We start from the raw sequence: 115343 nt of genomic DNA on the forward strand, positions 1-115343 counted from the left end.
CCATAAATCGTCATCTTCAATAAGTTGCCGTAGGGTATGCAACATATTGGCACCCTTGTAGTACATATCCCCAGAGCCACTGGTGTTTACATCATAAGGCCCAATTATCGGAGAATCGTTCTGGATGTTCGACTTGGTCCCCACCACATATTCTGAAGAAGCTTTGGGTCCGAAATGGTAATCCAAATACAGATTTTCGGAATAGGCGGTAAATCCTTCATGCACCCACATATCTGCAATGTCTTTGTATGTAATGTTATTGGCAAACCACTCGTACCCCGATTCATGGATAATGATAAAATCAAACTTTAGACCCCAACCAGAAGCTGATAAATCCCGACCCAAGTAACCATTGGCATATTTGTTTCCATATGTTACTGAGCTTTGGTGCTCCATGCCCAAATAAGGCACTTCCACCAATTTAAACCCGTCTTCATAAAAAGGATAGGGGCCAAACCAATGCTCAAAGGCCCGTAGCATCATGGGAACCTGTGAAAATTGTTCCTTGGCTTTCTCCAGATTTTCGGGAAGTACGTAGTAATCCACGTCCAGTATCCCCTTTTCTCCTTCAAATTTTTCACCAAAATGGACGTAGTTGCCCACATTTACATTCACGCCATAGTTATTGATGGGATTGGCAACAAACCAATGGTAGGTTTTAAAATCTCCATCTTCATCAACACCTTCCAATTTTCCGTTGGAGACATCCATCAAATCTTTTGGGACGGTGACATTGATGCGCATACTATCCACCTCGTCGTACATATGGTCTTTGTTGGGCCACCAAACACTGGCACCAAGTCCTTGACATGAGGTAGCCACAAACGGATTGCCTTCGGAATCCTTCTTCCAAGAGAAACCGCCATCCCATGGGGCTCTAACTGCTTTTCTGGGGTTGCCTGAGTATTCAATATCGATTGAATTGTACGCTCCTACCACCTGTTTTTTCTTCAATTTGATGAAATGAGCGGCACCTTCCGAAGTGAATTTCAGCTTTTTTCCATCTTGGGTCACAGCGGATATCTTCATGGGTTCCTGCAAATCAATTTGGAGTACATCCGAAGTCTTCAAGACCTTATACCGAACAACATTGTGCCCAGAAATGAACTCGTTTTCAGGGTCTACTTTTACATGGAGGTCGTAATAATTTAAGTCCCACCACTCCCGTTCAGGGGTAACACTTCCTCTCAGCGTATCTTGGCGGGTGAAGTTTTTTTGGGCTGAAGCAGCGATGATGCCCAATAAAAATGCTGCGGTAAGAAAAGAGTGTTTCATGTGCTTTGGATAGAGGTCAACACCTCTCGTTTTTATCTAAAAATTTTATTTGGGAAAACCACGGGGCTTTCATGACCGTCTTTTCCAACAGCGGCCACACCAAAGAAAAAGTTGTCAATGACAATACCCTTTAGGGTATGCTCTGTTACATCGCCCACATATCTGAAGTTATCCCAAGTTGGGGAAGTGGTGTCCCTCCAATAAATTTTGTAGCCCACGGCACCATCGACCTTACTCCATCTGAGCTTGGCATAGGGCTCCACAATACCGCCTATTTCCACAGTTTCGGGGGCAGGAGGGCCCCAGGCAATGGATGCCAAGGAAATGGCATTGACCGAGGTCAGTTTTTTGGCATATTCAAAGTTCACATGTTCCAACTTATCCCCATAGGCAATGCCGTCCTCCACACGAATATCTTGATGTTGTTGGGTATAATTTTCATGCGCCTCCATGATTCGTACCCCAGCAAAACCTGCATCGTTGAATGGTCTGTGGTGACCTCCGCGACCAAATCGGTCCAAGCGGTAAATGAGCATGGGGTTCATTTCTGGCATATAGGTCTTGGTCGTGGTATAGACGTATCGTGCCAACTGACGCGAGATCCCATCCACTTCACCGCCATAAAATCGACGTGCGTTTCGTTCTTCTTCGGTTTCGGTAGGAGGAACGGGTTCTGAAAAGATTCGGAAGTCGCGATTGCTCACCACCCCATCAACCCCGGTGATGTTTCCAATCATATCATTGTTCAGTATCCCAACAATATCCCATTGGTGTTTTTTGGCATACGCTGCCAATCCTTTTCCACCGTAAAGTCCTTGTTCTTCGCCGGAAAGTCCAACAAAGATGATGCTGCTTTCAAAATTGTATTTGGAGAGTACCCGAGCAGCCTCAATGGTCCCGGCCATTCCACTGGCATTGTCGTTGGCACCGGGAGAATCCGAAGTGAAGTTGGTAGGATCGCTCACGCGAGAATCAATATCACCACTCATGATGATGAACCGATTGGGGTATTTGGTGCCACGTTTGATGGCTACCACATTTACAATCCAAACATCGTGTACGATTCGGGCATTATCTCCCTTTTTGATCAAATCTTTTTGATAGAAAACCTCCAGGCAATCATTGCAATCGGTCGAAATCTTATCAAATTCCGATTTTATCCAACGGCGTGCGGCACCAATCCCACGAGTTTGTGAAACCGTGTCGCTTAACGTATGCCGAGTGCCAAAATTGGCCAATTTGGTCACGTCATTTTCAATACGTTCCGCAGATACGGAGTTGATAATGTCGTACAAGCGCGTATCGGTCTGCGCCTGAAGTGAAGCGATGCTTAAAAGTGCAACGAATAGGATGTGAAATTTCTTCATGGGGTACTGTTTAGTTTCCGATGAGCTCTATGAATAGGCCATCAGGGTCTTGGATTAGAATAAATGTTTTGCCATTGGGGAATGTTAACGGTGTATCGCCCAAGGTTTTAATGTTGTGGTCTTTGATACGTTGCAAAACTTCAGCAGTGGATTTTAGATATATGGTGATGTATCGTGCACCGTTCTTATCTTGAATGACCTCACCCGCTTCTTCCTTGGGATTGCCAAAGGATGCCAGTTTAAATTCAGTGGAATGAGGGTCGTCCACAAGTTTCAAAATCTTCACATCGTAAGCTGTGCCACCGGTTAAACCAGATCTTTTTCCGAAAGATTCATCCACAGTGAAACCTCCTGTTTCCACCATACCAATAACGTTGGTGTAAAAATCGTAGGAGGTCTCCATATCCGAAGCAATCATGGCGATGGAGATGGCAGGGTTTTCAACTTCGTTCTGGGCTTGGCAAAGACTTAGCGCAAACACTAAAAATACAGGGGTGAGTAATAGACGTTTCATGATATGTTAGTTGAGTGGTATTATACCGCATGAAAGTAGCAAAAAAGGGTCAAAGTAAAAACCCAATATGCTCAAGGGATGGCTCAATCTATGAAGGTGACCTTCACTATTTTACCATTTTCCACCTCGTAAATGGCCACAGCACTGATTTTTGTGCCATTATTGGTTACATACTCCTCATCTATCACCTTATTGCCAATAACAATTCTGTTTTTAATGTCGCAATGAAGGTCGGGGGTGTTTTTAAAATAGGCACTGTAACGCTCCCTCATTTTTACTTTTCCATCAATAAAGAGTTTGTTGGGAAAATCGAACAGTTTGATATTGTCCGCATAGGTATCCATAAATGCGTCAATATCTCTCGCATTGTAGGCGTCGAGTTGTTTTTGTACGATGACTTTAGGAGATTCTTCAGCCACAAACGCCAAACGGGTCTTGGATGGATTTACGGCAATTCGTGTAATGTTGTTGATTTCTTCTTGTTCAAATTGAATAACGGGGTCCCAAACCACATCGGTCCTGACATCGTAGGTGAGAATGGATTTTCCTGAACCCGTTACCAAGGTATTGGTATTCAACCAGCAGACATCTTCTTCATTGTGATAGGTATCCGCTATTTTTTTTGTAGCCCCAGAAATAGGATTGAGTGATTTGATTTCCCATGTATTGTTTTCCTTGCTGATATAACTAATCAAATCCGTTCCTGGGATTTTGTGGAGCGACCTTCCCACATTTCTTTGGTAGGTGTGATTGGTGTTATCTTTTAGATTGATTACTACCAAATCCATGCGGTTTCCAACCAAGACGGTTGATACCAAAATATGGTCGTTGTACCAAACGTGATATCCAATTTTTAAATCGGAGATGGGTGCGGATTTTCCCGTTTTCAAATCGTATTCATACAAACGTTGAAGTCCATCCAAGTCCAATCGAATGGCAGAAATGGCGTTTTTTCCGGGAATTTTGAGCGGGGAATATTCACTTCCGGTTGGCGTATTCGTAACCCATAACTTTGAACTCCCTTCGCTGATATTCAATCTTAAAATATCAGTTTGGTCTGCTCGCGTGGAGGAAAACAACACCGTGTCATCGTCCCAAAATGAAGGTTGGTTGTCGTATCCCTCATTATTGGAGATATTTTTGGGATTTGATAAAATGGGATCTCCATTCGCAATGTCGAGGTCAAAAAGATAGACCTCAGTATTGGCTTGCCCGCTCATTACTGATATTGCGAACAGGCACAAGAGCTTGCATAATCTTTGCATCATGGTTTTGCAAACCGTTTTAAAAGTTCACGAACACGTTTGGTGTTTTCAACATGGTATTTGGCCTTTGTTTTTTTGAGACCAACTTTTACCGTTACCGCCGAATCCGGTAGGTCTTGGAACATGAATTCATCCGTCCAGTCATCCCCAATGGCAAACACAAAATCGTAATCATCTTCACCAAGCATCCGCACAGCGGCCCTTCCCTTGTTCACATTGCTGCTTTTCACCTCCATCACCTTGTTTCCATTGAGTACGCTAATATCGTCATTACCGATTAAACTCGTCAATACCGTATTGAGCTCTGTTGCTCTTTTTTCACCAAAATCGGGGTCTGTGTTTCGGTAATGCCATGCCAAGGAGTAGTTTTTTTCCTCAATAAAGGAACCGGGAGTTCGGTCTACAAAGGATTCCAAAACAGGTCTAATTTTCTCCATCCACTGGCCTTTTACCTTTTCCAGCATTTTAAAATCTTCTCCATGCCTGGAAATCCATACCCCGTGCTCAACAATCATGTTGTATTTTTTGGGAAGGAACCATTTTCCAAAGGTCTGTTTGTCTCGTCCACTTATTAAGAACAAGGTGGTGTTTTCTTGGTTGTCGAGTTCATCCAAAAGCTCGTACAGCTCTTCGTCTGGAGATGCTTTTTGAGGGTCTTTGTGAAAACCTGCCAAAGTTCCGTCATAATCCAAGAATAAGAGTCGTTTGGAAGCCTTGGTGTATTTTTCCATGATGGAGTTTAAGCAACCATCCGTCATTTTTTGGGAAATAAAGGCATGACCCAATTCTCGTTTTTGATTTAGGGCGTTCATAAATTCATTGGCCCAAACTTCAACATTGTAGCGTTCCAATCGGTTTTGAAGGAAGGTGTTCCTTGAGATTTGCTCCTCAACTGGCATATTTATGGCTTTTTGCAAGGTGTCGGCCTGTTCCTCAAAGTTATTGGGGTTGATTAGGAGCGCCTCGTTCATCTCATAGGCGGAACCCGCCATTTCACTTAAAATGAGTACCCCAGTTTTATCCGTTCGCGTGGCGATGTATTCCTTGGCCACCAAGTTCATACCATCACGTAGTGGCGTTAACCAGGCAATATCACTGTTGGTATACAGGTCGATTAGATTTTCAAAGGGCATGGAGCGGTAGAAGTACCAAATGGGCGTCCAGTTTACCGTGGAGAATTCCCCATTGATTCGACCTACCAACTCATCTATTTCCTTTTTAAGTAGCTGATATTGTGGAACATTCGACCGTGAAGGAACGGCAAGAATAATCAAGCGAACCTTTTCCTTGTACTCGGGATATTTATTTAGAAAATACTCGAAAGCGTTGAGGCGTTTTGCAATGCCTTTACTATAATCCAATCGGTCAATAGAGAGAATGAGTTTGGTGTCCGGAGCGGATGCCTTGTGACTGTCCAACCTCATTTGAAGATCACTGCGTTCCTCACTGTTCTCCAATTTATGTGACGATGCTGCATTTTTAAACTTTTTGTAGTCAATTCCCATGGGAAACGAGTCCACTTTTATCACCCGATTGTCCATAAAGACATCATTGAAACTGACTTCAAGTCCCAAGAGTCTTCGAACGGAGCTTAAAAAATGTCGCTCATAATCATAGGTATGAAAACCGATAAGGTCCGAGCCCAACAAGCCTTCCAAAATCTCTTCCCGCCATGGTAGGGTCCTAAAAATTTCATAGGATGGAAACGGGATGTGCAAAAAGAATCCAATGGTGGTATTGGGACGTTTTTCGCGGACCATTTGCGGGACCAACATCAATTGGTAATCATGGACCCAAATGGTGTCATCTTCTCCTGAATTTTCAATAATGGCATCTGCAAATTTTTGATTCACAGACTTGTATACATTCCAAAAATTGAGTTCAAACTCAGAATATTCCAAAAAATAATGGAAGAGGGGCCATACCGTTCTGTTACTAAAGCCATAATAGAAGCCATCAATCTCTTCGGCATTTAAACTCACCTTGGCGCATCCATTCTTTTTGAGGGCCTTATCAATATCGCCTTCAAGCTCAGCAGGAATATCCTCATCGGTAAGACCAGACCATCCTATCCATAAACTTTCACTACCACTGTGGACAGATTTCATTCCTGTAGCCAAACCGCCTACACTTGGCACTGCATTGATGCCTCCATTGTTAATTTGTAATTGAACGGGTAGTCGATTTGAGATTATGATAGTTTTGCCCATAAAAGGATGCTTTTTGTAAGTTTTTAATTTTTTGTTTCTTTAAATTTCGGGAAATTCGAGCGCAAAACCAATTCAAACTAAACCTTTTGAGGATAATTGACCTATGGACAATCTGAATTATGGAATTATTGGAAATTGTAGAACGGCCGCTTTGATTTCAAAAGCAGGTTCGCTGGACTGGTGTTGCCTGCCTCAATTCGACTCCACTTCTGTCTTTGCAAAACTGCTGGATGAACAAAATGGAGGGAGTTTTGAATTTATTTTGGATGAAGGCTATCAAGTTCACCAAGAATATCATCCCAACACGGCCATATTGGTCACTCAATTCTCAAATGGTACTGATGTTTTTGAGGTTCACGACTTTATGCCAAGGCATCACAAACTCAATAATGGGAAGTATAACGCGCCGCCTGAAATTGTGCGATACATAAGATATGTTTCTGGAAAACCAACGTTTCGGGTAAAGTATGACCCCAGATTGGAATATGGACTTGGGGAGACCAAGCATTATGTAAAGGAAGATTTTATTGCTAGCTTAACGCGTCAGCAAAAGTATGACACCCTCTTTTTGTATACCTCTTTCAATAAAAATGACGTTTTGGAGGGGAATGAAATCACCCTTACGCAAGACGGTTATTTTTTAATCTGTTATAACGAAAAGATTCTTAAGGCGACCACCGAGAAAATGGCCTTGGAATTGGAGCGGACAAAGGTGTACTGGTTAGATTGGGCCGACAAAACCCCGAATTACCACAAATTTGGGGCGCAAATCATTCGAAGTGCAATTACCCTAAAAATGTTGACCTACGATAAAACCGGAGCTGTTTTGGCGGCAGCCACCACTTCTTTGCCAGAAACCATTGGGGAGGTCCGAAATTGGGATTATCGGTTTTGCTGGATTAGGGATGCTTCTATGGTAATTAAAGTGGTTTCGGAACTAGGACATAAGAATTCTGCCAAAAGATACTTACAGTTTATCATTGATTTGATGCCCGATAAGGATGAAAAACTCCAAATCATGTATGGTATCAATAAGGAAAAGACGCTCACCGAGAAGACCCTAGACCATTTGGATGGATACAAAGGGTCCAAACCTGTTCGGATCGGAAATGCGGCCTACAAGCAAAAGCAAAATGATATTTATGGAATTTTAATGGATGTCATTTATGAGCAGTTGATGAAATTCAGCAATGATATTGAAAACGGGGAGGAGCTTTGGAGCATCACCAAAGGTATCGTGTGGATTGTGGGCAAACACTGGAAAGAACCAGACAAAGGAATTTGGGAATTTAGGGGGGAAGACAGGCACTTTACCTTTTCCAAGGTATTGTGTTGGGTCGCTTTGGATAGGGCCATAAAGGTTGCCCGTATTTTTGGGAAGACCCATAAGATTGAGAAATGGACGGCTCTGGAGCAAGAAATCAAGGAAGATATCCATAACAATGCATGGAACAGCGATATCAATTCTTTTGTGCAATCCTATGGTTCGCGGCATTTGGACGCATCGGTGCTGTTGATGGAATCCTACGGATTTATTCATGCCCGTGACCCAAAATTTGTAAGCACTGTGCGAGCTATTGAAGAGGGGTTGAGCAATGATGGTTTGCTCTACCGTTATAAAAATGAAGACGATTTTGGACTTCCCTCATCCTCCTTTACCATTTGTACGTTTTGGTTTATCAACAGTCTCTTTAAAATTGGGGAAGAGGAGAAGGCCTTGGAGCATTTTGAACGTTTGCTCGGTTACAGTAACCATTTGGGTCTTTTTAGCGAGGATATTGATTTTAAGACCAAACGATTGCTGGGGAACTTCCCACAGGCATATTCCCATTTGGCCTTGATTGAATGCGCCATTAATTTTTCCAAAAAACGGAGTGAAGAACGAATCTTGGAATCAATCAGATAAAAAAACGCCCCATTTTGGGGCGTTCCTCAAATTAGCTTTGTTTCAGCATTATTTGAATTAGTCGAAGGTATACCCATTATCTGCAGCCACTTTATCCGCAATCTGGGTGCGGAGTGCCACAACGTTGGGTTGATTTGTATATTTCATGAAACGTTTTAGCCCCATCAGCATCATGCGTTGTTCATCGCCCTCAGCAAAAGAAACAATGGCTTCTTTTCCTTTTTGGTTGATGACATCCACAGCGCGGTACAAATAGAGTTTTGCCATAGCGATTTGTGAAGCTTGAGCTTCCTCACCATATCTTTTGGCGTTTTTCTCGGTTCTAAGGATGGTGGATTCCGCCAAATACACCTGAATCAAAATATCAGCAGCAGACATCAACAACATTTGATGCTCTTCTAAATTTGGCCCAAATTTTTGAACCGCACTTCCAGCAACCATCAAGAATACTTTTTTCAATCGGGCAATCATATCCTTTTCTTCGGAGAACAATTCGGAGAAATCAGGAGTATCAAATGATGGAATGCCCATCAGTTCTTCACCAACAGCCGTTGCGGGCCCTAACAAATCCACATGGCCTTTCATGGCTTTTTTCACCAACATGCCCACGGCCAACATACGGTTGATTTCATTGGTTCCTTCATAAATCCTAGAAATACGGGCGTCTCGCCAAGCGGATTCCATTGGAGTGTCGGCACTAAAGCCCATACCTCCAAATACCTGGATACCTTCATCGGTGGTATGTTGCACGTGTTCGGAAACTGCCACTTTCAAAATAGAACATTCAATGGCGTATTCCTCAACTCCTTTAAGCTCCGCTTCTTGGTGCGAATTTCCACTGGCTTCGCGAATTGCAATCCTATCCTCAATATTTTTGGCGGCACGGTAGCACGCAGATTCATCGGCATAAGCATTGGTGGCCATATCTGCAATCTTTGCTTTAATGGCACCAAAATTCATAATAGGAGTCTTGAATTGAACGCGTTCATTGGCATACTTGGTGGCTTCGGTCACGATTCGTCTTTGCGCCTCCAAACAGGCAGCCGCCAATTTAATCCGACCGACATTCAGAGCGTTCATGGCTATTTTGAATCCATTGCCTCTTTCGGACAACATATTTTCAACGGGAACTTTTGTCTCATTGAAAAATACCTGCCGGGTAGAGGAGGAGTGGATGCCCAATTTTTTCTCTTCGTCACCTAATGAAATCCCATTTTCAGGGTCATTTTCTACGATGAATCCGGTGATGTATTTATCATCCTCGATTCGGGCAAAGACAATAAACATATTGCAGAATCCAGCATTGGAAATCCACATTTTCTGTCCGGTGATGCTGTAGTATTTTCCATCTTCAGACAAAACCGCCTTTGTCTTTCCTGAATTGGCATCGGAACCAGCTCCGGGTTCTGTTAAGCAATACGCGCCGAACCACTCGCCAGAGGCTAATCTCGGCACATATTTTTGTTTTTGTTCTTCGGTTCCGTAAAGGGTAATCGGCATAGTGCCAATTCCTGTATGTGCACCAAAAGCAGTACTGAAAGAACCAGTAGCCCCAGAAATATAATCACAAACCAACATGGTGGAGACAAATCCCATTCCCATACCACCATACGCTTCAGGAACTGCGACACTCAGCAGGCCAAGTTCACCTGCCTTTCGCATGCATTCCTCAGTATAGGCATAGTCTTTTTTCTCAAATCGCTCCCAATGTGCCCAAAGTTCCCGGTCTACGAATTCCTTGGTGCTTTCACGCATCATTTTTTGCTCTTCATTAAGGTCCTCCAAGGTGAAAACGTCTTCACAATTGGTTTCCTTTACCAAAAATTGACCTCCTCGTAATATTTCTTTTTCTGCTGTTTCCATGGCAGTTTTTTTATGTTAAATTTTAAATTTTCTTGTGATGTTTTTACAATCTTCGTCAGAATATTAATTATTGAACTTATTTCATTAATCTCTTCATCACAGTCTATGTTGCCTAATTTTGATGCATTTAAGAGTTTTAACCAATATTTTGTTTCTCTTGCCTCTTTAGATGCAATTGCCATTTTATGGATAAAATCTTTTTTTGATTGCGCGGCAGTAGCCTCATTTACATTAGCACCTATACTTGTTCCACTTCGCAACAATTGTTTTGATAGAACATATTCATTATTTGATTTTAAGTTTTTAAAAAGCTCAATAATTGAGAGTGAAAATTCAAATGTCTTTTTTACTATAAGATTGTCTTCTTGCATAAATTCAACATTCAAATTTCAACATCCACCATATCAACTAAGAAACTCATAAATACCTGCTGCGCCTTGTCCTGTACCAACGCACATGGTCACCATTCCATATTTACCTTTCATGTCGCGTTTGCGCATCTCATCAAAAAGTTGAACCGACAATTTTGCTCCGGTACAACCCAGCGGATGTCCGAGTGCAATGGCTCCACCATTAACATTGACGATTTCTGGATCCAAGCCCAACTCGCGGATAACGGCCAACGATTGTGAAGCAAAGGCTTCGTTCAATTCGATGAGTTCTACATCATTTTGTTGCAATCCAGCTTGTTTCAACGCTTTTGGAATCGCTTTTACAGGACCAATTCCCATAATGCGAGGCTCAACACCGGCTGCGGCATAATTTACCAAACGGGCAATGGGTTCAAGATTGAGTTCTTTCACCATTTCTTCACTCATGACCATGACAAAAGCAGCGCCATCACTCATTTGTGATGAATTTCCAGCGGTTACACTTCCACCAGCAGCAAAAACGGGACGTAACTTGTTCAACGTAGGAATGTTGGTGTCCTTTCGTGGTCCTTCATCCTTGTTGACGGTATAGTTTTTAGTTTCTTTTTTTCCAGCTTCGTTTACGAAAGTGTGATGCACCTCAATAGGAACAATTTGGTCCTGAAATCTATTTTCCTCTTGAGCTTTCAGAGCCTTCATGTGTGAGTTGTATGCAAAGACATCCTGGTCTTCACGGGAAACCTTGAACTGTTTTGCAACGGCTTCAGCCGTAAGGCCCATACCCCAATAGTAATCTTCATGGCCTTCCTTGGCGGTGGCGTAATCTGGGGTAGGTTTGTATCCCCCCATCGGGATGTAACTCATGCTCTCCGCCCCTCCAGCAATGATGCAATCCGCCATTCCAGATTGAATTTTTGCAGTAGCGATACCGATGGTTTCCAATCCCGAAGCACAATATCGGTTGACGGTCACACCAGGTACATCTTCGATTTCCAATCCCATTAAAGAGATGAGTCGGGCCATATTCAAACCTTGCTCTGCTTCCGGCATGGCGTTACCCACGATTACATCGTCAATGCGTTTTTTGTCGAGTTGGGGCAATTCCTTCATCATGTATTCGATGGTCTCCGCGGCCAGTTCATCGGGTCTTTTAAACCGGAACAAACCCCGTGGTGCCTTACCCACTGCCGTTCTGTATGCTTTTACGATATATGCTGTTTTCATTTTTCTTTTTGATTTTTAGATTCAAGAACCAAGAGAAAAGACTTTGTCTTGGCTCTGCTTTCTTGATTCCCTTTTCTAGTTACGAAGCGGTTTCCCTGTTTTCAACATGTGTTGGATGCGCTCCAAAGTCTTTCGCTCTGTACATAATGAAAGGAATGCTTCCCGCTCTAGGTCCAACAAGTATTGTTCACTAACATAATTGGCTTCAGATAAATCTCCTCCGGCCATCACATAGGCTAGTTTGTCGGCAATTTTCCTGTCGTGCTCCGAGATGTAATGTCCCGCTTCCATGGAATCGGTTCCTACCAAGAACATTCCAAGTGCCTGTTTACCCAAAACTTTCACATCTTTTCGTGGTATGGGTTTCGTGTATCCTGCTTCCGCCATTAATTTGGCATAGGCCTTGGCTGTAGCGATTTGTCTGTCTTTGTTCACGACCACTACATCTTTTCCTTTTTGAAGGATGCCCAAATCGAAAGCTTCATACGCTGAAGTCGATACTTTGGCCATACCGATGGTCAGGAAGTACTCTTGCAACACGTTCAATTCCACATCATTTTTCTGGAAGGTATCTGAGGCGCGAAGCGTCATTTCCTTGGAACCACCTCCACCAGGAATCACACCGACGCCAAATTCAACCAATCCAATATAGGTTTCCGCGGCAGCAACTACTTTATCGGCATGCATGGAAAGTTCACATCCACCACCCAGGCACATGCCGTGCGGCGCGGAAACGGTTGGAATAGAAGAGTACCGCATACGCATCATGGTATCCTGAAAGTATTTGATGGCCATGTTCAATTCATCATATTCCTGTTCCACCGCCATCATGAAAATCATTCCAATATTGGCTCCAACAGAGAAGTTGGCGGCTTGGTTACCGACCACCAATCCTTGAAAATCCTTTTCCGCTAGGTCTACGGCTTTGTTCAATCCAGCCAAAACATCACCGCCGATGGTATTCATTTTGGATTGGAACTCGCAGTTCAAAATGCCATCACCCAAATCCTCGATGACTACACCACTATTTTTGAATACCTCGTTGGACTTTCTAATGTTGTCCAAAATGATAAAGGCGTCCTGACCAGGAACTTTTTCCATGGCCTTCTTGGGGATATTATAAAAATAGGTAGCTCCATCTTTTACCGAATAGAAGGAATCAATGCCAGCCGCTTTCATTTCCGCAATCCAAGGGGCTGCCTCCAAACCTTCGGCTTTGATAAATTCCAAACCTTTATCCAGTCCTACGGCATCCCAAATCTGGAATGGACCGTGTTCCCAGCCAAACCCGGCTTTCATCGCATCATCAATCTTGTAAAGCTCATCGGTGATTTCAGGAATGCGATGGGTAACATAAGCAAACAAAGCCCCGAAACTCTTTCGATAAAACTCACCTGCTTTATCCTTTCCATCCACCAAGACAGGAAATCTATTGATTACCTTATCTATGGTTTTGGTAAGCTCCAAGGTGGCGAATTTTGCACTCTTCTTAGAGCGATACTCCATCGAGTCCAAACCCAAGGTGAGGATTTCGCTCTTGCCATCATCGCCAGTAACTTTTTTGTAGAATCCTTGTCCGGTTTTGCTGCCTAGCCATTTGTTTTCCATCATGGTATTGATGAAATCGGGGAGTTGAAACAGCTCATGGCGTTCATCATCCTTACAATTTTCACTGATACCATTAGCAACATGCACCAAAGTATCCAACCCTACCACATCAACGGTACGGAAGGTAGCCGATTTTGGTCTACCAATAACGGGTCCGGTAAGCTTGTCAACTTCCTCTACCGTCATTCCCATTTCTTTTACCATATGGAACAGACTCTGAATGCTGAAAATCCCAATACGGTTACCGATAAAGGCAGGGGTATCTTTGGCCACTACCGAAGTTTTGCCCAAATACTGTTCTCCATAACTGTTCAAAAACTCCAAAACTTCCGGAGAGGTTTCAGGTCCAGGGATGATTTCAAAGAGTTTCAGGTAACGAGGAGGGTTAAAGAAGTGAGTTCCGCAGAAGTGCTCCTTGAAATCCTGACTTCTCCCTTCATTCATAAACTTAATGGGAATACCCGAAGTATTTGAAGTTATGAGTGTACCCGGAGTTCTATATTTTTCCAAGTTTTCGAAAACTTGCTTTTTGATGTCCAATCGCTCCACAACCACCTCAATGATCCAGTCCACTTTGGAAACTTTGGAAATGTCATCTTCCAAGTTGCCTGTAGTTATTCGGCTTGCAAATTTTTGATGGTAAATGGGGGAGGGTTTTGATTTTAATGCTGCGGCCAAGGCATCGTTCACCAATCGGTTGCGAACCACTTTATCCTCCAAGGAGAGCCCTTTGGACTTTTCCTTTTCGTTGAGTTCCCTTGGTACAATATCCAGCAATAAAACTTCGACGCCGATATTTGCAAAATGGCAGGCAATGCCACTTCCCATAATACCAGAACCGATTACGGCAACTTTGTTGATATGCCTTTTCATTGATGTATGTTTGTTTTAATTAGTCGTTTTTATGTATACTTTTTTATCTGAAATCAATTTGTTGATGATGTCCATAGTTTTAAAGAAACCCATTAGGTTTTCTTCAGAAATATTTTCTTTGACCACCTCATTAAAGCGGAGCACAACGTCTTTGGATTCCTTTCGTTTTTCCAGTCCCAGAGCGGTAAGGTGAATCAAAACTCCTCTACCATCTTTTGGATTTGGTTTTCGTTGGATAAAACCTCTTTCTTCAATATTTTTTAAGATCCTGGATAAACTTGTGGCCTCCATTCCCATTTTGGGCCCAAGTGCGGTGCTTGGAGTGCCTTCCTTGGGGTCAATGCTCAACAACGTAAAGCCAATAGCCATGGTAACCCCATAATTCTTTGCCTCTTCATTGTACATTTTACTGACGGCTTGCCAAGTGGCTCTCAATGCATAATCAATGGTCAAATCTTTCATAGAACAGTTTGGTGTTCTCAAATATATGAAAATTAATTATGCATGCATAATAAATTTATCAAAATATCCTTTGAAAATTATGATTGCCGAATTATGATTCTAGGGTAACCTTTTTTAGTTTGATGGCGCAAGATTCAATGCCCGTAAATATCATTGTAGAGATCTAAATATTTCTCCTTTACAATTTTGCGCTTGAGTTTCATGGTAGGGGTAAGGTGACCTTCCTCTACACTCCAGGCATCTGGGGTAAGTCTAAATTGCTTTACTTTTTCCCATTTGGCAAATTCCTCATTGGAGAGGTCGACTTCTTCCTGAAAACGGGCAATCACTTTTTCGTTTTTGACTAAATCGGCATTATCACCTAAGGTGATTTTGTGTCTTTTGGCCCATTCTCGAACAAAGTCGAAATTAGGTTGAATCAAGGCAGCAGGCATTTTTTCGCCTTCGCCCACCACCATAATTTGTTCAATAAAGCGGGATTGCTTGAATCGGTTTTCCAACAATTGTGGCGCGACATATTTTCCTCCGGAGGTTTTGAACATTTCTTTCTTTCGGTCGGTGATCTTTAGGAAACCGTCTGCATCAACCTCGCCAATATCCCCAGTGTGGAAATATTCTCCTGTCATTACCTCTGCTGTTTTTTCTGGGTCTTTGTAGTAGCCCATCATAACGTTGGGGCCTTTGCAAAGGATTTCTCCATCTTCTGCGATTTTCACCTCCACATCATCAATAATGCGACCTACGGTTCCAATTTTCCAACCTTTGTTACGCTGGTCGTTCACCGAAATCACGGGCGACGTCTCTGTAAGCCCATATCCTTCCATAACTGGCATTCCTGCCGCCGCAAAAACTCGGGCCAATCTGGGTTGAAGCGCAGCACTTCCAGACACCATACAAGAAAGATTCCCACCAAGTCCAGCTTGCCATTTGCTAAAGACCAGTTTTCGGGCAATACCTAATTGAAGGTTATACCAGAATCCATTTTTGCCATAGGGCTCAAATTTAAGTCCGAGTTCAACCGACCAAAAGAAGAGTTTCTTTTTGATTCCTTTTTGCAAGGTGCCTTTGGCAATGATGGCGTCGTACACTTTTTCCAGCAATCTAGGGACCACCGTCATTACATCGGGTTTTACTTCCTTGACATTATCACTGATTTTATCCAGTCCTTCCGCAAAATGAATTTCAATTCCACAATATTGATATAAGTAGAGAATCATTCGCTCAAAAATGTGGCAAATCGGTAAAAAACTCAATGCTGTGCCTCCGGCTTCAAAAGGAACCCGTACTTCGCTCGCAATAACGTTGGATACAATATTATTATGGGAGAGCATTACGCCTTTAGGTCTTCCCGTGGTTCCTGAGGTATAGATCAATGTGGCCAAATCCATCGGTTTTACGGCCTCCTTTAATTTTTCAACTTCGTCTTGGTTGGACTCATCGGCGCCCAGTTCCAAAACTTCTTTCCAGTTTTTGCAATTTTTAAGCTCATCAAAGGAATAGACTTCCTCCAAATTATTAAGATTGGAACTGATGGCAAGAACCTTTTCCAAAACCTCTTCACAGGAAACGAAACAGTATTTCGCTTCAGAATGATTTAGAATATACTCATAATCTTCTTCCGAAATGGTGGGGTAAATGGGCACATTCTGCGCTCCCAGTTGAAGGATGCCGATATCCACAATGTTCCATTCCGTGCGGTTGGTCATGGAAATAACCGCGATTTTATCATTGGGCTGAACCCCCATTCGAAGTAGGGCCCGGCTCACTGCATTGGCTTTGTCTAAATATTCCTTTGTTGAGGTTGCTACCCATTGGCCGTTGTATTTGGTGACCAATGCCTTTTCGAGGGGGAGTTTTTCCATTTGGTAGTATGGAAAATCGAATAATCGGGTAACTTTTTGCATAGTAAGTTTCTGTAAAGTAATTGCAAAATAGGGAAAGGAAACGGTATTTTAAAACGAGTTATTCAAAAACAGGCATAAATTTCTGCCAATTTTACACAAAATGCAATTTCATGCCTTCATGGGAATCTATGAACCCCAAAGATTTGTAAAAAGCCAATGCCTCAGGTCGTTTTTTGTCTGTGGTCAATTGTACCACATGGGCTCCTTTTTCTTCGGATTTGGCAATCGCCCATTGGAATAATTGTTTTCCAATCCCTTTTCCCCGATAGTCTTCATGTACGCGAACTGCCTCTATCTGTGCCCGAATTCCTCCTTGATAGGTGAGATATTGAATGAAACTCAATTGCAGGGTGCCAATAACTTCACCATTTTCATTTTCGATGACAACCAACTCTTGGTTGGGGTCATTGAAGATATTGTCAAAGGCATGGTAGTATGTGTCGGGAAGTGGGTCTCTATACTCTTCCCGAAGCTTCCCCAATTTGTCATTGGCCAGCATTTGTACTATGGCAGGAACATCTTCTTTTTTAGCTTGCCTAATTTTCATGGTTTACGTTTTCCACCCATTCCCTGGCATTTACAAAAGCTTGTAGCCAAGGTGATACGGCATCAGTTCTATCCTTTGGATAGTGTGCCCAGTTCCAAGGGAATGTGGACCGTTCAATATGGGGCATGGTCACCAAGTGGCGTCCAGTTTTATCACAGAGCATGGCCGTATTGTAATCACTCCCATTGGGATTGGCCGGATACCCTTCATACCCATATTTGGCCACAATATCATACTCATTTTCGGCATGGGGAAGACTGAATTTGCCCTCACCATGACTTATCCAAACGCCCAATGTGGTGCCAGCCATATTGGAGAGCATCACGGAGTTGTTTTCCTGAATCTTTACCGAAGTGAATCCACTTTCGTGCTTATGGGACTCGTTGTAGGTCATTTTGCCGTGCGTCTCGTGTTCTGGATTGATTAAATCCAATTCCATAAATAACTGACAGCCGTTACAAATTCCTACGGATAGCGTATCAGGACGGGCAAAAAAGTCTTTCAATGCCTTGTTTGCCTTTTCATTGTACTTGAAGGCACCTGCCCAACCTTTGGCACTTCCTAAAACATCAGAATTCGAGAATCCGCCCACAGCACCAATAAATTGGATATCCTCCAAGGTTTCTCGACCCGTGATAAGGTCGGTCATGTGTACATCTTTTACATCAAAGCCTGCCAAATACATGGCATTGGCCATTTCGCGCTCGGAATTACTTCCTTTTTCGCGAAGGATGGCCGCTTTGGGTCGTTGGCTGAGCGGAGTCGAAGCCAACGGGAGCTTTCCATCAAAATTTTCAGGAAAAACATATTGCAATTCCTGCTGCTTGTAGTTATCATATCGGTCTTTGGCCAGTCCGTTCGCAGTTTGCTTGCTGTCCAACAGATAGGAAGTTTTGAACCAGGTATCACGAAGTGATGCAATGTTCAACCCAATTTCAACCCCATTATTTTTGATGCTCAAAGTGCTTTCCGAAGTGACACTACCTATTTTGTGGAATGTAATTCCAGCATCGTTCAATATGTTTTCTACGGACGCATCCTTCGCTTGGAAAACAAGTCCGGCATTTTCTGAAAACAATAGTTTGATGCTGTCCGATTCTCCAATTCCGTTCAAATCCAGTTGGGCTCCAAGGTTATTGTCTGCAAAGCAGAGTTCCAAAAGGGTCGTGATCAATCCACCTGAAGCCACATCGTGACCTGCCAAGATTTGGTTGTTTTTAATCAATTTTTGGAGGGTGTTGAAAACAGTTTTCACATATTCTGCTTCCAAGACTGAAGGCGTCTCATCTCCGATGCCATACAATACTTGCGCAAAGGATGAACCGCCCAATTTGTGACTGTCCTTTGAAATATTGATATAGTAGATGTCGCCCCCCTCTTTTTGTAGCACAGGCTCCACTACTTTGGTAATGTCGTTGCAATGGGCTGCTGCAGAAACAATTACGGTTCCTGGGGACAACACCTCGGCATCCTTATATTTTTGTTTCATGGAAAGCGAATCCTTTCCGGTAGGCACGTTAATACCCAATTCAATCACAAAATCAGACAAAGATTCCACCGCCTTGTATAAACGGGCATCCTCACCTTCATTGCGACAGGGCCACATCCAGTTGGCAGATAATGAAACGGATTTCAATCCATCTTTTAAAGGAGCCCAAACCATGTTGGTTAATGACTCGGTAACACTATTACGACTTCCGGCCACCGGGTCAATCAAAGCGGAAACAGGCGAATGCCCAATGGTGGTTGCAATTCCTTCTTTACCTTTAAAATCAAGCGCCATAACTCCGCAGTTGTTCAAGGGTAATTGCAATGGTCCCGCACATTGTTGCTTGGCCACATGGCCGCCCACGCATCGGTCGACTTTGTTGGTCAACCAATCCTTACTTGCAACCGCTTCCAGTTGTAAAACGTTCTCCAAATACTCATGGAAATGTTCCAAAGTGTAGGAGAGGGGTGGATAAGTTTGTTGTGCTGATTTATCATCCATAATGGTCTTTGGAGAGCTTCCGAACATATCGGAAAGTTCCAAGTCCATGGGTTTTTCACCAGAATTATGAGATTCAAAAGTGAAACGATGGTCGCCCGTAACTTCTCCCACGTTGTACATGGGCGAGCGCTCACGAGCCGCCACACGGTCTAGCAAATCCAAATCTTTTTCACGAATCACCAAGCCCATTCGTTCTTGGGATTCGTTGCCTATCAATTCTTTTTTGGAAAGGGTAGGGTCGCCGATAGGCAATTTATCGGTATCGATATTTCCTCCAGTTTCTTCTACTAATTCTGATAGACAGTTGAGGTGTCCACCGGCTCCATGGTCATGGATGGAAACAATCGGGTTGTCATGACTTTCCACTAAGCCACGAATAGCATTGGAGGCTCTTTTTTGCATTTCGGGGTTGGAACGTTGTACGGCATTTAGCTCGATAGCAGAACTAAATTCGCCTGTATCGGCGCTAGAAACTGCTGCACCACCCATTCCGATGCGATAATTGTCTCCACCTAGAACGACTATTCTGTCTCCTTTTTTCGGAGTGTCCTTCAAGGCTTGGTTGGTTTTCCCGTAACCAATACCTCCGGCCATCATAATCACCTTATCGAAGCCCAATTTTCGGGCTTCTTCTTGGTGTTCAAAGGTGAGTACAGAACCTGCAATGAGTGGTTGTCCAAATTTGTTTCCAAAATCGGAGGCACCGTTGGAGGCCTTGATCAAAATATCCATTGGGGTTTGGTACAGCCATTCGCGTTCCGCCATCCCTTTTTCCCAAGGACGGCTTGCTTCCAATCGGGGGTAAGACGTCATGTAAACTGCGGTTCCTGCCAGGGGCAATGAACCTTTTCCACCGGCCAAACGATCGCGAATTTCCCCTCCTGAACCGGTTGCAGCACCGTTGAAAGGCTCCACGGTGGTTGGGAAGTTATGGGTTTCCGCTTTTAGCGATAAGACCGAATCAAATTCTTTTTCCTCGTAAAAATCAGGTTTGTCGGCACTTTTTGGTGCAAACTGAACTGCTTTTGGCCCTTTGAAGAAGGCCACATTGTCCTTATAGGCCGAAACGATATCGTTGGGATGGGCTTCCGATGTCTTTTTAATCAATTTGAATAGAGAAGAGGGCATCTCTTTCCCATCGATTACAAAAGTTCCGTTGAATATTTTATGTCGGCAATGCTCCGAATTCACCTGACTGAACCCGAACACTTCAGAATCCGTCAACTTACGCCCTAATTTTTGAGCAAGCCCTTCAAGGTATTCCACTTCCTCGTCACTCAAAGCCAAACCTTCCTTTTGGTTGTAATCGGCAATGTTGGCAATCTCCTGGATGGGTTCGGGAACAATGTTGATGGTATAAATATCCTGATTCAGTCCCTTATATTTTTGGGAAAGCATGGGGTCGTACTCCGTAAAGTCTTCGGCAATGGCGCGGAATTCCTCAATGCGGATGATTCCTGTGATGCCCATATTTTGGGTAATCTCAGTAGCGTTGGTACTCCATGGTGTGACCATGGCGGCCCGTGGCCCAACAAAAAAGGCGTCGAGTGACGCCGCTTCTATTTTGGGTTGGTTGCCGAACAACCAAGTTAACTTTTCAATATCTTCCTTTGCAATCTCTTGAGCGGTTTGGACGGCGAAAACCTTGGTAGCCTTGTCCCCAAAAAAATGGATCATACAATCTGAGCGTTGAACGGTTTAAGAAAGTGCAAATTTACGATTTTGAATCTTATTAAATAAAAGTGAAATACAATAGTTATTAAAATTATAGGCCTCTGAATTTTCTAAAGTCATCAACTACGGTAAGTACTTCTTTTGGTAAAACAGGTGTAAGTGTTATTTTAACGGAATTATCCACTTTTTCCGTCTTTTCATCGAGTTGATTGATAACTTGTTCTAAACGACTTTGTAAGTCTTTTAAAGGGTCAATAATCAAGGATCTTGATGCACCTTTAACCTTGGATTTCACTTTAAATAGTTCTTCTGGAGGTGAAAAACTAAGTAGTTCCTTTTCAAATCCAATCAAATTGTCACATACTTTAATTAGATTATCAACTGATTTTTTGATTTCATTAGGCTTACCTGGTTTTCCCGGTGGTCCGAATGATTCTTGAAGACTCTTTAAGCATTTTACAAAAAGTTGGATGTAACTCTGATAGTTGGTTAATAAATCCTTAAACCAGTCAAAAAAGTCATCACCTGATATACTTTTTTTGTTTTGTATAACTAATTCATTTTCAATATCTTCATAAGTCTTGTCAATAACACTAATTTTACTTTCTAGCAGTACAAAGGCTAATTTATATTCCCATCCCAGTGGCTTTTTCAATACAATTTCTTTAGCCTTATTTGGTTCAGATTCGAATCCTTCTAAACTTAGGTAAACAAAATTATCAAAAACCACTCTTACCTTATTGCAGAAAGGTCCAAGTGCAGCATTTAAATTTCCATCGCTTCTAGAGCTATTGTAAGTTCCCGGAGTTATCCCGAGCAAATCTGTTGGAAGGTGTAATTCTGCAGAAGATTCAGGAATGAGAAAAAATACATTTTCTTGACCTAATTGCCCCATGAATAATCCAAGCTCAAAAATCAAATTATCTCTTACCACACTATAATTTTTACTTCGAATTTTAGCCATATCGTCTGGGTGGAAAACGAATATTGCATAATTGAATCTTTTCAAAGCATCAATTAAACTTGTCAAGGTAGATTTTGACAAATCAAAAATACCTTGAGTCCACACAGTACTCTCACAGTCTTTTTCAAGATTCTCCTGAATGGAGTAGGCAATATTTAATCTTTCTACCGAGGAACCAATAAAAACTCTTGGTTTAATCATTTTGTAGCATTTTTTTGTTCAAAACTTTAGACGACAAAACAAATTGGGGGCTAATATTTTTAGCAATTTAACAATTGTTTTTTGCCAATTCGTTAAATCTTATATCTCTAGTTTCAAACTGGAGTAAGTTTTTCATTCCCTTTCCCTATCTTAGAAGGACTAACGCTAATTCAAAATCCAACCGTATGAAAACGTTTAACACCCTGTTGTGGGGAATGCTACTTTTTTGCTGTCTCACTTCCGCAACCGCCCAAAAAAAATACTCCAAAAAACAAGTTGAAAAACTAAAAACCGAGGTTGCCCAAATTGTGGAAGACCATAAAAAGCAATCCCAAGTGATGGTGGACAAGATTTTCAGCTTTGCTGAACTCGGTTTCCAAGAGGAGGAGAGCTCCAAATACCTAACCAGCATCTTGGAAAGCAATGGTTTTGCCATAGAGCATTCCATTTCTGGGATTCCTACCGCTTGGTTTGCCACATGGAATAACGGGGATGGTCCCGTAATTGCACTGGGCAGTGATGTGGATTGTATTCCCAAAGCATCGCAATATCCCGGTGTGGCGTACCACAAACCTATTGTTGAAGGTGCGCCCGGCCATGGTGAAGGACACAATTCTGGAATTCCGTTGAATATCACTTCTGCATTGGCAGTGAAAGAAATCATGGAACGTGAAAATATTGGCGGTACCTTGATTCTTTGGCCTGGAATTGCCGAGGAGTTGGTCGCAGCAAAAGCTTGGTACGTCCGTGATGGTCTTTTTGATGATATTGATATGTGTATTTTTACCCACGTTGGAAACAATTTTGGAGTTTCATGGGGTCCAACCCGAGGAACCGGATTGATTTCCGTGGAATACCTTTTTGAAGGGGAGGCAGCCCACTCCGCCGGTTCGCCATGGAGAGGAAGAAGTGCCTTGGATGCCGCAGAATTGATGAATATCGGATGGAACTATAAGAGGGAACACTTACATCCTTTAAAGCGTTCCCATTCCATTTTTACGGATTCTGGCGACCAGCCTAATGTTGTACCGTCCAAAGCTGCCATTTGGTTCTATTTTAGGGATGTAAAGTATGAGGGTATCATGGAAATGTATGCCCAAGCCAATGATATTGCAAAAGGAGCCGCTTTGATGACAAATACTACCATGACTTCTCGCGTTTTGGGAACGGCTTGGCCACGACACTATAACAAAGTGATTGCTGAGACCATGTATGAAAATATTGAAAAAGTGGGGTTGCCCTCTTGGTCCGAAGCAGACCAAACCTTGGCTAAAGCGGTACAGACCGAAGTAGGTTCCGAAAAAATAGAAGGCTTGCCCACCGAATTGGATGAAATTGGACTTCCTGTATTGGAACCTGTTAGTGGTGGCTCGGATGATATAGGAGATATTTCTTGGAAAATCCCAACTGTGACCATGCGCTTTCCCTCCAACATTCCAGGTTTGCAGGGGCATCATTGGAGCAACGCAATCGCCATGGCCACACCCATTGCCCACAAAGGGGTAACCGCAGGTGCAAAAGCTGAGGCCATGACTTTGTTGGATTTCCTTTTGAAACCAGAGCTGCTAAAAGGAGCTTGGGATTACTTCAACAACGAGCAAAGCAAGGAAACCAAGTACCAGCCCATGATTACGGCGGATGATATGCCTCCTGTCTATTTAAACAAGGATAAGCAAGATACCTTCCGTCCAGAATTGGAAAAGTATTACTACGATGAAACCAAGTACGATAGCTATTTGGAGCAATTGGGGGTTGAGTATCCTACGGTGAAGGAATAGGATTTAATGTCATATCGAGCGCAGTCGAGATGTTATCAAAGAGTTCTCGACTACGCTCGAACTGACAAATTGTGACTAATTATTTTTCTTAAGCAAAGCCATATAGAATCCATCAAAACCACTTTCAGAGGCATAGACGTTTTTTTCTTTGACAAACTCAAACTCCTGCCCAGCTTCGGAGGCCAAGAATTTTTTCACCTGCTCTGTATTTTCTTGAGGTAGGATGGAGCATGTGGCATAGACTAGCTGCCCACCTTTTTTGAGCATTTTGCTATAGTTTTGGAGAATATCCTGTTGTACACCCATGATTCGGTCTATGAATTCGGGTTCCAACTTCCATTTAGAGTCAGGGTTTCTGCGCAGCACCCCCAAACCAGAACAAGGGGCATCCAGTAGTAATCGGTCTGCACTACCATGTAATTTTTTAATGACTTTGGTGGAATCAATGGCTCTGGTCTCAAAATTATGGATACCGTTGCGGCGTGCCCGTATTTTGAGTTTTTTCAATTTACTTTCATAAATGTCCAACGCAATCAATTGACCTTTGTTTTCCATTTGGGAAGCCAAGTGAAGCGTTTTACCACCCGCACCGGCACAGGCATCAATGACACGCTGCCCTGGTTTCACCTCCAAAAATGGGGCGACCAATTGCGAAGAAGCATCCTGAACTTCAAACAGACCATCCTTAAAGGCTTCTGTGGTAAAGACATTTTTGCGCTCTTTTAATCGAAGAGCATCTGGATACCCTTCCAAGGTTTCTGTTTCAATCTCGTCCTTGGCCAAAAAAGCTTGCAATTGCTCTTTTTGGATTTTTAGGATATTGGTACGGAGGATAACATCCGCTTGTTGGTTGAGTGCAGCAATTTCCTTGGTCCAACGTTTGTCCCCCAGACTTTTCTCCCCCAATTCATCCATCCAATCGGGAATGGACTCGCGAAACTTCCTGATTTTTGACAACTCATCAAATCTGCCCTTGATTCTACGTTCCGGGGTATCCTCCAACTGTTTCCAATCAGGGATTCGGATGCCCCGTAATACGCACCATACTGTGAATAATCGGAACAAATGGGGACGGGTATAGGGCTCATGGGCTTCGGCAATCTCGGTGTAGAGTCGTTTCCAACGCACAATGTCATAGGTCGTTTCAGCAATAAAACCACGATCACGGGCACCCCAGCGTTTATCATAACGCAATACTTTTTCAATGACCTTATCGGCATATTCTCCTTCATTGAAAATCATGTTCAACGCATCAATTACGGCAAAAACAAGGTTACGGTGTAAACGCATGGCATAAAATAAGGTTGCAAAGGTATCATTTCTGTGTACTTTTACGGAAAATAAATGGCATGCGATTTCCCCTTTCTGTTTTGTTTATCTTGATTTTGGCTTCCTGCGCTCAAGAACCCAAATACCAACCGTTTAAAACCGTCTCTGTAACTCCGGTGTATGAAGATGCAGTTAGCATCAGGGCCATTACGTTTTTGGATGGTAGAACTTTGGCTTTTGCTGGAAGTGGGGGGAAGTACGGTACTGTGGACGTAACTACCCAAAAAGTTCGCTCCAATGTGCAGCAATACGATTCCATCACCCCCGCATTTAGGGCGGTAGGCAAGACCTCCAACGACTTTTTCATGCTTTCCATTGAGAGTCCGGCATTGCTTTATAAAACGGGTGACCAAGGAAAAATGGAGTTGGTCTATAAAGAAGAAGGTGCAGGCGTGTTTTATGATTGCATGGCATTTTGGAACGATACCGAAGGTATTGCAGTGGGTGATACGGTTAATGGATGCCTGTCCATCATCATCACCAGGGATGGGGGGGACACATGGACCAAGATTCCGTGCGCCGACCTTCCAGAAGGCATGGAAGGCGAAGGAGCTTTTGCGGCAAGCAATAGTAACATCGCCTTAGCGGGGAATCAAGCTTGGATTGGGACCACAGCCGGACGAGTGTATCATTCAGCGGATAAGGGAACAACTTGGACCGTTCAACAGACCTCCATAGTGCATGAAGAAGAAACCCAAGGTATCTATTCCATGGATTTTTACGATGAGACCACTGGTTTCGCCATAGGCGGGGACTACACCAAGCCCGAATCCAACAAAGCCAACAAGATGATCACGCATGATGGAGGAAAAAGTTGGAGTCTGGTCGCGGACGGGCAAGAGCCCAACTTCAAAAGCTGTGTGCAATTTGTGCCCAATTCGGATGGAAAGGGAATTGTGGCACTGGGCTTTACGGGAATTTCATATTCTGGGGACGGTGGCGAAAGCTGGAAATCCCTCAGCGACGAATCGTTTTTCACCCTTCGATTTTTAAATGATTCAGTGGCCTTCGCGGCTGGAAGTAACCGTATTGCAAAATTGGTTTTTCAATAGAAAACATCCTCAACTTAATACATCTGGTTGAAGCGTCATCTTACCGTATTTTCATGGAAAAAAGACAGACGTGCCGTATCTTTGTACCATGTTATTTGCAAGATAAAACGACGCTTTTTTCTTGCTGGTGATTGAAAAATTACGCAGTAAATGGCCCATGCTCCCAGCTTTATTTTCGATATTTTTTTGAGACGGGAGTTACATCCCTATTTTTCGAATCCCATTCGGAGTTTACTTGCGGACAAAACATTTGCCCCCCTTCCCTTGACGGCTATTTCAGATGAGACGCCTGGCTTTTTAATGATACCCAATATTCCCTCGTACCTTGATGCGACCATCAATCCGAATCTGGTCAATGTAAAACACAAGGAGGTAAGACAATACGAAGGCTTTTTGTGCAATTTGGGGGGTTGCCAAACGGCTATGGACTATATGTCAACCAAATTCAGTAAGAAGGCCATTAAAAATATCAAGGCCAAAAAGAGGCAACTCGAGACCCAACATAACATCACTTATAAAAATCATTATGGAGAAATAGCAAAGGACCATTATGACTTTCTATTCGATAAATTTTTTGATCTACTGAAAAAACGGTTTGATGAAAAAAGAATGCAGAACAGGTATCTGCTGGGATGGAAAAAATACCATGAGTTGGCCTATCCAATGATTTTGAAAAAAGAGGCGTCTTTGTTTGTTATTTATAACAACGATGAGCCCATTGCCATGGCTTTGGATTTTTATTGGGAAGATATCTGCTTCGGGTATATCCAAGTATTTGATTTTGAATACCAAAAATATTACATGGGAGACGTCTTTATGATGGAACGCTTGGAGTGGCTATTGGCACACAGTTTCAAAGTCTTTGATTTTTTGATGGGCGAGACCTATTACAAAGTAAAATGGTCTAATACGAGGTACTTGTACCACCATTATTTGTTTTACAAGCCCAATTCATTGAAGGCCAAGCTAAAAATGAACCTGTCAAAAACTACTTTGCAGTTGAAACAGTACTTGCGTGATATTGGCATCTTGGGAAAGGTGATTCGTATGGACCGATTTCGATATCGGGGAATGTCCAAAAAACTGGAAGGATTCGATTGGAAAAAAGCGTAGGAACTGCTTTTTGGATTTGAGGCTACCAGGCAGTTTAGTTTACACTGCCAATTTTGTCTGTGGTCGTACCCTGAAATAGGTATTGTCCATTAGAGATGTGGAACACACTTACATTCTTGGCATCTTCATTGTTCAGATACAAAAACTCAAAAAACAGTCTGATGACTTGTGGATGGTAGCCGTCTATTTTAACCAAGTTTGAACTGTCCTTTATTTCGGAATCCTTAAAAACAATTGTACTATCACCTGCTCCGGTTTTTGAGGAAGATTCCCTTTCCTTTTTCCGAAAAAGAAAGATGAGCTTGTTCCAGAACAGATTCAGATTTTTTTCTCGAAGATATTGTTTCAGTCGAAAAAAAGAAGCGATTCCATGAGCCCGTAGCTGGGAAATTGGAGATTTAGGGTCGTAGAGAATATGATATTCAAAATCATATTGTTGGGTGGCCCATCGTACTTTATAATCAAAATAGCCTTTGGAAAAATCCAAAATTTTGAATTTATTATTGATGCCCCATTCAATCAACATCATGATATTGATGGAACCCAAATGGAATTTTGAATAATCTGTATCAAAAACAGTGATGGCATCAAAAATGATGTCTTCATTAAAATAAGTCAACGTAATGGCAATAGGTTCACCTTTATCCGCAATCACAAAAAGTCCGGCCTTCCCATTCTTAATCATGGGGTAGGCAACCTGTTGGTAAAAATTCCACTCGCTTTCATCAAGATTGTTATTGTGTTCCCCTTTTTCCTGAAAGCGCTTTTCGAGCAACTCCCTGAACTTTCTGAAAATGGAATCATATTCTTCTTGAGGTAACTCCCCAGTATACATGGTGGATTCGATATCAAAGCATTGCTTGAGTCGACGGAAGTATTTATTGAGTTTATACCGACTACTTTTTTTGAATTGTTGAGCTAGATACTCGTTCAAAGTGGTGAATTGACCTAATTCAATCAAAAACCCGGGGTATTGCCGTATTTTAAGCAATCTTACTTGGGAAGTGGTAACAGGTGTGCTGGGACACTTAAAATATGTGGGAACATCGTAAATGAGGCAGGTTTTTCCTTTTAGTTCGATGTCATTTTCCAACGCATAATGAACACCTTTGGTGTGGGTCTTACCAGTATTTATGTAGACACCCGATAAACCTTTATAAAATTGAAGACCACTTACGCCTCTTATCTCTTCTCTTTCCTTCCCAAAGCATTGGGACCAAATACTTGAAAAAATTTCGGAAGAAAAGGGGTTATTTGTCATTCTCCCAACAATTGTTTTCAGATTCTCCTGTATTACTTTTGTTTAAATCACAACGGTATTGAGGAAAATAAGGAGTGTAATAGCAGGGCTGCCTTGGATGGAGCTCTTTTTGTTGACGTACAAGTTTTAGATACTTTTTTTTATTGACGATATATTGCCAGGAGAAGAACCTTCTATACTCTTTTGAAAAACCCGATTTAAAATAGAAGAGAGAATCGTAGTCATGGCCACCAAGACCGCCACCAAGATTTAGGTATGAGAATCCTTCATTGGAGGACTTGATCCTAATATGGTCGATAATCAGTTTTATAGGATTGAGCTCCAAATATTCTTCTTTGACCCCAGATAAATGATATTGCACAAAACCATTCTTTTTGGTGAAAACCGCGCCTCCCGCCAAATCTCCAGTCTGCTTATGTCTTGCCATCAAAAGCTCTGCGTTTATCTGCGGGCTGGCCAATAATTCATAGAAATACTCTCTTTTAAAAAAGTAATGGGGTTTTGCATTTACCCGTTTCATGTTTTGGCAATAGGCGTTAATGAAAATGTCCACACACTCATTTGATGAACCACTAATGATATCGTACTCTTTGACTTCCTTGTTGATGTACGTTCTCAGCCTTCTGTTGTATTGCTGCTTTTGGGCCTCCAAACTTTTCTTGAGGTCAATATTTACCACATGGCCGTGTGGAACAATATCACCAATCCCTTTTAAAATGGAATTCTGTGAGGGAATAAAAGGGTGTAATCGGGAGAATACGGATACAATATCATTATCCTTTAAAAAAGTATTGATTTCTTTTTTGAAAGTCTCGTTATCAAAATCTTGGGGAATGTTTTTGCCGATGGGCCCACAATATCCATAGACAGAGGTGGCATCTTTTAATGAGGTGCCCTCAATATCTCGGATGAGCAGAGGTAAGGCAATGACTTTGTCCCCTTCTTGATAGGATATGAGGACTGGTTTTTCATCCTCTGACCTTGAGATTAAATGATAATCATAGGAATGATAAAAATCAGCCTCATCAAATTGCTCTATAATTTTACCCCAGGCGTTCCTGTCTTCTATTATTTGTATGTGACCCATATTTTATAAATATCAAACCAAATTAGTTGATGTTCTAAACCGATGTTATGATAAATGTCACCTTTTAAAAAAAGAAGCTTTTCAAGCCAAAAGTACTAATTGTTATGACTTTTTTGTCAAAGTTGTAAATAAAGAGATTTTGATGGGCTTAAAAACAAAGACCATATTTTGAATCCTTAAAATGAAAAAGCGGCGATACCATCGCCGCTCTTGCAATCAAAAACTAACCAACTAAAAACTAAACAGTTACCACCATGTAATGTCTGCCGGTTCTTTTATACCAAATACCATTGTAATTGTATAACCTTCTTCCGTTAACATATACCACTCGGCTACCTCTTGGCAATGTTGCCAGTCTAATGCCTACAGGAGCGGCGCAGACCACATAATTCCGACCCTTTGCACTGTACCAGATACCATCGGAATAATAAAAATTTCTGTTTTTGTGGACCACAATGGTGGGTCTGTATATGGTGGTAACTACGGTACCCTGTCTAGGATAAGTCTTAACTACCGTGCGTTGAGCATTTGCGACCATGAATGTTCCCAAAACTGCCACAACAACCAAAATTGTTTTTAAAGTTTTCATACTATGGATTTTAATGGGTTTATAGCACTAAGACTGTGATTGCACAAAAAGGTTTAATAAAAAAAGAGCCATAAGGCTCTTTCTATATTTTTTGTTGATTTTTCAAAGGTTATCCACCTTCTTGACGTCTGCGATATTGTTGCAATAAGCGTTTTTTGAAATCATCTTCCGCTTTAAGCAATAACAACACCTTTTTTGGGGAGATTACTTTCCTGATTTTTGAAATAAAGGCCTGGTCTGCATCGTACTTTTCCGTTTGGAGTGCTAGAAGGTTGTCCAAAAGCGTGGCAGATTCACTGTCTGAAAGACCCTGCGCAGCTGAAAGTCTGGATTGTACTTCCTTTCTTCGGATGTTTTCCAAAGCATCCTCATGTTCGTTATAGATGGGCCAGAACTGTTGGGCTTCCTGACTTGTTAATCCAACCCGTTCTGTGATAAACGCAACTTTTAGGGTCTTTATACGATCTCTAACGGGTCCTTGAGCCTGTGCATAAGCCATTCCCATCAGAAAAACGAATAGTATAAGTACTCTTTTATTCATAATTGCTGTAATCTAAGTTTAAATCTTCAATATCGTCCACGGTTTCATCCAGATATTCCAAGATGTTCTCTGCTTCAATATCGTTTTCCAATACATCGTTCAGTTCCAAATTTTCAAGCGGCACCAACTCAGCAAGCTCATAGGTGCTCATATTGATTTCGGTGCTTTCAAAATAGGCGTCAATCTCGGTATTGGCCAAATCCTCAAAGCCTATTGGGCTGTCTGATTTCCAGTTCAGCCCGAAAATCAATAAGAATATAGCTGCAACTGCAGCCGCACTGTAATAGAATTTGCGGTAGGATTTAAGTTGAATGACTTTCCCGGCATCTTCCACTGTTTTGGAAAGGATTTTAGGGGTCACTTCATCAAAATACCCTTCAGGTATGGCGAAACCATCTGATTTTGGAATGATGGACTCCGGTTGACCTTCTTCTTTGTTGATTCTGTCCATGAGTCGGTCATGAAAGCTCTCAAAGTAGCCTTCTGGGGTATTGAAACTATTTTTTTTGTCCTTTTTCATTGTTACCTATAGACTTCTAATGGGGTCAAAGGTTTAATCTTCCTTAAGATACGCCTCAATTTTCTTTACCGCCAAATGATAGGAGGTTTTTAATGCTCCCACCGAGGTTTCCAATACTTCGGAAATCTCCTCATATTTCATTTCCTGAAAATACTTCATGGTAAAGACCAATTTTTGTTTGTCAGGAAGTGTGGCCAAGGCCTTTTGCAATTTCAGTTGGATTTCATCGCCCTCAAAATACACATCGGACTCCAACCGTTCAACCATTCGGGTTTTAAGTTCTTCGCTGCCAACTCCCATTTTGCGTGATTTTTGCTTTAAAAAAGTCAGGGATTCGTTGGTGGCAATGCGGTACATCCAAGAATATAATTTGCTTTCGCCTTTAAAGCTGTCGATATTTTTGTACACTTTTATAAAGGTGTTCTGAAGCACATCATCCGCATCATCATGGTCCAAAACAATCCTTCGGATATGCCAATACAAGCGCTCTTTGTAAGTGTTGACCAACACCTCAAAGGCCTTTGCTTGGCTTTCTTTTTGTTTAAGCTCGTGGACGAGGGCTTCTTCAGCAATCAATTGGTTATGCAATTTGGTGCTTTGACTGTTCTAAAGGTAAAAGGTTTAATACAATGGACAATTTTCAATGAACAATAAACAATTAACGATGTTCAATTGTCATTTTGAGCAGAGTGAAGAATCTATTTGTTTGACACGAATTTCACCAATTTGCTCGAATGCTCTCAGTCAGGGATAGAACACCCTCTGCTGGAGGATGGGATGCCGAAACAAGTTCGGCATGACACAAATTTTCTCGAATGTATCTGCCAAACTAAAAAATAAGGTTTTCTTAACAAAAGATACTACTTAGAATTTGAGCTTGAACTTGCGCTTGATTTTCGCTCTTTCCACAACTTTAGGAAGTGAACGACTGCATTTCCACCAGCTTTTTATAGCCTTTTTTTGATTTCATGAGTTCCTCGTGGGTGCCTTGTTCCACAATTTTTCCCTTACTCATTACCACAATGGAGTCCGCATTTTGAATGGTGGACAATCGATGCGCAATGACGATTGAAGTTCGATTTTTCATCATTTTCTCCAAAGCGTCCTGCACCAAACGTTCACTTTCGGTATCCAAGGCCGAGGTAGCCTCGTCCAAAATCATGATGGGTGGGTTTTTTAGCACAGCACGGGCAATGGAGAGGCGTTGTTTCTGTCCGCCACTCAATTTGTTTCCACTGTCGCCGATATTGGTGTCGTATCCGTGTGGGAGATCCATGATAAAGTCATGCGCATTGGCTACTTTGGCAGCCGCAACAATTTCTTCTGTGGTGGCATTTTCCTTGCCCATGGCGATGTTGTTCTTCACCGTATCATTGAACAAAATGGAGTCTTGAGTTACCAAGCCCATAAGACCGCGAAGCGATTTTTTAGTGATGTTTTTGATGTTGGTGCCATCCAGTAGCAATTCTCCTTCATTGACATCGTAAAAACGGGTCACCAAATTGGCCACAGTACTTTTTCCACTTCCAGACTGACCGACCAAGGCAACGGTTTGGCCTTTCTCAACCTTTAGGTTGAAATCCTTCAGCACATAATCATCCTCGTATTTGAAGGAAATATTTTTAAGTTCAATGCCCGAGTTAAAATCGGTTTTTTCGGTTGCACCTTCCACATCTTTGATAGGATTTTCCGATTCCAAAATCTCCAATACCCGTTCTGCGGCTGCATTTCCTTTTTTAACCCCGTAGGATGCCTTGCTGATAGCCTTAGCGGGGGTAAGAATATTATACGCCAATCCCATGTAAGCGATAAAGGAAGCGGCATCCAGAGTGCCTTCCACCAAAACCATGCGTCCACCAAACCACAGTAAAATCCCAATCACTAAAATTCCAAGGAATTCGCCTGTGGGAGAAGCCAAATTTTGTCGATTTAAGAGTGTGTTTGAGAATTTGAAAAATCGAGATGTGGAGCTTTCAAATGTCTTGAAGAACTTGGACTCGGCATTAAAGGCCTTGATGACCCGAAGTCCACCGAGCGTTTCCTCTACAATCGATAGAAATTCACCTTGTTCTTTTTGCACCCTGTCCGACTTTCGTTTGAGGGATTTGCCGATACGGGAAATGAGCATCCCTGCGATAGGAATAAAGACAAAAACGAATATGGTCAGCTTCACACTGATCAAGAACATGACAATTATGGTAAAGAGAATGGTAAGCGGTTCTCGAACAATCAGTTCCAAAATAGATAAAAACGAATGTTGAATTTCAAGCACATCCGAGGTAATCCGCGCAATGACATCACCTTTTCGTTTTTCCGAAAAATAAGAAATGGGCAAGTCCACAATTTTCTCATACATCTTATTTCGAATATCCTTCAAGACCCCATTCCGAAGGAATGTAATGAAGTACATCGCCAAATAATTGAAGATATTTTTGAGCAAGAAGAGCACCAAAACCAATCCTACTACCATCACCAAGCCATTCATGGGGTCCTCACCGGAATATTGGGTGACCCGGTAATTCATATAATCCATAAAATAATCCTTGGCTTTCCCAATACCTTCAAAGGTGGGAGGTGCCGTTAGTTGCTTGGTCTTATCGAACAGTACATTGAGCATGGGAATAAGCGCAGCAAAGGACAGGGCGCTAAAAAGCGCGTAGAGAATATTGAAGAAAATATTCAAATAACCGTATTTACGGTAAGGTCCCGCAAAACGGAGAATCTTTTTAAAGTAGTTCATTCACCTACAAATTCAATTCAGAAAGGATGCCATCAATTTTGGTATCCAACTGCGAATTTACGGATTTATAATCCTCTGCCTTATCTAATTTTGCGTTGGTGCTGATGTAAAATTTCACCTTGGGCTCTGTGCCGCTAGGTCTGGCCGCGATTCGCGTGCCGTCCTCGGTTTCATAAATCAATACATTGGATTTGGGCAAATGCATGGTTCGTTCCTCGCCAGTTTGCACATTTTTGGCAACGGAAGTGTTGTAATCCTCTATCCACAGCAATTTAGAACCTTGTACGGATTCCACCGGATTTTCTTTAAAGTCGATGAGCATTTGTTTGATTTCTTCGGCACCGCTCATTCCTTTTTTGGTGAGGGAAATCAATTTCTCTTTATAAAAACCAAATTGCACGTAGGCGTCAATCAAATCTTTGTAAAATGAACTGCCATTGGCCTTAGCGTTGGAGGCAATCTCACAAGCCAGTAGGGTAGAGGTGACCGCATCCTTATCTCGGACAAAATCACCGACCATGTAACCAAAACTTTCTTCTCCACCTCCAATAAATTTGGAGTTGGGGAAGTCCTTGATCATTTTGCCTATCCATTTAAAACCGGTAAGGGCCGTTTTAAACTCAACACCATACGCTTTGGCCATTTGCTCCATCATGGGTGTGGAAACAATGGTTGTCGCAATAAATTCATTGCCCTTAAAGCCTTTTTCCTTGTATTGGTCCAAAAGGAACTTGGTCATCAACACCATGGTTTGGTTTCCATTGAGGAGTTCCATTTTGCCTTCCAGATTTCGAACAGCGATACCGAGTCGGTCACTGTCCGGGTCGGTTCCCACCACCATGTCGGCCCCTATTTCTTCAGCCTTTTTAATGGCCATTGCCAGTGCTTCAGGTTCTTCGGGATTGGGCGATTTTACGGTAGGGAAACCACCGTCAGGCTTTGCCTGCTCTTCAATAATGGTAACGTTCTTATATCCAGCACGTTTCAGCACTTCTGGAATGGCTGTGATGGAGGTCCCATGCAATGAGGTGAATACAATTTTAAAATCGTCTTTTCCCTTGGCATCAAAACTTCCGTTTTCTACGGATGCCTTGAAAAAGGCTTCATCAACTTCTTTATCAATGAGATGGATGAGGCTTTCATCGGCTTTGAAATTGATATCCTCAAAAGAAAGGGAATCAATCTCCGCGATGATTTCACCATCTTGTGGAGGGACAATCTGTCCGCCATCGGCCCAATACACCTTATAACCATTATACTCTGGTGGATTGTGGGAAGCGGTCAAAACAATACCTGCATGACAGCCCAAATAACGCACTGCAAACGAAAGTTCCGGAGTGGTTCGCAATTCTGAAAATAGGTGCACCCTGATTCCATTAGCAGAAAAAACCTCCGCCACTGTGCGGGCCAACGTATCCGAATTGTGCCTGCAATCGTAGGCAATCACAACTTTAAGGTCGCTATCGGTGTATGATTTTTTCAAATAATTGCTGAGGCCTTGGGTGTTCTTTCCCAGGGTATACCTGTTGATTCTGTTGGTTCCCACACCCATAATCCCACGCATACCTCCAGTACCAAATTCCAAATCCTTATAAAAACGTTCTTTGAGTTCTTCCGTATCATTTTCTATAAGATGTTGAATCTCTTTTTTTGTGCTTTCGTCAAAAAAATCAGTTAACCAAGCTTGCGCTGCAGAAGTAATGGAATCCATATAGAATATGCTTGTTTAGTAAGGTTTAAAAATACAAAGATTATGCGTTTTGGAGGGTGCTAAATGTTTATTTTATCCGAAATGGAATAGCGGGTATCGTTTTTTCGGGACCGCACCATGATTTCACCGATAAAACCGGCCAAAAACAATTGTGTTCCTATGATCATGGCTGTTAAAGCGATAAAAAATTGAGGTCTATCGGTAATCAATCGACCAGTGGGATGGAAAAACAGCTTGTCAATTCCCAAATAGAGGGCAAATCCAAAACCGACAATGAACATGAGGACGCCTAAGGCGCCAAAAAGATGCATGGGCTGACGTCCGAATTTGGATACGAACCAAATGGTAATCAAATCTAAAAAACCATTGATGAAGCGCTCCGCCCCAAATTTAGTGGTTCCGTATTTTCGGGCCTGATGCTGCACTACTTTTTCGGTGATATTGGAAAAGCCTGCATTTTTGGCCAATACGGGGATATATCGATGCATTTCACCGTGAACTTCAATGTTTTTCACCACCCTGCCATCAAAAGCTTTGAGGCCGCAATTAAAATCGTGCAGTTTTACCCCGGAGGTTCTTCGGGCCGCCCAATTAAAGAGTTTGGAGGGAATGTTTTTGGCAAGGATGGAATCGTACCGCTTCTTTTTCCATCCCGAAACCACATGGTCACCGTTTTGGGTGATCATGTGGTAGAGTTCCGGAATCTCTTCGGGATTGTCCTGAAGGTCGGCATCCATGGTAATGACTACATCCCCCTGCGCTGCTTTAAAACCGGCGTGTAGGGCTTGTGACTTACCGTAATTTTTTAGAAATCGGATACCTTTTACATGCTCATTTTTTTCCGAAAGCTCTTGGATGGTCTCCCAAGAACCATCGGTACTGCCATCGTCAATAAAAATGATTTCATATAAAAAATGATTGGATTGCATCACTTGTACAATCCAATCATGTAGTTCGTTGAGCGACTCTTGCTCGTTAAGTAAAGGAATTACAATGGAAATTTGCATTGCTTGTTTCTCGAATTCCCCTCAAAAATAGTACTTTTTGATTTAGTATTCCGGCTTGGATTTTTTTAGGATAAGTCCAGTGATAAGCCCCGCGACCAAACCAATGACGCAACTAAATATTAATCCGATAGGATATCTTAACCACCCCAAGTTTTTCTGCATGGCCACCCCTTGTTCCCATTGTTCCTCTGTCATTGATGGATTTTGCTCAAACGCCTTCGGTTTTGCCATCTCTATGGCTTTGTCCATGAAATCAGGCTCAATAAAATTGATGAGTACATACTGGTACAGCAAGGAAATAATAGTGGAAACTAAAGCAATCCCCACGCCAATTTTAAGAGCTTCCGAAATGGTCAGGTAGCCACCATTGGCTTTTTTGTACGCATTGATCCCAAGAAAAATGGCCGCCAGGCTCAACAGGACAGATATGACAATAACGGGCGTGCTCATTTCGTAATGCATTTTTTGGGTGTAGAGCATTACTCCGAATACTACTGAAACCAGACCTAGCAGAAGGCCGTAGTTTAGCATAAATTTACTGGCTTTTGGTTGTTGTTCTTCCATTTGTTTATTTTTGTGTTGATTACGGTTTGTTAGTGAGGGCAAAGCAAATTTTGTTACACTTAAAGGTAGTTTTTTTCTTTTTTTCTTTTTTCAGTTGGAGGAATCAAAGAAATCCTTAAATTTGCACCTCGAAAATTCTGAGATTAAGTAGTTAAGACGATGAAAAAAGGTGTACACCCAGAGAATTATAGATTAGTGGCTTTCAAAGACATGTCCAATGAAGACGTGTTCATCACTAAATCCACTGCAGAGGCAAAAGAAACCATCAGCATTGATGGGGAGGAGTATCCTTTGGTAAAGTTGGAGATTTCAAGAACTTCACATCCATACTATACCGGTAAAACCAAATTGGTGGATACCGCAGGTAGGATTGATAAGTTCAAGAACAAGTACAAGAAATTCAGTAAAGACGAGAAGGAGACCGAGTAGGTTTAACTTTTTGACGAAATATATGGACGCTCCTGATGATTTTCAGGGGCGTTTTTTATTTTTATACCATCAACACTGAGCCATGAACTACATTCTTTCAGACGGAACCCATAGAGAATCCCTGTTTCCCTTTACGTTCACAAGGCCTGTAGCTGAGATACGGGTCGGCATCCTTACCATTCGGGAAAAATGGGAAAAATGGCTGAATGCTTCGGTCAGTGTGAAGACGGAAGAATATCTTTCCACCAAGTTTCCACTAAAAACAGCTTCCGAGAATGTAGTGATAAATGCCAACTATCTTCCTGATTCGGATTTGGCAGGTGCGATCCAAAAACTCAAAATGGGTGAGGCTCTCATGGATGGAGATACGTTTATTGCTTATGGAAGTCAAGACGTTAATGCCAGTTTTGAAGTTTCAAAATTCACAACCATTTCGTATCAACCCAAAGGGTTGACCATCAAAAATACCTGGGACATTTTTTCAAAAAATGGGGAAGCGATTCAATCTGATTTTGACATTCTGACCGCAGGGCGGAAAAGCCAACCCATTTCCAGTACCAATCAAGTGCTGAATCCTGAAAATATCTTTTTGGAGGAAGGCGCAAAAGTGGAGTTTAGTATTCTGAATGCATCAACCGGGCCTATTTATTTGGGAAGGAATACCGAAATCATGGAAGGTTGCATTATTCGCGGCGGTCTCGCACTCTGTGATGGGGCTATTTTAAAGATGGGCGCCAAGATTTATGGTCCTACCACGGCCGGACCCGGCTGCAAATTGGGTGGTGAGGTCAACAATTCGGTATTGTTCGCCTATTCCAACAAAGGCCATGAAGGATTTTTAGGCAATTCCGTTCTTGGGGAATGGTGTAATATTGGAGCGGATACGAATACCTCCAACCTAAAGAACAATTACGCGCCCGTGCGTTTATGGGATTACAGAACCGAAGGGTTTGCCAAAACAGGACTTCAATTTTGTGGACTGATGATGGGTGATCACAGCAAATGTGGCATCAATACCATGTTCAATACAGGTACTGTGGTAGGTGTGAGCGCCAATATTTTTGGAAGTGGCTTCCCGCGGAACTTTGTTCCCAGCTTTAGCTGGGGTGGCGCCTCAGGATTCACTACCTACCAAATCCCAAAAGCCTTTGAGACGGCTACCGCTATGATGAACCGTAAAGGCATCATCTTTGATGAGCAAGAGCAGGAAATTTTAAAGCACGTTTTCGACCTGACCCAAAAGTGGCGGAAGTATTGACGGTTTTACATCTAATTACTCCAACACCTTTGCACTGATGATATAAATATTTTCCAAAGGGCGATCACGATCATTTACTTCCGCAGCAGCTATGGAATCCACAACAGGCATGCCACTGATCACCTCCCCGAATACGGTATAGTTTTGATCTAAATGGGTGTTGCCTCCTAAAGTTCTGTAGACCTCTCTATGATGTTCGGGAATCACATACGGCGTGAATTCAAATGATTTGGCCAACGAGCGGATGGTGTCCTTAAGGACGTTAAATTGTCTCCAATTATTCTCGTTTTCGGCGGACAGCAAAGAATCTTTCCACATTTTATTTTCCTCGGCATGAATAAAATAGTATTCTTGAAGCCAATCGTTTATTCTCTTTTCATCACTGGTGATAAGGCTGTCTGACCGAGGACCTCTTTGCACAATGGCAAATGAAAGCGCGGCGGACCCTCGTTCCACATTATCCGTTCTCGCAGCACTTATGGCACCTCGCTTATGAAACAACGAAGTATCCAGCTCAGCGGGTACCAAATAATCCACCGCTTTAAGATCCGAGGAATCCATCTTGGCCATTTTTAGGCTATCGTAAGCCCCAGCTTGAACCACAAAATCGTTGATCACACGATGGAATAACATGCTGTCCAAGCGTCCTTCATTGACAATTTTGATAAAATTATCGCGATGCAATGGGGTTTTGTCCGATAATTCAAGGACAATGAGGCCTTTGGTGGTATTCAGTTCAACTTTTACAGGTTCAGGTTGATTTTCAACGACGGGCTCTGATTTCGGTTTGCAATTGAGGACGGTTAAAAGGGCTAAAAGAAAAAGGAATGGTTTCACAAAATTTGGTTTAAAGGGGGTTAAAATAGGGTTTGGTTATTAGGTTGCTTCCATCTTTGGAAACACAGCTTTAAAGATAGGAATCTGGTTTAAGGATTTAGAACAATCCGCCGTGAAGTTTATCTAAAGATAAATCGTCATTAATACATTGTGAAGCAATATTTTATAAGTTTTATCAACAAAAAAACCAGTAACAAAATCGCTACTGGCTTTCAAGTTATATTGATTTGTGACTATTCCTTCACCTCGGGTTTTTCGGTAAAAGCGGTGATGCCAAAGGCTGGATACACCTCGGTGGGGTAATAGAAAGTCCCGCCTTTGGAAACCATTGAGATGGTCTTAATGGCTTTGATGTCTTCCACGGGATTACCGGGTACCAAAAAGAAATCGGCCAATTTACCGGGTTCAATACTGCCCAAATCTTCTTTGCCTAAATAGTGGGCCATATCATAGGAAGCCAGTTTTAAGAGTTCCGCAGGGGTGTAGCCCAATTGTTGGTGATACAGTTCCAACTCGCGGTGGAGGTTAAAAGCTCCACCTAAATCGGTTCCGGCCACGATTAAAATCCCTTTGTCCTTCATTAGTTTCAAGGTTTCCACAATTTTATTGTAAGCTTCCCGGTAGGCTTTGTCCTCTTCGTCGTCTGCAATTTGCGCAAGAGCGACTTTCATGCTGCGTTGTTCGTTCGGCGGCATGTGGTCGATATAGTCAACAGCGCCGGGCGTTACCTCTCCGTTTCGGGAGAGCATCAACATTTCATGAATCGCCAAAGTCGGGTCGATAGCCGTTTTGTTGGCCACGAACAAATCCAAGGTTTCTTGCACTTTTGGACTGTTCAAATCCAATTGTGGGAAGCGTTTCATTGCGGTAAGACGCAGCAAGGTACGGGTGTCTTCCTCAGGCTCCAAAACCCAGCCCAACATGGTCTGGTTAATGTGTGTCATTTCATCAAAACCAGCATTCAACATGGCATTTGCATTGGAAAATGCGGGAACGTGTCCTGTAACAAAAAGACCTTTGTCATGGGCTTTTTTCACGATATCCGGAGCCCAGTCGCCATTCATGCTGTTGTAGAGCTTTACACCATAAAATCCAAGACTGTCATAGGTGTCCACAGCGGCCAAGGCCTCTTCCTTACTTTGAACCACGATACCGTTGTTGGCATTGAATTGACTTTTTCCTTCAATAAAACCCAATCGGGTTACGCGTGGACCGGCCAAAACGCCAGAGTTGATTTTTTCAATCAAACTGCTCAATACTTCATTGTCATTTCCCATATCCCGGAATGAAGTTACCCCGGCCAACACATTCAGCAAGGCACCTTCGTCACCAGTGTGGGCATGCATTTCAAAAAGCCCGGGAACCAAAGTGCCACCATTGCCTTCAATTTCCACTTCGCCCTCCGCGGAAGCATCAGCTGCCTCAATGGCAGAAATTTTTTCACCTTCAACCACTACGGAAACGGGTTCTGTGAGCGACGAGGTCTTGGGGTCGAACACTCGTACGTTGCGGATACGGACTTTGCCTTCATAATTATGGGCGAATTCTTTTTGCAGATTTTCATAACGTGCCGCTGAATAATTTTCAGCCAGTTGGCGCATATCTTTTTCCACAGCTTCAAAACCTTCACGAATAGCAATATAGCGAGGGTCAATAAAAGCAAAGAATTTATTGGCATCATCCAAAATAAAATAGGTTGGGTTGAGCTCTGCACCGGAAATGGCATAGGTGGTCAGTGGCAATTCCCCGTCGCCTGATGGCAAAGGAACGCTCAACGTCTCCATTTTTGTCAGGGTTACGTTACCAGCAGGAAGCACGGGCAAGGTGTTTTCGGGAGCGTTCAGCAATAATCTGGCTGCCAAAACAAGGGTGTATGGACTTCCAAATTGGTTGACATAAAGCTGGGGTGTATCCATAGTTGCGCTGCCGGAACCTGTAGCATCGGTCCACGAAGCGTTTTGCCCTTCAAGAGTGAAATGTTCATCAACCGCATTGCCAAAAGTGGTATTACCGATCACCTCCCAATTCACAGGGAAGCCTTCTGCATTGAGAACGATGGTCTCTTTCATGGTTGGACCACGGCCGTTGTTTTTATAATCGTAATCGATATGGATAGTGTCCCCAGAAATATGGGTATTGAGGTATCCCACCTTGTTTTCGCCCATGATAACGCTGAAGGTTTCATCACCTTGATAATCGGCGAGGGAAGAGGTGGTTTCTTTTTTGCAGGAATGGCTCGCCAAGATAACGAGACCTAAAAGTAACAAACGGAATTTCATAGTAGTCGGATTTTAGTGATGGCTGAAGGTATGGATTTTTAGCCAATGCATCCGACATTTTATGGGCATCTAGGTCACTGGATAGGGTATTTTGCCGGTCTTGTAGAAATCAATGATGTTTTGGGCGGACATGCGAGCCATTTCATTGCGGGCTTCCACGGTGGATGAACCAATATGGGGCAATACGGCCACATTTTCCATTTGAAGCAGCGGGTTGTCCGATTGCATGGGTTCTGGGTTGGTGACATCCAATCCTGCACCCCAGATGTCTGCATTTTTTAGGGCATCAATTAAATCTTCTTCATTGTGGATTCCACCGCGTCCGGTATTGATGAAAATAGCACCGCTCTTCATTTTGATAAAGGCATCCTTGTTGAATAAACCTTTGGTTTCCTCGGTCAAATTGCAGTGCACGGATAGCACATCGCTTTGTTTCAGTAATTCATCAAAGGAGACGTATTGTGCATTGAGGGTTTCTTCAGCCTGTTGATTTCTGGATCTATTGTGATAAAGGATATCCATGTCATAAGCCGCTTTGCAACGCTTGGCCATGGCCATTCCAATGGTTCCAAGACCCAAAACGCCTAATGTTTTGCCTCTGAGTTCAAAACCAAGATTAGCTGTGGGAACAAAATGGTTCCACTGACCTTTTTCAATGGTTTTGTGCATGTAGATCATTTTTCGGGACACCATGATCATCAGTCCGAAGGCAACATCCGCTGTGGCATCCGTCATAGCCCCTGGGGCATTGCCAATGACAATGCCTTGTTTTTTTGCGGCTTCCACATCAATATTATCATAGCCCACAGCAAATTGCGAAATAATGTCCAAATGCTTACAGCGCTCCAAAAAGTGTGCATCGATTTTATTGGAACCAGTGCTGAATAGGGCATCGTAGTCTTGACAGATGTTTATTAATTCTTCTTGGGGAATGGGATTGTTGCTTTCGTTAATGGTGATTTCAAATCCCGCTTCGTGTAGCATGTCAATAGCCAACTGGGGATACTTTAAACTGAGGAAAACTTTTTTTGGCATGTTGGCTTAGGGTACTTTTAGCTTAAAGATACTGTTTTTGGGTTTTTAAATTTTCACCGTGGATAGATTCCACAAATAGAACATGGTTAGTTAAATAAGCCGGATTATGACGAAGTTGGCGCTTTGATTCAATTGCCCAATGCAATGGAAAAAGTGCCTTGACTTATGGGGATTATTTCAGAAGAATTGGTGTCGCTATTAGTCAAAATGCCAGAGAATGTACCTTCAATATGACTGGTACTGTAATTGGTAATGGAAAGTTCCAATTCCTCTGTAATATATGTTTTGGTATCGTTTGAAAATTCGGTCAGCTCTTCGGTGACCACATACCTAAGTTCTCCAGATGCATCTGGGATGTCATCCGCGAGAAAGTCGTCCAAATTGATGGTGAGTTGTGCCCATTCCTCATCTTTGGTTCCAGTTAGATTGTAAGCATGTATGGTAAGGGTGCCATTGGTTTCAGAATAATTGAAATAGTCCCCAAAATTATAAGTTGTATCGCTGGATTGAAATTCAAAAGTACCTGTATTGGTTGGTTCTTTCTGAACGCAACGGCATCTCATGGAGAAGGACTTTAGGTTGGGGCCCATGACCACCGCTGGTGGATTTCCAATTCCTCCATAATCCGAAGAAAAGAAGCCAATGAACGAGGAACGAATTGTGAAGGATTCTTCCCAAGCAGGGGTAGAGGTCCAATAATTGGCATCTGAAGTGGCATGGAACCCAGTTGGGTCCACCAAATTTTCAAAGCCTTCTTCTGGATTGCCCAAGGCAGTGTCGTAGAAATAATAACCACCGTTGTTTTCGGCCAACACTTTCCAATCTTCATTTGAGGCCAATTGCCACCCTTCAGGACAAGCAGAAAGTGCCTCGTAAAAGGTGTAGGTTGTCTTTCCATTTAATTGAAGGTCTTCGGTTAACCAAATGGTTCCGTTGAATTCGCTCCATTGGTATTGTTTTCCATCTCTGGAGTCGGTTATGGAGCCTTCCAGAAAACCATCATCATTTTTACAGGAAATGAAGACAATGACAACGCTAAAACAAATGTACAAACAACACTTCATGGTTTGAAGATAGTGAAATTTAGCCTTCAAACCTTATGTAGCTCCGATTTTTTACTCCGTTAAAGACCTAAATAATAGTAAATTACTGATCTAAAATCAGGCTAAGGCAGCCTCTTTCCTTCGTAATCGTTTTATGATAAAATACCCCACGATAAGGTTAGGAACCCAGCTCAGCCAGGCTACGATGTAATATGCAGAAATAAAATCCCCTGTGACTGCTTGTAAAATTGGAAGCCAAATCCTCAAGGTTACCGCCGAAAAACAAACGGCATAGCTGTAGATCATAAAGTTTTGATGGGACTTAATGTTGCCATTTCGTATGGCATTGTATGCCAACAGGGTAGTGGTCAGCCATACTAGACCACTCATTGAAAACCCTATCACATTTGAGATTCCTCCAGTAGCGAATTGGGCAATATAAACACCACATACCCCGCTAATTAAAACGGTGACCACATAAATTTTACCAATGGTTCGGTGCAGTTGTATTCTTTTTCTTCTGAGTTTGGAGCTGAATTGCATCCAGCCAATCAATAAAGCAATCCCACCCAGAACAATATGTCCGTAAAAACCAATATTCCACAATTGGTCGGCCAATACTTCTTTGGTTTTGGATGATAATAACCCAAAATGTCGGTCAATCAAGAAGTAGATAACCGGATATAATCCAACCATAATACATAAACTGGCAAATACCCACCAAGTAACTTTATTGATTGCTTTCTTCATGTTTTACTGTTATTGTTCGAGGTTAAAACTGCACTTTTTTTTGGAAAGACAGCTAATTATTTGGAAACTAATATACTGTAAAATGCGAATGCTGCCAGAGCATTGGAAAGTATCCCTAGGTACTTTGCTGATGCCAATTGCCCATAACTATTATAACTGTCAACAAATCATTATCTTTGCGCCCCTGAAACAAGAACTGGTTTAATGAACAAAAAAGTCGCTTTTTATACACTAGGCTGCAAACTCAATTTCTCTGAAACTTCGACCATTGCCCGAAGTTTTGAAAAGGAGGATTTTGAGCGAGTGGACTTTTCGGAGAGCGCTGACATTTATGTCATCAACACCTGTTCTGTGACCGAAAATGCGGATAAGCGCTTCAATACCATTGTAAAACAAGCCCAAAAGGCCAATCCAGAAGCCTTTGTGGCAGCAGTGGGGTGTTATGCCCAGCTGAAACCAGAGGAGTTGGCGGCTGTTGATGGGGTTGACCTGGTATTGGGTGCGACCGAAAAGTTCAAGATTACCGATTACTTGAACGACCTTGCCAAAAATGATAAAGGAGAGGTGCATTCCTGCGAAATTGAGGAAGCAGATTTCTATGTTGGGAGCTATGCCATTGGTGATCGTACCCGTGCATTTTTAAAAGTTCAGGACGGCTGTGATTACAAATGTACCTACTGTACCATTCCGTTGGCGCGAGGCATATCACGTAGTGATGCCTTGGAAAATGTACTTCACAACGCCCGTGAAATTGCTTCAAAAGATATAAAGGAAATTGTGTTGACAGGTGTAAACATCGGTGATTATGGTAAAGGAGAGTTTGGAAACAAACGGCATGAGCATACCTTTTTGGATTTGGTAAAGGCGTTGGACCAAATTGATGGGATTCACCGATTGCGGATTTCCTCCATTGAACCCAATCTCTTGAAGAACGAAACCATAGATTTTGTGGCCCAGAGCACTTCGTTTGTGCCCCATTTTCATATTCCCTTGCAAAGCGGTAGCGATGAAATCTTAAAGCTGATGCGTCGTCGTTATTTGTCCAATTTATATGTGGATAGGGTAAAACGCATTAAGGAAACCATGCCTCATGCTTGTATTGGTGTGGATGTTATTGTGGGATTTCCGGGAGAAACTGATGAGCATTTCTTGGAGACCTATCATTTTTTGAATGAGCTGGATATTTCCTATCTCCATGTTTTTACCTATTCTGAGCGAGATAATACCGTGGCGGCGGAAATGGACCAAGTGGTTCCCCAAAAAGTACGAAGCAAACGCAGTAAAATGTTGCGTGGACTTTCAGCCAAAAAGAGACGCTCTTTTTATGAAAGTCAACTTGGGAGTGTTCGGACAGTTCTTTTTGAAGGCGAGAACAAATCCGGCTACATTCACGGCTTTACTGAAAACTATGTCAAGGTAAAAGCCCCATGGAATCCAGAATTGGTCAATACCCTACACCAAGTAGAACTCACCAGTATTGATGAGGACGGTTTGGTCCGTTTTGAGTTTGTTCCCACTTCAGTTTTGGCATAAAAAAACCTCTCATTCCTGAGAGGTTCAAATCTTTTTGGTTGTAGTAGTTGGTCAGATACGGATGCCTACGGGCAGCATCTCCTTGTATTGTCTGTTCTTCCTCAAAAAACCAGCAATATGAGGGCTAGTAGGCACCACTCTTAGGTTTTTCTCTTGAATTTCATTAAGAACCGCTTTGATAAAAGCTTCTTTAAAGCCTTCTTGCGTAATTTCTTCTGGGATTACCAGTTTCGTCAAAAATACTTTACGCTCTTGGGAAGAGTATTCAATTTTGGCTAAATGCCCATTAACCCTAGTTTCAAATTGGCGTAAGAAACTATTGTCGTTAATTTCCATTTCTGTCATATAGTACTGTTTTTAAATTGACACCGTACAATTACCAAAACGGTAATGCTTTGTTTTTCCCTTTTAGAAAAAATGCTCAGATAGGCGGGGCTAGTTACAAAAGGGATACAAAATTAGTCAAAATATTGTTAATTTCCTAGAGCTTATCGATATTTGGTGCCAAATGCCCGATAACAAAATCCATGTTTACTTGATGCCGGGGATGGCTGCCAATCCATCCATTTTTGATGGGATACAGCTTCCTGTGGACATTTTTGAGACCCACGTCTTATCGTGGTTTCTTCCGGAAAAGGGAATGGACTTGGAGCACTATGCCCAAGAAATGTGCGCGAAAATCAAGCATCCCAATCCTGTGCTTTTGGGGGTGTCCTTTGGGGGGATGTTGGTTCAGGAAATGGCAAAAATCATTCAGACGAAAAAGGTGATAGCGGTGTCATGTGTAAAAACTAAGGATGAGCTCCCCAAACGGATGATTTTCGCTAAATACACCAAGGTGCACAAGCTGTTGCCCACAGGTTTGGTGAATAATGTGGAGCTTTTGGCCAAGTACGCTTTTGGTGAAACGGTGACCAAACGGTTGGACCTTTACGAGAAATATCTTTCGGTGAGGGATAAGCATTATATCGACTGGTCCATAGACCAAATTGTGAATTGGAAACAGACTAAACCACCCAAAAATCTCGTTCACATCCATGGAGAAAGAGATGCTGTTTTCCCCATTATCAATATCAAAAATTGCATTACAGTGAAGAACGGAACGCATACCATGATCATTCACAGGGCAAAATGGTTCAATGAAAATCTCCCCGCGATTATTTTAGATTGAGAGGCGCTAAATAGTATCTTTACAGTAGAATTAAACAAATTGTTATGAAAATCATCAAAAATATATTAGCAGGAATTGGATTATTAGCAGTGGTGAGCACCCTTATTTTTGCGGTGCAGTCGAGTGATTCTGAAGAAAAGCCAGTCGTGACCGAAAATCCTCCCAAGGATAAAAATGTAGCAGAAGGATACCGAATAACAGCGATAGACATTCCTGAAGATTTAAATTTTGCGGGAGAAGATGTACCTCAGGATGACCCAGAAATCATGGAACGCGTAGATCGCGAATTTTTGGTGAATACCTATTGGCAATCCAACGCCGTGTTATTGATAAAACGTGCCAACAAATATTTCCCCATAATTGAACCTATCTTGGCCAAAAATGGAATTCCAGATGATTTTAAGTATTTGGCGGTGGCCGAAAGTGGACTGGAAAACTTGGTGTCTCCAGCTGGAGCCACTGGTTTTTGGCAAATCATGAAAGGAACAGGGAGAGAATATGGGTTGGAGGTTAACGATAATGTGGACGAGCGTTATCACGTTGAAAAATCCACTCAAGTAGCCTGTGATTACCTAAAAAAATGGAAGGAACGCTTCGGTACATGGACATTGACCGCTGCAGCTTACAATGCAGGACCGGCCGGAATCCAAAAGTATATGGGGATTCAGCAGGTTGATGATTACTACGATTTGCTCTTGGGCCAAGAGACGGGCAGGTATGTGTTCAGAATATTGGCTATCAAGGAAATCATCTCCCATCCAGAGAAATACGGATTTGAGGTGGATCAAAAGGACATGTATGAAAAAGTGCCCACCTTTACGGTAGAAGTGGATTCTGCTGTGACCAGTTGGGCGGATTTCGCACAGCTCTACGAAATCAATTATAAAGTACTCAAAAGGCACAACCCATGGTTGCGAGAGCCCCATCTAAATAATAGTTCCCGAAAAAACTATTCCATAGAAATCCCCAACAAAGGATACTATAGATAACATTTTTCAGGATTACTTGCGGGGCATTTATTGCGCAACTTGGTTACGTATTGGAAACTAAATAGAAACTATACGAATGAAGAAGCAAGTAGTTATCAGTATTGCTATTATTGGCCTGTTTTTGGTTGGATTTCAAGTAGTGAACAACCAACTCCACTTATTACAATCTCCCGGTGCGGTAGTGGAAAATTATGTTGAGCCCGATTATGGTTTGGGTTCAAGCCATGTGGATTCCCTTCTACCTTTTCCTGATTTAAAAAAAGGGGAGCGTACCCCTTTTGATCTTTGGAAATATGGAGGAAAAGGAAAAACATCCTTCACAACGCCCGATCTTCCTATGTCATGGGATGAGTGGATGGCTTTCCACAAGAAGCAGAAGCCAGAGCTTATGGCCGATGTAAAGAAATACATGGATTCTCGCTACGATTTTAATGGAGAAGTTCATAAAGGCGAATTCATGTCCGGAGGTCGAAATCCCATTATGAAGGGGCCCATTGCTAGACTTCCCAAGGGGATTTCTACCTATGAGGACTTAGCAAAACTATCGGCCACGGAAATCAAGGAACGGGATTTATTCCCATTCAAACCCTTGGCACACCCGTTGGCCACTACGGCCCACATGGTGTTTCCAGACAATTGGAATGAAGTCCATCCAGAGCACCTAAGAATTGATGTAGATCATGATTTCCCCATTGAGTATTTGCCGGAGTTTCCACCACCAATGTTTTTGACCACACACAAAGAATTGGGTGATGTCACCAAGGGCAGGGAAGTGACCATTGCCAATTACTGGGAAATTTTTGATGGGTTGTTGACTCCAGAGCAAATGGAAGGCTTGAAGGAACTGTTGAAACCCACGCCCACTACATGGTTCAATCATACCACACACAGGGTAACCCCTGAACCGAGTGCAGGGGTGGCCTGCTTCTCTTGCCACGTCAACGGACATACCAATGCCGCCTTTGAATTGGGGCCTGACAGTCGACCCAACTTGGCCCGGCTACGGGTGGGAACACCTTCCATGCGTGGAAATTTTAATTTGATGCAATTGTCTTCCAAACGTTCCATACGGAGTATGGACCACTTTGCAGAAGTTGAGGAGTATTTTGATGGTGACCCGGGAATGCAACAGCATATTGGTCCGAGAAGCCAGAAAAGGGAAACTACCAATCGTATGGGGGACTTTAATTCGATATTGGATTTTTCACCCGCACCCAAATTGGATGCCATGGGCAATCTGATTCCTGAGAAAGCATCCAAGCAGGAGTTGATGGGTGAGAAATTATTCCGAGGCAAGGCCAAATGCGCTCAATGTCATTATGGACCCGCTTTTGTGGACGATTATATGCACGACCTTCAAGTAGAGCGCTTTTACAAGGGACGCCCTGAAGGACCTATTAAAACGTTCCCACTGCGCGGAATAAAAGATTCCCCGCCGTATTTGCATGATGACCGTTTACCTACTTTAGATGATGCCACCGAATTCTTTAACCTCGTTTTGGAATTGGGTCTTAACAAAGAAGAAAAGGAGGCCATAACGGCGTATATGATGTGTTTATAAGTAAAAGAAGGAGCCAACTCCAAACTCCTGAGAAATAGAATTTGCACTTGCCCGTCTGCCTACGGCAGAGGTTTTATAATATGCGATTTCTACAACCGCTTTCGCATTGCCCAATGTACAAGCTATTATGGAATTGGATCCTTGGGAAATAGGTTCTTTGGTGGTTTTTTAGTAGTTGAACAGAAAGTAAGGTGAAGGAAAATAGGTTTCCACTTTTGGTAATAATTCTGGCGAGATATATCCCCAACTAGAATACCCATCGTCGATGGCTTTTTGGGTAAGGATTTGTAAATGAACATGACAAAACCAGCCACCGCTATCACTTTCTTTCCCTATGGTTGCAAACTTTTGACCGGCTTTGATTTGGTCTCCAACATTTACCAAGTGTGGGGTTTTCAAATGCCCATATAACGAATAAAAAACGACTCCATTGATATCATGTTTAAGTATGATATAGCCCCCATAATTGCCAACAGTGGTTTCTTTGCCGATTTTATATACTTCAGAATCGAGGGGAGCAAACATAGGGGTGTCGTAAGGAACAACAATATCCAGCCCCAAATGATAGTACCGTTTTTCCTCAATAATATTGGGATATGCCCGTAGGAGACTTTTTCGTTCCTCCAAGTATTTGCCTATACCCCATTGGTGGGATGATGCCTCCAGTTCTTCAAAAATCATGGCGTTGAACTCCTCGAAATCGAAAAGGTTATATTCTAAAACTTTTGGATTGTTGGACGAAAAATCAAAGATGTATGGTTTCCCTTTTAGGAAATTTCCAAACAAGGGATGGATGGTAACACCGTTAAGGTTTAGTGGATAGTACATATTTAAAACATGGCGTTCACAAATGTATCCTAATATACTATTGTTTCAATAATGTTTTCTAACAGATGCTTAAACCGGTGTGAGACGGTGTAAAAAAAAGTGGCTCCTAGCCACTTTTTTATCTTCATATTTAAAATTTAAATGATTTATCCACTGTATTTAGCCAACCATTTCTCTTTGATTTCCGCTCTTGCATTTATAAACTCCACATCTGTTCCCTGTGCGATGGCATCCAGCGGGTAACGCAAAGGGCGTGTTCCATTTTGCATGGAAACCAATTCTAAAATACCATCTGCGATTGTTTGAGGGTTCATGTCAAATTCTGCCATTTTCCCAAACAAACTGGTCCCAATGGCATTGAACATTTCGGAAGCTACGGGCTCGTAAGCTTCGGCAATGTTTTGTTTGTCGGCAGAAACCCCTGTTTTGCTGCCATTGTTCATTTCGGTAGGGTAAACCCCTGGTTGAATGGTGACGTTTTCAATATTGAATTGGGCCAATTCTGCCTGTAGTCCCTCGGCGATACTTTCCACCCCAAATTTGGAAGCCAAATATGGAACCATAAAAGGAAGGGTATGTCCGCTGGCACCTGAGGTAAGGTTAATAATCAATCCTGATTTTGCTTTTCGCATACTGGGTAATACGGCTTGGTACGTACGCACAACTCCGTAAAAATTCACCTCAAACATTTTTTTGATTTGGTCTATCGAGTAGGCTTCAAACAATCCGAATCCGGAAACACCTGCGTTGTTTACCAACACGTCTATTTTTCCATGTTTTGCCAACGTTTTGTTGAACGCGTTGGCGACGGAATCGTCATCGGTTACGTCTATTTCCACTACTTCCACATTGGGTAAGCTGGCAAGTTCTTTTGCCACCACTTCATTTTTTCCTGTTGTGCCACGCATCCCTGCGATTACGGTATAACCTGCATCGGCAAGGGTTATCGTTGTAAGTTTGCCAAACCCTGTACTTGTTCCGGTAATAAAAACTGTCTTATTCATCTTTAAAAATTTAATTGTTATTGAATACTGCAAAGATGGATTCGACGGGAGCCTATTTCCATTGATAAATGCTTGAAAAAAAAGCAAACAAATGTCAATGGATTTTAGACAGAAACTAGTTTTTCTTGATGGAATTTCGTCTTAAACGGGTCAAAGTTTCGGGTGTAATACCAATATAGGAAGCAATCATGTGTTGCGGAATGCGATTGCTGATTTCCGGAAACTTCTTCAGGAAATCTTGATATTTTTCCTCAGCAGAAAGACTTATTTGGGTATGGATACGGCCTTGCGAAACAATAAAACTCTTTTGAAGGATGGCATTTACCATATCGTTGAGTTGTGGTATGTTCTTGCACAGGGTTTCAAAATTCGTTTTTTCAATGAGAATGATTTCCGAGTCTTCAATAGCATCAATATTGAATTGTGATGGTATGCCATCCATCAGGCTTGCTCTATCCCCGGTCCAATAATTTTCTGGTGAAAAGCTCATGATGTGTTCTTGTCCATCTTCATTGATGGAATAGGATTTTAAAAGTCCACTAGATACAAAAGCATTGTATTTCCATACATCACCCTGTTGCAGGAGATATTGTCTTCTTCGGAGTTTTTTCTCAATGGCCACTGAACGAATCATTTCAACCTCCTTAGCGGAAAGATGAATTTTATCTTGTAGATATTTTAGGAAGAAGTCAAACATCGTTCATGGTTTCGGGTAAACTTCTGGGATGCTACTATATACTTACGGGTAAATGAAACCTTTTAAGCTAGCAGATAGGAGGGAAGTTAAACTTTTTAAGACAAAATCGCAGAAGAAATTACATCACAAAAAGAAATGATTACTCAAAAACTGGATATGCGATACTGGAAAAGCTATGGTACGATTGGGCGGTGAGTTCGTCTGATTTGTTGATGGCGAACCGTCACCGAGTCATAAACTATCCGGGATGAATAAGTGATTGCTACATGTGGGCACTTTTTTGTTGGGCTTAAGTAGATATAGTGCTTATCTAGTGCTATGCAAATTTGATTTCATCTTTGCAATTGCCATCTATGATTTGGTCGATTACCTCCTTTTTCCATACAATGCCAAGTTGAGCATCCAATTCTGATTTACCGATTATTCTTCCGGAGTAGATCCCAACAAAATTTTCTACTGTGCCAAGAATGGAATCCAGAGATACTTTGCCACCTACCACACCATGAATCCCCGATCTTCTAAAAATGACTGGAGATCCAGACATTCCACTTTTTCCAGCTGTGTCTACCAAAAATTTTGGTAGAGAATCAATATGAAGGTCAGGTTCGGTGGCAATACTTCCCCTCTTCCAAATCGGAAAACGACCACCTCCTTTTAAACTATATGGAAATCCCAATATAAAAATATCGTCTGCCACTTTTGGTTCAATGTCGTCAAACTCAATTTTATTCAGAGGTTTTAATATGATTTCTTGCTCTGAATCTATTTCTATCTCGATTGCAGCAACATCAATTTTATGCTTATGGTCAGGATGTACTAACCATTGAGCTTTGTTATTTTCATATAGGTTTACACCAAACTCTTTCCACTGAATGTGAGGCTTCTCCTGAATTAGAAGAGAAAAAGTAACAACATTTGGGATACCGCCATGTCTAGAAATGGACTTTTTGGTTTCTGGATTAAGGCCGGTGAAATTGTGCCAATTCGTAACTAAATAGTATTGCTTATTCCTTTCGTAGATGAATCCAGTTCCAGAGGCCAACTTTTGCTTTGTTTCATCCAGATACATTGAAATTGGAATGCTGACATATGAAAGTTTATCTACTCTGACCTTTCTTGGTTCCATTTAATTCCGCATAACTTTAAGATTATGAATCCATTTCAATACTTCAGCTGTGCTCAGTACAAAGTGATCGACATTTGGGATTTCTGCCAATTTGCAGACCAGAGTGAAGTTAACCTTTTTTACCATAAAATGAATAAGAACGCCTATGGTCTCCCTTTAAGGGAAAGCTTGTAAAGGGGTTTAAAGTTGGATTTTTACCGCTAGATTTTCTTCATCTGCTGCTGCATCATCTTGATCTGTTCGGTAAGCATGTTGTTTTTGTCCAACTTTTTGGCTTCCCCTAACAATTGGGTGGCTTCGCGCTTTCTGCGTTTTTGCATGGCAATACCGGCCAAGCTCAATTTGGTCATGGCCACATCATAATCCATGGTAAGTCCAAATTTCAGGGCCTGCTTAAAGTACTTTTCCGCTTGGGTAAGGTTCTTTTGGGAGTAGATGATACCATGTAGGTAATTGTAGTACCCTTCTTGCTTTTTGATCAGGGCCGCGGATGGATTTTTGATTTTGTCCAACCACTTTTGAGTACCTTCCATATCTTGTTTGCGCATTCTAAGGAAAGCCAACAAAATCATCTCGTTTCTAAAATAAAGGAAAATGAAAATCAACGAAAACAAAATCAAGGCAATTCCGTTGCCAATATTCCCTTCAATAAATTGATAAATGGCGTATCCAATGATCAATGCTGCGATGAAAAGTTTGATGTTTTTGTTGAACATAGTTGCGAGTTGATTTTTACCTTTTGTTTAGCGCTGGCAAAAGTACTAAAAACTAATTTAAATATTTTTACGGTTGACTTGTCAAAATAAAAAGTCTTTGTATATTTGCGCCCAGAATTTTTCGGGAAGAGATGACCTTCCCACGAACAAAATCCATTAAAAGAGTTCCGAAATGAAAAGAACGTATCAGCCGTCAAAAAGGAAGAGAAGAAACAAGCATGGTTTTAGGGAGCGCATGGCGACTGCCAATGGTAGAAAAGTTCTTGCGAGAAGAAGAGCCAAAGGAAGAAAAAGATTAACGGTTTCCTCCGAGCCAAGACATAAAAAATAATGACTGTATTTTAGTTTTAAATTAAAGGTGTTACTTTTCCAGTAGCACCTTTTTTTTGAAATGTCAGCAAAGAAAACGAGTAACACCCTATATAAAAATGCCTAAAAGAAAAGATTTAAAATCCATTTTGATTATTGGTTCTGGCCCTATCATCATTGGCCAGGCATGTGAGTTCGATTATTCTGGTTCCCAAGCACTAAGGTCGCTACGCGAAGATGGTATAGAAACCATCTTGATCAACAGTAACCCGGCTACCATCATGACAGACCCTGCGATGGCAGACCATGTGTATTTGAAACCGTTGACCACCAAATCAATTGTTGAGATTTTAAAGAAACATCCTAATGTAGATGCCGTTTTGCCCACCATGGGAGGTCAGACCGCATTGAACTTGTGTATTGAGGCGGATGAAAAAGGAATTTGGGAGGACTTTGGTGTAGAAATCATTGGTGTGGATATCGATGCTATAAACATCACCGAAGACCGTGAGAAGTTTCGGGAATTGATGTTGAAAATAGGTGTTGGAATGCCACCCCAGGCTTCGGCAACATCCTTTTTGAAAGGAAAAGAAATTGCGCAGGAGTTTGGTTTTCCGTTGGTTATTCGTGCTTCGTTCACCCTTGGAGGTGCTGGGGCAGGTATCGTTTATGACCCAGAACATTTTGATGACATGTTGAGCCATGGTCTGGAAGTATCGCCTATTCACGAAGTGATGATAGACAAGGCATTAATGGGGTGGAAGGAATATGAGTTGGAGTTGCTTCGCGATAAAAATGACAATGTGGTCATTATCTGTACCATTGAAAATATGGACCCTATGGGCATCCATACCGGGGATTCCATCACCGTGGCGCCGGCAATGACCCTTTCAGATAGAACTTTCCAACGGATGCGGGACATGGCCATCCACATGATGCGAAGCATCGGCGATTTTGCGGGAGGATGTAACGTGCAGTTTGCGGTAAGCCCAGATGAAAAAGAAGATATCATTGCTATCGAGATAAACCCAAGGGTTTCCCGATCTTCAGCCTTGGCCTCTAAAGCAACAGGATACCCGATTGCGAAAATTGCGGCCAAATTGGCCATTGGGTACACCTTGGATGAATTGGACAACCAAATCACCAAGTCGACATCGGCCTTGTTTGAGCCCACTTTGGACTACGTCATTGTAAAAATTCCAAGATGGAACTTTGATAAATTCGAAGGTTCAGACCGAACTTTGGGACTTCAGATGAAGTCTGTTGGTGAAGTAATGGGTATTGGACGTTCGTTCCAAGAAGCGCTGCACAAAGCCACGCAATCCCTTGAAATTAAGCGAAATGGATTAGGTGCTGATGGAAAAGGGTATAAGGACTACGAAAAAATCATCAACAAATTAAAAGTGCCGAGTTGGGATAGGGTTTTTGTGATTTACGATGCCATTCAGTTAGGTATTCCGTTGAAACGCATCCATGAAATCACCAAGATTGACATGTGGTTCTTAAAGCAATACGAAGAGCTACATTTTTTGGAGATGGAAATTTCAAAATACACCATTGAAAGTCTTCCAAAAGCATTGTTGTTGGAAGCCAAACAAAAAGGATTTGCAGACCGACAAATAGCCCACATGTTGGATTGCTACGAAAGTGAAGTACATAGCAAGCGTACCGATTTGGGAATCAATAGAGTGTATAAACTGGTGGATACCTGTGCCGCAGAATTTAAAGCGGTAACACCATATTACTATTCCACTTTTGAAGAGGAGATTGAAACTCCCAGTGGTGAACGCTATGTGGCAAATGATAGTGTAGTAACCGATAAGAAGAAAATTGTGGTACTTGGGTCGGGCCCCAACCGAATAGGGCAGGGGATAGAGTTTGACTACTGCTGTGTGCATGGGGTTTTGGCGGCTGCGGAATGTGGTTATGAGACTATCATGATCAACTGCAACCCAGAGACCGTTTCCACCGATTTTGATACAGCGGACAAGCTCTATTTTGAGCCTGTTTTCTGGGAACATATCTACGATATCATTCGCCATGAAAAGCCTGAAGGCGTTATTGTACAGTTGGGTGGACAAACCGCATTGAAATTGGCTGAAAAGCTGGATAAATACGGAATCAACATCATAGGAACAAGTTTCCAATCCTTGGATTTAGCCGAGGATAGGGGGAGTTTTTCCACCTTGCTAAAGGACAATAATATTCCTTACCCAAGATTTGGGGTGGCCGAAACCGCTGAGGAAGCCTTGGATTTGGCCGAGGAGCTTAATTTCCCGTTGTTGGTAAGGCCTTCTTATGTACTGGGTGGTCAAGGGATGAAAATTGTGATCAACAAGGAAGAGTTGGAAGCGCACGTAGTAGATTTGCTTCGAAAAATCCCAAATAATAAATTGCTATTGGACCACTATTTGGATGGCGCCATTGAGGCGGAAGCTGATGCTATATGCGATGGTGAGGATGTGTACATCATCGGAATCATGGAGCACATTGAGCCATGCGGTATCCACTCAGGGGATTCCAATGCCACATTGCCACCTTTCAACTTGGGTGAATTTGTAATGCAACAAATCAAGGACCACACACGCAAAATTGCACTGGCCTTGAACACGGTAGGCTTGATCAACATTCAGTTTGCTATCAAGGATGATATCGTTTACATTATCGAAGCTAACCCAAGAGCATCCAGAACGGTACCTTTTATTGCGAAGGCCTATGGTGAGCCTTATGTGAACTTTGCTACGAAAGTGATGTTGGGCGAGAAGAAAATCAAGGACTTTACATTCAATCCACATTTGGATGGCTATGCGATAAAGCAACCGGTGTTCTCCTTCAATAAATTCCCGAACGTAAACAAAAACCTAGGACCAGAAATGAAGAGTACTGGAGAGAGTATCCTGTTTATTGATAGTCTTAAGGATGATGAGTTCTACAACTTGTATTCTCGAAGAAAAATGTATTTGAGTAAATAAGAAAAGTATAGACATAAAAAAAGGGCCGCTGATCAGCGGCCCTTTTTTTATTCTGTTAATCTTATTATTGTTGAGACGACTTTTCAATCTTATCCAATCGTTCTGATAGTGTTTTGATAAGCTTGTTTTGTTCTGTCAACTCCTCATTGATATTTTTAAGGTTCTCAATTTCCTTTTGCTGTTGAATGGTGTGCAAGGTCAATTCCTCTATCTTTTGGAGCAATTTTGCATCCATTTGACCCAAACGAACCCCATCTTTCTTGATTTCCTCGGCACTTGGCACATTAGGAAGGTGTCCATGCTCTGCAATATAGGATTCAATCTCCTTCAAGCTAGGAAGGTTGAAATCTTTCTCAAAGACAAAATCAGGCCAGTCCTCACTCAATAATACGGTTACTCCTTCGGCGATCATGGTGCCATCAATGGCTACCATATATCCTGTTGGAACAGTTGCAGTGCCAATGCTCACATTTCCGGTTGAATAGGAAATATCATTCCCTGCAATTGTCCAAGGTGTAAGATCACCTGCGATGGAAGAACCATTCAAAAGGATGTTTGTGGCGTTCAAAGTTCCTGCAACGTCCAATGTAAAACCAGGATTGGTAGTGCCAATACCAACGTTTCCGGTGTTATAGAAAATATCGTTGGTTGCTGTCGTCCATTGCGAACTCTGCAATGCAGCACCGTTAACAGATATGCTTGTAGCGTTGAAAGAACCAGCTACATCCAGAAGAAATCCGGGTGTATCGGTTCCAATCCCCACGTTTCCAGCATTGTAAAAGGCATTGCTTCCATTTAGATTCCAAGGGGACAATCCTTCTAATGGGGAACCATTCAATAAAATGTTGGTCGCATTCAACGTACCGTCCACATCCAATGTAAATGAAGGGCTGCTAGTGCCTATACCAATATTACCGCCGGTGTAGAAGGCGTCGTTTCCTGAGACATTCCATGGAGAGCTCTGTAGGGGAGCACCATCCACGAATAAATCAGTAACAAAAAGTTCCGAAGCATTTATAGAACCTGCAACATCTAGATTGAAGGCAGGTGATAATGTTCCAATCCCAACATTTCCTGAAGCGGGAAAGGAATTCTGTCCGTAAGTTGTTGCGCAAACGATAAATAATAGCGCAATAAGTGGGGTAATTTTTTTCATGATCTTTTTTAAATTGATAAGTTGATCGCCGTATGGTTTAATTTCCAATAAAGTGGAAACGATATTATTCGTATTCTCTTAATTCAAATGATAGATTGATGAAATTGTCTGCAAAAACATTGATTCCATTCTGAAGTTCTAGACGTACTTGGTTATCACCAACCAGTTCTCCCCGAACACCGGTGTGGCTGCTTGGAGTACTGTAAAAGATTACGGTTTTACCAATATCTATGGATCGGTCCAAAGTACCAAGGTATATTCCCTCGGACTCTCTTACCCAAGAAATTGAAAGCTCCAAGGAGTTTTCAACAATAGTTGTCACAGGGTCTCCAGTGTTAGCCTGACTTAATAATGAAACATAGCTTTGGTATACAAAACCAGTAGGGTCTGAGTTACAGAGGTATTCAGAGCTTTCAACTTCAGCTGTCTCCAATTCACCATTGCCGTTAGCATCTAAACCAACATCAAGCCTGTAGCCGCCATTGGTGCAATTTACGCCTGGCTGCTCTATTACGGTGGTTATTAGACTGTTAAGTCCATTTGTGCCATCAGTTCCATCGGTGCCGTCCACACCATCTGTTCCGTCTCTTCCATTCATACCATCAGCTCCGTCTTCGGAACTACATGCTAAAACAGAAAGAAAAATGGAAACAAGTACAAGTAATCTGAAAGGTAAACTTTTTCTCATGGGGTTAAGTAGAATTAAGTTTTTAGCTGCTAAAAATAGGGATCCATTCTCTATCAATGCTAAATCTTAAGACGGAAAGTACAAAAAATCGGATGAACTGCATGGGAATGGATTTACTTTACCTGTCCCCACGACAAAGGACAAATAATTAACATTTAATCAGACACTTTAAAGGATTTGACAATTGTCAAGAATGTATTTTTGAAGCGCTGTTTTTTGCTTTTTAAGGTCCATGACATAATCATGTAAATCTTATCGTTTCCCTCTATAAAAGTCAGAAAATAGGTAAGATCTTCCTCAATGTTGTCAATCTTGGCATCAATTTCAACAGATTCGGTAGTCAATCCAGAAATGGTCATTTTACTGGGTTTGGATTGATAGGTAATATCCATCCGCTGCGATAGACGTTTCAACTGAATGTCACGGTAGAGACCAATACTGGACTTCTCCTTGTACTCCAGCACCCTAGACGCATCAACAAATTCCTGTTTGGGTTCATCAATTATGATTGTATAGATTTCGTCATGAATGTTTTGGTACTGTAGCGAGGCATCACTATTTAATGCGGTGGTCTTTTGCATACTTCTTGGAAGACGAATACTGTACTCCTTGGGAACAGTGACTGTGGCGAAATCTTCCGTAGTTGCGGTTCCTTCAGGATTCTTCTTCCCATCCACACAGGAAACCAGAAAAAGTGAGAGAGCGATAGAAAGGATAAATACAGGTTTTATTTTCATGGATGGGATTGCAAATTATAGGAAACGAAATAAAGGGAATTATTTCACAAAACCATAAAAAGACCCCATTAACTGGGGCCTCATACAATTGAAATGATAAAACCTTACCCCTCAATGGGTTTGTGGGTACTGATGGCGATTCTGTTCCACGCATTGATGGTGACCACAGCCATAATAATTTGCGCCACGTAGTGCTCATCAAATAATTTGATAGCTTTTTGATAGGTTTCCGAAGTCAATCCATTTTTATGGATTAAGGTGACTTCTTCAGTTATCTTTAAGATCACCTGTTCTTCCTTGGAAAACAAATCGGTTTCCCACCATGCTTCCAACAAGAATAAGCGTTGTGGGCTTTCCCCCAGTTTTAGTGCATCTTGGGTATGCATGTTTATGCAAAACGCACAACCATTGATTTGACTCGCTCTGGTTTTGATGAGTTCGTAGTGGATTTTGCTCAATGATCCTTGTTGCAAATATTTTTCGAGTCCGAACATACCTTTAAAGGCATGAGGTTCTACAGCATCAATTTGAATTCTTTTTTCCATGATTTTTAAGTTTTTTGAATACAGGGCGAAGGTATCCCATGTCTATTCTAAAAAACTTAAACAGGTTTAAGAACGCTTTTTAGCGCGTATTTCGCTCACATATTCTGGTGTGAGTCCTAGAAATGAAGCAATCAAATATTGGGGTACACGTTGAGCAAATTCTGGAAAATGCTCAGTAAAGTGAAAGTAGATTTCCTCTTTGGAAAAATCGTACAGATATTTCATCTTCATCAACGATGAACCATAAGCAATTTGGTACATGATCCTAAAATACCGTTCAAGTTGGGGAAATTCTTTGAGCAGTTGCTCTTGCTTTTCAAAGCTGATGGAAAGCAATTGGGTATCCTCAACCGCCTGAATGGTAAATCCTGTTTTGGTCTGACCCAAATAAGCCAAGTTGTCGGTCATCCACCAATTGTCAATGGCAAATTGAACGGTTCGTTCCACCCCCTTCTCATTGGTAAAATACAAGTGGAGGCAACCTTTTAGCACGAAGAAGTTTTGGTTGCAGAAACTACCAGCCTCAATCAAAACCTGTTTTTTGGATATTTTTTCAAATTCGAAAAACGAACTAATTCGGTTAAAATCCTCTGGACTAATCGCACTGAACTTGTTGATATGGGTAAAAAGTTGCTCTGACATTTGTGTTTCAAAAATAAAAAGAAAGCGGTTCTAAACGTTTTCTTATCAAAATACTATTCATCGATAAACTTTTGTTAAAACAAAGAGAATTATTTTGCAGTTAATTTATTTCTAGGAAAGAAGTACGATAGTTTTTGTAAAAATGATAGGGTTAAGCGGAATTTTAACCATTATTAACGATCACTATTTGTGCGGATAGTTCCAGTGACATAGTTTTGTTGCCCAAATGAAAAAAGCGTTCGCAAAATATTTGTTTCCTCTGTTCATCCTACTGTTGGGGGGATTCATAAATCATTTATATGCTGATGCACAGAACAGTATAGATGATGAAAACGCTTGTTACGTAGAGTACCACTTCATTGAACATACCTCTGTAAACACCCCTCAAATTGACATTGAAAAGAGCCTCTTCGCAGAAGTTACCGATGTTGAGGAACAAGAGGAAAGAGATGAAGACGCAGCATCTTTTAATACAGATGTACAGTTTGGCAGTTACTTGACTGCCTTTTTTTATGCCTCAGTTTCTGAGCAACAATTTAGAGCGCTTGAAATAAACCTTGGGTTTACCGAGCCCACTTCCATTACCGCACCCTTTAGGCGGCATATTCGGTTTCAAGTATTTAGAATTTAAGATTGCATTCCTAAAGTAGTCCCGTGACTTCCATGGGCACTTTTTTACCAACCCGTTGAATTTTTTCAGCAATCGGGGTACGTCCATCCTAAACTGAATTTGGACTTACCCCAAAACATTTCTCAAAAACCATTTTTTTAAACCCGTAACATTATGAGGAGAATTCCCATGTTCATTGGCTTGTTTGTATTGCTTAGCCATACAAGCTGCGAGTCCAAAAAACACGAAAAAGAGGACCAAACCAAATACCTAGTGAGCAGCCCAATTAGAAAAGACACCGCCATTACCAAAGATTATGTGTGCCAAATCCATTCCATAAGACATATTGAGCTCCGGGCTCTGGAAAAAGGCTATTTACAGCATATTTCTGTTGATGAAGGCCAGCAAGTAAAAAAAGGGCAACAGATGTTCCACATTATGCCCAACGTTTATCAAGCTGATTTACAAAAAGCAAAAGCGGAAGCTGAAGTAGCCGAAATCGAATACAAAAATACCAAGCTATTGGCCGATAGCAATGTGGTTTCCGAAAATGAATTGGCCATGGCCAAAGCCGAATACGATCGTGCTAAAGCTGAGGTCACCCTAGCGGAAACCCACTTGGGCTTTACCGATATCCGTGCACCATTTGATGGTATCATGGACCACTTGGAAGCAAGGGAGGGAAGCCTTTTGGATGAAGGTGAGCTATTGACCACACTTTCCGACAACAGCAAAATGTGGGTCTATTTCAACGTTCCAGAAGCGGAGTACTTGGATTACATTACCAGTGCCAACAAGGATAGCAAGCCTTCCGTGGACCTTTTAATGGCGAACAACAAAAAATTCAACCAATCTGGAGTTGTGGAAACCATTGAAGGGGAGTTCAACAATGAAACTGGTAACATTGCCTTCCGGGCCACTTTTGACAATCCAGATGGTATCCTCCGTCATGGAGAAACAGGAAGCATTTTGATGCGGGTTCCTTTGGAAAAAGCCATGCTTATCCCTCAAAAAGCAACATTTGAAGTGTTGGACAAAAAATATGTTTTCGTATTGGACAAAGACGATAAGGTGCAACAACGCGAAATTATCGTAGGAGCAGAATTGCCTCATCTTTTTGTAGTTGAAAAGGGATTATCGGAGAATGATAAGGTCTTGTTGGAAGGTATTCGAATGGTGAGAAACGGTGAGAAGATTCATTATGAGTTCGAGAAACCGGAGAAGATCTTGTCCAACTTAGAGTTATACGCAGAGTAGTACAAATCCCATAATCTTCTAAAAGATGTTTAAAAAATTTATTCATAGGCCCGTATTGGCAATTGTGATCTCTGTGATCATTGTCTTTACCGGTCTACTTGCCATAAAGCAACTGCCCATATCGCAGTTTCCCCAGATTGCGCCAACCACGGTCAATATTTTTATCGCGTATCCTGGATCGAGCGCGGACGTGTTGGTGAAATCGACCCTGATTCCTTTGGAAACCTCTATCAACGGGGTACAGGGAATGCGATATATTGCCTCCGACGCCACCAGTGCCGGGGAAGGTACATTGCGTGTGATCTTTGAACCGGGAACCGACCCCAACCAAGCGGTGGTTCGGGTTAAAACCCGGGTGGACCAGGTGATGCCGTTGCTTCCAGAATTGGTACAGCGTGAAGGGGTAATCATTACCCCCGTACAGCCCAGTATGTTGATGTACGTGAACCTGTACAGCGACGCCAAAAACAACGACGAAAAATTCCTTTACAACTACGCTTATACCAAAATGATTCCTGAAATCCAGCGAATCAACGGTATTGCAAGTGCCCAGATATTGGGTAGCCGGAAATTCGCTATGCGGGTGTGGTTAAAACCAGACCGTATGCGTGCGTACAACGTATCCGCAGAGGAGATTTTGGAGGCCATGGAAGACCAAAGTATTTTGGCCAGACCAGGTCGATTGGGACAGAGCTCGGGTAAAAGGGCCCAGTCCATCGAATACGTATTGGCGTACCAAGACCGATATAGCGAACCAGAGCAATACAAAGACATCATCATCAAATCGAATGAGGAGGGCGAAATCTTGAAATTGGGCGATTTGGCCGATGTAGAATTGGGTAGTGAGTTCTTTGATATCTATTCCAACTTGGATGGTAAGCCATCGGCTTCCATCGTATTGAAACAGACCTTTGGTAGTAACGGTAGCGATGTTATCGCGTCGGTGAAGGACAAATTAAAGGAACTGGAAGCGGAAATGCCTCCGGGAATCGACTATAAAATCAGCTATGACGTGTCCAACTTCTTGGATGCATCGATAGAACAAGTACTCCACACACTTCGAGATGCCTTTATTTTGGTGGCCATTGTGGTGTTCCTGTTCTTGGGCGATTGGCGTTCCACCCTTATTCCGATTATCGCTGTGCCCGTTTCCTTGATTGGAGCCTTCTTTGTGATGCAGCTCTTCGGACTGTCTATCAACCTGATTACCCTGTTCGCCCTCGTTTTGGCGATTGGTATTGTGGTGGATAACGCCATTGTGGTGGTGGAAGCTGTCCACGTGAAGATGCACGAGGAAAACCTTACACCCTACAAAGCTTCGTATGAGGTATTGGGTGAAATTGGTGGGGCCATTATCGCCATTACTTTAGTAATGACCTCGGTATTTATCCCTATTTCCTTCATGACAGGACCAGTTGGGGTATTCTATCGACAGTTCTCCATTACCATGGCGGGATCTATTGTCATTTCGGCCATTGTGGCCTTGACCTTGACCCCGGTACTGTGTGCGATGATGTTGAAAAACACCCATGGTCAACCAAGGAGAAAATCGCCCGTAAATCGCTTCATCGACTGGTTCAATGCAAAGTTTGAAAAGCTCACAGGTAGATATGTGGGCGTGCTGAACAAAATTGTGAACCGTAGAGTGGTCACTTTTGGGGTATTGCTGGCCTTCTGCGCGGGTATTTTCTTTACCAATCAGGTGTTGCCTGCCGGATTTATCCCCAATGAGGACCAAGGGATGATTTATGCAATTATCCAAACACCTCCCGGAGCCACGTTGGAAAGAACCAATGATGTGGCCCGAAAACTTCAGAAAATATGTGAAGAAACCGAAGGGGTAGAATCCGTTTCATCATTGGCTGGATACGAAATCATGACCGAGGGTCGTGGTTCCAATGCTGGTACCTGTCTCATCAACTTAAAACCATGGTCGCAACGGGAACACTCCGTACACGAGATCATGGAAGAGTTAGAGGAAGAGACCAAGGATCTTGGTGCAGTAATCGAATACTTCGAGCCCCCAGCTGTACCAGGTTTTGGTTCTTCCGGTGGTTTCTCCATGCGTTTGTTGGACAAGACCAATGGTACCGACTACCACGAGTTCGAGCGTATCAACAACGAATTTATGGATAACCTTCGTAAGCGTAAGGAGTTGACCGGTTTGTTCACCTTCTTCGCTGCCAATTATCCACAGTACGAGTTGAAAATCAACAACAAAGCTGCTATGCAGAAGGGCGTTTCCATCGGAAAAGCTATGGAAAATCTAAACATCCTTATCGGTAGTACCTATGAGCAGGGCTTTATCCGCTTTGGGCGATTCTTTAAGGTGTATACCCAAGCGGCTCCGGAATACCGCGCACTGCCTTCAGACCTTGAAAAATTGTTCGTTAAGAATGAGGAGGGTGAAATGGTTCCCTATTCCGCCTTTATGACAATGGAAAAACGATTGGGCCCCAATGAGATTACACGCTACAACCTGTATAACTCAGCGGCCATTCGTGGGCTTCCAGCAGCTGGATTCACCAGTGGGGATGCCATCAAAGCCATTCAGGAAGTGGCTGAGCAAAGTTTACCCAGAGGGTATGATATTGCTTGGGAAGGACTTTCGTATGATGAGGCACAACGCGGTAACGAATCCATTTACATTTTTATAGTGGTATTGATTTTCGTTTACTTGGTGTTGGCTGCCCAATATGAAAGTTTCTTATTACCGCTGGCTGTAATCCTGTCCCTGCCTGTCGGGGTGTTCGGTTCCTTCTTCCTACTGAAATTGATGGGCTTGAGTAACGACGTTTACGCGCAGATTGGTATGATTATGTTGGTGGGACTGCTGGGCAAAAACGCGGTATTGATTGTGGAGTTTGCGGTGCAGAAGCATCGACAGGGAGCCACCATTTTAGCTGCGGCCATTGAAGGGTCCAAACAGCGTTTCAGACCTATTTTGATGACATCGTTTGCCTTTATCGCTGGTTTGATTCCGTTGGTAGTGGCTACAGGAGCTGGTGCTATCGGAAACCGTACTATTGGGGGTTCTGCCCTCGGTGGGATGCTCATCGGTACCCTATTTGGGGTATTGGTGATACCGGGTCTATACTACATCTTCGCTAAAATGGCGGAAGGCAAGAGTCTTATTCGGGATGAACATGACGAACCAATTTCCGAAGAGTTCTTCAAAACAAGTGATGATAGTAAACTTCGAGCTCGTTTGCGTGAAGTGAATCGACTTTTGAAAAAAATGACCACAAGAAATGGAAACAATAAGAAAAAAGGGAGCAAAGATGAAGAATAGAAAATCATATCTGTTAGGCGTTCTCGCCATAGTCGCCCTGTATTCTTGTGTGCCTACGCGGGAGATTCGGGATGAAAATACCGCCGTTCCAGAGCAATATCAGAATCAATCTACGGATACCACAAATACCGGTTTGGTGCAATGGCGGGAGTTTTTTAAAGACCCCAATCTTGTGGCTTTGATTGATACCGCTTTGGTGAACAACCAGGAGTTGAACATAATGCTTCAACAGGTGGATATTGCCAAGAATATCATTAAGGCTAAAAAAGGGGAATACCTCCCTTTTGTGAATATCCAAGCGGGAGCCGAAGTGGAAAAAGTGGGAGAATATACCCGAAATGGTGCTGTTGAGAAGAACCTCGAGGTTAAGGAGGGGGAGGAGTTCCCCGAACCACTTACCAATTATATGGTGGGTGCCTTTGCCACCTGGGAACTGGATGTTTGGAAAAAGTTGCGCAATGAAAAGAAAGCGGCCGTTTTTGAATACCTGTCCAGTGTTGAAGGTAAAAACTTCATGGTGACCAATTTGGTGGCTGAGATTGCGGACTCCTATTATGAATTGATGGCTTTGGACAACCAATTGGCCATTATTGACCAGAACTTGGAGATACAGCAGAATGCCTTAAAAATGGTAAAGCTGCAGAAGCAAGCTGCCCGTGCCACGGAATTGGCGGTGAAGCGTTTTCAGGCTGAGGTTTTGAAAAACCAAAGCCACAAATACGAAATCCATCAGGAAATCGTGGAAACGGAGAACCGACTGAATTTCTTGATTGGTAGGTCGCCTCAACCAATTCAAAGGACTTCGGATAATTTCATTGAAACGCCTATTGACACCATTTATGCCGGGATACCTTCGCAATTGCTGCAAAACCGTCCAGATGTGCGTCAAGCGGAATACGAATTGGCAGCGGCCAAATTGGACACCAAGGCGGCCAAGGCCAGTTTTTATCCACAATTTACGATAAAAGCAGGTTTGGGTCTTGAAGCATTCGATACCAAATACCTCACCACCACACCAGAGTCTGTTCTGTATTCTGCTATTGGTGATATGGTTGCTCCTTTGATCAACAGAAATGCAATCAAGGCGCAGTACAAGAATGCCACAGACCGACAATTGCAAGCGGTTTACGAATATGAAAAGGCCATTCTGAATGCCTATATCGAAGTGGCAAATCAGTTGTCCAACATCGACAACCTAAAACAGAGCTATGAATTGAAAGACGGTCAAGTACAGGCTTTAACGGAGTCCATTGATTTGTCCACACGATTGTTCCAATCTGCCCGAGTGGAATATATTGAAGTGCTATTGGCACAGCGTGAGGCATTGGAATCCAAAATGGAGCTTGTAGAGACCAAAAAAGACCAGCTGCTCGCCCAGGTGACCATGTACCGAGCGTTAGGTGGCGGCTGGAATTAGATTGCCCCAAATTAAGGATTGATAGTGTTGTTGTGCCTACTTAGCAGGCTATTGGTCATCTCAAAAGTGAAAGCCGCTGCTACAATTGTAACAGCGGCTTTCTAATTTTTTTTTGGAATATACGAAACACTTATTCAACAATCGCGGAAGCCACCTCTCGGTGAATTCTCCATTTATTATCCTCTTTGTCTTTTTTAAGAATCACAATAAAAGTATCCTGTAATTCAACCGACTCGCCCTTGTCATTGGTGTAATACACTTTACTGGTGCCATAGTCGTAAGCGATGGAATCACTCGCGATAATGGTTTCTTCAGGTGTCATGATAATGCTGTCGTAGCTGAATTTTCCCATGCGTGCCTCGCGTTGCTTTTTGTATTCCAGCCAATCCTCGCTTCCTGGGGAGACTCCTTTCATATCCTCGGTGGCGTACTGGCCTAAATCAGAATAGCGTTTTTCTTTAATGGCCTGTTGAAAAGATGCCCGAAGTTCATTAATGGCATCCACTTCGGCGGCAACATCAATGGTTTCAACAACGGGTTCTTCTACCGTAACCTCGGAATTCTTTGGTGTTTGATTACAGGCTAATGCAAGAAATGTTAATGGAAAAATGATTTTTTTCATCATACATAATTTAAGGTTGGTGTTTAATTCAGTAGTAATATACTGATTCTTAGTATTCTGAAAAAAGCATCTCTTTAAATCTTTAGTCCTTGTCTTTGTATTTCTCAAACCACGCCAAAACGGCTGCAATCTTGGCAATCAGATTACTAGGGCGATTGGCAATTCCATGTGAAGCTCCCGGAATGCGAACCATCGCCGTTTCCACATTTTGTAATTTCAATGCGGCATAAAACTGTTCAGATTCTGCAATTGGGGTCCGGTAATCCTCTTCACCGGTCAATAACATGGTTGGGGTGGTTACATTGCCCACATAGGTCAACGGAGAGCGACGCATATAGTTTTCTGGGTCTTCCCAAGGTTTTTTGCCAAACCAATATTTCGCAAAAAACGGAATGGCATCCGAATACAACACAAAACTGCTCCAGTTGATAACAGGTTTGGCAACCACAGCAGCTTTAAATCGGTTTGTTTTGCCCACAATCCACGCGGTGAGCACACCGCCGCCACTACCACCGGTCACAAAAAGGTTGTTTTCATCTACATATCCTTTGGTGAGTAGCGCATCTACGCCAGACATTAAATCTTCATAATCGTGGTTGGGATAATCATGATGGATGAGGTTCCCGAATTCTTCACCATAGCTGGTACTACCCCTTGGATTTGTATAGAGCACTACGTAGCCTTCAGCAGCATACGCCTGTATTTCGGCGGAATACACCGAACCATAGCTTTGAAAAGGACCACCATGGATTTCCAAGATCATTGGATATTTTTTGGACGGGTCAAAATCGGGTGGGGTAACCACCCAACCTTGAATTTTACGTTGGTCATAAGAAGACTCCCACCAAATTTCTTCCACATTGCCCAATTTTTTAAAGGCAAAAAGGTCATCATTGAGTGCGGTAAGTCGCTTTTTGTTCTTTTTGATGTCCACCACGGCCAAATCAGCAGGATTTTTTGTGGTTCCGTAGGTATAGGCGAATTTTCCATTGGTTGAAGCCGAAAAACTGGCTCCGTTGTAGGGTCGACCTAAATTCAAACCTCCCAATTCATCAGTAATATCATCCACGGTACCCGACAAACTCATTGTTGCCAATTTGCCCATCCCTTGGTCGGTATAACTAAAATAAAATCCATTGCCTTTGGGGTTCCAGACCATGTCCTCCACATCACGGTCAAAATTTCCAGAAATGAGTTGCGAACCGCTACCGTCTGAATTCATCACATACAATTCGGTCAATTGGTAGCCTTGAAAACGGTCATCATAACCCAAATAGGCAATTTTGGAACCATCAGGTGATAAAACAGGATTGCCATCGGGTCCAAATCGGTCGGTTAGGGGCGTAATCTTGCCATCAGAAATGCTTATGCTGTAGATTTCACTATTGGCTGGTTCAAACTCTTCATCCTTGTGGAAATTGGCACTGAAATACAGTAGTGCATTGTTTTTGGACCAAACCGGACCTCCATGATCAAAATCGGTGAAGGTGAGCTGTTTTGGTGTGCCTCCACTGATGGGCAATGTAAACAATTGCGTATTTCCGCCTTTCAAATAGCCTTGTCCGTCTCCGCGATAGTTCATTTGGTCGATATACTTGGGTGGGTCGTTCCATTTGGCACCTTCGGGTTTTGCCGGAAGCTTCACAATGGACGGATTTTCTTTGGGAACGAACATGCTAAACGCTAAGTACTTGTCATCATAAGACCATGAAACCTGTCCAGGGGATTGGGGTGTGTTCGTCAAGGCCATGGTTTCCTTAGTATCCAACCACATGAGATAAAGTTTCATTTTATCATCGGCCATGTTGGATTTAAAAATGATTTTTGTGCCATCATGCGACCATCTGGGGTAAAAATCATTGTGGTTTCCGGTGGTCAATGGTCGATTGTTGGAACCATCAAAATTAATAATCCAAAGGTTGGATAGGTTTTTATCGGTCATGACATCCTTAAAATTCCGAACATAGATGATTTTGGAACCATCTGGTGAAATTTGAGGGTCGGTGACCATTTCCATATTAAAGATGTCCAAGAGTTCCAAGTTGGACTGCACTTGGCCATATCCCAAAGGGATAAGGGCGACCAATAGCATTAGGTTGATGAGTAGTTTTCTCATTGTATTGCGTTTAGTTGATTACTATTTTGAAGGTGCCAACCGCTTGGCACTTTACTTTATTTGTGGGTTCCGATTATTTTTTCGGAGCATTTTCTCTATTCACATCCAACGTAGGAATTCGAACAATCTCAAAAGTGGATGAGGCCAAAGTCACTTTGCCGTTAGTTTCCAGAATCCTTTTGCCAATTTCCTCGTTAAGAAGATGTTTGGTCATTCGCCGTTTTTTATAGTCCACGATGTATCGCAAATTGAATCCAATTATCGGTCATGGTGATGGCAAGTGTGGGGTCAACTTGGGCGTCTTCAATGTAGTACTTGTTTACGACATCTTTCCACCCAGCGATGGAATTTTTCACATACTCCGACAATTTTTCCTGCGCAACCGAAATTACAATTTGCTTGGCCAATTCCATATCAGAACCATATCGGATAGGAAGGTCAAACTCGTCCCAAACAAAGGGAAAGTCGAGCGAGTAATTGTAAACGGGGCCTTTGAACACAAAAGCATTACTGATTTTAACGATTCGGCCACTGTAATTATCACTGGACACCCATTCGCCAATCTCCATCATGGTGGTGTAAATGCTGTCAATATCTATAACATCACCTTTGATACCGTTTAGCTCGATTCGGTCTCCGGGTTTGTACACCCGCACAAAAAAGATATAAAAAGAACCGGCAATACTCAGAATCAATTCTTGCAAGGTAATAGTAATACCAGCGGTGAGAAGCCCAATGGCAAGGCCAAAATCATTGATGTTTCCGGTAAAATAGGAGATGGTAATGAGGATAATCAGGATATAACCGATAACCTCAATGGCTTTCTGAGCTTTATATTTTAGGGAATTGTCAGGAAGGTTTTTTTTGAGCAATCCTCTTGTCCATTTGATCGAAAGGATAACCAAAACAACCCAAACCAAATACTTAATGATAGCGGTGGCCACCGGATGGTCAATAAGCCACTGTTGTATGTCTGGTATGAGGTCCATTTTGGTTTAATTACATATCATAAGCTCCAAACAGCAGTTATTCCTCCCACTCTGTATGGAAAATCCCTTCTTTGTCCACACGCTCATACGTATGCGAACCAAAGTAGTCGCGCTGCGCCTGAATCAGGTTCAACGGCAAACGGCTGCTCGTATACGCATCAAAATAGGTGAGGGCATTGGACAGTCCGGGTAGTGGAATGCCATTGGTGGCTCCATAGGCAACCAATTCTCGCGCTGCCGCCACGGTTTCCTGCACTTTTTCCACAAAAGAGGGGGACAACAAAAGGTTCTCCAAATTTTCATTGGCTCGGTAAGCTTCGGTGATGTCCGCCAATAAGGCCGCACGAATGATGCAACCTGCACGCCAGATTTTAGCAATCTCACCCAATTCCAGTTCGTAACCGTACTCTTTGGAGGCATCGGCCAATTGGTGCATGCCCTGCGCATAGGTGACGATAAAGGCAAAATAGAGGGCCTGTTCTGCTTTGTTGGTAAAATCAGCTTTGTCAACCGATTTTGGAGTAGGGCGACCATACAATGCATCTGCTTTGACCCGTTCATCCTTGAGGGCGGAAATTTCACGCATACTCACGGCCACATCAATGGTGGGAATGGGAATACCCAAGTCCATTGCATTTTGGGAGGTCCATTTTCCGGTTCCCTTTTGCTTGGCCTTGTCCAATATTTTATCCACGAGATGGCCATCACCCAAATCATCCTTTTGTTCAAAGATTTCTGATGTGATTTCCACCAAAAACGATTGCAATCTACCTGCATTCCAACTGGAAAACGTACCATGGAGTTCTTCGTTGGAGAGTCCGCCTGCCTTTTTCAAAAGATCGTAGATTTCCGAAGTGAGTTGCATCAACCCATATTCAATGCCATTGTGCACCATTTTTACATAGTTTCCGGCAGATTTTGGACCCAAATAGGCCACACAAGGCTCTCCTTTGTATTTCGCGGAAACCGCTTCAAAAATGGGCTTTACGTGTTGATAGGCATCCCGTGAGCCTCCGGGCATAATGCTAGGTCCCAATCGGGCACCTTTAGCTCCGCCGGAAACCCCAGCGCCAAAAAAGTTGATTCCTTTTTCTTTCAGATACGCCTCGCGTCGGTCGGTATCAGTAAAAAAGGAATTCCCGCCATCGATAATGATATCATCTTTATCCAAATGGGGGAGCAAACTTTCAATGACAATGTCCACCACTTTTCCAGCAGGGACCAAAAGCATGATTCTTCGGGGTGTGGCCAATGCATCCACAAAGGTTTTTACATCGGTGGAGGCATTCACTTTTTCTGTATCGCCACCTTCGGAAATCAAGGCATTCACTTTTTCATCATCCAAGTCATTTCCGAATGCTGTAAAGCCATTATCGGCCACATTCAGAATAAAATTGCGTCCCATCACGCCAAGGCCAACGAGCCCAAAATCATACTTCTTTGTCATGTTCTTTATTTTTAACCACTTACGTCAAGTCTACGCTAAGTAGGCCATTATTTGAAATCTGAACCTAAAATAAACCTTATATTCGTTACGCTCAAATAATAATGGCCCCAACTGAAATCGGGATGGCCATTTGAAAGATTCATGCAGCAAAAATCATATAGCTATGAAAAAGACCGATAACCAGATGCTCGTAATTTTTGGGGCATCAGGCGATTTAACCGCTCGAAAATTGATTCCGGGCCTCTTCAATCTCCATTTAGCGGGACACCTCCCCAAAAACTTTGTGGTCTTGGGAGCAAGCCGGAGTGATATGAGTGACGAGGATTTTCGTGATAGAGTGGTATATAAAAGTCCCTACCTGAAGGATAAAATCAAGGATGCTCCAGAAAGTAAAGTAAAAGCATTCGCGGATGTGCTCTACTATGAAGATTTAGGCAAGGATTACGATACAGATTATGCTCCGTTGCGAAAGCGTGTTGAAGCCTTAAAGGATAAGCATGACACCTCTGGGAACATTATCTATTACCTTTCCACACCTCCAACCTTGTATGAGACGGTGGCCAAAAACCTCGCCGATGCTGAAATGAACACCCAAAACCATGGCTGGAAAAGGCTCATTGTGGAAAAACCGTTTGGGTATAGTCTGGAAACCGCCCAAAATCTGAACAAGGGTTTGCACCGATTTTTTGAGGAACATCAGATTTATCGAATAGACCATTATTTGGGAAAGGAAACAGTTCAGAATTTGTTGGTCACACGATTTTCAAATAGCATTTTCGAACCACTTTGGAACCGAAACTACATTCATCATGTGGAAATTACCAATGCCGAGAGTGTTGGGGTTGAAAAACGAGGGGGATATTATGATAAATCGGGTGCGTTGCGCGATATGTTCCAAAACCATTTATTGCAACTTGTTTCTTTGGTGGTAATGGAACCACCGATTGGCGATGATGCAGAAGAAATTCGAAATGAAAAAGTGAAGGCCTTGAAATCCCTACGGGTGATGAAGGACGAACAGACCCTGTACGACAACACCATTCGTGCGCAATATGTAGCTTCGGAAATCAACGGAAATAAAGTGAAAGGCTATCGTGAAGAGGATGGTGTGGACCCAGATTCCACAACCGAAACCTATGCGGCCATCAAATTTTATGTGGACAACTGGCGTTGGCATGGAACTCCGTTTTACGTACGGACGGCCAAACGCATGCCCACCAAGGTTACGGAGATTGTGATTCACTTTAAAGAGCCCCATCATCAAATTTTTCAAGAGTCAGGGATGCATCGGGACAATAAATTGGTCATACGAATTCAACCTGATGAAGGTATTTTGATAAAATTCGGGGTAAAAGTGCCTGGCCAGGGCTTTAAAGTGGAGCGTGCCAATATGGATTTTTACTATTCAAGCTTGGCTGAAACCTATGTCATGGAGGCCTACGAACGTTTGTTGTTGGATGCCATGCAAGGGGATGCCACCCTTTACGCTCGTGCTGATGAAGTTGAGGCCGCTTGGGAATTTGTGGACCCAATCCTTAACTACTGGAAAAGTGGAAAAGATGTCCGCATGTATGGGTATGCCGCCGGTGTTTGGGGTCCCGAAAATGCTGATGATTTAATTGATGGCAATGGTATTTGGCGTAATCCGGGAGAGAATTTGGCCGATGACCCTGGGTATTGTGTGATTTGCTGATTTCAATTAGCAATAAACAATTAACAATTGTCAGTTCGGGGTGTCATCCTGAGCGTAGTCGAAAGAAAAGTCGAGAACGAATGAAATCAAGGTCTAATGGAGTTAAAAATATATAGAGACAAGCAAGAAGTAGCAGAACAGTTTTCAGCCTATTTTGTGGAGAAGGCAAATACAGGGAAGCCATTTCATGTGGCCCTTTCCGGAGGAAGTACTCCAAAAATTGTGTTTGATGTGTTGGCTGCTAACTTTTCGGATAAGATGGATTGGAGCAAGGTTCATTTTTATTGGGGTGATGAGCGTTGTGTACCGCCAACCGATGATGAGAGCAATTACAAAATGACGGTGGAACACCTTTTCTCCAAAATTGATGTGCCCGAAGCCAATATCCATAGGATTCGTGGAGAAGAAGAGCCAAATACTGAAGCGATATGTTATGCCAATCTGTTGGAAATCAATTTGAATGAGGTAGAGGGAACTCCCCAATTTGATTTGGTCATTTTAGGCATGGGTGATGATGGACACACTGCATCCATTTTTCCGCATCAAATTAATTTGTGGAATGCCGAAGACCATTGTGTGGTGGCCACGCACCCAGAATCTGGCCAGCAGCGGGTTTCCATCAATGGTAAAGTCATTAATGCAGCCAAAGAAGTCGCTTTTTTGGTCACTGGTGCCTCAAAAGCGAAAAAAGTGAAGGCTGTGGTGGAAAAAACCGAAGGTTCAAAAGAGTATCCGGCCACTTTGGTTGACCCAAAATCTGGAAATTTAGTCTGGTTTTTGGATGAGGACGCAGCAGCAGACCTTGACTAATCCAAATCCATTTGAGCATTTTCACCTTCCAAAAACTCCAAAAACTCATTCACCTTAAAGTTGGTCGATTCATATCTGCTGTCACGACTGAAGGCAGACTGTTTCCGTTCCTTACTTCTGGCAAAACGACGGATATCCTGTTTGCTTTTTAGAATCAATCCGGGTACCGTTTTGTTTTTGCCATCTTTTCCTTTGGAAACCATAGTGAAATAGGAAGAGTTGCAGTGCTTGACCTCTCCGGTGGTCACATTTTCAGATTCCACCCGAACTCCAACCACCATGGAAGTTTTTCCGGTGTAATTGATGGAAGCTTTCAGCGTGACCAGCTCACCAACTTCAATGGGGTTTAAAAAATCCACCCGATTGACGGATGCGGTAACGCAGTAACTCTGCGAATGCTTGGAAGCACAGGCAAAGGCAATTTGGTCCATAAGATTAAGGATGTGCCCACCATGAACTTTTCCCCCAAAATTGGAATGGGAGGGAAGCATCAGTTCGGTAATGGCGACCCTGCTTTCTTTGGACGATTTAAATTTTTTCATTGATTTCTAAATAGGGGTGACGGCTCCATTTGTACCTCGGTGATGAAGTATTTGGTATCGCCCAACCAGAAAAAGGTGGCGTACCGTTCTTTGTAGGTCACTTTTATATAATTTCCTTGATATTCTTTCATCTTTTCAATGATGTCCGCTTCCTTGTCCTCCACAGAAAATGAAAATACATTAGTTCCGGAAAGCCCTTGACTGATTTGGCCTTCCCAAGTTTTGACCAAAACCCCTTTGCGGCTGAATTTGATCAATTCGCCAGAACGATACCCTTCACTGTAAGGCACGTAGTAGATAAAGGCAAAATAGCCAACCACTCCAAGCACAATCACAGAAATGGCAATAAATAGAATCTTTTTCACGGGTTATAGTTCAAGTTTTGGATTTTCCTCAAAATCGTCCTCCTCGGCTCGCTTTAAAATTGGTTCTGGCAAGGCTTTTTTGGCTTTGGCTCCCATGGTTCTTAACTTTTCAATACTGGTCACAATATTACCTCGACCATCAAACAACTTGTTCATGGCATTCTTATATTCTCCTTTGGCATCGTCCATCTTTTTCCCTACTTGGGTCAAATCGCTCATAAAACCAACGAACTTATCGTAAAGAGCTCCAGCTTGTCGAGCAATTTCTAGGGCATTCCGTTGTTGTTTTTCATTACTCCACATGGTATCGATGGTTCGTAACGTGGCCAACAAGGTGGAAGGTGTAACAATAACAATATTTTGCTCAAAAGCTTTGTTGTAAAGCGAATTGTCTTCATTCACGGCAATTGCGAAGGCGGGTTCAATTGGAACAAACATGAGCACAAAATCCGGACTTTCCATTTCGTAGAGATCCTCATACTTTTTGGAGGATAGTTGTTCTACGTGCCGTCGCAGTGAATTGATATGGTCTTTCAAAAATTTAGGTTTGTCATCTTCATCCGCATTGGTGAAACGTTCGTAATCGGTAAGCGACACCTTGGAATCCACCACCATTTTTTTGCCATCGGGTAAGTGAATGATAACATCGGGCATTACCCTGCCGCCTTCTTCTCGGGTAAAGCTTTGCTGAACGCTGTATTCCCTATCTTTCTCTAAACCAGATTTTTCCAACACCCGTTCCAAAACCAGTTCGCCCCAATTTCCTTGCATTTTACTGTCCCCCTTTAGAGCTTTGGTAAGGTTTTCCGCTTCTTGGGTAATTTTTAGGTTTTGGCTCTGTAGATTGAGCAACTGCTCTTTTAGAGCAGAGTGGATGCTGATGTTTTCTTTTTGGGATTTTTCCACCTTCTCCTCAAACTCTTTAATTTTTTTATTGAGTGGAGTGAGGATGTTTTCAATATTTTCTTTGTTACTCTTGGTGAATTTCTCGCTCTTTTCCTCCAAAATCTTGTTGGCCAAGATTTCAAATTCCTTGGTGAATTTTTCCTGAAGCTTTTGTACTTCCTCCTTTTGTTCGGTATTGATACGTTGCAGGTTTTCTAAATCGGCTTGGTAGCGGACCAGTTGGTTACCTTGTTGCTCCTTTTCGGATTGGAGTTGTTTTTTCTCTTCATCACTAAATAGAAGTTTATCATTTAGTGATTTGATACTGGCATTTAACTGTTGTTCCCGTTCTCCCCAAACACTTTCGTTGGATTTAGTCTTTAACTTTTGAATATAGATGCCCACAAACAACCCTATGGCAAGGGCCAAAACGCCAATAATAATGTAAATCAATTCAGTGCTCATAACGATTTCTACAGGATAAAGATAACAGATTCCAATCGATGCAGGGAAGGGAAAATGAACTTACTTATTCACTTTAAACGAACCGGTCTTGGCATCAAACTGTACCATTTCCGAAGGAAATAATTGCTCAAAATGTTTTTGTTCAATCAATTCGCAAGGGTTACCAAAGGGATTGGTGTTGCCGTCCAAAATCAGGATTTTATCGCATAGCTGAATGGCCAAATCAATCTCATGGGTAGTAAAAATGATGGTCTTATCATTTTGGTGGGCCAGTTGTTGGAGCATTTTCAGAATCTGAACTTTATGATAAAGGTCCAGATGCGTTGTAGGCTCATCGAGCAGGATTAAAGGGGTATCCTGAGCCATGGCACGGGCTATCAAAACGCGCTGCAATTGACCATCACTTAACTCATGACATTTAGAAAATCGAAGCTTTTCCAGCAAAAAGGCATCCATGCTTTTTTGGATGTGTTCTTTGTCTGAAGAAGTCAATGTTCCAATCCAATTGGTGTAGGGTTGCCGTCCCAAAGCAATCAATTCTTGAACCGTCAAGTTTTTGGAGGCAGGTTGTTCTGTCAGTACCACGCTCAATTTTTGCGCGAGTTCTGGCGGTGAATGTTTTTCAAGTGCCTTGTTTTGGATGTCAATGGTACCGTCCAATTTGGGTTGAAAGTTGGCCAAAGTCCGTAATAAGGTGGATTTGCCAACACCATTGACACCAACAATTGCGCAGAGTACCCCCGGTTCTAAGGTGAAACTGATGTTTTTGGCAACCGCTTTGCTACCGTAACCAACGATCAATTCTTTCAGGGTGATTATGGAATTCTTCTGTTCAACCATTAGAACATCATTTTTCGTTTGCGTACCAAAAGCCATATCACTACTGGAGCGCCTACCAACGAAGTTATCGCATTGATGGGTAGCACGTTGGCTGTATTGGGTAATTGAGCCAGTGTGTCACACAACAACATCAAAATGGCACCATACAAAAATACGGCTGGAATCAAGATGCGGTGTTCCATCGTATCAAAAATTTGTCGCGTGAGGTGGGGAACTGCCAATCCCACAAAAGCAATCGGTCCTGCAAATGCAGTAATACCGCCCGCTAGTACACCTGTAGCAATAATAATGACCAATCTTGATTTTTTCAGCGAAACCCCAAGGCTCAATGCATAATTTTCACCCAATAAAAAGGCGTTGAGCGCTTTGATGGATAAGATGCAAAGCAAGGTTCCCAAAAGTACGATGCCACTCAAAAGCAACACTTGTTCAGAAGTAAGGTCGCCCACACTTCCAAAAGACCAAAAAATAAAGCGCTGAAGACTTTCGGCACTTGAAAAATAGGCCAAAACGCTTACTAAGGCCGAAGTTATACTACCAAACATCAACCCAATGATCAATAGCGCCATGGTATCTTTAATGCGCTGCGCCACCAACATCACAACGAGCAACACCAAAAAACTACCTACACTGGCGGCAACGGCCATTGAGAAATCACTTAAAAAAGCGATAGAGGTCAATCCTGTTAAGAGCGAAGTACCCATCAGCAATAATGCAGCTCCCAAACTGGCGCCTGAACTAATGCCCAAAACAAAGGGTCCCGCCAAAGGATTCCTGAACAACGTCTGCATCAACAACCCGCTTAAAGACAATCCACCCCCCACCAAAATGGCGGTAAACGCCTTGGGAATTCGATACTCCCAAATAATGTACTGCCATGAAGGCACATCCACTGGGTTGCTTAGTAGAGAGGATAGCGTGGCCCCAAACGGAATGCTGACCGACCCCGAGCTGATGTTCAGCAGCCATGCGAGCAATAAGGCCACAAAAATCAGCGCAAAAGAAAATCGATATGATTTTGTTGAGCGCATTTAGCGTAGGGGTTTAAAGAAATGTGGTTTGTAATCAGGAAGCAAATCTGGATGAAGAATGTGAATAAGATCTTTCAAAACCAAATCAGGTCGTTGTGGGGCCAATTCGTAGAAAATTAGTCCACCCTTGTCACCTTTTTCAATCGCATTGGAAAAGATATTTTTTTTGGAAAATGCCTTAAACTGTTGGTAATGGGCGTTGGCCAGCTTCACTTCTTCATACGTAGTATGCGAGGACGGATTGAACCAAAAATCGGCCTGTTGGCCTTTCTCAAGTACAGCCTCCAAACTCAATCCGATGCTTCCGGTATTTTCGGTTTCACTCCAAATGTAATCCGCATTGGCATCGGTTAAGAATTGCGCCATCCAGCTTTTTCCTCCGGCCACGTACCAAACATCTTTGTACAATCCACCAGTTAAAACAGTAGGTTTTTCCGTTGCTTGTTGCGCCAGTATTTTTGCATCAGTATATGCGGTTTCAATTTCCGAAAAAATGCGGTCCGCCTCTTCCTCCTTTTGAAAGAAGGGGGCAAAGAATTTAATCCATTCCGCTTTTCCCAAAGGAGTTTGCTCTACCCAATCCCCATTATAAACCACTGCAATTCCGGACTGCTGAACCGTACTATACGCCTTGTTCGTGTCGTTTATCCCAAAGCCTATGACAACTTCTGGGTTGAGTTCCAGTACCATTTCGGTGTTGATGTTTTCATTGGTTCCCAATTCCTTTATCTGGCCATCTTCCACCAATTTTCGGGCTTCTTCCGAAGAAATCAAGTCTGTATTGGGAAATCCAACCACGGTATTCAAAACACCAAGTGCCTCCAAGGAAGGAATATGTGTGGTGGATGTGACCACCATGCGCTGAACAGGAGTGGCAATGATGGCATCATAGGCATCCCTTGGTAATGTCATAGAGGGCATTTTTTCCCGGGGAACCAACGCGTATGTAAAACTTTTTTTGGCTCCGGGCCATGCCGAAGTAACCTCAATTTCGGTAAAATCAGTGTTCTTTTTGATGGTGAAACCCGTAGCATATTGAATCCCAGATTCTGAGGTGCTTTGTTCAAGGGGAAGTTCCTTTTTTTTCTCACCACAACCGATGAATAAAATCAAAACGAACCCACTCAAGAAGAGATGTAACAGCCGATTTTTAACCATAGCCCCAAAAGTAATATTATTTAACTTTTGCAAGAAAAGATTAAACAGATTGATTACATTCGTGCTGAATTTTGGTTCATGAGAAGCCCTTGCTTCCCATGATTAAAAGGGAATCCGGTGCAAATCCGGAGCTGTTCCCGCAACTGTAAGCTGTGCCGAATCGGCACTGATGTTTTGAGCATCAGTACGTAGGAGGTGCTTGCCACAACTTCAAAACCACTGCCCAATGGGTGGGAAGGTCGTTGGCAAGACGCAAGTCAGGAGACCTGCCAAATTCAAACAAACAATGTTAAACTTTCGGGATAAAAGTTTACGTATGGGTATCATACTATTCTCCCGTTTATTCTCGTAAACGAAATGAAAAAAAGTTATTTATGGGTATCTGCCGCTATTTTGGCAGTTCATGGGCTTTCTGCGCAGGAACAGCAGAAAGATTCCATTCCACTGCAAGAACTGCAAGAAGTGGTGGTGAGCGATTCCAAATTTGAATTGAAACGTGAAAATTCCGGAAAAACGGTGATAAAAATCACCGCGCAAGAGCTGGAGCGAAACCAAGGGCGAACGGTGGCCGAAATCATTAATACCAAGAGCGGTATTGAAATTGCCGGAAGTCGTGGTCGAGATGGCGATGTCTTGGGTGTTTTTGCGCGCGGTGGTCGTGGAAAACAGGTTTTGGTGCTGATTGATGGGGTTCGGGTTTCTGACCCTTCTACATTTTCGCCGGAATACGATTTGCGGTTGTTGTCGCCATCGACCATTGCCTCGATTGAAATCATTAAAGGAGCAGCCAGTACCCTTTATGGGACTAATGCGGCTACGGCGGTCATCAACATCACCACAAAAGGGAGTGCCAAAAAGCCCATTGCCGGAACTTTTCAAAGTAGCGTAGGGACCAGTCAAACCGCGGAGGACCAAAATTACAATCTGGGCAATTTTGCCAATTCGGCGTCCGTTAACGGTACTCTGGACAAATTCAGCTATGTTGTTGATTTTTCAAATCGGTATAGAAGTAGACTTTCTGCATCGGTAACCCCCGAAAATGAGGAAGATGTTTTTTCCCATTTCAGCACCAATACACGATTTGGCTATCAATTCTCCAAGGATTTTCAGGTTTCTTTATATGGAAATCAGACCAAATACAGCAATGAATATGATGCTTCCTCAGCGGATGCTCCAAACCTGGGCAAAAGTGACCAAAAAAGGGTTGGAGTGTCTTCCTCTTTTGGCTACGGAAAGGGTTCAATTCAATTGAATGCCGCCTACACGGATTATGAAACCAATTCTAGGGACACCTTTGGTGAAAGCACCACGGAAGGGAACAATATTGTGGTGGACCTGTATAATAAATATGTTTTTGCGGATAGCTGGCACACCATTTTGGGGGTGAACTACAGCAAGGACGAGGCGGTTTTTTCCGATGATGCGGAGTTCACTATTCTGGACCCCTACGCGAATGTGGTCTATGTCTCCGATTTTGGTTTAAACTTGAATGTGGGCGGACGATTGAATACACATTCGGAATATGGAAACCACTTTGTCTATAATGTTAACCCATCTTACGTTTTTTCCACTTCGGAAGGGTATGTGAAGCTGTTGGGCTCGTATGCGACTTCGTACATCACGCCCAATTTAACCCAACTGTTTGGCGCTTTTGGTGGTAATCCTGACTTGGAACCTGAAGAAAACAGAACACTTGAAGGAGGAATTGAGTACACTATCAATACAAAGTTTAGGGTGAGTGCCTTGTATTTTGACCGAAACGAAAAGAACACTATTGGATACGATCAGAATTTCATGAGTATTAACCTTTCGGATGAAATCAATGCAAATGGGGTAGAGGTTGAAGCTTCTTGGCGTCCTTTCGATGCCTTGACTTTGGATGCCAATTACACCTTTACGGAAAGAAAGGGTGATAACGCCATCCGAATTCCAAAACACAAAGCCAATTTGAATGTGGGATATCAACTTTGCAAAACCACCAATTTGACATTGAATTACGCCTACACTGGAGAACGATTCGATACCGACTTCAATACCTTTACAGATGTTGCTTTGGAATCTTTTTCCTTAATCAATCTGTACATTGGGCATGAACTTATCCCCAATAAACTCAATTTGTTCTTAAGTGCAGACAATCTGCTTAATGAAGAATACACGGAAATCCTTGGTTATACTACGCTGGGACGGAATTTTAGGGTCGGGATGGACCTTAATTTCTAAGAGAAAAGCGGCCATTGGCCGCTTTTTTTATTCTTTGGTGAAATCCAATTGGGTAAAATCGATATCCAAAGGTTTGTCCAAATACATATTGTCTTTGGCAGCGGTCTGAAATCTTGAACTGGCAAAGGATTTTGCGGGCATTTGCGCTGAAAAGCTCACTTTGCTGGCAACTCCAGTAATTTCTTCAAGGGCACGGGCTAAAAGTGGCTCGTTGGTATCGCCAAGCACACCTAGATTGGCCAAATCTTCTACAAGGGTAATATCAGGAACAAGACCGCTGGTGTAATCATAAAAACCATCTGCATTTTCATTTCTGCCCACCAAAGGTTGGATACCCCAACTATTGTCTGGGTTAATTTCATCCTCACGGTCACTGGCATAAATAAAAGCATTGTCGATATCATCTACCAATGTGATGGAAAATTCGTTTTTGCCTCGTGTGGTTTCGCCAATATGAATGACATCTACATAAGGAGCAAGACCATTCATGACCAGTTCACTAGCGGAGGCTGAGTCATTGGTTGCAATGACAAAAACCCTATCCAGATTGAGTGAGTTGATAGCACTGGAACCTGTGGAATTGGCAAAATAATCTGACAGTTGTTCATCGCTGAGCTGCGCCTGTACCTTGGCGTTCCAGCGTTGTCTTATGTATAGGTCGCTGGTATTGGTACCGTAAACCATACTGGCCAAAAGACGGGAAGTATTTACAGAACCCCCGGGATTGTAACGCATGTCCAATACCAGTTCAGTAGCGCCTTCGGCTATAAATTCCCCAAAAGCAGCGTTGAGTTGTTCGTTAAAGTTGCTCAAAAAGCGGTTATACATTAAATAAGCGACCTTGGTTCCGTTCACATCAAGGGTTTCGGCCACCAAAATGGGGTCTTCAACCTGATTTTCAACCTTGGTTAGGGCCACCTCTGTAGCATTATCCACAATCTCATTGCCTACAATATCCGCCATCCCTAAGGTATAGCTGGTATTGCTTCCATATAAAAGGCTGACGTAATTATTGATGGTCAATTGTTGTCCATCAACCCGGGTGAAAATATCCCCACGTTGAATTGCTTTTGTTGAAGCATCGGAATTAGGGACAATGTAAATAACGTATCCAAAAATATCATCGCTGCCGCTAAATCGCACAAGATTGAATTCCAATCCATTACTTCGGGACACCCCAGATAGATTATTGACCAATTCCGAATAGTCGCTATTCAAAAAACTGAAACGGTCCTCATCAAAAAGAAGCACGTCAAAGAAAAAATCTTCGGGGCCTGGAGTGGCCTCCAAAAAATCTGTGTATTGCTGGTTCGATGTAAACCGGGTATCGGAAAGGTCATTCACATCACCTTGCCAAAAATACCAGAGGTTCATGGCCTGCCACATAAAATGCTGTGTAATGGCATCGGAACCTGGAAGAAGTTGTGGGGTTTCCCCATTTTTAATCTGGTTGTCATCATTACTGCAAGATACCATCAGCAACGACAACCCCAAGAACAAAAGAACATATTTTTTCATAGCAACGTTTTTCGGAATACCTCAATATTCATTCCATTATAAAAGAGGTTGGTAAGTTAGGTGGCGATTTTAAAAATTCTTACGAATTTCGAGTACAAAATAGGTACATAAAAGCAGATTACAAATTTTTTGTAACAATTTTCGATATGCGTCGTCGTGATAATGTAGGTCGATAAATAAGACCTGAAACAACGAAAACAACCAATGAAACAAGCTGAATTTTTAAACGTGGTGATGCCCTTTAAGGACAAACTCTACCGACTGGCAAAACGCCTTCTGGTGTCGAGGGAGGAAGCGGAGGATGCCACCCAGGAAATTTTGCTGAAACTATGGTCGAGAAACGAGTCGATGGGAGAGTACAAAAACGTAGAGGCCTTTGCCATGACCATGACCAAGAATTTTTGTTTGGACCGATTAAAATCCAAACAAGCCGGTAACCTAAAATTGGTGCACAGCAATTATAGCGACGAAAGTACCTCATTACAACGCCAATTGGAGGCGGAGGACAGCGTAAGTTGGATGGAACGCATCATGAAAGAATTACCGGAGCAGCAGAAAATGGTATTGCAACTGCGCGATGTGGAGCAATACGAATTTGACGAAATATGTGACCTATTGGATATGAAACCCACCGCAGTACGGGTGGCATTGTCCAGAGCACGAAAAACAGTAAGAGAAGAATTGATAAAAAAACATAGCTATGGAATTGGATAACATAGAAAAATTAGTGGAAAAGTACTTTGAGGCCAACACTACGGTGGCCGAGGAGGAACAGCTCCGGGATTATTTTTCGCAAGAGAAGGTGGCCACGCATCTTGAGCAATATAAGCCCATGTTCAACTACTTTTCCATCGCCAAGGAAGAACGCTACACCAAGCAGGTTCCATTAAAACCCAGTGTAAACTATTACAAGTGGATTTCCGTTGCAGCGGCGGTAGTTTTGACCTTCGGCATCTATTTTGGTAATCAATACCAAGAAAACAAGCGTTTGGAGCAAGAAAAGGCAGAATACGCTTACCAAGAAACCAAAAAAGCTTTTGAACTCTTAGCGGAGAACTTTAACAGAGGTACCGAAAAGGTGGCCTACCTAAAAGAGTTTGAAGAAGCAAAACAAAAAATTTACAACAACAATTAAAAATCGAAAAAAGATGAAGAAGTATATTTTAATCCTATTGATGACTGCACTACCCCTTGCCGGATTTTCACAGTCCTTGTTCGACAAGTTCGAGGATATGGACGACGTAACCTCAGTGGTAGTGAACAAAAGTATGTTCAACCTATTGGCAAAGATTGATGTGGAGGTGAACGACCCTGAAGCCAGGGACTTTATGGACATTGCCAGCAGTCTTAAAAGCTTAAAGGTGTTTACCACGGACAATGAACGAATAGGTTCTGATATGAAATCTTCGGTGGACAGTTATTTGAGGTCCTCAAAAATGGAAGAGCTTATGCGTGTGAAGGACAAAGAAGCCAATGTAAAGTTTTACATTAAACAAGGTAGGGATGATGACCACGTAAGCGAACTGTTGATGTTGGTCTCCGATATTAGCAATATTGAAGCCGATGGCAGAAAAATTGAGACCGTTCTGTTATCCCTTACAGGTGATATCGATTTGAACAAAATCAATTCATTGACCAAGAAAATGAACCTTCCCGAAGAGTTGAACAAAGCAGGGAAGAACAACTAAAAGGTTGTATCTGTTGACAGTGATTGGTAGGGTGTAACAAAACACCAAAAATAGCTACCAATTGCTGTCAGCCGATTTATAGTAAAGCAATCAATCAAAAAAAGAACAAATGAAACATTTTATAAAAAGCGTTTTGGTAGCAGGGGTCCTACTTTTGGCCTCCTGTTCCTCGCAACAAAGCCTGCAGGAATACTATGTGGATAATTCAGAAAATCCGAATTTCATTTCCATTGACGTTCCTGCCAGCATTCTAAAAATGGATGCTGTGGATTTAAATCCAACGCAGAAAGAAGCCGTGGAATCACTACGGAAATTCAATCTTTTGGCCTTTAGAAAGAATTCGGACAATGCGGCCGAGTTTGAAATGGAACGTAAAAAGGTTCGGGAAATCCTAAAAGGAAATGATTTTGTGGAGTTGATGAAAATCAATTCAAAGTATGGCAAAGGCGTGATCAAATATTTGGGTGATGAGGAGGCCATTGATGAGGTCATTATCTATGGGGACAGCGACGACAAAGGTTTTGCCTTGGTCCGTGTTTTAGGCAAGGATATGAATCCTGCACACATTATGCAGTTAATGCAGGCCATCCAAAAATCGGATTACAAAGGAGAAGGACTGGGTGAAATCGGCGATTTCCTTAAAGGATAAAAAAAACATCAATCAACAAACGAAGAAAAGGGTAGCAGATGCTGCCCTTTTTTATTTACTAGACTATTCAAAACTAAGGAGGTCAAAGTGTTATTTGGTTTTTGAACTTTTCTTAGTTGATTAAAGATAATTCTTTATCTTGGGATAAGATTTTACTCAACCTCCCGAATTTTATCTAACTTTTTAATTTTAAAAAATGAAGAACTTAACAAGAGTTATGGTGTCTTTTGCTATGCTTACTTTGCTGGCATGCACTACCGAAATGAAAGAGGATGAGAACCTGCTTTCAGAACAAGAACTAAATGATTTAGTTGATGATTACAAAGAACTTTTTTTAGTTGAAGATTATACAATGTCTAAAAAAGAATTGGAATCTTTTCAAAAAGAAGGATTTGCAGGGGAATATGTTCGTATTTTCAATTCAAGGGATACAAGAACAGGAGAAGTCTCAAAGGTATATGAGATAGGAAAAGACGTCTATATAAAAGAAAATGACTTGTTTAGACATTCAAAAATTGACAAAGGAGATACAAAATTAAACTTTGAAACAGGAAATGACCTGATTTCTCACTACCGAACAACTAATTTGGTTACGGTTAACAACGGAGTGAGAACTATAGAAATTAAGGCTATTAATTTTTTTTATTTCCAAAATATGGATCATGTTGCCGAAGGTTTGATACAGGCAGTTGAAAATTACAATAACTTAAATCTTGGAATACAATTTGATTTAAATTTTTATACGATACGTACTTTGCAAGAATCTTGGCCCCTTTATACCCCAGGTATCAATGCTGTTATCCATAACGGTAGTGGTAGCAATGTGCCAGGTGGGATTGCGGTATTTCCAAGTTCAGGAAATCCAGGCAGCGAAATAAGAATAAATGCGGCGACAAACAACGAGTCAATAAATGTTAATGAACATGTGGTTACTCATGAAATTGGACATTGTTTGGGGATGAGGCATACAGACTTTTTTAATAGAGCGATATCATGTGGTTCTGGTGGAAACGAAGGCAATGCAGGTGTGGGTGCAATTCATATACCAGGCACTCCTGCACAGGTGAATATTGATGTGAATTCTGTTTTCCTATCTTGTTTCAGTTTATATACCAATGGCGAATTCAGTAATACTGATATTTTAGCATTGAATGCTTTGTATTAGTATTTGAAATAAAGAAAAAATGGGATGAGAATATTTACTTATATTATTTGCATTTTGTTGTTTGTCTCATGTGATGGTGAAGTCGAGATTCCAGTTACCATTATAGAGCTCGATGTGAATGTTAATCAAGAATTGCGATATTATCTTGGGAACAACCCGGTTGAAGGGGGGTATACTATTACCAAACAACCTAAAGCATATAGCTCAAGCGAAATTTTATTGGATGAGGAATTAGGAGGCCCCACTTATTTTTATCTTCCCAAACGAGACTTTAAGGGTTTAGATATTGTTGAAATCACCCTAAAAACGTCAACTGGAAATCAAGATTTTAACAAAGAGTTGATTGTACTCCGAATAACCGTCAAATAATTTCAAAAGAGTTTAAAAAGGGTAGCATATGCTACCCTTTTTTATTTGTGGACATTCAGCACATTCTTTTGTGACCATATTTTTATCTTAGTGTCTCATAATTAGAACACTAACACATCAAATCGATACAATCATGGAAAAAGCAGAAGAATGGATGAACTACGGTTTAGACCTTGCCAAAGAATTTGGACCCAAACTCATCACCGCGATCCTCATCTATCTCGTGGGGATGTGGATCATCAAAAAAATTACACGCGGAACCCGAAAGGTGATGTCCAAAAGCAAATATGATGAATCCCTGCAACGGTTTTTGTTGAATTTGTTCTCCTGGGCCCTCAAGATTTTCTTGATCATTATTGTGATTTCCCGATTGGGAGTCGATGTCACCACCTTTGCTGCGGTGATAGCCGCTGCAGGTTTGGCCATTGGGTTGGCACTGCAGGGGTCGTTGTCCAATTTTGCAGGAGGGGTTCTGCTCATGATTTTTAAACCCTATCGTATCGGTGACTTGATCGAGGCACAAGGCGTACTAGGCGTTGTGAAGGAGATTGAGATTTTTACCACCAAATTGGTGACGCCCCAAAACAAACTGGCCATTGTGCCCAATGGCGCCATGGCCAATGGAAATATCATCAACTTTACCGCCGAAGGCCGCATGCGGGTCGATACTGTGATTGGTGTTGGCTATGGTGAGGACATCAAAAAAACCAAAGAAGTGCTATTGAAGGTACTCACCGATAATCCGAAGGTGCTGCAAGACCCTGCACCATCGGTTAATGTTTTGGAATTGGCGGACAGCTCTGTGAATTTTGCAGTGAGACCGTTCTGTGAACCCAAAGATTATTGGGATGTCTATTTTAACACCTATGAAAACTGCAAATTGGCCTTAGATAAAGCCGGCATTGAGATTCCATATCCACATCGCATCAATATTGAGCGGAAGGAATAATGGTATTGTCCCTTTGAGGCTTTTATGTCGGTTAGGTATGGACAAATAAGCGGTCAACGATGATTATTGATTGTTTTTCAAAACCTAAAACAGCGTAATTTGAAATTAAGCCTTTTCTTTTGGCTTGTACATCACGATAATCTGGATAAGAATAGCCAGAAACACCAATATGTAAATTTCAATTTGGGTGAATAATTCTACCGTATCAACGGCACGTTTGCTAATTGACATTTGCCTACTTCCCTCAATCAGCTGAATTTTGGATAAATCATTGAGATTGTCTTTTAATTTCTCAATATGATTTCCAATTTGGGGATTAGTACCATAATCGGAGTTTGAAACCTGACGTTCAGCCGCTACCAACGACGCTATGTTTTTCTTTAAATCTGAAAAGACTTTTGCCTCCTCAGAGGTTAATTTTGTCTGCTCAAATCTGGAAACCAAAGCTTGTAGGGTATTGTTGACCTTTGCGTTTTGAGTATTGAAAAAAGTGGTATCCGATACTGATACAGCCAATTCTTTTTGATGGATAGACTTTAGCATTTCAAAAATCAGCTCTTTGGCCACCAATCGGTCTTCGTATATGGTTACTACTGAATCACGGACCCGGACAAAATTATTCTTATCGATTAGGTTGGTTGAGATGATCAAGACAAAGATCATCAGTATTCCAAGTATCCATTTTATTTTATTGTAGAATGCCATATTCACTACTTTTTAGAGATTAATGCCAATTACAATAATACAAAAAATGGTACGCAACATGGCGTATATCGTGTTGCATTGGAATTGACTGCAGGTGTTTTCCCTTCAGTTTATTCTTTCTAGTTTTCGGGTGATTTGGTGGATTCCAAAGTTTTAGTAAAAAAGACTAACTTCATACTTGCCTGCCTACGGGCGGGGGCCTTTGCTGAACTAGTTTCAGTGTCGGGCGATATAATTCAATTAAAACGATTCCTATCATTTAACGTTGTGCTTCATTATCCGAAACTGCTAACCAATGATAAAGTTCTTTAGAAAAATTAGACAAAGACTGCTTTCTGAAAATAAATTCAGCAAGTATTTGTTTTATGCCATTGGTGAAATTGTGCTAGTGGTTATCGGAATTTTAATTGCGCTTCAGATAAATAATTGGAATGAAAATAGGAAGCAACAAATCAAGGTAAATCAAAATTACCATGAGATATTGGCAGACCTGGATAGAGAACGAGCGCATGCAAATTTTATAATTAACAAGTTCGAAGAGCAGCGACAAGCTTACAGGGAATATCTTGAACGTTTTGCTGACGAGAAGATTAGCCGCAAAACTATGTACAACATGCTGCTTCAACTTAATATGGAAGGTTTTCCAATCAATTCCAATACCAGTATAACCGAATCATTGCAGAATAGTGGTGAGATTGTTCTGATTCCTCAAGCAATAAGAAACAAACTCATCAGTTTACAACGTCTACAACAAAAGATAACCGTAGATGAAGGTTTGGACAATCGAGCACGGATGGGTGTCAATGAACGGTTGAGTATGCTCATCGGCTCGCGAACCTTGGAAGAGCGATTAGAGAATCAAAAAGAACTCAAAGCTGAATTGCGAATTGACGAAAATACGAATGAAATCATCTTGGCGCTAGAGGCTATCCAAGATTGGATGGACTTTTCTGAATCAAAATCGATAAGACAACTAAGTGGATTAGTTGATGAAATCAATGAGGTCGAGAAGCTCATATTGGAAGAGATGAAATAACGAAAGCACAACAATGCGTATAGATCATACTTGCTATCGCTGCGTACGCTCCATAAGTACCAATTTCAAATCACTTTTGATTAATAACAAAACTTAAACCCCCGTATAATTCGCTGGGGTGATTCGCTTCAGTTCCGTTTTAATGGCATCCGAAACCTCCAAGGTTTCAATAAAATCTGCTATTGATTTTTGGGTGATTTTCTCATTGGTTCGGGTCAAACCCTTTAGGGCTTCGTAGGGATTGGGATAGCCTTCGCGACGCAAAATGGTTTGGATGGCCTCAGCAACCACCGCCCAATTGTTCTCCAAATCCTGCTCAAACTTGTCTTGATTCAATACCAATTTGTTCAACCCTTTTAAGGTAGATTGAAACCCGACCAAGGTGTGCGCAAAGGGAACGCCTACATTTCGCAATACGGTGCTGTCCGTTAAGTCGCGTTGCAGTCTGGAAATAGGCAGTTTGGCCGATAAATGCTCAAAAACGGCATTGGCCAACCCCAAATTTCCTTCGGAATTCTCAAAATCGATAGGATTTACTTTGTGCGGCATCGCCGAGGAACCCACTTCTCCTTTTTTGATTTTTTGCTTAAAGTAATCCATTGAAATATAGGTCCAGAAATCCCGGTCCAAATCAATAAGGATGGTATTGATGCGCTTTAAGGCATCAAAAAGGGCTGCCATGTGATCGTAATGTTCAATTTGTGTAGTAGGGAAGGAGTGGTGCAAGCCCAATTTCTCCTGTACAAATTGCTTTCCAAAAGCTTTCCAATCCGTTTGGGGATACGCAACTTTGTGGGCATTGTAATTTCCGGTGGCACCGCCAAATTTGGCCGCACTGGGAATATCATTCAATAAATTGAACTGCTCCTTGAAACGTTCCACAAAAACCTCAATTTCCTTGCCCAATCGGGTAGGGGAGGCAGGTTGCCCGTGAGTTCGTGCCAACATGGGAATGTCCGCCCATGCCGCGGCAAGTTCCTTTAGTTTTTCAAAAACTTCAAAATAGGAAGGCACATACACCTCGTTCATGGCCTCTTTGATGGAAAGCGGAATGGCGGTGTTGTTGATATCCTGTGAAGTCAACCCAAAATGGATAAACTCCTTATGTTTTTGCAATCCCAGCGCATCAAATTGTTGTTTGATGAAATACTCAACCGCCTTTACATCATGATTGGTGACCTTTTCAATATCCTTAATGGCTTGCGCATCTTCCGAAGAAAAATTCTTGTAGATATTCTGAAGTTCGGAAAATTTCTTTGCGTCAAAATCGGCCAATTGCGGTAATGGAATTTCACAAAGCGCAATGAAATACTCAATTTCAACCTGAACACGGTACTTGATAAGCGCCTCTTCAGAAAAATAATCCTTTAGGCTTTTGGTCTTGTTTCTGTATCGGCCATCAATGGGTGAAATGGCGTTGAGTTGTGTTAGGGACATTGCTACGAACGATTTTGAAAGTTGCAAAGATACTCAAACTCGTAGAGTTTAATGGCCTATTTGGGCCAACTTGTCCAGGGTTTTTTTGGCCCGGTTTTGATAACCTGTGGTGCCAGTGGCGTAGGTATCTTCCAAAACTTGGCGCAACTCAGGGTATACCCAGTCGAATTTTTGCCCCAAATAATAGAGGCTGGTCATGGAAAAGACCTTTGGCGCCATGTTCATATCACTGATGAGCCAATCAAAACAGGCTGTCATGATTTTTTCCAAATGCTCGTCAGTGACATTTTTTTGGAAAGCAGGGTCTTTCTTTTTGAAATACGCTACGCACACCATCTCACAGACACAAGCCATGGCACGGATGGTCGCTTCGGATTTCAAATTTTCCAGCATTTCAGTGAAATCATCAAAGTAAGGCAATATATAGTCTAATTTCTTTTCAATCAGATGCCGAAACGTCCAACTGGCGTTATAGGTACCTTCCTTTTCTTCAATCTGTATCTCATTCAGTAATGCCCCAACCATAGTTGGCTGAAGGATGAGTTTGTCCACCAGCATGTCGACATCAGCTTTTGAAAGCCTCCCTGAATGCAGCGCAATATGCAGTTCTTCTTTGGTCACAATGACGTATCTTTATGGGAAATCTTGAGTGATGAAAATAGTGAAAAAAATAGCAATTGCACTGTTGGTGATTTTAATCGGGATGCAGTTTTATAGACCCGAAAAAAACCAAGCCGAAGGGGATTATGTCGCTGCTTTTGAAGCGGAGACCCAACCCACTCCCGAAGTAAAAACCATTTTAAAAAGTGCTTGCTATGATTGCCACAGCGCGAATACAGTGTATCCGTGGTACAACAATATTGCACCCGTTTCTTATTGGTTGGCAGACCATGTTAAAGATGGGAAACGACATTTGAACTTTTCGGATTGGGAAAATTATACCGTAAAAAAGAAGGACCATAAGCTGGAGGAACTTGTTGAGGAGGTCGAGGAAGGCAAAATGCCCTTGAATGAATATACGTGGACCCACTACGATGCCCGTTTGGATGAATCTCAGAAAAAGGCATTGATGGATTGGGCCAAAGCGGCTAGGTCCAACTACGAATCAGCTCTTCAACAAGAATAGGGACGCCTTTTGCAGCAGTTTCCGCACGTACCGTAAGATTGTCAAAGTCCGATGAACGCACAGTAGGTCTGGGGTCCACAAAAAAGATGGGAGTCTGTTTTGGGGCATAATGAATCAATCCAGCGGCAGGATATACCTGCATGGAGGTTCCAATAACCATTAAAACATCAGCTTGTTGGGTTATGTAAGCTGCGGTTTCCATCATCGGGACCATCTCTCCAAACCAAACGATATGGGGGCGTAGTTGATGCCCCTTTTCATCCAAATCGCCCAAAACCAAATCCGTGGTCCAATCTAAAATGTAAGTTTCATCATGGATGCTGCGCACCTTGAATAGTTCGCCATGAAGGTGCACTACGTGCGAACTCCCCGCCTGCTCGTGAAGATTGTCCACGTTTTGGGTGATGATGCTAACATCAAAATGTTGCTCCAGCGTAGCAAGTGCCAAATGACCTGGGTTGGGACTCACCTCCAACAATTGACGCCTACGCTGATTGTAAAACTCCAATACCAACTCCGGATTTCGGGCAAAACCTTGTGGCGAGGCCACTTCCATAACATCATGACCTTCCCAAAGGCCATCCGCATCTCGAAAGGTCTTTAGGCCACTTTCGGCACTCATGCCGGCTCCGGTAAGTACGACTATTTTTGGTTTTTCGCCCATAGTTTTCCAAAAATAGAAATTTCAAATTTTCCTATCTTGTTTTTATGTTTGATGATGACTTGTTCGCTTATTTGGAAACCTATCTCACGGAAGAGCGGAAGCAGCGTTTTTTAGAGGTGCTACAAAACCGCACCCGATTGCTTACAGTGGCCATTGAGGATGTGTTCCAGATGCACAACACCAGTGCCATTATCCGGAGCTGTGATGTGTTTGGCATTCAAGATGTGCATGTGGTGGAAGACCGATTTGGTAAGCGACTGGACAAAAATATTGCCGTAGGAGCGGAACAGTGGGTGGATGTGTATCGCTATCGGACTACGTCCGAATGTATCGATAAGCTCAAAAATGAGGGCTACCGAATCATCGCCACTACACCTCATGATGATTCCCAATTGTTACACGATTTTTATCCCAAGACCAAAACGGCACTCTTCTTTGGAACGGAAAAGGAAGGATTGAGCGAGGAAGTCATGCAACGCGCCGATGGATTCCTAAAAATTCCGATGGTAGGGTTTTCAGAAAGTTTGAATGTTTCGGTCTCGGCGGCCATCATTATTCAAGAGTTGGCACAAAAAGTACGGGATTCTTCCTTGGATTGGCACCTATCGGACATTGAGATCTTGGAAAAGCGGATGGATTGGACCAAGAAGTCGATTAAAAATGTAAAGGGCATCATTAAAAGGTATTTGGCAGATTAAACTTTTTTGTATTTTTAATTGGTAACCAATCAATTACAACCATGATAATACTACTTTACATTTTAGCAGGGATTGTTCTGCTGATTCTAATTTTGGCCGCAATAGCACCAAAGACCTACAATGTTTCCCGTTCCATCACCATTGCCAAGCCTAAGTCGGTGGTTTTTGAACATTTGAAATCTCTTAAAAAGCAAAATGAATGGTCTCCGTGGGCCCGTCGTGACCCCAATATGGAACAAAAATTCACCGGAACTGATGGAGAGGTAGGGTTTGTCAATTACTGGAATGGCAACAAGGAAGTGGGAGAAGGGGAGCAGGAAATCACCAAGATTGTGGAGGGCGAGCGCATTGAATCGGAACTTCGGTTTTTAAAGCCTTGGAAATCCACTTCGGATGCTTATCTCATCACTGAGGAAGTGGATGCTGCCACTACAAAAGTGACGTGGGGGTTTTCTGGTAAGAACAAATTTCCTTTCAGCATTATGATGCTGTTCATGAATATGGACAAAATGATTGGAAAGGATTTTGAGGAAGGTCTCTCCAACTTAAAAGAAAAGCTGGAATAAGCAGTAACTTATTCCACCAGTTCCAAAAGGGCAATGTCGAAGTCGTTTTCCAGAAGCACCTTTCCGTTGGCTACCGTTACTTCGGTTTCGGAATAGGTGTCGTATAATTTGGTGCCATCACCAAAGAATCCTTTTACCCACAAGGACTTTTTACCTGTAGGTAAATCGAGACCGACCACCACTTTGTCCCGATAGTCGCCATTGTCGTAGGTTCTGGAGAAGACGTAAGGCGATTTGGCCAAACGTTTATGTTTTCCGGCTCCAATGGCAGGGTGGTTTCTTCGGAATTGACCTAATTTTTGCCAGTGCTTGTGTATTTTTTGGGTTTCCGGAAGGCTATCCAGTTCTTCCCAGTTCATAAAGGAGCGAAGGGTGGCATCACCTTGGGCACCTTCAATGGTGAGGCTTCGCGAGGTTTCGTCGCCATAATACACTTGTGAGGCACCTGGTGTCAATAATAAAACGTTGGCTGCACGATAGGGTTTTTTGCGCTCTTTGTCGTACGGAGTTCCATCGTCATGGGAAGTCAAATAATTCAGCACACTTTTATCCTTCAATTTGGTATTGAGCAATCCACTGTATTTTGAAAAAATGTCCTCATAAGCTTTGTCGGCATCGGTCTTTAGCTCAAAATTGATGAGACTTTTAAAGCCATAACTGAAGAAATCCACTTTTTTGTCGCCAAAATCATAATCCCGTCCTCCGGAAATGCCGTAGTTGTAGACTTCGCCAACCATATAGAAGGGGTTGTTGTCCAGAATACGGTCCTCGTGTTTCTTCTTCCACATTTCAAAGGCATACACAGCTTCTTTGTGGAGGTCTTCCCAAGCATTTTCATTGACGTGTTTTACCGTATCCACTCGAAATCCGTCCACACCATAGTCGTTGATGTAATCTGTCAACCATTTAATGATATAGTAGCGAGGTGCTCTAGGATACCCCGTACGGTCAAAGAAAAGTTGTAATTCATCCAATTCCTTGCTCAACCGGCCTTCATCCTTCCATTTGGCGAGTAACGCATCAGGAAGTTCCACTGCCTCATCTGATTCGGTAAGAATATCGGGTAAGTTCGCGACCAAGGTGCACTCGGTGGTGTTTTCATAATTGGTGAATTCACAAGTGGGACCTGTCCGCACCCAATCCTCGGGCCAAACCGGGTCTTTGTCTGTAACGGGACCTGTGTGGTTGAGAACCACATCCAAAAGAATACGAATGCCTTTGGCATGGGCAGCCTTTACCAGATTGTCCAAGTCTTTAAGTGTGCCAAAATTGGGGTCAAGAGCGGTCCAATCCTTGGCCCAGTATCCGTGATACGCGTATGTGTTTCCAGTTCCTTCGTCGGTGGCGCCGTGGACTTGCTCCACCAAAGGTGTAAGCCAAATGGCATTGATACCCAAATCGGTAAAATAACCATCTTCAATTTTTTGGATGACACCTTGCAGGTCCCCGCCCTCAAATCCGCGAAGCACCCCTGTTGCTTCGTTTCTATCGAAATTAATGTCGTTATTGGGATTTCCGTTCTTGAAACGGTCGGTTAGTAGGAAGTAGACATTGGCCCCTTCCCAAACAAAGGGCACCTCCTTTTTGGGTGTTTCCGCTACAACTACCTGCTGTTCTTCTACTTGCTGCTTTTTTTCAACCTTTTTGCAGCCTACAAAAAAGGACATTAGTGACATAACAACAAGTAGTTTTTTCATGTTTTGGGATTTTGTTTAAAGCTATAAAATGAATGCGGAATTCTAAAATTTATTTATGGCTTCGTCACATGGGCCCAAAAGCGGGAAAGTAAGTCTAATTAGTTTCGGTTTAGCACCTTGTACTCTTCATAGCAGCTGGATATGGCGTCCAAAATTTGGAGGTCATTGGCTGTGTTGATAAAGGATTTGGAATAATTGCAGTTGTTAAGGATGTCTTCAATATCCACTTTCTCCAACTGTAGCAATTCTGTAAGAATTTCACGGTCAAATTTGGAAGCCAACAAGTTTTTGATTTCGTCGTCTTCTTTCATTTGACGCAATTTGCGCATCTGTCTCGGTTTTTTTCCAAAGAGATTCCGCAGAAGGTCTGCCGGGTTCAATATGGCTCCCAATACTTTGGTTACGGCACTGGGGTTCTTGCTTCCGGCTTCATAGCTCGCGTTAAGCCCTGAAATGCTATACTGATAGGCGTTGTTCACAGGAAGGTTCTTCACATCAATTTCCAGATATCCGGTAAGTTGATATGGGGTCACGATGACTTCTTCCAACGCATAAGCCAATTCGGTCAATGCGATTTTAGTGTCCTCAATTTTGAACATATCATTCGTAACCCGAACCTTTTGTGATTTAAACCCCAGATAACTCAGGTAAAGGGTATCGTTTACAGCGGCTTCAATGGTAAAACGGCCATTTTGGTCCGTAATGGTACCGATGACTTGATTAAGATTGATAACGTGAACACTTTCCAAAGGAAAATCTGTCTGAGCGTTCACCACAGTGACCGTAAGCTCTTCCAAGACCGGGGTTTCATCCTCGTTCTGGGCCATGCAAAGCAAAGGGACAATGGCAAAAAGTGTAAGTAGAATTCTTCTCATGCAATCTTTGTAGGTATAAAAGTACTAAACAAAGAAAAATTATTTGCTACCCCTTAGCTTTTAATATAGAATTAACTAATAAAAACCAGACCTTTTTTTACCGCCCTTTTTGTTGAAACCTCCTTTTTTTCCTCCCCTGAAGGATTTGTTGCCACCACTTTTTCGGTTACCGCGTTTACGGTCTCTTTTTCGACCGCCACCTTTGCCTTGGCCTCCTGGTTTTGTGGATACTTCTACGTTAATGAAACGCCCATCCACCTTGAACTCACTAAAGGTTTGAAGAATGAGTTCTGTAAGTTGAGCATCTGAGTTGAAGAAAGAGAAGCTGTCCTTGGTATCAACGTTGAATATATCGTCTTTTTCCAAATCCAAGGTATCCCGAAGGAAATCTTTCAATGACATCCAATCGTACCCGTCACGCTCTCCAATATTGATGAAATAGCGTACGGAACCACTAGAGGGAATATCGGCAGACTCTGAACCTCCTTTGCTTCCGCGTTCGCTGGAACTATCAGAAGTATTTAAGTCTTTGGTCTTGCTATAATAGTTGGAGAACTGCGTAAACTCAACGGAAACCATCTTTTTAATAAGCTCGTCACGGTCAATACCTTCCAAAACATCGTTGATGGCAGGCAAATAGGCGTCAATTTCCTTGTTGATTTTGGTGTCCTTGATTCTGTTGGCCAAATGATACAACTGAATCTCACAGATTTCAATTCCGGTTGGAATCTTTTTCGCGATAAAATCCTGTTTGACGATTTTTTCAATGGTCTTGATTTTACGTAGCTCAGAACGTGTGATGATGACCATGGAAATCCCTGACTTCCCAGCTCTACCAGTACGTCCGCTTCGGTGGGTGTAGGTTTCAATCTCATCGGGCAGTTGGTAGTTGATGACGTGGGTTACATCATCCACATCAATTCCGCGAGCGGCAACATCGGTTGCCACCAACATCTGCACCTGTTTTTTACGGAAGGCGTTCATCACCAAATCACGTTGGTTTTGACTTAAATCACCATGAAGCGCACCAGCGTTGTAGCCATCCTCAATCAATTTTTCAGCAACTTTTTGGGTGTCACGCTTGGTTCTACAGAAAACAACGGAGAAAATACCGGGATTTGCATCGGCCAAACGTTTTAGTGCTGGGTAGCGATCACGACCTCCAACCACGTAATATTCGTGTTGAACTGTAGAAGCGCCCGCATTCTTGGTTCCAACGGTGATTTCAACAGGTTGGTGCATGAATTTTTTGGCGATAGTGGCCACTTCTTTGGGCATGGTCGCTGAAAACAACCATGTTAATTTTTCTTTAGGGGTGTTGGAGAGAATATCTTTGATGTCTTCGTAGAAGCCCATGTTCAACATTTCATCGGCTTCGTCCAAAACACAATAATCAATTTTGGAAATATCCACCATTCCACGACCGATCATATCCTTCATTCGGCCAGGCGTAGCCACAACAATTTGTGCTCCGCGTCTAATTTGACTGGCTTGTTCCGTAATGCTAGCACCGCCATAAATGGCCACCGTGCTCAGTCCTTTTACGTATTTGGAGTATAATTTGAGTTCGTTGGTGATCTGCAAACAGAGTTCACGGGTAGGAGAGAGAATCAAACCTTGTGTGGTTCTGCTCTCTGCATGTATTTTTTGAATCATCGGAAAACCAAAAGCAGCGGTTTTTCCTGTTCCAGTTTGAGCCAAGGCCACCAAATCGGTGTCTTGCTCCAATAAAATTGGGATTGATTTTTCCTGTACTTCAGAAGGGGTTTCAAATCCAAGATCGGAAATAGCATCCAATAGGGGTTGATCTAACCCCAAGGCTTCAAATTTTGTCATAGCGGTGTATACCTTAAATCGCAAATATGTTGTGTTGCATAGAGCGATTCCTGTATAACCTTTGAGCCCATCGCAACACCTTGCCCATACCGGCGGCGTTAATAAAGCGGCAAATGTACGCTAAATTTATGCGGCGGCTACTATAAAGTCTTGTTTTTTAAAAAGGTGACCAATTTCTGGATGGCCCTTCCACGGTGGCTGATGGCATTCTTGGTTTCGGCTGGGAGTTCCCCTAATGTCTCGTCAAACCCTTCAGGCTTAAAAATGGGGTCGTATCCAAAACCTCCTGAACCCTGTTTGTCTATGGTGATGGTTCCTTCCACGATACCATCAAACGCATAACTTTTCCCGTTAAGGTTGAGATGAATGGCCGTTTTGAAGTGGGCTTGTCGGTTTTCTTTTCCTACCAATTCTGATAAAAGTTTCGCCATATTATCCTGCGCATTCTTTTGTTCCCCGGCATAACGGGCCGAATAAACGCCGGGTTCACCATTCAGTGCATCAACTAAAAGCCCGGTGTCGTCCGAAAAACAGTCCAAACCATAGGTTTGGGTTACAAAATCGGCCTTGATTTGGGCATTTTCCTCTAAAGTCTGTCCAGTTTCGGGGATTTCATCAAAACAATTGATGTCTTTCAATGACAATAGTTCGATGGATCTTGGAAGCAGCTGCTGCACTTCCTTCAATTTATGGTCGTTGTGGGTGGCAAATACAAGTTTCAAATTGGAAAGGTCTAATTCAGTTTCAAAAGTAGTAATTTCGAGTAGTAAACTTGCCCGTATGAAATTTAGAATACCCCCAGTTTTGGTGATGATGGTCTTTGGAGTACTTATGTATGTATTGGCGATGTTTCTTCCGTTTGGAAATTTTGATTTTTTCGGCAGAGAGGAATTGGCCTACGTTCTGTTTGGATTGGGATTCCTGGTTATTTTGATAGCAGTGATTCAGTTTGGCAGAAAACAAACCACTACTGACCCCTTGCATTTGGAAAAAGCAAGCAGTTTGGTCGTAAAAGGTATTTATAACTACACTCGTAATCCCATGTATTTGGGGATGTTGCTGTTTTTGCTGGCTTTTGGATTGAAATTGGGAAACGCCTTTAATACTCTTTTGGCCGCGGGTTTTGTGTATTGGATGAACCATTTTCAGATTAAGCCTGAAGAAGAAGCACTATCGACAAAATTTGGTAAAGAATATGCGCTGTACTGCAAGTTGACCCGAAGGTGGTTTTGATGGCCTTTGTTAATTGTTGATGGTTAAGGGTTATAGGTTTTAGTGGCGATTCGCGTAATTCGTGCCAACCATATTTTTAGGTTAAAGCTCTAAGTTATTGAGCTTGAGTTTAAACTTGTTATTTTGATTCTTCTAAATTGCAAAAAGCTGCCTTTTGGGTGCCATTTGAAACAAATCGTAATGGATTTTTGATTTATCCACAAATGTGTAAGGTTTTTAATAAGTTCCGATTCTAAGGATGGAATTTATGTTTAATTTTACACCTTAATTTTTTTAGCTATCCATGGTGGAAACGGGCCGAAAATATGTTTTTGATTTTGACAGTACCCTTACCCGGGTAGAGGCGTTGGATGTGTTGGCTGAAATGACCCTTCAAGGCAACCCCAAAAGAGAGGAAATTGTTGCTGAAATCCAACACATTACCAATTTAGGTATTGATGGTGACATTTCTTTTACGGAATCCCTTGAAAGAAGAATCAAGCTATTGAATGCCAATAAAAAAGACTTGGAAAACTTGGTGGTTGAACTTCGTCAAAAAATATCCAAATCCATCGCTTCCAACAAGGAATTCTTCCATGAATTTTCGGATGATATTTATGTGATATCCTGCGGGTTCAAGGAATTTATCGATCCCATTGTTGAGGAGTACAATATTCCTTCGGACCGGGTTTATGCCAATACATTTACGTTTGATGAATCCGGAAACATCACTGGATTTGATGAAGCCAACGTTTTGGCTTCCCATAATGGAAAAATAGAATGCTTAAAACGCCTTGATTTGGACGGAGAGGTCCAGGTCATTGGAGATGGCTATAGTGATTATGTAATGCGTGAAGCAGGAATAGCCCATAAGTTTTTCGCCTACACTGAAAATGTGCACCGAGCCAAAGCCGCAAACAATGCGGACCACGTTGCACCTAACCTAGATGAATTTTTATTTGTGAACGATTTACCAAGAAACCTTTCGTATCCAAAAAATAGGATCAAGATCCTTTTGCTTGAAAATGTACACCCAGCCGCTTTTGAGAATCTTTCAGAGGAGGGCTTTTCCGTTGAACTTGTAAAGCACAGTCTTCCTGAGGAGGAGCTCATAGAGCGAATCAAAGGAGTACATGTTCTGGGCATCCGTTCCAAGACGCAAGTGACCAAAAAAGTGTTGGATGCCGCCAATAAACTGATGGTAGTGGGTGCTTTTTGCATCGGAACAACCCAAATCGATTTGGAATACAGCAAGAAAAAAGGCGTAGTTGTCTTCAATGCGCCTTATAGCAATACGCGATCTGTGGTGGAATTGGCCATCGGTCAGACCATTATGTTAATGCGTAGCATTTTTACCCGAAGCACAGAAATCCACAATGGCGAATGGAACAAGACGGCAGCCAATTCCCGAGAGGTTCGAGGTAAGAACCTTGGAATCGTGGGTTACGGAAACATTGGTAAGCAAATGTCCGTTTTGGCCGAAGCTATGGGTATGCGGGTCTATTATTATGATGTCGCCGACCAATTGGCACTGGGTAACGCCGTAAAATGCAACACCTTGGAAGACCTTTTATCCATTTCGGATGTGGTTACCCTCCATATTGATGACAACAAAGCCAATAAAAACTTTATCGGTGAGCGTGAAATCAACCAAATGAAGGATGGAGCTATACTCATTAACCTTTCCAGAGGTTTTGTGGTGGACATTGATGCTTTGGCAAATGCATTGAAAGGTGGAAAATTGGGTGGAGCTGCGGTTGATGTGTATCCTGTGGAACCAAGCAGTAATGGTGCGTTTGAAACTCCGTTACAAGGATTGTCCAATGTAATTCTGACCCCTCATATCGGTGGAAGTACCGAAGAAGCACAACGAGACATTGCCGATTTCGTTCCCAACAAAATCATGGATTACATCAATTCAGGAACCACGGTGGATGCAGTGAACTTCCCGAATATCAGATTGCCAAAACAGAACAAGGCGCACCGCTTTTTGCATATCCACAAAAATGTTCCCGGCATCATGGCCAAGATTAATGAAGTCGTCGCCAAATATGGATTGAATATTTCTGGGCAATACCTGTCCACTGACCCTGAAGTTGGCTATGTGATCACCGATTTGGACAAAGAGTATGACAAAGAGGTGGTAAAAGCATTGAAAAACATCGAAAACACCATCAAATTTAGAGTGCTTTATTAGTAGAAAGTCGCGAAGAAGTTGAATCAAGAGCCAAGAATCAGTCTTTGTTCTTGAATCTTTTAGCGAAGCGGTCTTGAATTTGAACTTGATTCTTGAACTTGCACTTGAACTTTTTCATTGATGGTGGTACGGTTCATTCCGTAAAATAGTGAAACCCCGATACAACTGTTCCACCAAGAACAAGCGAACCATTTGATGGGAAAAGGTCATTTTGGATAAACTGATTTTTCCCTGAGCCTGGGCATAAACCGCATCACTGAACCCGTAGGGTCCGCCGATGACCAAAACAAGGTTTTTGATGCCACTGTTCATTTTCTTTTGAAGGAATTGGGAAAATTCCACCGAGGTATACTGTTTTCCCCGTTCATCTAGAAGGATTAAGACATCGGAAGGTTGGAGTTGACCCAATATCAGTTCCCCTTCTTTTTCCTTTTGTTGTGCTTCAGAAAGATTTTTGCTGTTTTTTAGGTCCGAAATAATATGAAAATGGAACTTTATATAGTGCTGCAATCGCTTCTCATAAATCGATATAAGTTGTTCTAGGTCAACACTATCCGTTTTTCCAATGGCAATCAAAGTAATCTGCATGCCCAAAAATAAGGTTTAAACTGAAATACATCGCCATGCGAATCGTGGAGAAGGAGCAATGTTTTTACTATTTTCGTTAAAACCCCAATTGGATGATATCCGAAGAACAATTCCAAAATGAACTTGACTTGATCATTGACAACGCCATTCGCGAGGATGTCGGTGACGGTGACCATAGCTCCCAGGCCTGTATTCCTGCTTCTGCAACTGGAAAGGCAAAACTGTTAGTTAAAGACGAAGGCATTATTGCCGGGGTTGCATTTGCGGAACAAGTCTTTCAAAAGGTTGACCCTAACCTAAAGGTTGAGGTGTTGCTTACCGATGGAGCCCCAGTAAAATATGGTGATATTGTTTTTTATGTGGAAGGAAGCTCGCAGAGTATACTAAAAGCAGAACGCTTGGTGCTCAATGCAATGCAGCGCATGAGCGCCATTGCTACGAAGACCAGTGATTTTGTATCGATATTGGATGGTACCAGTACCAAAATTTTGGATACCCGAAAGACCACTCCCGGTATACGAGCTTTGGAAAAATGGGCCGTTAAGATAGGAGGAGGTGAAAACCACCGTTTTGCGTTGTATGACATGATCATGTTGAAGGACAACCATATTGATTTCGCCGGAGGCATCACCAAGGCCATTCAAAAAACACAACAGTATTTGAAGAAAAAGGGCAAAGACTTAAAAATTATTGTCGAGGCCCGGAATTTGGATGAAGTTTCGGAAATTCTTCAATCCAAAGGCATTTACCGAATTTTGCTGGACAACTTCAATTACGAAGACACCAAAAGGGCAGTCAATTTAATTGGAGACCAATGTCTTACAGAATCCTCTGGAGGAATAAACGAAGATACCATCCGAAAATATGCTGAATGTGGTGTGGATTACATTTCATCTGGGGCATTGACCCATTCAGTGCACAATATGGACCTAAGTTTAAAAGCCGTGTAATGTCCCAAGTTATAGAAGAGCAATTGGAAAAGATACCGGTCATCAATTGGGTGGCTAGGCTGCTGAAAAAGGTAAAGCTCAAGGCTTTCGAGGGGCTCTCTCTTTATAATTTGATAGAAATGTATTTATTGGGGATTGTGCGCGGGGCCCTTTCCACGAGGGCGAGTTCTATTGCGTTCAGTTTGTTCATGGCACTGTTCCCATTGTTGATTTTCTTCGTCACCATGATTCCGTTTGTGATTCCCTACGTTCGGGTGGGCAATGAAAATTTCGACGCGCAGTTCTTGACCTTTTTGGAATCCTTTTTGCCTTCAGCCACTGGAGATTATTTCGGTGAGATTTACCAACAGATTAAGGATCAAAAACAGGAAGGATTGCTGTCATCTGCCTTTTTGGTTTCCATTTTTCTGGTAGCCAATGGGGTAAATGCCATTTTTGGCGGATTTGAAAACTCATACCATGTTGATTTGACCCGGAATTTTTTCCGTCAATATGCATACGCCCTCATGGTTGGGGTCATTCTTTCCATTCTATTGATTGTTGGAGCAGTGGCTTTTGTTTATTTTGAGTTTTACATTGTAGGATACACCAACGAATATCTGGGAAAAGCCTTTGGGTATGACCTGGAAAAGGGCGATTCTTTCGGCATTCAATTGGCCAAAATCGCATTTTTCATGTCCCTTTCGTATCTGACTACGGCTATACTGTACTATTTTGGAACCGCGGAGGGGAGAAAAGCACGATTTTTTTCCGCTGGAGCATTGATGACGACCTTATTGTTCTTGCTTACATCCTATTTATTTGGAATCTATGTGGAAAAATTTGCGAGATACAACGAACTTTATGGGGCTTTGGGAGGATTATTGATTTTAATGGTTTTCATTTGGTTAAATTCAAATATCCTTTTGTTGGGATTCGAGTTGAATGCAACCCTTAACTCTTTAAAGAAACAACATGAAAAACGCCAAGATGCTTAATAAACTCATGCTGCCCTTGTTTTTTCTTCTTCTTCAAAGCGCTTTGGGGCAGACCGTCTTTGGAAAATGGAAAACAGTTGATGATCGCAATGGCATAACGAAGGCCATTATTCATATCTACAAAGAAGATGGAATGTTGCAGGCAAAAGTCCTTAAAATCTTGGAAGAAGGAAAGGAAAATGCCGTTTGCGCCAAGTGTGATGGGGATCGCAAGGATAAGCCTATTGTCGGCATGAAGATCATGGAAGACTTCGAGCAAAATGATAAGGGGGAGTATAAGGGGAACAATTTGTTTGACCCCGAACAAGGCATGACCTTTCGAGGCAAAGTTTGGCTGGATGAAGAAAATGAGAACCGGTTAAAAGTTAGGGGCTACTTGGCATTTTTGCACAGGACCCAGACCTGGCATAGGATAATGGAAGAATAGGCTTATGGATTATTTTTTGGACGTTGTCCTGCCAATTCCTCTGGAGCGTCTCTTTACCTACAAGATCACTCAACAGGAGGCAGATTTTTTACAACCGGGTATGCGGGTGGCAGTTCCCTTTGGCAAGTCCAAAATTTATACCGCGCTGGTATACCAAATCCACAGCAATGCTCCAACAGCCTATGATGCCAAGGAAATATTCCAGATTTTAGATGAAACACCACTGGTCAATTCGGTTCAGTTGAAGCATTGGGAATGGATTTCCCATTATTATATGTGCTCTTTAGGCGAAGTGATTCGGAGTGCCCTGCCAAGTGCTTTTTTATTGGAAAGCGAAACGCTGGTAATGCCCAATAAAGAAGCAGATATTCACGAAATGGAACTCAAGGATGATGAGTTTCTGGTCTATGAGGCCCTTCAGCACCAAACTGCACTGAAGATTGGGGAAATCAGCGACATTGTAGATAAAAAAAATGTACTCTCTCTGGTCAATCGGTTGGTGCAAAAGGGGGTTGTGAACCAAAAGGAGGAGTTGTACGAACAATATCGTCCTAAATTGGTGCGCTATGTAAAGCTCTCCGATGTTTATGATGATGAAGCACAGCTTGAAGAGCTGCTCAATGAGCTTTCCCGAGCGCCCAAACAGAGTCAGGTAGTATTGTCACTTTTTCAAATACGTACTAAGAACAACAAACCTATTCCCATTGACGACCTTGAAAAGGAAAGCGGCGCATCCAAAGCGGTCATCAAGGCGCTCATTGATAAAAATGTTTTGGGGGAGTATCAGATTCGAAAAGACCGGATTGATTATCAAGAAGAATCCGAGGAATCAGAACATATTGGGCTGAATGAGCATCAAACCAAAGCTTTGGAAGATATCCAGACTGGATTTGGTCAAAATAAGCCTGTTTTGCTTCATGGGGTAACATCATCTGGGAAAACCGAGGTGTATGTTAAGCTGATTGAGCAATGTTTGGAAGAAGGTAAGCAAGCATTGTATTTATTGCCAGAGATTGCTTTAACCTCCCAATTGATCAATAGACTTCGCCATTATTTTGGGCACAAAGTATCCGTATATCACTCAAAATATAGTATTCACGAAAGGGTAGAGGTATGGAACAATGTGCTCGCCCAGGCCGAAAAAGCGCAAATTGTCATTGGAGCGCGCTCATCTTTGTTCCTGCCGTTCGCTAACTTGGGTTTGGTGGTTGTGGATGAAGAGCATGAGAGTTCTTTCAAACAATTCGACCCTGCACCCCGATATCATGCCCGTGATGCCGCGATTGTTTTGGCAGCATTCCACAAATCCAATATTATTTTGGGTTCGGCCACGCCTAGCATTGAAAGCATGGATAACGCCAAAAAGGGCAAATATGGGTATGCCTCCATACAACATCGCTATGGAAATGTGCTGATGCCAGATATTAATTTGGTCGATATCAAGGAAGCTACCCGAAAAAAACGGATGAAGGGTCACTTTTCTGAAATTTTGCTCAAGGCGATTGAAGAAGCATTAGAGGAAGGCGAGCAAGTGATCCTGTTTCAAAACCGAAGGGGGTTTGCTCCTGTGGTTGAATGCACCACCTGTGGGCATGTGGCCCAATGTCCCAATTGTGATGTGAGCCTTACGTTCCATCAGCATAGAAACCAGCTGCGATGCCATTATTGTGGTTATCACATGGCGCTACAACAAGCATGCTTGGCCTGTGGAAGTGCCACTTTGGACAATAAAGGGTTTGGTACGGAACAGATTCAGGAAGAACTCAACCAACTTTTTCCCAAAGTTTCTGTGGGACGAATGGATTTGGATACCACCCGAGGTAAATATGCCTATGAAAAAATCATTTCTGCTTTTGAAAATCAAGAGATGGATATTTTGGTTGGTACGCAAATGGTCACTAAAGGGCTGGATTTTAGAAATGTGAGTTTGGTGGGCATCATGAATGCGGATACCATGTTGAATTTTCCGGATTATCGTGCGCACGAACGTAGTTTTCAGATGTTGACGCAAGTTGCGGGTAGGGCAGGGCGTACCAAAAAACGGGGCAAGGTACTGATTCAGACGTATAATCCATACCATCAAATATTGCAGCAGGTCACCACGAATAATTATGGTAAAATGTATGCGGAGCAAATTTATGAGCGGGAGCAATTCAAGTATCCTCCTGTGGTGCGCATCATTAAAGTGACTTTGAAGGCAAGGGATTTCAATACATTGAACGAAGCGGCCCAGTGGCTGGGCGATTCCCTCAGAAATGTGTTGGGAAACCAGATTTTAGGCCCAGAATATCCTCCTGTGGCCCGCATCAGAAGAGATTACCTTAAAAACATCTTGATCAAGATACCCAAGAAACAATCCTTGGCACAAACAAAAAATAGCATTAAAAGAATTGAAAAATCCTTTAATGCTATTTCAAAGTATAAAAGTGTAAGACTGGTCTACAATGTGGACCACATTTAGTTATACATTGGCCAATGCTTCGGCCAACTCAGTCTTTTTATTTCTACTCAAAGGAATCTGTCTGCCCCCCACCTCAACATTTTTACTGTTGAATTTCTCAATCTTCTCCAGATTCACAATATAAGATTTATGGATACGTAGAAATTTTTCGGCAGGCAACTGCTTTTCGAAAGATTTCATGGTGGAAAGGATTACGATATTGGCTTCATCAGTCACCAATTTAATGTAATCTCCCAATGCCTCGATCCATTTAATGTCGTTTAAGATAACCTTACGTTTTTTAAGGTTGCTCTTTACAAAAATGTGCTCTTCATCCTCATCAACACGATTCATTTGCTCGAATTTGGCCACAGCTCTTTTTACAGAAGCTTCAAAACGGGCCAAGGTGATGGGTTTGTGAAGGTAATCGGTTACGTCGTAGTCAAAAGCTTTAAGTGCGTAATCAGGCTTTCCGGTAATAAGGATAACCTGTGGTGGGTTCTCTAGGGCCTCTAAAAGGTCAAACCCACTGATAATGGGCATTTCAACATCCAAGAAGATTAAATCGACTTCATGGTTCTTTAGGCCGTTTTTGGCTTCAATAGCGTTGCTGTATTCAGCAACCAAAGCAAGATGTGGATGATTGTTGACCAATTTAGCAACGGCCATCCGCTGCATGGAAGAATCGTCTACAATTATACTTTTTAATTTCATAGAATGGGGTGATTTGTAGGGTTTTAAATCATCGGCAAATTACACAAAAAACACGGTTAAGAGCAACAAAAGATGTAAACATGGTCTATTTTGTTGTGTATATTACCATATACGATATGTAGGTTTAAAGGGTTCATTTCTGTTAATAACTCTTGTACTTTAAACGAAGTTTTTTTGGTTTTCTTGCAGGGTGAAGGAAATATTACTAATTTTGCGCTCCTTTAAAATATATAATATGAACCATTACGAAACTGTTTTCATTTTGAATCCCGTTCTGTCTGAAACACAGATAGAGGAAACAGTCAAGAAATTTGAGGATTTCTTGATTAAGAATGGTGCCAAAATGGTCTCCAAAGAAGATTGGGGACTTAAGAAATTGGCCTATCCCATTCAGCACAAAAAAAGTGGTTTTTACCACTTATTTGAATTCCAAGCCCCAGGTGAGGCCATTGGCCCATACGAGTTGGAATTCAGAAGAGACGAGCGCATCATGCGTTTCTTGACCGTTAAGTTGGACAAGCATGCAATTGCTTGGGCAGAAAAGAGAAGAACCAAATTAAAAGCAAACGCATAGGGTTATGGCATCTATTGAACAACAGGCAAAAGCCAAAAAAGATGGGGAAATCAGATATTTGACCCCGCTTAATATTGAGACCAATAAGCAAAAGAAGTACTGCAGGTTCAAAAAATCCGGTATTAAGTATATTGATTACAAAGACCCAGATTTTTTGATGAAGTTGGTAAACGAGCAAGGAAAATTGCTTCCTAGAAGACTTACCGGTACTTCCTTGAAATACCAAAGAAAAGTGGCCCAAGCCGTAAAACGCGCACGTCACATAGCGTTAATGCCGTACGTAGGCGATATGTTGAAATAAAAAAATACCGAAGAATGGAACTTATTCTAAAAGAAGATGTACAGGATTTGGGATTTAAAGATGATATCGTTTCCGTAAAGAACGGTTATGGTAGAAACTTTTTGATCCCTCAAGGTTTGGCCACATTGGCTACTCCTTCTGCCAAAAAAGTTTTGGCTGAAAACCTAAGACAAAGAGCCCACAAAGAGAAAAAAATCATTGGTGAGGCCAGCAAGACCGCAGAAGCCCTTAAACAATTGGAAATCCGTATCCCAGCCAAGGTTGGTACCGGTGACAAATTGTTTGGTTCTGTGACTACAATTGACCTTGCTACTGCTTTGGACAAAGAAGGACACCAAATTGACAGAAAGTTCATCAATATCAAAGGAGGAGCTATCAAAAGGACTGGACCTTATGAAGCCATCATCAGACTTCACAGAGAAGTTGTTGTTGAATTTCCTTTTGAGGTGATCGCGGAGGCTAAGTAAATCTTATTTTTCCGTTAATAACTTGTTAAGAGCTATGCGTGCATAGCTCTTTTTTTTGTCTATATTGTCAGCACTCAAACAACTAAAACTCAACAAAATGAAGAAATTCTTAATCTTGGGGGTGCTGTTCATTATGGTACTCCCTTCTGCTATTTCACAAGTAACTACCTCGAACATTAGGGGGACTGTGCTTGATGACCAACAAGAACCCTTGTTGGGGGCCAATGTGGTGGCCGTTCACACACCTACCGGAACGCGTTATGGAGCCATTACCAACGAAGAAGGACGCTACAACCTTTTGAACCTCAGGGTGGGTGGGCCTTACGAAGTAACCATCTCGTATGTGGGATACAAGACCAATACCCAAAACGATGTGTTCCTGACCTTGGGTAAAACCTTTAACCTTGATGTTGTCCTGGTTTCTGATAGCCAGCAACTGGATGAAGTAGTGGTAGTTTCTGACCAATCCGGCACGTTTGGAAGCGACAGAACAGGTGCTGAGACCAGTGTAGGGCGAAGGGAATTGACACGACTACCCACCATTTCTAGGTCTACCAACGATTTTACCCGTTTGGAACCCACGGCAAGTAATGGTTCCTTTGGAGGGCGAAATGACCAGTTCAATAACTTTTCCTTGGATGGGGCCATTTTCAACAACCCATTTGGATTGGATGCAGCTCAACCTGGTGGACAGACCGATGCCAACCCCATTTCCATTGATGCGATTGACCAGATTCAGGTGACCACAGCACCGTATGATGTTACCCAATCAGGCTTTACAGGAGCTTCCGTGAATGCGGTCACCAAAAGTGGAACGAACGAATTTTATGGTACTGTTTATGGCTTTTATAGAAATGAAGACCTTACCGGAGGTAAAATAAAAGGGGATGATGTGTTCAAAGCCGATTTGAGTCAAACCCAATACGGCATCAGTATCGGTGGGCCAATTGTTAAGAACAAATTGTTCTTTTTTGCCAACTTTGAAAAAGATGACCGAACCGACCTTGGAAGCGCTGGTTTTGTACCTAATCGTGGAACAGGAAGTATCAATGAGTCAAGGGTTTTGGCTTCGGATTTTGAATTGGTATCCAATATTTTGAATCAGGTGTCCATCGGAAATGGTCAATTTTACAATCCGGGAAGGTATGAAGGCTTCAATTTTGACCAAGAATCCACAAAAGGGATTTTCAAGTTGGATTGGAACATTAATGAAAATAACCGACTGGCCATTATCTACAATTTCTTGAATGCGTCCAAAGAAAAACCGGCTCACCCCACCGCCTTGGGTTTTAGGGGTCCGAACCTTTCAACCCTTCAGTTTGAAAATGCAGGATACGAAATCAACAACAAAATCCAATCCGTTCAGCTGGAATTGAACTCCACACTTTCAGACGAAGCCATCAATAAATTACAAGTGGGCTACACCCATTTTGATGATTTTAGAAATCCAAAGTCGACTCCGGCACCAACCATTACCTTATTGGATGAAAATGGAAGTTCCAACTACATCATTGCTGGTCACGAACCTTTTTCAATCAATAACCGATTGGACCAGAAAGTATTACAGATAACGAACAATCTTAACTTTTTCAAAGGAGACCACACCTTCACAGTAGGGTTCTCTTTTGAAAGGTTCGAATTTGACAACTCCTTCAACCTAGGCGCTTATGGAGCACAGGGTGTATTTTTCCCGACAGGCTCCATCGCAGATTTTAGGGACCCAAACAATGAGGCAAGTCTAGTTGCCTTTTATCAAGATGCGTTCAACACAGCGATAGCAGCCAATAATTCTTTGACTGCCAATGGAGAAGGAAATTTAGGAGGGTGGGCCTTGGCCGAGACCAATGTTGGGCAACTTGCCTTTTACCTTCAGGACGAGTGGAACGCCACCGAAAACTTTAAGCTTACTTACGGTATTCGATTCGATAGACCGTTGTATTTCGATTCTTCAGAAAAAGCCCAAGATGTGATTGACGTGGCCGCGGCCTACGTTCCAGATATTCCGTATGTAAATCCAAATAACGGTGAAACCGTTTTGTTTGATTCCACCAAAATGCCAACGGACAGCTGGTTGATTTCACCTAGAGTTGGATTCAACTGGGATGTGCATGGAAACAATTCTTTCCAAGTACGCGGAGGTACGGGTATTTTCACCGGTCGTTTTCCGTTTGTGTGGCTTGGAAACCAAATTGCCAACCCCAACGTGTTCTTTTACCAAGTGGTTGACCCTGATTTCAAGTGGCCACAGGTGTGGAGAACTAGCTTAGGAGCAGACTACCGCTTAGAAAACGGCATTGTTTTGACCACAGATTTATCCTATTCCAAGGATATCAATGGCCCACATGTGCAAAACTGGGGGCTTGTGCCACCATCAGAAACATTGCAAGGTGTGGATAACAGGCCCATTTATGGTGCTGGTGATTTAATCAATAACGCTTATGTGTTTTCCAATTCAGACAAGGGGAGAATATGGAATGCTGTGTTCAAAGGTCAAAAAACATGGGATAATGGACTTTATGCAAGTTTGGCGTATAGTTATCTGAATTCCCAAGATGTTAACTCCATTGAAGCAGAAATCACAGGCGATGCCTTTGCGGCCAATGCCATTGTAGCGAATGCCAATGATGATGTACTTTCCTATTCCAGATATGGTGATACCCACCGATTTATTGGTGTGATTTCTAAAGCATTCAAAACAGGAACTACCATTTCCACTTTCTTCGAGTATGCTCAAGGAGGTCGATTTAATTATTTGTATGGTGGTGACATCAATGGTGATGGTTCCAGTATCAATGATTTGCTGTACATCCCAACATCCTCAGAAGTTACCCAAATGAATTTCAGTGGTGCAGGTCAGGCGGAGGCTTTTGAGGCTTTTATCCGTCAAGATGACTATTTGAGTGATCACCGCGGGGAATACGCCGAGCGTTACGGTGCATTGGCGCCTTGGAGAGGTCGCTGGGACCTAAAAATATTGCAGGACATTAAATTGGCACCCAAAAACACCTTACAATTGAGTTTAGATGTGTTGAACGTGGGTAATTTAATTAGTTCTGATTGGGGAATAGTAGATATTCCAACCAATCAGCAGGTTTTAGGAGTTACTGTGGATGACAATAACATTCCAACCTATACCTTCGACACCAACCTAACCGAAACCTTCAGTTCAGACACCAGTTTATTATCCAGATGGCAGGCACAGTTTGGGGTGCGATACATCTTCAACTAAATTCAAATAAAATACAGGATAAAAGGCGGTGCAAAAGCACTGCCTTTTTTATTTTTGCAGGATGAAATGAGCCAGTGGAATATAAAGCTTGATATGAATGTTGGGCGAATTGCATCTGACCTTTGAAAATAGATAGAATACAGCAGATGAAATACAAGCGATTGAGCAAAGAACAGTTGGAGGAGCTGCACCCAGAATTCATTAACTTTTTGGCGACGCAGTCCATCACAGCAGAAGAGTGGAAAACCATTAAGAAAGAAAAACCTGAAGTGGCTGAAGAAGAGCTAGATGTCTTCAGTGATCTAATTTGGGAGGGTGTGCTTTCCAAGGTGGAGTATTTGGAAAATATATCAGAACGTCACATGCACTTGTTTCATTTAACGGACAAAGAAATGAAACTACTTTCCGTAAAAATCATGAATCCAGAGATTGACCTTCGCACCAAAGTGGGTTTTGACTGGTTCAAACGTAATTTCCAGTCCGATTTTGTAGAATATCTCACGGCTTCCAAAGCGTATGGCGAGGACAAGAATGTGGACAAGTTCGAAATCATCAAGCAAGGTGCGGTCATCACCAAAGGGGAACTCTACCAGTGGTTTGACCAGATTATGGAATGACACGGATATCAGATATCAGACGTAAGACTTAAGAACCAAGTTCAAGCTCAAATACAAGTTCAAAATTACAAGCACCAAATCCCAAATTTTAAAGCAGC

The 115343-nt window shown here is 42.3% G+C and carries 104 protein-coding genes and 1 riboswitch (1 of these 105 cut by a window edge); of the genes, 41 read left to right on the forward strand and 63 right to left on the reverse strand.

The window, feature by feature from the left end:
* From ACFSJE_RS00510 to ACFSJE_RS00530, 5 genes are all read right to left on the reverse strand, one after another.
* A protein-coding gene (locus ACFSJE_RS00510) for a M1 family metallopeptidase (protein WP_379828991.1) crosses the window boundary here: on the reverse strand, positions 1-1275 show its 5' portion. It extends 342 nt beyond the left edge of the window; only the first 1275 of its 1617 coding nucleotides appear in the window; it begins with the start codon at positions 1273-1275; its stop codon lies beyond the left edge, outside the window.
* 32 nt (positions 1276-1307) lie between these two features.
* Positions 1308-2642 (reverse strand): M28 family metallopeptidase, encoded by a 1335-nt coding sequence (locus ACFSJE_RS00515; protein ID WP_379828992.1) that lies wholly within the window; start codon positions 2640-2642, stop codon positions 1308-1310.
* Between the two features lie 10 nt (positions 2643-2652).
* The gene (locus ACFSJE_RS00520; RefSeq protein ID WP_379828994.1) at positions 2653-3156 is read right to left on the reverse strand and encodes a VOC family protein; all 504 of its coding nucleotides are present in this window, start codon (positions 3154-3156) and stop codon (positions 2653-2655) included.
* 83 nt (positions 3157-3239) lie between these two features.
* Positions 3240-4424, reverse strand: coding sequence for a nuclear transport factor 2 family protein (locus ACFSJE_RS00525; protein ID WP_379828996.1), 1185 nt, complete (start codon positions 4422-4424; stop codon positions 3240-3242).
* On the reverse strand, positions 4421-6631 hold the full coding sequence (locus ACFSJE_RS00530; protein ID WP_379828998.1) for a bifunctional alpha,alpha-trehalose-phosphate synthase (UDP-forming)/trehalose-phosphatase: 2211 nt from the start codon (positions 6629-6631) through the stop codon (positions 4421-4423). The genes ACFSJE_RS00525 and ACFSJE_RS00530 overlap by 4 nt, the downstream gene beginning before the upstream one ends.
* A gap of 103 nt (positions 6632-6734) precedes the next feature.
* On the opposite strand from ACFSJE_RS00530, the gene ACFSJE_RS00535 reads away from it, so the two are divergent.
* On the forward strand, positions 6735-8537 hold the full coding sequence (locus ACFSJE_RS00535) for a glycoside hydrolase family 15 protein (RefSeq protein ID WP_379828999.1): 1803 nt from the start codon (positions 6735-6737) through the stop codon (positions 8535-8537).
* Between the two features lie 57 nt (positions 8538-8594).
* On the opposite strand, the gene ACFSJE_RS00540 is transcribed toward ACFSJE_RS00535, so the two are convergent.
* From ACFSJE_RS00540 to ACFSJE_RS00580, 9 genes are all read right to left on the reverse strand, one after another.
* Positions 8595-10400 (reverse strand): acyl-CoA dehydrogenase family protein, encoded by a 1806-nt coding sequence (locus ACFSJE_RS00540; protein WP_379829001.1) that lies wholly within the window; start codon positions 10398-10400, stop codon positions 8595-8597.
* Positions 10352-10771, reverse strand: coding sequence for a four helix bundle protein (locus ACFSJE_RS00545; RefSeq protein WP_379829002.1), 420 nt, complete (start codon positions 10769-10771; stop codon positions 10352-10354). Before ACFSJE_RS00545 ends, ACFSJE_RS00540 begins: the two co-directional genes overlap by 49 nt.
* Before the next feature lie 33 nt (positions 10772-10804).
* Complete coding sequence (locus ACFSJE_RS00550) at positions 10805-11995, reverse strand: acetyl-CoA C-acyltransferase (RefSeq protein WP_379829003.1); 1191 nt, start codon at positions 11993-11995, stop codon at positions 10805-10807.
* Between the two features lie 75 nt (positions 11996-12070).
* Positions 12071-14476 (reverse strand): 3-hydroxyacyl-CoA dehydrogenase/enoyl-CoA hydratase family protein, encoded by a 2406-nt coding sequence (locus ACFSJE_RS00555; protein ID WP_379829005.1) that lies wholly within the window; start codon positions 14474-14476, stop codon positions 12071-12073.
* 15 nt (positions 14477-14491) lie between these two features.
* Positions 14492-14938 (reverse strand): MarR family winged helix-turn-helix transcriptional regulator, encoded by a 447-nt coding sequence (locus ACFSJE_RS00560; RefSeq protein ID WP_379829007.1) that lies wholly within the window; start codon positions 14936-14938, stop codon positions 14492-14494.
* 134 nt (positions 14939-15072) lie between these two features.
* Complete coding sequence (locus tag ACFSJE_RS00565) at positions 15073-16842, reverse strand: AMP-dependent synthetase/ligase (RefSeq protein WP_379829009.1); 1770 nt, start codon at positions 16840-16842, stop codon at positions 15073-15075.
* Between the two features lie 91 nt (positions 16843-16933).
* Entirely contained in the window at positions 16934-17389 is a 456-nt protein-coding gene (locus tag ACFSJE_RS00570; RefSeq protein ID WP_379829011.1) for a GNAT family N-acetyltransferase, read from the reverse strand.
* A complete protein-coding gene (purL, locus tag ACFSJE_RS00575; protein WP_379829012.1) occupies positions 17379-21056 on the reverse strand; it encodes a phosphoribosylformylglycinamidine synthase in 3678 nt (1225 codons plus the stop codon). The genes ACFSJE_RS00570 and purL overlap by 11 nt, the downstream gene beginning before the upstream one ends.
* A gap of 88 nt (positions 21057-21144) precedes the next feature.
* A complete protein-coding gene (locus ACFSJE_RS00580) occupies positions 21145-22218 on the reverse strand; it encodes a TIR domain-containing protein (protein ID WP_379829014.1) in 1074 nt (357 codons plus the stop codon).
* Between the two features lie 185 nt (positions 22219-22403).
* Here ACFSJE_RS00580 and ACFSJE_RS00585 point away from each other — a divergent pair, with 185 nt between their 5' ends.
* Positions 22404-23996, forward strand: a complete 1593-nt coding sequence (locus ACFSJE_RS00585) for a zinc-binding metallopeptidase family protein (protein ID WP_379829016.1) — start codon at positions 22404-22406, stop codon at positions 23994-23996.
* Positions 23997-24071: 75 nt separating this feature from the next.
* Here the strand turns inward: ACFSJE_RS00585 and ACFSJE_RS00590 are convergent, their stop codons facing one another.
* On the reverse strand, positions 24072-25286 hold the full coding sequence (locus ACFSJE_RS00590; RefSeq protein WP_379829017.1) for an RsmB/NOP family class I SAM-dependent RNA methyltransferase: 1215 nt from the start codon (positions 25284-25286) through the stop codon (positions 24072-24074).
* 59 nt (positions 25287-25345) lie between these two features.
* Here ACFSJE_RS00590 and ACFSJE_RS00595 point away from each other — a divergent pair, with 59 nt between their 5' ends.
* Together ACFSJE_RS00595 and ACFSJE_RS00600 are read left to right on the forward strand one after the other, a co-directional pair.
* Positions 25346-26377, forward strand: coding sequence for a WD40/YVTN/BNR-like repeat-containing protein (locus ACFSJE_RS00595; protein ID WP_379829018.1), 1032 nt, complete (start codon positions 25346-25348; stop codon positions 26375-26377).
* A 150-nt stretch (positions 26378-26527) separates the two neighbouring features.
* Positions 26528-27490, forward strand: coding sequence for a GNAT family N-acetyltransferase (locus ACFSJE_RS00600; protein WP_379829020.1), 963 nt, complete (start codon positions 26528-26530; stop codon positions 27488-27490).
* Positions 27491-27524: 34 nt separating this feature from the next.
* On the opposite strand, the gene ACFSJE_RS00605 is transcribed toward ACFSJE_RS00600, so the two are convergent.
* The 10 genes from ACFSJE_RS00605 to ACFSJE_RS00650 form a co-directional block, all read right to left on the reverse strand.
* On the reverse strand, positions 27525-28751 hold the full coding sequence (locus ACFSJE_RS00605; protein WP_379829022.1) for a GNAT family N-acetyltransferase: 1227 nt from the start codon (positions 28749-28751) through the stop codon (positions 27525-27527).
* Positions 28741-29838 (reverse strand): GNAT family N-acetyltransferase, encoded by a 1098-nt coding sequence (locus ACFSJE_RS00610; RefSeq protein WP_379829023.1) that lies wholly within the window; start codon positions 29836-29838, stop codon positions 28741-28743. The genes ACFSJE_RS00605 and ACFSJE_RS00610 overlap by 11 nt, the downstream gene beginning before the upstream one ends.
* Positions 29839-30076: 238 nt before the next feature.
* Positions 30077-30427, reverse strand: coding sequence for a DUF6515 family protein (locus tag ACFSJE_RS00615; RefSeq protein ID WP_379829024.1), 351 nt, complete (start codon positions 30425-30427; stop codon positions 30077-30079).
* Between the two features lie 109 nt (positions 30428-30536).
* Positions 30537-30968, reverse strand: coding sequence for a hypothetical protein (locus ACFSJE_RS00620; RefSeq protein ID WP_379829025.1), 432 nt, complete (start codon positions 30966-30968; stop codon positions 30537-30539).
* Positions 30961-31488, reverse strand: coding sequence for a hypothetical protein (locus ACFSJE_RS00625; protein WP_379829027.1), 528 nt, complete (start codon positions 31486-31488; stop codon positions 30961-30963). The genes ACFSJE_RS00620 and ACFSJE_RS00625 overlap by 8 nt, the downstream gene beginning before the upstream one ends.
* 33 nt (positions 31489-31521) lie before the next feature.
* Entirely contained in the window at positions 31522-32064 is a 543-nt protein-coding gene (locus ACFSJE_RS00630; protein WP_379830028.1) for an RNA polymerase sigma factor, read from the reverse strand.
* Between the two features lie 337 nt (positions 32065-32401).
* Entirely contained in the window at positions 32402-34228 is a 1827-nt protein-coding gene (locus tag ACFSJE_RS00635) for an ABC transporter ATP-binding protein (RefSeq protein ID WP_379829029.1), read from the reverse strand.
* Positions 34229-34232: 4 nt separating this feature from the next.
* Positions 34233-35939 (reverse strand): phospho-sugar mutase, encoded by a 1707-nt coding sequence (locus ACFSJE_RS00640; protein ID WP_379829030.1) that lies wholly within the window; start codon positions 35937-35939, stop codon positions 34233-34235.
* A gap of 59 nt (positions 35940-35998) precedes the next feature.
* Entirely contained in the window at positions 35999-36946 is a 948-nt protein-coding gene (locus tag ACFSJE_RS00645) for a glycosyltransferase family 2 protein (RefSeq protein WP_379829031.1), read from the reverse strand.
* 42 nt (positions 36947-36988) lie between these two features.
* Complete coding sequence (locus ACFSJE_RS00650; RefSeq protein ID WP_379829032.1) at positions 36989-37510, reverse strand: DUF4199 domain-containing protein; 522 nt, start codon at positions 37508-37510, stop codon at positions 36989-36991.
* A gap of 159 nt (positions 37511-37669) precedes the next feature.
* On the opposite strand from ACFSJE_RS00650, the gene ACFSJE_RS00655 reads away from it, so the two are divergent.
* Positions 37670-37939 (forward strand): type B 50S ribosomal protein L31, encoded by a 270-nt coding sequence (locus ACFSJE_RS00655; protein ID WP_379829033.1) that lies wholly within the window; start codon positions 37670-37672, stop codon positions 37937-37939.
* Positions 37940-38021: 82 nt separating this feature from the next.
* Positions 38022-39197 (forward strand): GlmU family protein, encoded by a 1176-nt coding sequence (locus ACFSJE_RS00660; protein WP_379829035.1) that lies wholly within the window; start codon positions 38022-38024, stop codon positions 39195-39197.
* A gap of 15 nt (positions 39198-39212) precedes the next feature.
* On the opposite strand, the gene ACFSJE_RS00665 is transcribed toward ACFSJE_RS00660, so the two are convergent.
* The 5 genes from ACFSJE_RS00665 to ACFSJE_RS00685 form a co-directional block, all read right to left on the reverse strand.
* Positions 39213-40034: a peptidylprolyl isomerase gene (locus ACFSJE_RS00665; protein ID WP_379829036.1), complete on the reverse strand. Its 822-nt coding sequence runs from the start codon at positions 40032-40034 to the stop codon at positions 39213-39215.
* 233 nt (positions 40035-40267) lie between these two features.
* Entirely contained in the window at positions 40268-42313 is a 2046-nt protein-coding gene (locus tag ACFSJE_RS00670) for an amidohydrolase family protein (RefSeq protein WP_379829038.1), read from the reverse strand.
* A 69-nt stretch (positions 42314-42382) separates the two neighbouring features.
* A complete protein-coding gene (locus tag ACFSJE_RS00675; protein WP_379829040.1) occupies positions 42383-43348 on the reverse strand; it encodes a 2-hydroxyacid dehydrogenase in 966 nt (321 codons plus the stop codon).
* A 128-nt stretch (positions 43349-43476) separates the two neighbouring features.
* On the reverse strand, positions 43477-44412 hold the full coding sequence (locus ACFSJE_RS00680; protein WP_379829042.1) for a fibrobacter succinogenes major paralogous domain-containing protein: 936 nt from the start codon (positions 44410-44412) through the stop codon (positions 43477-43479).
* Between the two features lie 96 nt (positions 44413-44508).
* Complete coding sequence (locus ACFSJE_RS00685) at positions 44509-45141, reverse strand: DUF2306 domain-containing protein (RefSeq protein WP_379829044.1); 633 nt, start codon at positions 45139-45141, stop codon at positions 44509-44511.
* Positions 45142-45345: 204 nt separating this feature from the next.
* On the opposite strand from ACFSJE_RS00685, the gene mtaB reads away from it, so the two are divergent.
* Positions 45346-46674: a tRNA (N(6)-L-threonylcarbamoyladenosine(37)-C(2))-methylthiotransferase MtaB gene (gene mtaB, locus ACFSJE_RS00690; RefSeq protein ID WP_379829045.1), complete on the forward strand. Its 1329-nt coding sequence runs from the start codon at positions 45346-45348 to the stop codon at positions 46672-46674.
* A gap of 51 nt (positions 46675-46725) precedes the next feature.
* Here mtaB and ACFSJE_RS00695 read toward each other — a convergent pair whose 3' ends face one another.
* Positions 46726-47019 carry a GNAT family N-acetyltransferase gene (locus ACFSJE_RS00695; RefSeq protein ID WP_036385576.1) on the reverse strand — a complete coding sequence of 98 codons (294 nt, stop codon included), beginning with the start codon at positions 47017-47019 and terminating at the stop codon, positions 46726-46728.
* 163 nt (positions 47020-47182) lie between these two features.
* On the opposite strand from ACFSJE_RS00695, the gene ACFSJE_RS00700 reads away from it, so the two are divergent.
* The 3 genes from ACFSJE_RS00700 (at position 47183) to ACFSJE_RS00710 (ending at position 50395) form a co-directional block, all read left to right on the forward strand.
* A complete protein-coding gene (locus tag ACFSJE_RS00700; RefSeq protein ID WP_379829047.1) occupies positions 47183-47845 on the forward strand; it encodes an alpha/beta hydrolase in 663 nt (220 codons plus the stop codon).
* A gap of 44 nt (positions 47846-47889) precedes the next feature.
* Positions 47890-48834, forward strand: coding sequence for a lytic transglycosylase domain-containing protein (locus ACFSJE_RS00705; protein WP_379829049.1), 945 nt, complete (start codon positions 47890-47892; stop codon positions 48832-48834).
* A gap of 76 nt (positions 48835-48910) precedes the next feature.
* On the forward strand, positions 48911-50395 hold the full coding sequence (locus ACFSJE_RS00710) for a cytochrome C (protein WP_379829051.1): 1485 nt from the start codon (positions 48911-48913) through the stop codon (positions 50393-50395).
* Positions 50396-50563: 168 nt separating this feature from the next.
* Here the strand turns inward: ACFSJE_RS00710 and ACFSJE_RS00715 are convergent, their stop codons facing one another.
* The 5 genes from ACFSJE_RS00715 to ACFSJE_RS00735 form a co-directional block, all read right to left on the reverse strand.
* Positions 50564-51223, reverse strand: coding sequence for a peptidoglycan DD-metalloendopeptidase family protein (locus ACFSJE_RS00715; protein ID WP_379829053.1), 660 nt, complete (start codon positions 51221-51223; stop codon positions 50564-50566).
* A 146-nt stretch (positions 51224-51369) separates the two neighbouring features.
* Positions 51370-52227, reverse strand: coding sequence for an SDR family oxidoreductase (locus ACFSJE_RS00720; protein ID WP_379829055.1), 858 nt, complete (start codon positions 52225-52227; stop codon positions 51370-51372).
* A 115-nt stretch (positions 52228-52342) separates the two neighbouring features.
* Positions 52343-52924 (reverse strand): Crp/Fnr family transcriptional regulator, encoded by a 582-nt coding sequence (locus ACFSJE_RS00725; protein ID WP_379829057.1) that lies wholly within the window; start codon positions 52922-52924, stop codon positions 52343-52345.
* 316 nt (positions 52925-53240) lie between these two features.
* On the reverse strand, positions 53241-54050 hold the full coding sequence (locus ACFSJE_RS00730; protein WP_379829058.1) for a S1 family peptidase: 810 nt from the start codon (positions 54048-54050) through the stop codon (positions 53241-53243).
* A gap of 200 nt (positions 54051-54250) precedes the next feature.
* Positions 54251-54766: a DUF2892 domain-containing protein gene (locus ACFSJE_RS00735; RefSeq protein ID WP_379829060.1), complete on the reverse strand. Its 516-nt coding sequence runs from the start codon at positions 54764-54766 to the stop codon at positions 54251-54253.
* A 172-nt stretch (positions 54767-54938) separates the two neighbouring features.
* Between ACFSJE_RS00735 and rpmH the strand changes: the two genes are divergently transcribed.
* The gene (rpmH, locus tag ACFSJE_RS00740; RefSeq protein WP_072882462.1) at positions 54939-55097 is read left to right on the forward strand and encodes a 50S ribosomal protein L34; all 159 of its coding nucleotides are present in this window, start codon (positions 54939-54941) and stop codon (positions 55095-55097) included.
* Positions 55098-55194: 97 nt separating this feature from the next.
* On the forward strand, positions 55195-58047 hold the full coding sequence (gene carB / locus ACFSJE_RS00745; RefSeq protein WP_379829062.1) for a carbamoyl-phosphate synthase large subunit: 2853 nt from the start codon (positions 55195-55197) through the stop codon (positions 58045-58047).
* A 64-nt stretch (positions 58048-58111) separates the two neighbouring features.
* Here the strand turns inward: carB and ACFSJE_RS00750 are convergent, their stop codons facing one another.
* From ACFSJE_RS00750 to ACFSJE_RS00770, 5 genes are all read right to left on the reverse strand, one after another.
* The gene (locus ACFSJE_RS00750; protein ID WP_379829063.1) at positions 58112-59203 is read right to left on the reverse strand and encodes an SNARE domain-containing protein; all 1092 of its coding nucleotides are present in this window, start codon (positions 59201-59203) and stop codon (positions 58112-58114) included.
* Between the two features lie 64 nt (positions 59204-59267).
* Positions 59268-59891, reverse strand: a complete 624-nt coding sequence (locus tag ACFSJE_RS00755; RefSeq protein WP_379829064.1) for a DUF7151 family protein — start codon at positions 59889-59891, stop codon at positions 59268-59270.
* Between the two features lie 155 nt (positions 59892-60046).
* Positions 60047-60628, reverse strand: a complete 582-nt coding sequence (locus tag ACFSJE_RS00760; protein WP_379829065.1) for a hypothetical protein — start codon at positions 60626-60628, stop codon at positions 60047-60049.
* A 104-nt stretch (positions 60629-60732) separates the two neighbouring features.
* On the reverse strand, positions 60733-61173 hold the full coding sequence (locus ACFSJE_RS00765) for a carboxymuconolactone decarboxylase family protein (protein ID WP_379829066.1): 441 nt from the start codon (positions 61171-61173) through the stop codon (positions 60733-60735).
* Between the two features lie 66 nt (positions 61174-61239).
* A complete protein-coding gene (locus ACFSJE_RS00770) occupies positions 61240-61815 on the reverse strand; it encodes a Crp/Fnr family transcriptional regulator (protein WP_379829067.1) in 576 nt (191 codons plus the stop codon).
* A gap of 226 nt (positions 61816-62041) precedes the next feature.
* Between ACFSJE_RS00770 and ACFSJE_RS00775 the strand changes: the two genes are divergently transcribed.
* From ACFSJE_RS00775 to ACFSJE_RS00790, 4 genes are all read left to right on the forward strand, one after another.
* Positions 62042-62446: a hypothetical protein gene (locus ACFSJE_RS00775; protein ID WP_379829068.1), complete on the forward strand. Its 405-nt coding sequence runs from the start codon at positions 62042-62044 to the stop codon at positions 62444-62446.
* 153 nt (positions 62447-62599) lie between these two features.
* Complete coding sequence (locus tag ACFSJE_RS00780; protein ID WP_379829069.1) at positions 62600-63682, forward strand: efflux RND transporter periplasmic adaptor subunit; 1083 nt, start codon at positions 62600-62602, stop codon at positions 63680-63682.
* A 25-nt stretch (positions 63683-63707) separates the two neighbouring features.
* A complete protein-coding gene (locus ACFSJE_RS00785) occupies positions 63708-66974 on the forward strand; it encodes an efflux RND transporter permease subunit (RefSeq protein ID WP_379829070.1) in 3267 nt (1088 codons plus the stop codon).
* Complete coding sequence (locus tag ACFSJE_RS00790; protein ID WP_379829071.1) at positions 66934-68391, forward strand: TolC family protein; 1458 nt, start codon at positions 66934-66936, stop codon at positions 68389-68391. The genes ACFSJE_RS00785 and ACFSJE_RS00790 overlap by 41 nt, the downstream gene beginning before the upstream one ends.
* A gap of 130 nt (positions 68392-68521) precedes the next feature.
* Here the strand turns inward: ACFSJE_RS00790 and ACFSJE_RS00795 are convergent, their stop codons facing one another.
* The 5 genes from ACFSJE_RS00795 to gndA form a co-directional block, all read right to left on the reverse strand.
* Complete coding sequence (locus ACFSJE_RS00795; RefSeq protein WP_379829072.1) at positions 68522-69013, reverse strand: YybH family protein; 492 nt, start codon at positions 69011-69013, stop codon at positions 68522-68524.
* 82 nt (positions 69014-69095) lie between these two features.
* Positions 69096-71129, reverse strand: coding sequence for a S9 family peptidase (locus tag ACFSJE_RS00800; protein ID WP_379829073.1), 2034 nt, complete (start codon positions 71127-71129; stop codon positions 69096-69098).
* 73 nt (positions 71130-71202) lie between these two features.
* Entirely contained in the window at positions 71203-71343 is a 141-nt protein-coding gene (locus tag ACFSJE_RS00805) for a hypothetical protein (protein ID WP_379829074.1), read from the reverse strand.
* A gap of 10 nt (positions 71344-71353) precedes the next feature.
* Positions 71354-72118, reverse strand: coding sequence for a mechanosensitive ion channel family protein (locus ACFSJE_RS00810; RefSeq protein ID WP_379829075.1), 765 nt, complete (start codon positions 72116-72118; stop codon positions 71354-71356).
* Positions 72119-72155: 37 nt separating this feature from the next.
* Positions 72156-73565, reverse strand: coding sequence for an NADP-dependent phosphogluconate dehydrogenase (gndA, locus tag ACFSJE_RS00815; protein WP_379829076.1), 1410 nt, complete (start codon positions 73563-73565; stop codon positions 72156-72158).
* A 163-nt stretch (positions 73566-73728) separates the two neighbouring features.
* Between gndA and zwf the strand changes: the two genes are divergently transcribed.
* Together zwf and pgl are read left to right on the forward strand one after the other, a co-directional pair.
* Entirely contained in the window at positions 73729-75258 is a 1530-nt protein-coding gene (gene zwf, locus ACFSJE_RS00820) for a glucose-6-phosphate dehydrogenase (RefSeq protein WP_379829077.1), read from the forward strand.
* Between the two features lie 96 nt (positions 75259-75354).
* On the forward strand, positions 75355-76068 hold the full coding sequence (pgl, locus tag ACFSJE_RS00825) for a 6-phosphogluconolactonase (protein ID WP_379829078.1): 714 nt from the start codon (positions 75355-75357) through the stop codon (positions 76066-76068).
* Here pgl and ACFSJE_RS00830 read toward each other — a convergent pair.
* From ACFSJE_RS00830 to ACFSJE_RS00855, 6 genes are read right to left on the reverse strand one after another with little or no spacing between them, the layout of a single operon-like run.
* On the reverse strand, positions 76065-76610 hold the full coding sequence (locus ACFSJE_RS00830; RefSeq protein ID WP_379829079.1) for an acyl-CoA thioesterase: 546 nt from the start codon (positions 76608-76610) through the stop codon (positions 76065-76067). The genes pgl and ACFSJE_RS00830 overlap by 4 nt on opposite strands.
* Entirely contained in the window at positions 76607-76975 is a 369-nt protein-coding gene (locus ACFSJE_RS00835; protein ID WP_379829080.1) for a 6-phosphogluconate dehydrogenase, read from the reverse strand. The genes ACFSJE_RS00830 and ACFSJE_RS00835 overlap by 4 nt, the downstream gene beginning before the upstream one ends.
* Positions 76976-76978: 3 nt before the next feature.
* A complete protein-coding gene (locus tag ACFSJE_RS00840) occupies positions 76979-78325 on the reverse strand; it encodes a DNA recombination protein RmuC (RefSeq protein ID WP_379829081.1) in 1347 nt (448 codons plus the stop codon).
* A 60-nt stretch (positions 78326-78385) separates the two neighbouring features.
* Positions 78386-79165 carry an ABC transporter ATP-binding protein gene (locus ACFSJE_RS00845; protein WP_379829082.1) on the reverse strand — a complete coding sequence of 260 codons (780 nt, stop codon included), beginning with the start codon at positions 79163-79165 and terminating at the stop codon, positions 78386-78388.
* Positions 79165-80196: an iron chelate uptake ABC transporter family permease subunit gene (locus ACFSJE_RS00850; protein WP_379829083.1), complete on the reverse strand. Its 1032-nt coding sequence runs from the start codon at positions 80194-80196 to the stop codon at positions 79165-79167. The genes ACFSJE_RS00845 and ACFSJE_RS00850 overlap by 1 nt, the downstream gene beginning before the upstream one ends.
* Complete coding sequence (locus tag ACFSJE_RS00855; protein ID WP_379829084.1) at positions 80197-81354, reverse strand: ABC transporter substrate-binding protein; 1158 nt, start codon at positions 81352-81354, stop codon at positions 80197-80199. It abuts the gene before it with no gap.
* 55 nt (positions 81355-81409) lie between these two features.
* Positions 81410-81642, forward strand: a riboswitch (cobalamin riboswitch).
* A gap of 69 nt (positions 81643-81711) precedes the next feature.
* Here ACFSJE_RS00855 and ACFSJE_RS00860 point away from each other — a divergent pair.
* Complete coding sequence (locus ACFSJE_RS00860) at positions 81712-83574, forward strand: TonB-dependent receptor plug domain-containing protein (protein ID WP_379829085.1); 1863 nt, start codon at positions 81712-81714, stop codon at positions 83572-83574.
* Positions 83575-83601: 27 nt separating this feature from the next.
* Here the strand turns inward: ACFSJE_RS00860 and ACFSJE_RS00865 are convergent, their stop codons facing one another.
* Entirely contained in the window at positions 83602-85092 is a 1491-nt protein-coding gene (locus ACFSJE_RS00865) for a S41 family peptidase (RefSeq protein WP_379829086.1), read from the reverse strand.
* Positions 85093-85296: 204 nt separating this feature from the next.
* Between ACFSJE_RS00865 and ACFSJE_RS00870 the strand changes: the two genes are divergently transcribed.
* From ACFSJE_RS00870 to ACFSJE_RS00900, 7 genes are all read left to right on the forward strand, one after another.
* Positions 85297-85806, forward strand: a complete 510-nt coding sequence (locus ACFSJE_RS00870; RefSeq protein WP_379829087.1) for an RNA polymerase sigma factor — start codon at positions 85297-85299, stop codon at positions 85804-85806.
* Entirely contained in the window at positions 85793-86227 is a 435-nt protein-coding gene (locus tag ACFSJE_RS00875; protein WP_379829088.1) for a hypothetical protein, read from the forward strand. The genes ACFSJE_RS00870 and ACFSJE_RS00875 overlap by 14 nt, the downstream gene beginning before the upstream one ends.
* A 13-nt stretch (positions 86228-86240) precedes the next feature.
* Positions 86241-86780 carry a DUF4252 domain-containing protein gene (locus tag ACFSJE_RS00880; RefSeq protein WP_379829089.1) on the forward strand — a complete coding sequence of 180 codons (540 nt, stop codon included), beginning with the start codon at positions 86241-86243 and terminating at the stop codon, positions 86778-86780.
* 109 nt (positions 86781-86889) lie between these two features.
* Complete coding sequence (locus ACFSJE_RS00885) at positions 86890-87429, forward strand: DUF4252 domain-containing protein (protein ID WP_379829090.1); 540 nt, start codon at positions 86890-86892, stop codon at positions 87427-87429.
* Positions 87430-87625: 196 nt separating this feature from the next.
* The gene (locus tag ACFSJE_RS00890) at positions 87626-88594 is read left to right on the forward strand and encodes a M57 family metalloprotease (protein ID WP_379829091.1); all 969 of its coding nucleotides are present in this window, start codon (positions 87626-87628) and stop codon (positions 88592-88594) included.
* A 24-nt stretch (positions 88595-88618) separates the two neighbouring features.
* Positions 88619-88963: a hypothetical protein gene (locus ACFSJE_RS00895; RefSeq protein ID WP_379829092.1), complete on the forward strand. Its 345-nt coding sequence runs from the start codon at positions 88619-88621 to the stop codon at positions 88961-88963.
* A gap of 133 nt (positions 88964-89096) precedes the next feature.
* Positions 89097-89912, forward strand: coding sequence for a mechanosensitive ion channel family protein (locus ACFSJE_RS00900; protein WP_379829093.1), 816 nt, complete (start codon positions 89097-89099; stop codon positions 89910-89912).
* 105 nt (positions 89913-90017) lie between these two features.
* Here the strand turns inward: ACFSJE_RS00900 and ACFSJE_RS00905 are convergent, their stop codons facing one another.
* Positions 90018-90617 carry an MCP four helix bundle domain-containing protein gene (locus tag ACFSJE_RS00905; RefSeq protein WP_379829094.1) on the reverse strand — a complete coding sequence of 200 codons (600 nt, stop codon included), beginning with the start codon at positions 90615-90617 and terminating at the stop codon, positions 90018-90020.
* Positions 90618-90912: 295 nt separating this feature from the next.
* Here ACFSJE_RS00905 and ACFSJE_RS00910 point away from each other — a divergent pair, with 295 nt between their 5' ends.
* Complete coding sequence (locus ACFSJE_RS00910) at positions 90913-91653, forward strand: DUF6090 family protein (protein WP_379829095.1); 741 nt, start codon at positions 90913-90915, stop codon at positions 91651-91653.
* A 93-nt stretch (positions 91654-91746) separates the two neighbouring features.
* Here ACFSJE_RS00910 and purB read toward each other — a convergent pair whose 3' ends face one another.
* Positions 91747-93090 (reverse strand): adenylosuccinate lyase, encoded by a 1344-nt coding sequence (gene purB, locus ACFSJE_RS00915; RefSeq protein WP_379829096.1) that lies wholly within the window; start codon positions 93088-93090, stop codon positions 91747-91749.
* 48 nt (positions 93091-93138) lie between these two features.
* Complete coding sequence (locus ACFSJE_RS00920; RefSeq protein WP_379829097.1) at positions 93139-93711, reverse strand: hypothetical protein; 573 nt, start codon at positions 93709-93711, stop codon at positions 93139-93141.
* A 31-nt stretch (positions 93712-93742) separates the two neighbouring features.
* On the opposite strand from ACFSJE_RS00920, the gene ACFSJE_RS00925 reads away from it, so the two are divergent.
* Entirely contained in the window at positions 93743-94216 is a 474-nt protein-coding gene (locus ACFSJE_RS00925) for a heme-binding domain-containing protein (RefSeq protein ID WP_379829098.1), read from the forward strand.
* Here the strand turns inward: ACFSJE_RS00925 and ACFSJE_RS00930 are convergent.
* Entirely contained in the window at positions 94179-94880 is a 702-nt protein-coding gene (locus ACFSJE_RS00930; RefSeq protein ID WP_379829099.1) for an SIR2 family NAD-dependent protein deacylase, read from the reverse strand. The two genes, ACFSJE_RS00925 and ACFSJE_RS00930, sit on opposite strands and share 38 nt — an antisense overlap.
* Before the next feature lie 44 nt (positions 94881-94924).
* Here ACFSJE_RS00930 and ACFSJE_RS00935 point away from each other — a divergent pair, with 44 nt between their 5' ends.
* Together ACFSJE_RS00935 and ACFSJE_RS00940 are read left to right on the forward strand one after the other, a co-directional pair.
* Entirely contained in the window at positions 94925-95578 is a 654-nt protein-coding gene (locus tag ACFSJE_RS00935; RefSeq protein ID WP_379829100.1) for a TrmH family RNA methyltransferase, read from the forward strand.
* Positions 95579-95619: 41 nt separating this feature from the next.
* Positions 95620-96144: an SRPBCC family protein gene (locus ACFSJE_RS00940; RefSeq protein ID WP_379829101.1), complete on the forward strand. Its 525-nt coding sequence runs from the start codon at positions 95620-95622 to the stop codon at positions 96142-96144.
* Positions 96145-96152: 8 nt separating this feature from the next.
* Here the strand turns inward: ACFSJE_RS00940 and ACFSJE_RS00945 are convergent, their stop codons facing one another.
* The 4 genes from ACFSJE_RS00945 to ACFSJE_RS00960 form a co-directional block, all read right to left on the reverse strand.
* Positions 96153-97841, reverse strand: coding sequence for an alpha-amylase family glycosyl hydrolase (locus ACFSJE_RS00945; protein ID WP_379829102.1), 1689 nt, complete (start codon positions 97839-97841; stop codon positions 96153-96155).
* 98 nt (positions 97842-97939) lie between these two features.
* Positions 97940-98668, reverse strand: a complete 729-nt coding sequence (locus tag ACFSJE_RS00950; RefSeq protein ID WP_379830029.1) for a carboxypeptidase-like regulatory domain-containing protein — start codon at positions 98666-98668, stop codon at positions 97940-97942.
* Positions 98669-98791: 123 nt separating this feature from the next.
* A complete protein-coding gene (locus ACFSJE_RS00955) occupies positions 98792-100552 on the reverse strand; it encodes a DEAD/DEAH box helicase (RefSeq protein ID WP_379829103.1) in 1761 nt (586 codons plus the stop codon).
* 140 nt (positions 100553-100692) lie between these two features.
* On the reverse strand, positions 100693-101274 hold the full coding sequence (locus ACFSJE_RS00960) for a non-canonical purine NTP diphosphatase (RefSeq protein ID WP_379829104.1): 582 nt from the start codon (positions 101272-101274) through the stop codon (positions 100693-100695).
* Between the two features lie 58 nt (positions 101275-101332).
* Here ACFSJE_RS00960 and ACFSJE_RS00965 point away from each other — a divergent pair, with 58 nt between their 5' ends.
* Both ACFSJE_RS00965 and serA read left to right on the forward strand, forming a co-directional pair.
* Positions 101333-101785, forward strand: coding sequence for a methyltransferase family protein (locus ACFSJE_RS00965; RefSeq protein ID WP_379829105.1), 453 nt, complete (start codon positions 101333-101335; stop codon positions 101783-101785).
* A gap of 283 nt (positions 101786-102068) precedes the next feature.
* The gene (gene serA, locus ACFSJE_RS00970; protein WP_379829106.1) at positions 102069-103961 is read left to right on the forward strand and encodes a phosphoglycerate dehydrogenase; all 1893 of its coding nucleotides are present in this window, start codon (positions 102069-102071) and stop codon (positions 103959-103961) included.
* 114 nt (positions 103962-104075) lie between these two features.
* Here serA and rlmH read toward each other — a convergent pair whose 3' ends face one another.
* On the reverse strand, positions 104076-104549 hold the full coding sequence (rlmH, locus tag ACFSJE_RS00975; RefSeq protein WP_379829107.1) for a 23S rRNA (pseudouridine(1915)-N(3))-methyltransferase RlmH: 474 nt from the start codon (positions 104547-104549) through the stop codon (positions 104076-104078).
* Between the two features lie 92 nt (positions 104550-104641).
* Between rlmH and nadC the strand changes: the two genes are divergently transcribed.
* From nadC to priA, 4 genes are read left to right on the forward strand one after another with little or no spacing between them, the layout of a single operon-like run.
* Positions 104642-105499, forward strand: a complete 858-nt coding sequence (gene nadC / locus ACFSJE_RS00980) for a carboxylating nicotinate-nucleotide diphosphorylase (RefSeq protein WP_379829108.1) — start codon at positions 104642-104644, stop codon at positions 105497-105499.
* Positions 105499-106476: a YihY/virulence factor BrkB family protein gene (locus ACFSJE_RS00985; RefSeq protein WP_379829109.1), complete on the forward strand. Its 978-nt coding sequence runs from the start codon at positions 105499-105501 to the stop codon at positions 106474-106476. Before nadC ends, ACFSJE_RS00985 begins: the two co-directional genes overlap by 1 nt.
* On the forward strand, positions 106469-106903 hold the full coding sequence (locus tag ACFSJE_RS00990) for a DUF2147 domain-containing protein (RefSeq protein WP_379829110.1): 435 nt from the start codon (positions 106469-106471) through the stop codon (positions 106901-106903). Before ACFSJE_RS00985 ends, ACFSJE_RS00990 begins: the two co-directional genes overlap by 8 nt.
* A gap of 4 nt (positions 106904-106907) precedes the next feature.
* A complete protein-coding gene (gene priA / locus ACFSJE_RS00995) occupies positions 106908-109364 on the forward strand; it encodes a replication restart helicase PriA (protein ID WP_379829111.1) in 2457 nt (818 codons plus the stop codon).
* Here the strand turns inward: priA and ACFSJE_RS01000 are convergent, their stop codons facing one another.
* On the reverse strand, positions 109365-110057 hold the full coding sequence (locus ACFSJE_RS01000; protein ID WP_119641295.1) for a LytR/AlgR family response regulator transcription factor: 693 nt from the start codon (positions 110055-110057) through the stop codon (positions 109365-109367). It lies immediately after the preceding gene.
* 235 nt (positions 110058-110292) lie between these two features.
* Between ACFSJE_RS01000 and rpsF the strand changes: the two genes are divergently transcribed.
* The 5 genes from rpsF to ACFSJE_RS01025 all read left to right on the forward strand — a co-directional run bounded on the left by rpsF (position 110293) and on the right by ACFSJE_RS01025 (position 115245).
* Positions 110293-110631: a 30S ribosomal protein S6 gene (gene rpsF, locus ACFSJE_RS01005; RefSeq protein WP_379829112.1), complete on the forward strand. Its 339-nt coding sequence runs from the start codon at positions 110293-110295 to the stop codon at positions 110629-110631.
* A gap of 4 nt (positions 110632-110635) precedes the next feature.
* Positions 110636-110932, forward strand: coding sequence for a 30S ribosomal protein S18 (gene rpsR / locus ACFSJE_RS01010; protein ID WP_072882551.1), 297 nt, complete (start codon positions 110636-110638; stop codon positions 110930-110932).
* Between the two features lie 14 nt (positions 110933-110946).
* Complete coding sequence (gene rplI, locus ACFSJE_RS01015) at positions 110947-111399, forward strand: 50S ribosomal protein L9 (RefSeq protein WP_379829113.1); 453 nt, start codon at positions 110947-110949, stop codon at positions 111397-111399.
* Between the two features lie 97 nt (positions 111400-111496).
* Complete coding sequence (locus tag ACFSJE_RS01020; RefSeq protein WP_379829114.1) at positions 111497-114628, forward strand: TonB-dependent receptor; 3132 nt, start codon at positions 111497-111499, stop codon at positions 114626-114628.
* Positions 114629-114774: 146 nt separating this feature from the next.
* Positions 114775-115245: a DUF6495 family protein gene (locus ACFSJE_RS01025; RefSeq protein ID WP_379829115.1), complete on the forward strand. Its 471-nt coding sequence runs from the start codon at positions 114775-114777 to the stop codon at positions 115243-115245.
* Positions 115246-115343: the final 98 nt, after the last annotated feature.

It is taken from the genome of Flagellimonas iocasae (assembly GCF_042682725.1).
Classification (GTDB): Bacteria; Bacteroidota; Bacteroidia; order Flavobacteriales; family Flavobacteriaceae; genus Flagellimonas; species Flagellimonas iocasae.

What these genes read in the sequence shown, in the direction of transcription:
- ACFSJE_RS00515 (WP_379828992.1), bottom strand. Translation starts at nt 2,642, where the DNA reads ATGAAGAAATTTCACATCCTATTCGTTGCACTTTTAAGCATCGCTTCA.
- ACFSJE_RS00520 (WP_379828994.1), bottom strand. Translation starts at nt 3,156, where the DNA reads ATGAAACGTCTATTACTCACCCCTGTATTTTTAGTGTTTGCGCTAAGT.
- ACFSJE_RS00525 (WP_379828996.1), bottom strand. Translation starts at nt 4,424, where the DNA reads ATGATGCAAAGATTATGCAAGCTCTTGTGCCTGTTCGCAATATCAGTA.
- ACFSJE_RS00530 (WP_379828998.1), bottom strand. Translation starts at nt 6,631, where the DNA reads ATGGGCAAAACTATCATAATCTCAAATCGACTACCCGTTCAATTACAA.
- ACFSJE_RS00535 (WP_379828999.1), top strand. Translation starts at nt 6,735, where the DNA reads ATGGACAATCTGAATTATGGAATTATTGGAAATTGTAGAACGGCCGCT.
- ACFSJE_RS00540 (WP_379829001.1), bottom strand. Translation starts at nt 10,400, where the DNA reads ATGGAAACAGCAGAAAAAGAAATATTACGAGGAGGTCAATTTTTGGTA.
- ACFSJE_RS00545 (WP_379829002.1), bottom strand. Translation starts at nt 10,771, where the DNA reads ATGCAAGAAGACAATCTTATAGTAAAAAAGACATTTGAATTTTCACTC.
- ACFSJE_RS00550 (WP_379829003.1), bottom strand. Translation starts at nt 11,995, where the DNA reads ATGAAAACAGCATATATCGTAAAAGCATACAGAACGGCAGTGGGTAAG.
- ACFSJE_RS00555 (WP_379829005.1), bottom strand. Translation starts at nt 14,476, where the DNA reads ATGAAAAGGCATATCAACAAAGTTGCCGTAATCGGTTCTGGTATTATG.
- ACFSJE_RS00560 (WP_379829007.1), bottom strand. Translation starts at nt 14,938, where the DNA reads ATGAAAGATTTGACCATTGATTATGCATTGAGAGCCACTTGGCAAGCC.
- ACFSJE_RS00565 (WP_379829009.1), bottom strand. Translation starts at nt 16,842, where the DNA reads ATGCAAAAAGTTACCCGATTATTCGATTTTCCATACTACCAAATGGAA.
- ACFSJE_RS00570 (WP_379829011.1), bottom strand. Translation starts at nt 17,389, where the DNA reads ATGAAAATTAGGCAAGCTAAAAAAGAAGATGTTCCTGCCATAGTACAA.
- purL (WP_379829012.1), bottom strand. Translation starts at nt 21,056, where the DNA reads ATGATCCATTTTTTTGGGGACAAGGCTACCAAGGTTTTCGCCGTCCAA.
- ACFSJE_RS00580 (WP_379829014.1), bottom strand. Translation starts at nt 22,218, where the DNA reads ATGATTAAACCAAGAGTTTTTATTGGTTCCTCGGTAGAAAGATTAAAT.
- ACFSJE_RS00585 (WP_379829016.1), top strand. Translation starts at nt 22,404, where the DNA reads ATGAAAACGTTTAACACCCTGTTGTGGGGAATGCTACTTTTTTGCTGT.
- ACFSJE_RS00590 (WP_379829017.1), bottom strand. Translation starts at nt 25,286, where the DNA reads ATGCGTTTACACCGTAACCTTGTTTTTGCCGTAATTGATGCGTTGAAC.
- ACFSJE_RS00595 (WP_379829018.1), top strand. Translation starts at nt 25,346, where the DNA reads ATGCGATTTCCCCTTTCTGTTTTGTTTATCTTGATTTTGGCTTCCTGC.
- ACFSJE_RS00600 (WP_379829020.1), top strand. Translation starts at nt 26,528, where the DNA reads ATGGCCCATGCTCCCAGCTTTATTTTCGATATTTTTTTGAGACGGGAG.
- ACFSJE_RS00605 (WP_379829022.1), bottom strand. Translation starts at nt 28,751, where the DNA reads ATGACAAATAACCCCTTTTCTTCCGAAATTTTTTCAAGTATTTGGTCC.
- ACFSJE_RS00610 (WP_379829023.1), bottom strand. Translation starts at nt 29,838, where the DNA reads ATGGGTCACATACAAATAATAGAAGACAGGAACGCCTGGGGTAAAATT.
- ACFSJE_RS00615 (WP_379829024.1), bottom strand. Translation starts at nt 30,427, where the DNA reads ATGAAAACTTTAAAAACAATTTTGGTTGTTGTGGCAGTTTTGGGAACA.
- ACFSJE_RS00620 (WP_379829025.1), bottom strand. Translation starts at nt 30,968, where the DNA reads ATGAATAAAAGAGTACTTATACTATTCGTTTTTCTGATGGGAATGGCT.
- ACFSJE_RS00625 (WP_379829027.1), bottom strand. Translation starts at nt 31,488, where the DNA reads ATGAAAAAGGACAAAAAAAATAGTTTCAATACCCCAGAAGGCTACTTT.
- ACFSJE_RS00635 (WP_379829029.1), bottom strand. Translation starts at nt 34,228, where the DNA reads ATGAACTACTTTAAAAAGATTCTCCGTTTTGCGGGACCTTACCGTAAA.
- ACFSJE_RS00640 (WP_379829030.1), bottom strand. Translation starts at nt 35,939, where the DNA reads ATGGATTCCATTACTTCTGCAGCGCAAGCTTGGTTAACTGATTTTTTT.
- ACFSJE_RS00645 (WP_379829031.1), bottom strand. Translation starts at nt 36,946, where the DNA reads ATGCAAATTTCCATTGTAATTCCTTTACTTAACGAGCAAGAGTCGCTC.
- ACFSJE_RS00650 (WP_379829032.1), bottom strand. Translation starts at nt 37,510, where the DNA reads ATGGAAGAACAACAACCAAAAGCCAGTAAATTTATGCTAAACTACGGC.
- ACFSJE_RS00655 (WP_379829033.1), top strand. Translation starts at nt 37,670, where the DNA reads ATGAAAAAAGGTGTACACCCAGAGAATTATAGATTAGTGGCTTTCAAA.
- ACFSJE_RS00660 (WP_379829035.1), top strand. Translation starts at nt 38,022, where the DNA reads ATGAACTACATTCTTTCAGACGGAACCCATAGAGAATCCCTGTTTCCC.
- ACFSJE_RS00670 (WP_379829038.1), bottom strand. Translation starts at nt 42,313, where the DNA reads ATGAAATTCCGTTTGTTACTTTTAGGTCTCGTTATCTTGGCGAGCCAT.
- ACFSJE_RS00675 (WP_379829040.1), bottom strand. Translation starts at nt 43,348, where the DNA reads ATGCCAAAAAAAGTTTTCCTCAGTTTAAAGTATCCCCAGTTGGCTATT.
- ACFSJE_RS00680 (WP_379829042.1), bottom strand. Translation starts at nt 44,412, where the DNA reads ATGAAGTGTTGTTTGTACATTTGTTTTAGCGTTGTCATTGTCTTCATT.
- ACFSJE_RS00685 (WP_379829044.1), bottom strand. Translation starts at nt 45,141, where the DNA reads ATGAAGAAAGCAATCAATAAAGTTACTTGGTGGGTATTTGCCAGTTTA.
- mtaB (WP_379829045.1), top strand. Translation starts at nt 45,346, where the DNA reads ATGAACAAAAAAGTCGCTTTTTATACACTAGGCTGCAAACTCAATTTC.
- ACFSJE_RS00695 (WP_036385576.1), bottom strand. Translation starts at nt 47,019, where the DNA reads ATGACAGAAATGGAAATTAACGACAATAGTTTCTTACGCCAATTTGAA.
- ACFSJE_RS00700 (WP_379829047.1), top strand. Translation starts at nt 47,183, where the DNA reads ATGCCCGATAACAAAATCCATGTTTACTTGATGCCGGGGATGGCTGCC.
- ACFSJE_RS00705 (WP_379829049.1), top strand. Translation starts at nt 47,890, where the DNA reads ATGAAAATCATCAAAAATATATTAGCAGGAATTGGATTATTAGCAGTG.
- ACFSJE_RS00710 (WP_379829051.1), top strand. Translation starts at nt 48,911, where the DNA reads ATGAAGAAGCAAGTAGTTATCAGTATTGCTATTATTGGCCTGTTTTTG.
- ACFSJE_RS00715 (WP_379829053.1), bottom strand. Translation starts at nt 51,223, where the DNA reads ATGTACTATCCACTAAACCTTAACGGTGTTACCATCCATCCCTTGTTT.
- ACFSJE_RS00720 (WP_379829055.1), bottom strand. Translation starts at nt 52,227, where the DNA reads ATGAATAAGACAGTTTTTATTACCGGAACAAGTACAGGGTTTGGCAAA.
- ACFSJE_RS00725 (WP_379829057.1), bottom strand. Translation starts at nt 52,924, where the DNA reads ATGTTTGACTTCTTCCTAAAATATCTACAAGATAAAATTCATCTTTCC.
- ACFSJE_RS00730 (WP_379829058.1), bottom strand. Translation starts at nt 54,050, where the DNA reads ATGGAACCAAGAAAGGTCAGAGTAGATAAACTTTCATATGTCAGCATT.
- ACFSJE_RS00735 (WP_379829060.1), bottom strand. Translation starts at nt 54,766, where the DNA reads ATGTTCAACAAAAACATCAAACTTTTCATCGCAGCATTGATCATTGGA.
- rpmH (WP_072882462.1), top strand. Translation starts at nt 54,939, where the DNA reads ATGAAAAGAACGTATCAGCCGTCAAAAAGGAAGAGAAGAAACAAGCAT.
- carB (WP_379829062.1), top strand. Translation starts at nt 55,195, where the DNA reads ATGCCTAAAAGAAAAGATTTAAAATCCATTTTGATTATTGGTTCTGGC.
- ACFSJE_RS00750 (WP_379829063.1), bottom strand. Translation starts at nt 59,203, where the DNA reads ATGAAAAAAATTACCCCACTTATTGCGCTATTATTTATCGTTTGCGCA.
- ACFSJE_RS00755 (WP_379829064.1), bottom strand. Translation starts at nt 59,891, where the DNA reads ATGAGAAAAAGTTTACCTTTCAGATTACTTGTACTTGTTTCCATTTTT.
- ACFSJE_RS00760 (WP_379829065.1), bottom strand. Translation starts at nt 60,628, where the DNA reads ATGAAAATAAAACCTGTATTTATCCTTTCTATCGCTCTCTCACTTTTT.
- ACFSJE_RS00765 (WP_379829066.1), bottom strand. Translation starts at nt 61,173, where the DNA reads ATGGAAAAAAGAATTCAAATTGATGCTGTAGAACCTCATGCCTTTAAA.
- ACFSJE_RS00770 (WP_379829067.1), bottom strand. Translation starts at nt 61,815, where the DNA reads ATGTCAGAGCAACTTTTTACCCATATCAACAAGTTCAGTGCGATTAGT.
- ACFSJE_RS00775 (WP_379829068.1), top strand. Translation starts at nt 62,042, where the DNA reads ATGAAAAAAGCGTTCGCAAAATATTTGTTTCCTCTGTTCATCCTACTG.
- ACFSJE_RS00780 (WP_379829069.1), top strand. Translation starts at nt 62,600, where the DNA reads ATGAGGAGAATTCCCATGTTCATTGGCTTGTTTGTATTGCTTAGCCAT.
- ACFSJE_RS00785 (WP_379829070.1), top strand. Translation starts at nt 63,708, where the DNA reads ATGTTTAAAAAATTTATTCATAGGCCCGTATTGGCAATTGTGATCTCT.
- ACFSJE_RS00790 (WP_379829071.1), top strand. Translation starts at nt 66,934, where the DNA reads ATGGAAACAATAAGAAAAAAGGGAGCAAAGATGAAGAATAGAAAATCA.
- ACFSJE_RS00795 (WP_379829072.1), bottom strand. Translation starts at nt 69,013, where the DNA reads ATGAAAAAAATCATTTTTCCATTAACATTTCTTGCATTAGCCTGTAAT.
- ACFSJE_RS00800 (WP_379829073.1), bottom strand. Translation starts at nt 71,129, where the DNA reads ATGAGAAAACTACTCATCAACCTAATGCTATTGGTCGCCCTTATCCCT.
- ACFSJE_RS00805 (WP_379829074.1), bottom strand. Translation starts at nt 71,343, where the DNA reads ATGACCAAACATCTTCTTAACGAGGAAATTGGCAAAAGGATTCTGGAA.
- ACFSJE_RS00810 (WP_379829075.1), bottom strand. Translation starts at nt 72,118, where the DNA reads ATGGACCTCATACCAGACATACAACAGTGGCTTATTGACCATCCGGTG.
- gndA (WP_379829076.1), bottom strand. Translation starts at nt 73,565, where the DNA reads ATGACAAAGAAGTATGATTTTGGGCTCGTTGGCCTTGGCGTGATGGGA.
- zwf (WP_379829077.1), top strand. Translation starts at nt 73,729, where the DNA reads ATGAAAAAGACCGATAACCAGATGCTCGTAATTTTTGGGGCATCAGGC.
- pgl (WP_379829078.1), top strand. Translation starts at nt 75,355, where the DNA reads ATGGAGTTAAAAATATATAGAGACAAGCAAGAAGTAGCAGAACAGTTT.
- ACFSJE_RS00830 (WP_379829079.1), bottom strand. Translation starts at nt 76,610, where the DNA reads ATGAAAAAATTTAAATCGTCCAAAGAAAGCAGGGTCGCCATTACCGAA.
- ACFSJE_RS00840 (WP_379829081.1), bottom strand. Translation starts at nt 78,325, where the DNA reads ATGAGCACTGAATTGATTTACATTATTATTGGCGTTTTGGCCCTTGCC.
- ACFSJE_RS00845 (WP_379829082.1), bottom strand. Translation starts at nt 79,165, where the DNA reads ATGGTTGAACAGAAGAATTCCATAATCACCCTGAAAGAATTGATCGTT.
- ACFSJE_RS00850 (WP_379829083.1), bottom strand. Translation starts at nt 80,196, where the DNA reads ATGCGCTCAACAAAATCATATCGATTTTCTTTTGCGCTGATTTTTGTG.
- ACFSJE_RS00855 (WP_379829084.1), bottom strand. Translation starts at nt 81,354, where the DNA reads ATGGTTAAAAATCGGCTGTTACATCTCTTCTTGAGTGGGTTCGTTTTG.
- ACFSJE_RS00860 (WP_379829085.1), top strand. Translation starts at nt 81,712, where the DNA reads ATGAAAAAAAGTTATTTATGGGTATCTGCCGCTATTTTGGCAGTTCAT.
- ACFSJE_RS00865 (WP_379829086.1), bottom strand. Translation starts at nt 85,092, where the DNA reads ATGAAAAAATATGTTCTTTTGTTCTTGGGGTTGTCGTTGCTGATGGTA.
- ACFSJE_RS00870 (WP_379829087.1), top strand. Translation starts at nt 85,297, where the DNA reads ATGAAACAAGCTGAATTTTTAAACGTGGTGATGCCCTTTAAGGACAAA.
- ACFSJE_RS00875 (WP_379829088.1), top strand. Translation starts at nt 85,793, where the DNA reads ATGGAATTGGATAACATAGAAAAATTAGTGGAAAAGTACTTTGAGGCC.
- ACFSJE_RS00880 (WP_379829089.1), top strand. Translation starts at nt 86,241, where the DNA reads ATGAAGAAGTATATTTTAATCCTATTGATGACTGCACTACCCCTTGCC.
- ACFSJE_RS00885 (WP_379829090.1), top strand. Translation starts at nt 86,890, where the DNA reads ATGAAACATTTTATAAAAAGCGTTTTGGTAGCAGGGGTCCTACTTTTG.
- ACFSJE_RS00890 (WP_379829091.1), top strand. Translation starts at nt 87,626, where the DNA reads ATGAAGAACTTAACAAGAGTTATGGTGTCTTTTGCTATGCTTACTTTG.
- ACFSJE_RS00895 (WP_379829092.1), top strand. Translation starts at nt 88,619, where the DNA reads ATGAGAATATTTACTTATATTATTTGCATTTTGTTGTTTGTCTCATGT.
- ACFSJE_RS00900 (WP_379829093.1), top strand. Translation starts at nt 89,097, where the DNA reads ATGGAAAAAGCAGAAGAATGGATGAACTACGGTTTAGACCTTGCCAAA.
- ACFSJE_RS00905 (WP_379829094.1), bottom strand. Translation starts at nt 90,617, where the DNA reads ATGGCATTCTACAATAAAATAAAATGGATACTTGGAATACTGATGATC.
- ACFSJE_RS00910 (WP_379829095.1), top strand. Translation starts at nt 90,913, where the DNA reads ATGATAAAGTTCTTTAGAAAAATTAGACAAAGACTGCTTTCTGAAAAT.
- purB (WP_379829096.1), bottom strand. Translation starts at nt 93,090, where the DNA reads ATGTCCCTAACACAACTCAACGCCATTTCACCCATTGATGGCCGATAC.
- ACFSJE_RS00925 (WP_379829098.1), top strand. Translation starts at nt 93,743, where the DNA reads ATGAAAATAGTGAAAAAAATAGCAATTGCACTGTTGGTGATTTTAATC.
- ACFSJE_RS00930 (WP_379829099.1), bottom strand. Translation starts at nt 94,880, where the DNA reads ATGGGCGAAAAACCAAAAATAGTCGTACTTACCGGAGCCGGCATGAGT.
- ACFSJE_RS00935 (WP_379829100.1), top strand. Translation starts at nt 94,925, where the DNA reads ATGTTTGATGATGACTTGTTCGCTTATTTGGAAACCTATCTCACGGAA.
- ACFSJE_RS00940 (WP_379829101.1), top strand. Translation starts at nt 95,620, where the DNA reads ATGATAATACTACTTTACATTTTAGCAGGGATTGTTCTGCTGATTCTA.
- ACFSJE_RS00945 (WP_379829102.1), bottom strand. Translation starts at nt 97,841, where the DNA reads ATGAAAAAACTACTTGTTGTTATGTCACTAATGTCCTTTTTTGTAGGC.
- ACFSJE_RS00950 (WP_379830029.1), bottom strand. Translation starts at nt 98,668, where the DNA reads ATGGCCCAGAACGAGGATGAAACCCCGGTCTTGGAAGAGCTTACGGTC.
- ACFSJE_RS00955 (WP_379829103.1), bottom strand. Translation starts at nt 100,552, where the DNA reads ATGACAAAATTTGAAGCCTTGGGGTTAGATCAACCCCTATTGGATGCT.
- ACFSJE_RS00965 (WP_379829105.1), top strand. Translation starts at nt 101,333, where the DNA reads ATGAAATTTAGAATACCCCCAGTTTTGGTGATGATGGTCTTTGGAGTA.
- serA (WP_379829106.1), top strand. Translation starts at nt 102,069, where the DNA reads ATGGTGGAAACGGGCCGAAAATATGTTTTTGATTTTGACAGTACCCTT.
- rlmH (WP_379829107.1), bottom strand. Translation starts at nt 104,549, where the DNA reads ATGCAGATTACTTTGATTGCCATTGGAAAAACGGATAGTGTTGACCTA.
- nadC (WP_379829108.1), top strand. Translation starts at nt 104,642, where the DNA reads ATGATATCCGAAGAACAATTCCAAAATGAACTTGACTTGATCATTGAC.
- ACFSJE_RS00985 (WP_379829109.1), top strand. Translation starts at nt 105,499, where the DNA reads ATGTCCCAAGTTATAGAAGAGCAATTGGAAAAGATACCGGTCATCAAT.
- ACFSJE_RS00990 (WP_379829110.1), top strand. Translation starts at nt 106,469, where the DNA reads ATGCTTAATAAACTCATGCTGCCCTTGTTTTTTCTTCTTCTTCAAAGC.
- priA (WP_379829111.1), top strand. Translation starts at nt 106,908, where the DNA reads ATGGATTATTTTTTGGACGTTGTCCTGCCAATTCCTCTGGAGCGTCTC.
- ACFSJE_RS01000 (WP_119641295.1), bottom strand. Translation starts at nt 110,057, where the DNA reads ATGAAATTAAAAAGTATAATTGTAGACGATTCTTCCATGCAGCGGATG.
- rpsF (WP_379829112.1), top strand. Translation starts at nt 110,293, where the DNA reads ATGAACCATTACGAAACTGTTTTCATTTTGAATCCCGTTCTGTCTGAA.
- rpsR (WP_072882551.1), top strand. Translation starts at nt 110,636, where the DNA reads ATGGCATCTATTGAACAACAGGCAAAAGCCAAAAAAGATGGGGAAATC.
- rplI (WP_379829113.1), top strand. Translation starts at nt 110,947, where the DNA reads ATGGAACTTATTCTAAAAGAAGATGTACAGGATTTGGGATTTAAAGAT.
- ACFSJE_RS01020 (WP_379829114.1), top strand. Translation starts at nt 111,497, where the DNA reads ATGAAGAAATTCTTAATCTTGGGGGTGCTGTTCATTATGGTACTCCCT.
- ACFSJE_RS01025 (WP_379829115.1), top strand. Translation starts at nt 114,775, where the DNA reads ATGAAATACAAGCGATTGAGCAAAGAACAGTTGGAGGAGCTGCACCCA.